This window comes from Salinihabitans flavidus (genome assembly GCF_900110425.1).
Lineage (GTDB): Bacteria > Pseudomonadota > Alphaproteobacteria > Rhodobacterales > Rhodobacteraceae > Salinihabitans > Salinihabitans flavidus.
This window is the reverse complement of sequence record NZ_FODS01000009.1, coordinates 1-113,995: the sequence shown is the minus strand read 5'-3', so window position 1 is coordinate 113,995 and position 113,995 is coordinate 1. Positions and strand designations below refer to the sequence as shown.

At 62.5% G+C, this 113,995-nt stretch carries 104 protein-coding genes and 2 tRNA genes (1 of these 106 cut by a window edge); 66 read left to right on the top strand and 40 right to left on the bottom strand.

All coding sequences use genetic code 11. The annotated features are described in order from the left end of the window. Positions 1–1,068 carry the 5' portion of an exo-alpha-sialidase gene (locus tag BMW66_RS09610; protein ID WP_175483206.1) on the bottom strand. The gene continues 12 nt to the left of window position 1, outside the view, so 1,068 of the gene's 1,080 nt are visible here — the first part of the coding sequence; the start codon lies at positions 1,066–1,068; the stop codon falls past the left edge of the window. Between the two features lie 479 nt (positions 1,069–1,547). Here BMW66_RS09610 and BMW66_RS09605 point away from each other — a divergent pair, with 479 nt between their 5' ends. Both BMW66_RS09605 and prfB read left to right on the top strand, forming a co-directional pair. Beyond that, on the top strand, positions 1,548–4,103 hold the full coding sequence (locus tag BMW66_RS09605; RefSeq protein ID WP_093117859.1) for a penicillin-binding protein 1A: 2,556 nt from the start codon (positions 1,548–1,550) through the stop codon (positions 4,101–4,103). A gap of 93 nt (positions 4,104–4,196) precedes the next feature. Further along, positions 4,197–5,324, top strand: coding sequence for a peptide chain release factor 2 (gene prfB / locus BMW66_RS09600; RefSeq protein WP_093117858.1), 1,128 nt, complete (start codon positions 4,197–4,199; stop codon positions 5,322–5,324). A gap of 21 nt (positions 5,325–5,345) precedes the next feature. Here the strand turns inward: prfB and BMW66_RS09595 are convergent, their stop codons facing one another. Then, a complete protein-coding gene (locus BMW66_RS09595) occupies positions 5,346–6,401 on the bottom strand; it encodes a polyheme membrane-associated cytochrome C (protein WP_175483205.1) in 1,056 nt (351 codons plus the stop codon). Between the two features lie 185 nt (positions 6,402–6,586). On the opposite strand from BMW66_RS09595, the gene BMW66_RS09590 reads away from it, so the two are divergent. The 7 genes from BMW66_RS09590 to trpB all read left to right on the top strand — a co-directional run bounded on the left by BMW66_RS09590 (position 6,587) and on the right by trpB (position 12,946). Beyond that, on the top strand, positions 6,587–8,059 hold the full coding sequence (locus tag BMW66_RS09590) for a ferredoxin reductase family protein (protein ID WP_093117854.1): 1,473 nt from the start codon (positions 6,587–6,589) through the stop codon (positions 8,057–8,059). A gap of 57 nt (positions 8,060–8,116) precedes the next feature. Next, positions 8,117–8,374, top strand: coding sequence for a PqqD family protein (locus BMW66_RS09585; protein WP_093117852.1), 258 nt, complete (start codon positions 8,117–8,119; stop codon positions 8,372–8,374). 127 nt (positions 8,375–8,501) lie between these two features. After that, entirely contained in the window at positions 8,502–9,836 is a 1,335-nt protein-coding gene (gene tig / locus BMW66_RS09580) for a trigger factor (protein WP_093117850.1), read from the top strand. A gap of 328 nt (positions 9,837–10,164) precedes the next feature. After that, positions 10,165–10,449, top strand: a complete 285-nt coding sequence (gene ihfB / locus BMW66_RS09575; protein WP_093117848.1) for an integration host factor subunit beta — start codon at positions 10,165–10,167, stop codon at positions 10,447–10,449. Further along, positions 10,450–10,800, top strand: a complete 351-nt coding sequence (locus BMW66_RS09570; RefSeq protein ID WP_093117846.1) for a lipopolysaccharide assembly protein LapA domain-containing protein — start codon at positions 10,450–10,452, stop codon at positions 10,798–10,800. Positions 10,801–10,871: 71 nt separating this feature from the next. Beyond that, positions 10,872–11,534 (top strand): phosphoribosylanthranilate isomerase, encoded by a 663-nt coding sequence (locus BMW66_RS09565; RefSeq protein WP_093117844.1) that lies wholly within the window; start codon positions 10,872–10,874, stop codon positions 11,532–11,534. A 158-nt stretch (positions 11,535–11,692) separates the two neighbouring features. Next, positions 11,693–12,946, top strand: a complete 1,254-nt coding sequence (gene trpB / locus BMW66_RS09560; RefSeq protein ID WP_093117842.1) for a tryptophan synthase subunit beta — start codon at positions 11,693–11,695, stop codon at positions 12,944–12,946. 16 nt (positions 12,947–12,962) lie between these two features. On the opposite strand, the gene BMW66_RS09555 is transcribed toward trpB, so the two are convergent. Beyond that, positions 12,963–13,331, bottom strand: coding sequence for a DUF2237 family protein (locus BMW66_RS09555; protein WP_093117840.1), 369 nt, complete (start codon positions 13,329–13,331; stop codon positions 12,963–12,965). 107 nt (positions 13,332–13,438) lie between these two features. Further along, positions 13,439–14,035: a gamma-glutamyl kinase gene (locus BMW66_RS09550; protein ID WP_093117838.1), complete on the bottom strand. Its 597-nt coding sequence runs from the start codon at positions 14,033–14,035 to the stop codon at positions 13,439–13,441. A gap of 195 nt (positions 14,036–14,230) precedes the next feature. Here BMW66_RS09550 and recA point away from each other — a divergent pair, with 195 nt between their 5' ends. From recA to BMW66_RS09530, 4 genes are all read left to right on the top strand, one after another. Next, a complete protein-coding gene (gene recA, locus BMW66_RS09545; protein WP_093117836.1) occupies positions 14,231–15,313 on the top strand; it encodes a recombinase RecA in 1,083 nt (360 codons plus the stop codon). Between the two features lie 127 nt (positions 15,314–15,440). Continuing rightward, a complete protein-coding gene (gene alaS / locus BMW66_RS09540; protein ID WP_093117834.1) occupies positions 15,441–18,104 on the top strand; it encodes an alanine--tRNA ligase in 2,664 nt (887 codons plus the stop codon). 1 nt (position 18,105) lies between these two features. Next, positions 18,106–18,393, top strand: a complete 288-nt coding sequence (locus tag BMW66_RS09535; RefSeq protein WP_093117832.1) for a DUF1330 domain-containing protein — start codon at positions 18,106–18,108, stop codon at positions 18,391–18,393. Between the two features lie 48 nt (positions 18,394–18,441). Beyond that, entirely contained in the window at positions 18,442–18,987 is a 546-nt protein-coding gene (locus BMW66_RS09530) for a histidine phosphatase family protein (RefSeq protein WP_093117830.1), read from the top strand. Positions 18,988–19,010: 23 nt separating this feature from the next. Here BMW66_RS09530 and typA read toward each other — a convergent pair whose 3' ends face one another. The 3 genes from typA to mazG all read right to left on the bottom strand — a co-directional run bounded on the left by typA (position 19,011) and on the right by mazG (position 22,900). Next, a complete protein-coding gene (gene typA, locus BMW66_RS09525; RefSeq protein ID WP_093117828.1) occupies positions 19,011–20,828 on the bottom strand; it encodes a translational GTPase TypA in 1,818 nt (605 codons plus the stop codon). A gap of 137 nt (positions 20,829–20,965) precedes the next feature. Further along, positions 20,966–21,979, bottom strand: a complete 1,014-nt coding sequence (locus BMW66_RS09520) for a Fe(3+) ABC transporter substrate-binding protein (RefSeq protein ID WP_093117826.1) — start codon at positions 21,977–21,979, stop codon at positions 20,966–20,968. Positions 21,980–22,060: 81 nt separating this feature from the next. Next, on the bottom strand, positions 22,061–22,900 hold the full coding sequence (gene mazG, locus BMW66_RS09515; protein ID WP_093117824.1) for a nucleoside triphosphate pyrophosphohydrolase: 840 nt from the start codon (positions 22,898–22,900) through the stop codon (positions 22,061–22,063). Positions 22,901–22,957: 57 nt separating this feature from the next. Here mazG and BMW66_RS09510 point away from each other — a divergent pair, with 57 nt between their 5' ends. The 4 genes from BMW66_RS09510 to BMW66_RS09495 all read left to right on the top strand — a co-directional run bounded on the left by BMW66_RS09510 (position 22,958) and on the right by BMW66_RS09495 (position 26,849). Next, positions 22,958–24,121, top strand: a complete 1,164-nt coding sequence (locus BMW66_RS09510; RefSeq protein WP_093117822.1) for a M20 aminoacylase family protein — start codon at positions 22,958–22,960, stop codon at positions 24,119–24,121. Positions 24,122–24,137: 16 nt separating this feature from the next. Next, entirely contained in the window at positions 24,138–25,298 is a 1,161-nt protein-coding gene (locus BMW66_RS09505) for a M20 aminoacylase family protein (RefSeq protein WP_093117820.1), read from the top strand. A 100-nt stretch (positions 25,299–25,398) separates the two neighbouring features. Continuing rightward, complete coding sequence (gene speB / locus BMW66_RS09500; protein ID WP_093117818.1) at positions 25,399–26,361, top strand: agmatinase; 963 nt, start codon at positions 25,399–25,401, stop codon at positions 26,359–26,361. A gap of 86 nt (positions 26,362–26,447) precedes the next feature. Next, entirely contained in the window at positions 26,448–26,849 is a 402-nt protein-coding gene (locus BMW66_RS09495; RefSeq protein WP_093117816.1) for a DUF1499 domain-containing protein, read from the top strand. 244 nt (positions 26,850–27,093) lie between these two features. Here BMW66_RS09495 and BMW66_RS09490 read toward each other — a convergent pair whose 3' ends face one another. Continuing rightward, entirely contained in the window at positions 27,094–27,366 is a 273-nt protein-coding gene (locus BMW66_RS09490) for a hypothetical protein (protein ID WP_093117896.1), read from the bottom strand. Positions 27,367–27,436: 70 nt separating this feature from the next. Between BMW66_RS09490 and prfA the strand changes: the two genes are divergently transcribed. From prfA to BMW66_RS09475, 3 genes are all read left to right on the top strand, one after another. After that, entirely contained in the window at positions 27,437–28,495 is a 1,059-nt protein-coding gene (gene prfA, locus BMW66_RS09485) for a peptide chain release factor 1 (protein WP_093117814.1), read from the top strand. Then, entirely contained in the window at positions 28,492–29,337 is an 846-nt protein-coding gene (prmC, locus tag BMW66_RS09480; RefSeq protein WP_093117811.1) for a peptide chain release factor N(5)-glutamine methyltransferase, read from the top strand. The genes prfA and prmC overlap by 4 nt, the downstream gene beginning before the upstream one ends. A 235-nt stretch (positions 29,338–29,572) precedes the next feature. Further along, positions 29,573–30,208: a DUF4167 domain-containing protein gene (locus tag BMW66_RS09475; protein ID WP_093117809.1), complete on the top strand. Its 636-nt coding sequence runs from the start codon at positions 29,573–29,575 to the stop codon at positions 30,206–30,208. 30 nt (positions 30,209–30,238) lie between these two features. Here the strand turns inward: BMW66_RS09475 and rsmA are convergent, their stop codons facing one another. From rsmA to lptF, 6 genes are read right to left on the bottom strand one after another with little or no spacing between them, the layout of a single operon-like run. Then, entirely contained in the window at positions 30,239–31,081 is an 843-nt protein-coding gene (gene rsmA / locus BMW66_RS09470; protein ID WP_093117807.1) for a 16S rRNA (adenine(1518)-N(6)/adenine(1519)-N(6))-dimethyltransferase RsmA, read from the bottom strand. Further along, positions 31,078–32,046 carry a 4-hydroxythreonine-4-phosphate dehydrogenase PdxA gene (pdxA, locus tag BMW66_RS09465; protein ID WP_093117805.1) on the bottom strand — a complete coding sequence of 323 codons (969 nt, stop codon included), beginning with the start codon at positions 32,044–32,046 and terminating at the stop codon, positions 31,078–31,080. The genes rsmA and pdxA overlap by 4 nt, the downstream gene beginning before the upstream one ends. Then, the gene (locus BMW66_RS09460) at positions 32,043–33,293 is read right to left on the bottom strand and encodes a peptidylprolyl isomerase (RefSeq protein WP_342741861.1); all 1,251 of its coding nucleotides are present in this window, start codon (positions 33,291–33,293) and stop codon (positions 32,043–32,045) included. The genes pdxA and BMW66_RS09460 overlap by 4 nt, the downstream gene beginning before the upstream one ends. Next, a complete protein-coding gene (locus BMW66_RS09455) occupies positions 33,290–35,455 on the bottom strand; it encodes an LPS-assembly protein LptD (RefSeq protein ID WP_093117803.1) in 2,166 nt (721 codons plus the stop codon). The genes BMW66_RS09460 and BMW66_RS09455 overlap by 4 nt, the downstream gene beginning before the upstream one ends. Continuing rightward, positions 35,455–36,552: an LPS export ABC transporter permease LptG gene (gene lptG, locus BMW66_RS09450; protein ID WP_093117800.1), complete on the bottom strand. Its 1,098-nt coding sequence runs from the start codon at positions 36,550–36,552 to the stop codon at positions 35,455–35,457. Before lptG ends, BMW66_RS09455 begins: the two co-directional genes overlap by 1 nt. After that, positions 36,549–37,688, bottom strand: a complete 1,140-nt coding sequence (gene lptF, locus BMW66_RS09445) for an LPS export ABC transporter permease LptF (RefSeq protein ID WP_342741862.1) — start codon at positions 37,686–37,688, stop codon at positions 36,549–36,551. Before lptF ends, lptG begins: the two co-directional genes overlap by 4 nt. Before the next feature lie 108 nt (positions 37,689–37,796). On the opposite strand from lptF, the gene BMW66_RS09440 reads away from it, so the two are divergent. The 3 genes from BMW66_RS09440 (at position 37,797) to BMW66_RS09430 (ending at position 41,039) form a co-directional block, all read left to right on the top strand. Further along, the gene (locus tag BMW66_RS09440; protein ID WP_093117798.1) at positions 37,797–39,272 is read left to right on the top strand and encodes a leucyl aminopeptidase; all 1,476 of its coding nucleotides are present in this window, start codon (positions 37,797–37,799) and stop codon (positions 39,270–39,272) included. 4 nt (positions 39,273–39,276) lie between these two features. Further along, complete coding sequence (locus tag BMW66_RS09435) at positions 39,277–39,741, top strand: DNA polymerase III subunit chi (protein ID WP_093117796.1); 465 nt, start codon at positions 39,277–39,279, stop codon at positions 39,739–39,741. Positions 39,742–40,115: 374 nt separating this feature from the next. After that, complete coding sequence (locus BMW66_RS09430; protein WP_093117794.1) at positions 40,116–41,039, top strand: HNH endonuclease; 924 nt, start codon at positions 40,116–40,118, stop codon at positions 41,037–41,039. Positions 41,040–41,121: 82 nt separating this feature from the next. Here the strand turns inward: BMW66_RS09430 and BMW66_RS09425 are convergent, their stop codons facing one another. The 3 genes from BMW66_RS09425 to BMW66_RS09415 form a co-directional block, all read right to left on the bottom strand. Further along, positions 41,122–41,703, bottom strand: coding sequence for a retropepsin-like aspartic protease family protein (locus BMW66_RS09425; RefSeq protein ID WP_093117792.1), 582 nt, complete (start codon positions 41,701–41,703; stop codon positions 41,122–41,124). 48 nt (positions 41,704–41,751) lie between these two features. Beyond that, positions 41,752–42,375 carry a MarC family protein gene (locus BMW66_RS09420; protein WP_093117790.1) on the bottom strand — a complete coding sequence of 208 codons (624 nt, stop codon included), beginning with the start codon at positions 42,373–42,375 and terminating at the stop codon, positions 41,752–41,754. A 138-nt stretch (positions 42,376–42,513) separates the two neighbouring features. Next, the gene (locus BMW66_RS09415; protein ID WP_093117788.1) at positions 42,514–44,394 is read right to left on the bottom strand and encodes an ABC-F family ATP-binding cassette domain-containing protein; all 1,881 of its coding nucleotides are present in this window, start codon (positions 44,392–44,394) and stop codon (positions 42,514–42,516) included. A 216-nt stretch (positions 44,395–44,610) separates the two neighbouring features. Here BMW66_RS09415 and ccmA point away from each other — a divergent pair, with 216 nt between their 5' ends. The 5 genes from ccmA to BMW66_RS09390 are packed head-to-tail and all read left to right on the top strand — an operon-like array spanning position 44,611 to position 47,360. Then, positions 44,611–45,240 (top strand): heme ABC exporter ATP-binding protein CcmA, encoded by a 630-nt coding sequence (ccmA, locus tag BMW66_RS09410; protein ID WP_093117786.1) that lies wholly within the window; start codon positions 44,611–44,613, stop codon positions 45,238–45,240. Then, positions 45,237–45,893 carry a heme exporter protein CcmB gene (gene ccmB / locus BMW66_RS09405; protein WP_093117784.1) on the top strand — a complete coding sequence of 219 codons (657 nt, stop codon included), beginning with the start codon at positions 45,237–45,239 and terminating at the stop codon, positions 45,891–45,893. The genes ccmA and ccmB overlap by 4 nt, the downstream gene beginning before the upstream one ends. 30 nt (positions 45,894–45,923) lie before the next feature. Next, positions 45,924–46,655 carry a heme ABC transporter permease gene (locus BMW66_RS09400; protein WP_093117782.1) on the top strand — a complete coding sequence of 244 codons (732 nt, stop codon included), beginning with the start codon at positions 45,924–45,926 and terminating at the stop codon, positions 46,653–46,655. Continuing rightward, a complete protein-coding gene (ccmD, locus tag BMW66_RS09395) occupies positions 46,655–46,813 on the top strand; it encodes a heme exporter protein CcmD (protein ID WP_175483204.1) in 159 nt (52 codons plus the stop codon). Before BMW66_RS09400 ends, ccmD begins: the two co-directional genes overlap by 1 nt. Next, entirely contained in the window at positions 46,800–47,360 is a 561-nt protein-coding gene (locus BMW66_RS09390; RefSeq protein WP_093117780.1) for a DsbE family thiol:disulfide interchange protein, read from the top strand. Before ccmD ends, BMW66_RS09390 begins: the two co-directional genes overlap by 14 nt. Positions 47,361–47,694: 334 nt before the next feature. On the opposite strand, the gene acnA is transcribed toward BMW66_RS09390, so the two are convergent. Further along, complete coding sequence (gene acnA / locus BMW66_RS09385; RefSeq protein ID WP_093117778.1) at positions 47,695–50,442, bottom strand: aconitate hydratase AcnA; 2,748 nt, start codon at positions 50,440–50,442, stop codon at positions 47,695–47,697. Positions 50,443–50,651: 209 nt separating this feature from the next. On the opposite strand from acnA, the gene BMW66_RS09380 reads away from it, so the two are divergent. Next, positions 50,652–51,368 (top strand): DUF1223 domain-containing protein, encoded by a 717-nt coding sequence (locus BMW66_RS09380; protein WP_093117776.1) that lies wholly within the window; start codon positions 50,652–50,654, stop codon positions 51,366–51,368. A gap of 16 nt (positions 51,369–51,384) precedes the next feature. Here BMW66_RS09380 and BMW66_RS09375 read toward each other — a convergent pair whose 3' ends face one another. The 3 genes from BMW66_RS09375 to lipA form a co-directional block, all read right to left on the bottom strand. Further along, positions 51,385–52,308, bottom strand: coding sequence for a lysophospholipid acyltransferase family protein (locus tag BMW66_RS09375; RefSeq protein ID WP_093117889.1), 924 nt, complete (start codon positions 52,306–52,308; stop codon positions 51,385–51,387). Between the two features lie 10 nt (positions 52,309–52,318). Then, on the bottom strand, positions 52,319–53,185 hold the full coding sequence (locus BMW66_RS09370) for a DMT family transporter (RefSeq protein ID WP_217639301.1): 867 nt from the start codon (positions 53,183–53,185) through the stop codon (positions 52,319–52,321). Positions 53,186–53,260: 75 nt separating this feature from the next. Further along, a complete protein-coding gene (gene lipA, locus BMW66_RS09365; RefSeq protein ID WP_093117774.1) occupies positions 53,261–54,211 on the bottom strand; it encodes a lipoyl synthase in 951 nt (316 codons plus the stop codon). Between the two features lie 183 nt (positions 54,212–54,394). Here lipA and purB point away from each other — a divergent pair, with 183 nt between their 5' ends. The 3 genes from purB (at position 54,395) to BMW66_RS09355 (ending at position 57,258) form a co-directional block, all read left to right on the top strand. Beyond that, positions 54,395–55,699 (top strand): adenylosuccinate lyase, encoded by a 1,305-nt coding sequence (gene purB, locus BMW66_RS09360; RefSeq protein ID WP_093117772.1) that lies wholly within the window; start codon positions 54,395–54,397, stop codon positions 55,697–55,699. 76 nt (positions 55,700–55,775) lie between these two features. Further along, a complete protein-coding gene (locus BMW66_RS20315; RefSeq protein WP_175483203.1) occupies positions 55,776–55,934 on the top strand; it encodes a hypothetical protein in 159 nt (52 codons plus the stop codon). 268 nt (positions 55,935–56,202) lie between these two features. Next, positions 56,203–57,258, top strand: a complete 1,056-nt coding sequence (locus BMW66_RS09355) for a flagellar motor switch protein FliG (protein ID WP_093117770.1) — start codon at positions 56,203–56,205, stop codon at positions 57,256–57,258. Here BMW66_RS09355 and BMW66_RS09350 read toward each other — a convergent pair. Next, entirely contained in the window at positions 57,255–58,880 is a 1,626-nt protein-coding gene (locus BMW66_RS09350; RefSeq protein ID WP_093117768.1) for an AMP-binding protein, read from the bottom strand. The genes BMW66_RS09355 and BMW66_RS09350 overlap by 4 nt on opposite strands. A 131-nt stretch (positions 58,881–59,011) precedes the next feature. Between BMW66_RS09350 and BMW66_RS09345 the strand changes: the two genes are divergently transcribed. Both BMW66_RS09345 and BMW66_RS09340 read left to right on the top strand, forming a co-directional pair. Beyond that, positions 59,012–59,677, top strand: coding sequence for a sulfotransferase family 2 domain-containing protein (locus BMW66_RS09345; protein WP_093117766.1), 666 nt, complete (start codon positions 59,012–59,014; stop codon positions 59,675–59,677). 131 nt (positions 59,678–59,808) lie between these two features. After that, positions 59,809–60,444 carry a Hint domain-containing protein gene (locus tag BMW66_RS09340; RefSeq protein ID WP_093117764.1) on the top strand — a complete coding sequence of 212 codons (636 nt, stop codon included), beginning with the start codon at positions 59,809–59,811 and terminating at the stop codon, positions 60,442–60,444. Positions 60,445–60,516: 72 nt separating this feature from the next. Here the strand turns inward: BMW66_RS09340 and BMW66_RS09335 are convergent, their stop codons facing one another. Then, the gene (locus BMW66_RS09335) at positions 60,517–61,116 is read right to left on the bottom strand and encodes a nucleotidyltransferase family protein (RefSeq protein WP_093117762.1); all 600 of its coding nucleotides are present in this window, start codon (positions 61,114–61,116) and stop codon (positions 60,517–60,519) included. A 61-nt stretch (positions 61,117–61,177) separates the two neighbouring features. Beyond that, entirely contained in the window at positions 61,178–62,395 is a 1,218-nt protein-coding gene (locus BMW66_RS09330; protein ID WP_093117760.1) for a bifunctional alpha/beta hydrolase/OsmC family protein, read from the bottom strand. A 446-nt stretch (positions 62,396–62,841) separates the two neighbouring features. Here BMW66_RS09330 and BMW66_RS09325 point away from each other — a divergent pair, with 446 nt between their 5' ends. Continuing rightward, a complete protein-coding gene (locus BMW66_RS09325; RefSeq protein WP_093117758.1) occupies positions 62,842–63,585 on the top strand; it encodes a heme-dependent oxidative N-demethylase family protein in 744 nt (247 codons plus the stop codon). Here BMW66_RS09325 and BMW66_RS09320 read toward each other — a convergent pair. Then, positions 63,552–64,151, bottom strand: a complete 600-nt coding sequence (locus BMW66_RS09320; RefSeq protein WP_093117756.1) for a pseudouridine synthase — start codon at positions 64,149–64,151, stop codon at positions 63,552–63,554. The genes BMW66_RS09325 and BMW66_RS09320 overlap by 34 nt on opposite strands. A gap of 145 nt (positions 64,152–64,296) precedes the next feature. Here BMW66_RS09320 and BMW66_RS09315 point away from each other — a divergent pair, with 145 nt between their 5' ends. Continuing rightward, positions 64,297–64,971 (top strand): dimethylsulfonioproprionate lyase family protein, encoded by a 675-nt coding sequence (locus BMW66_RS09315; RefSeq protein ID WP_425441318.1) that lies wholly within the window; start codon positions 64,297–64,299, stop codon positions 64,969–64,971. A gap of 177 nt (positions 64,972–65,148) precedes the next feature. Here the strand turns inward: BMW66_RS09315 and glnA are convergent, their stop codons facing one another. Together glnA and BMW66_RS09305 are read right to left on the bottom strand one after the other, a co-directional pair. After that, entirely contained in the window at positions 65,149–66,555 is a 1,407-nt protein-coding gene (glnA, locus tag BMW66_RS09310; RefSeq protein WP_093117754.1) for a type I glutamate--ammonia ligase, read from the bottom strand. Between the two features lie 33 nt (positions 66,556–66,588). After that, on the bottom strand, positions 66,589–66,927 hold the full coding sequence (locus tag BMW66_RS09305) for a P-II family nitrogen regulator (RefSeq protein ID WP_093117752.1): 339 nt from the start codon (positions 66,925–66,927) through the stop codon (positions 66,589–66,591). 171 nt (positions 66,928–67,098) lie between these two features. Between BMW66_RS09305 and BMW66_RS09300 the strand changes: the two genes are divergently transcribed. Both BMW66_RS09300 and BMW66_RS09295 read left to right on the top strand, forming a co-directional pair. After that, the gene (locus BMW66_RS09300) at positions 67,099–68,628 is read left to right on the top strand and encodes an NAD(P)H-hydrate dehydratase (protein ID WP_093117750.1); all 1,530 of its coding nucleotides are present in this window, start codon (positions 67,099–67,101) and stop codon (positions 68,626–68,628) included. A 57-nt stretch (positions 68,629–68,685) separates the two neighbouring features. Continuing rightward, positions 68,686–68,770, top strand: a tRNA-Leu gene (locus BMW66_RS09295). Positions 68,771–68,870: 100 nt separating this feature from the next. Here the strand turns inward: BMW66_RS09295 and BMW66_RS09290 are convergent. Next, positions 68,871–69,764 carry a LysR family transcriptional regulator gene (locus BMW66_RS09290; RefSeq protein ID WP_093117748.1) on the bottom strand — a complete coding sequence of 298 codons (894 nt, stop codon included), beginning with the start codon at positions 69,762–69,764 and terminating at the stop codon, positions 68,871–68,873. Between the two features lie 142 nt (positions 69,765–69,906). Between BMW66_RS09290 and BMW66_RS09285 the strand changes: the two genes are divergently transcribed. From BMW66_RS09285 to BMW66_RS09275, 3 genes are all read left to right on the top strand, one after another. Beyond that, complete coding sequence (locus BMW66_RS09285) at positions 69,907–71,115, top strand: acyl-CoA dehydrogenase (protein ID WP_093117746.1); 1,209 nt, start codon at positions 69,907–69,909, stop codon at positions 71,113–71,115. An 81-nt stretch (positions 71,116–71,196) separates the two neighbouring features. Continuing rightward, positions 71,197–71,272: transfer RNA gene (locus BMW66_RS09280), tRNA-Val, on the top strand. A 91-nt stretch (positions 71,273–71,363) separates the two neighbouring features. Further along, positions 71,364–72,929 (top strand): DUF6538 domain-containing protein, encoded by a 1,566-nt coding sequence (locus tag BMW66_RS09275; protein ID WP_245729420.1) that lies wholly within the window; start codon positions 71,364–71,366, stop codon positions 72,927–72,929. A 280-nt stretch (positions 72,930–73,209) separates the two neighbouring features. On the opposite strand, the gene BMW66_RS09270 is transcribed toward BMW66_RS09275, so the two are convergent. Then, positions 73,210–74,226 (bottom strand): nucleotidyltransferase family protein, encoded by a 1,017-nt coding sequence (locus BMW66_RS09270; RefSeq protein ID WP_093117744.1) that lies wholly within the window; start codon positions 74,224–74,226, stop codon positions 73,210–73,212. A 172-nt stretch (positions 74,227–74,398) separates the two neighbouring features. Here BMW66_RS09270 and BMW66_RS09265 point away from each other — a divergent pair, with 172 nt between their 5' ends. Beyond that, positions 74,399–74,800 (top strand): helix-turn-helix domain-containing protein, encoded by a 402-nt coding sequence (locus BMW66_RS09265; protein ID WP_093117742.1) that lies wholly within the window; start codon positions 74,399–74,401, stop codon positions 74,798–74,800. A 6-nt stretch (positions 74,801–74,806) separates the two neighbouring features. Beyond that, complete coding sequence (locus tag BMW66_RS20310) at positions 74,807–74,950, top strand: hypothetical protein (protein ID WP_175483199.1); 144 nt, start codon at positions 74,807–74,809, stop codon at positions 74,948–74,950. A gap of 236 nt (positions 74,951–75,186) precedes the next feature. Here BMW66_RS20310 and BMW66_RS20585 read toward each other — a convergent pair whose 3' ends face one another. Then, positions 75,187–75,408, bottom strand: a complete 222-nt coding sequence (locus BMW66_RS20585) for a helix-turn-helix domain-containing protein (protein ID WP_093117740.1) — start codon at positions 75,406–75,408, stop codon at positions 75,187–75,189. 680 nt (positions 75,409–76,088) lie between these two features. Between BMW66_RS20585 and BMW66_RS20860 the strand changes: the two genes are divergently transcribed. Then, positions 76,089–76,676: a helix-turn-helix domain-containing protein gene (locus tag BMW66_RS20860; RefSeq protein ID WP_093117735.1), complete on the top strand. Its 588-nt coding sequence runs from the start codon at positions 76,089–76,091 to the stop codon at positions 76,674–76,676. A gap of 461 nt (positions 76,677–77,137) precedes the next feature. Here BMW66_RS20860 and BMW66_RS09245 read toward each other — a convergent pair whose 3' ends face one another. Then, positions 77,138–77,449, bottom strand: coding sequence for a DUF6880 family protein (locus tag BMW66_RS09245; protein ID WP_139196145.1), 312 nt, complete (start codon positions 77,447–77,449; stop codon positions 77,138–77,140). A gap of 112 nt (positions 77,450–77,561) precedes the next feature. Between BMW66_RS09245 and BMW66_RS09240 the strand changes: the two genes are divergently transcribed. The 10 genes from BMW66_RS09240 (at position 77,562) to BMW66_RS09195 (ending at position 87,720) form a co-directional block, all read left to right on the top strand. After that, the gene (locus BMW66_RS09240) at positions 77,562–78,752 is read left to right on the top strand and encodes an acyl-CoA dehydrogenase family protein (protein WP_093117731.1); all 1,191 of its coding nucleotides are present in this window, start codon (positions 77,562–77,564) and stop codon (positions 78,750–78,752) included. A gap of 17 nt (positions 78,753–78,769) precedes the next feature. Next, entirely contained in the window at positions 78,770–79,873 is a 1,104-nt protein-coding gene (locus tag BMW66_RS09235) for an acyl-CoA dehydrogenase family protein (protein WP_139196144.1), read from the top strand. 2 nt (positions 79,874–79,875) lie between these two features. Beyond that, complete coding sequence (locus BMW66_RS09230; RefSeq protein WP_093117727.1) at positions 79,876–80,673, top strand: enoyl-CoA hydratase/isomerase family protein; 798 nt, start codon at positions 79,876–79,878, stop codon at positions 80,671–80,673. Positions 80,674–80,708: 35 nt separating this feature from the next. Further along, a complete protein-coding gene (locus BMW66_RS09225) occupies positions 80,709–81,965 on the top strand; it encodes an ABC transporter substrate-binding protein (RefSeq protein WP_093117724.1) in 1,257 nt (418 codons plus the stop codon). A 62-nt stretch (positions 81,966–82,027) separates the two neighbouring features. After that, a complete protein-coding gene (locus tag BMW66_RS09220) occupies positions 82,028–82,921 on the top strand; it encodes a branched-chain amino acid ABC transporter permease (protein WP_093117723.1) in 894 nt (297 codons plus the stop codon). Continuing rightward, positions 82,918–83,883, top strand: a complete 966-nt coding sequence (locus tag BMW66_RS09215; protein ID WP_093117721.1) for a branched-chain amino acid ABC transporter permease — start codon at positions 82,918–82,920, stop codon at positions 83,881–83,883. The genes BMW66_RS09220 and BMW66_RS09215 overlap by 4 nt, the downstream gene beginning before the upstream one ends. Next, a complete protein-coding gene (locus BMW66_RS09210) occupies positions 83,880–84,644 on the top strand; it encodes an ABC transporter ATP-binding protein (RefSeq protein WP_093117719.1) in 765 nt (254 codons plus the stop codon). Before BMW66_RS09215 ends, BMW66_RS09210 begins: the two co-directional genes overlap by 4 nt. Beyond that, positions 84,637–85,350 (top strand): ABC transporter ATP-binding protein, encoded by a 714-nt coding sequence (locus BMW66_RS09205; protein ID WP_093117717.1) that lies wholly within the window; start codon positions 84,637–84,639, stop codon positions 85,348–85,350. The genes BMW66_RS09210 and BMW66_RS09205 overlap by 8 nt, the downstream gene beginning before the upstream one ends. Before the next feature lie 48 nt (positions 85,351–85,398). After that, positions 85,399–87,051 carry an AMP-binding protein gene (locus BMW66_RS09200; RefSeq protein WP_093117880.1) on the top strand — a complete coding sequence of 551 codons (1,653 nt, stop codon included), beginning with the start codon at positions 85,399–85,401 and terminating at the stop codon, positions 87,049–87,051. A 21-nt stretch (positions 87,052–87,072) separates the two neighbouring features. Then, a complete protein-coding gene (locus BMW66_RS09195; RefSeq protein WP_175483202.1) occupies positions 87,073–87,720 on the top strand; it encodes a TetR/AcrR family transcriptional regulator in 648 nt (215 codons plus the stop codon). 796 nt (positions 87,721–88,516) lie between these two features. Here the strand turns inward: BMW66_RS09195 and BMW66_RS09190 are convergent. The 5 genes from BMW66_RS09190 to BMW66_RS09170 form a co-directional block, all read right to left on the bottom strand. Then, positions 88,517–91,312, bottom strand: coding sequence for a bifunctional diguanylate cyclase/phosphodiesterase (locus BMW66_RS09190; protein WP_281242632.1), 2,796 nt, complete (start codon positions 91,310–91,312; stop codon positions 88,517–88,519). A gap of 26 nt (positions 91,313–91,338) precedes the next feature. Beyond that, complete coding sequence (locus BMW66_RS09185; RefSeq protein WP_093117711.1) at positions 91,339–92,055, bottom strand: biliverdin-producing heme oxygenase; 717 nt, start codon at positions 92,053–92,055, stop codon at positions 91,339–91,341. Between the two features lie 1,152 nt (positions 92,056–93,207). Then, positions 93,208–94,671, bottom strand: a complete 1,464-nt coding sequence (locus BMW66_RS09180) for a pyridoxal phosphate-dependent decarboxylase family protein (RefSeq protein ID WP_093117709.1) — start codon at positions 94,669–94,671, stop codon at positions 93,208–93,210. Between the two features lie 3 nt (positions 94,672–94,674). Next, complete coding sequence (locus BMW66_RS09175) at positions 94,675–95,754, bottom strand: PLP-dependent cysteine synthase family protein (protein ID WP_093117707.1); 1,080 nt, start codon at positions 95,752–95,754, stop codon at positions 94,675–94,677. Between the two features lie 58 nt (positions 95,755–95,812). Continuing rightward, positions 95,813–96,181 carry a cupin domain-containing protein gene (locus tag BMW66_RS09170; RefSeq protein ID WP_093117705.1) on the bottom strand — a complete coding sequence of 123 codons (369 nt, stop codon included), beginning with the start codon at positions 96,179–96,181 and terminating at the stop codon, positions 95,813–95,815. Positions 96,182–96,319: 138 nt separating this feature from the next. Here BMW66_RS09170 and BMW66_RS09165 point away from each other — a divergent pair, with 138 nt between their 5' ends. The 3 genes from BMW66_RS09165 to BMW66_RS09155 all read left to right on the top strand — a co-directional run bounded on the left by BMW66_RS09165 (position 96,320) and on the right by BMW66_RS09155 (position 102,586). Next, positions 96,320–97,858 carry a winged helix-turn-helix domain-containing tetratricopeptide repeat protein gene (locus BMW66_RS09165; protein WP_093117703.1) on the top strand — a complete coding sequence of 513 codons (1,539 nt, stop codon included), beginning with the start codon at positions 96,320–96,322 and terminating at the stop codon, positions 97,856–97,858. A gap of 521 nt (positions 97,859–98,379) precedes the next feature. After that, complete coding sequence (locus BMW66_RS09160) at positions 98,380–98,907, top strand: BLUF domain-containing protein (protein ID WP_175483201.1); 528 nt, start codon at positions 98,380–98,382, stop codon at positions 98,905–98,907. A gap of 658 nt (positions 98,908–99,565) precedes the next feature. Further along, complete coding sequence (locus tag BMW66_RS09155) at positions 99,566–102,586, top strand: PAS domain S-box protein (RefSeq protein WP_093117699.1); 3,021 nt, start codon at positions 99,566–99,568, stop codon at positions 102,584–102,586. A gap of 446 nt (positions 102,587–103,032) precedes the next feature. Here the strand turns inward: BMW66_RS09155 and BMW66_RS09150 are convergent, their stop codons facing one another. From BMW66_RS09150 to BMW66_RS09140, 3 genes are all read right to left on the bottom strand, one after another. Continuing rightward, positions 103,033–103,491, bottom strand: a complete 459-nt coding sequence (locus BMW66_RS09150) for a hypothetical protein (RefSeq protein ID WP_093117697.1) — start codon at positions 103,489–103,491, stop codon at positions 103,033–103,035. A gap of 3 nt (positions 103,492–103,494) precedes the next feature. After that, the gene (locus tag BMW66_RS09145) at positions 103,495–103,860 is read right to left on the bottom strand and encodes a DUF6152 family protein (RefSeq protein ID WP_093117695.1); all 366 of its coding nucleotides are present in this window, start codon (positions 103,858–103,860) and stop codon (positions 103,495–103,497) included. A 393-nt stretch (positions 103,861–104,253) separates the two neighbouring features. Beyond that, complete coding sequence (locus BMW66_RS09140; RefSeq protein ID WP_342741860.1) at positions 104,254–105,162, bottom strand: LysR family transcriptional regulator ArgP; 909 nt, start codon at positions 105,160–105,162, stop codon at positions 104,254–104,256. Between the two features lie 94 nt (positions 105,163–105,256). Here BMW66_RS09140 and BMW66_RS09135 point away from each other — a divergent pair, with 94 nt between their 5' ends. The 3 genes from BMW66_RS09135 to BMW66_RS09125 are packed head-to-tail and all read left to right on the top strand — an operon-like array spanning position 105,257 to position 107,427. Beyond that, positions 105,257–105,868, top strand: a complete 612-nt coding sequence (locus BMW66_RS09135) for a LysE/ArgO family amino acid transporter (RefSeq protein WP_093117693.1) — start codon at positions 105,257–105,259, stop codon at positions 105,866–105,868. A gap of 10 nt (positions 105,869–105,878) precedes the next feature. Beyond that, a complete protein-coding gene (locus BMW66_RS09130) occupies positions 105,879–106,514 on the top strand; it encodes a LysE family translocator (RefSeq protein ID WP_093117691.1) in 636 nt (211 codons plus the stop codon). A 13-nt stretch (positions 106,515–106,527) separates the two neighbouring features. Next, complete coding sequence (locus BMW66_RS09125) at positions 106,528–107,427, top strand: dihydrodipicolinate synthase family protein (protein ID WP_093117689.1); 900 nt, start codon at positions 106,528–106,530, stop codon at positions 107,425–107,427. A gap of 406 nt (positions 107,428–107,833) precedes the next feature. On the opposite strand, the gene BMW66_RS09120 is transcribed toward BMW66_RS09125, so the two are convergent. Then, positions 107,834–108,571 (bottom strand): MarR family winged helix-turn-helix transcriptional regulator, encoded by a 738-nt coding sequence (locus BMW66_RS09120; protein ID WP_245729417.1) that lies wholly within the window; start codon positions 108,569–108,571, stop codon positions 107,834–107,836. Positions 108,572–108,585: 14 nt separating this feature from the next. Here BMW66_RS09120 and BMW66_RS09115 point away from each other — a divergent pair, with 14 nt between their 5' ends. From BMW66_RS09115 to BMW66_RS09090, 6 genes are all read left to right on the top strand, one after another. Beyond that, on the top strand, positions 108,586–109,761 hold the full coding sequence (locus tag BMW66_RS09115; protein WP_175483200.1) for a cytochrome P450: 1,176 nt from the start codon (positions 108,586–108,588) through the stop codon (positions 109,759–109,761). A 20-nt stretch (positions 109,762–109,781) separates the two neighbouring features. After that, complete coding sequence (locus BMW66_RS09110) at positions 109,782–110,105, top strand: 2Fe-2S iron-sulfur cluster-binding protein (protein WP_093117684.1); 324 nt, start codon at positions 109,782–109,784, stop codon at positions 110,103–110,105. A gap of 60 nt (positions 110,106–110,165) precedes the next feature. Beyond that, entirely contained in the window at positions 110,166–111,200 is a 1,035-nt protein-coding gene (locus tag BMW66_RS09105) for a TRAP transporter substrate-binding protein (RefSeq protein ID WP_093117682.1), read from the top strand. Continuing rightward, positions 111,200–111,721 (top strand): TRAP transporter small permease, encoded by a 522-nt coding sequence (locus BMW66_RS09100; protein WP_093117680.1) that lies wholly within the window; start codon positions 111,200–111,202, stop codon positions 111,719–111,721. The genes BMW66_RS09105 and BMW66_RS09100 overlap by 1 nt, the downstream gene beginning before the upstream one ends. 28 nt (positions 111,722–111,749) lie before the next feature. Then, positions 111,750–113,072 carry a TRAP transporter large permease gene (locus BMW66_RS09095; RefSeq protein WP_093117678.1) on the top strand — a complete coding sequence of 441 codons (1,323 nt, stop codon included), beginning with the start codon at positions 111,750–111,752 and terminating at the stop codon, positions 113,070–113,072. 295 nt (positions 113,073–113,367) lie between these two features. Further along, the gene (locus BMW66_RS09090) at positions 113,368–113,844 is read left to right on the top strand and encodes a hypothetical protein (RefSeq protein ID WP_245729416.1); all 477 of its coding nucleotides are present in this window, start codon (positions 113,368–113,370) and stop codon (positions 113,842–113,844) included. Positions 113,845–113,995: the final 151 nt, after the last annotated feature.

Sequence of the window (113,995 nt, the reverse complement as noted above, 5' to 3'; positions counted from 1 at the left end):
CGCCCAATCAGCGGACAGGACATGAACCCGGATTTCGGTCTTGCCCTGCGCGGAATAGGTTACGGCGATGCGCCCGTCAGCAAGCACCGTCATCATCGGATAGCGCAATGGACCCTGACCGGGGCCATCAAGGATGCGACCCATGGTCCAACTGCGGCCGCCATCGGCCGACGATGCGAAGCGCAGGGTGTCGGCGCTGTCCGGCGCGTCGTTGAAGAGCATGAGGAGGCGTCCGTCGGCCAATGGCACCGCGGCGACAGGTGCGCTTGGATTCGGCAGGTTCAGCGGTTCCGGCGTGTTCCAGCTTTGTCCGCCGTCACTGGTCCAGCTTGCCAACAGCCGGTCGTTGGATCGGTCGAAACGCCGCAGGAGCGCCACCGCTCGCGTATCGGACATCGGCACGATCATGGGCTGTATTCCCCGGAACTTACCCCGCATCACGGCCTGTGCCCGGACACGGCCCCTTTCGTCGATCAAGGCGGCAACGCCGTGGCCGCCTTCCATCTCGAAATAGGCCGGCAACATCCGCCAGCCGCCGGACATCGGCACAACTGGCGATTTGGTGAGATTGGAGCGGTTCAGGATTGGCGAAAGCGACAATTTCCTTCCCCGTCCGTTCGCGACATGCGCAATCGAAGCGGCGGCCCAGCCGCCCAGCGATACCACCGTGGCGAGCCACCCGTCCCCGGTGCCGTCATCGACCGTGTTGCCAAGCGTCAGGATGGTCTGCGGCGGCACCATCTGCGCCGACAATGCCTGCCGGGTCAGCAGGTCGGACACTTCGCCGGATTCGAGCTGTGCCTGCAAGATGCGCACGTCATTGTGGCCCTCGCGCAAGCCGTCGAACCAGATCACCTCGGTTCCATCGTTCACCAGCGCCGGGGCATGGGCGACGCCTTCTTTCGATGTGTGGTGAAATACCGTCTCGAAGCTGTCGCCGGTGTTCAGCGCCGCCTTCCCAGCAGGTGCGAAGCGCCATGGCGGTTCCGCACGCAGCCAGAGTCCGGCCACGGCCAGAAGCGCTATCGTCCCAAGGAGACCTGCGCGGATCAAAAGATCCCATCGCATCAGGCAGAAAGTGCCACGGCGATCGCCACTCCGATGTCGGGCGTCAAGGTCCGGTTCGCTGTCGGGTGGGGCCATCACCGGGCGCGGCATGTCGAATGTGCCCCGGAGAACCTGTCCGGGGCGCTGCAAGAAGCGGGCGCCCGAAAGGAATCCGGTCGCGAGTTTGCAACCGAATGGCGTGAATTGAAGCAAGTCATGAAAAGCTGTTCGACCGAACCCATGATCGGATCATGCCGTCCCGGGCAAACGGGCGCAACCATCAAGCATTGCGACATTGCGCGCAGAACGATGCGCAGGCCGCCTTGAACCGGGGGGCGCTGCCCGCCGCGTTGCGGTGACGTCATCCGGAATACATGGGCAAAGATGAAGGCGCGGGCGGGCCGGTGTCGGCGGGGGCCTGCCCACGGCGCGCGTTGTTGTGTTTTGACCCTTCCCACGCGGGCCTGTATAGAAGGGGATCAGTCATATGGGGGCTTGCAGTGCTGCGGTTCATTCTATCTTTTTTCGGCGCGATCTTTACCCTTGTGACCATGGGGGTGGCGATCGTGGCGTTGTCCATCGGGGCGGTGTTCTACATGTATGGCCGCGACCTGCCGAGCCATGAGGCGCTGGCGCAATACAAGCCGCCGACGATCAGCCGCATCTATTCGGCGCGTGGCCGCATCATCGACGAGTTCGCCAAGGAACGGCGTCTGTTCGTGCCCGCCGAGGAAATCCCGGTGCTGATCAAGCAGGCGTTCATCTCGGCCGAGGACAAGAATTTCTATAGCCACGCGGGGTATGACACGCGAGGCATCGCCTCGGCGGTCTGGGAGGCGGTGCAGACGCGCGGCCGGACTGTGCGCGGCGCCTCGACCATCACCCAGCAGGTGATGAAGAATTTCCTGCTGTCGGGCGACCGGCGGATCGAGCGCAAGATAAAGGAGATCATTCTGGCCACGCGGCTTGAGGAGACGCTCGACAAGGAAAAGATCCTTGAGCTTTACCTCAACGAGATCTACCTCGGGCAGAATTCCTATGGCGTGGCGGCGGCGGCGCAGACTTATTTCAACAAGTCCCTGCAAGATCTGGCTCCGCATGAGGCCGCGACGCTGGCCGCGCTACCCAAGGCGCCGAGCGATTTTCACCCGGTGCGGCGCAAGGATCGGCTGATCGAGCGGCGCAACTATGTGCTGCGTGAAATGGCCGAGAACGGTTACCTCAGAGATGAGGCCTATCACGAAGAGCGCGCCGCGCCGCTGCGCACGGTGCAGAATGGCGACTATGAGAGTTTCCGCGCCGCCTTGCCGCCGCGCGATTATTTCACCGACGAGATCCGGCGCCAGTTGTCGGTGGATTTCGGGGAGGAGGAGTTCTTTTCCGGCGGGATGTCGGTGCGTGCCACCATCGACCCCGAGATGCAGCAGATCGCCGCGCGCGCGCTGCGCCATGCGCTTGAGAAATACGACCGCAGTCGCGGAATCTGGCGCGGGACCGGGGTGAGAATTCCCGGTGATCGCCTGGAAAACGAGGAAAGTTGGCGTGCGGCGCTGGCGGAAGCGGATGTTTCGCGCGATGTGACGCTTGAGGGCGAATGGCATCCGGCTGTCGTTCTGGAGGTTGGCAGCAACGACGCGCGGATCGGCATCGAGGGCGTGGAAGAGGACGAGGACGGACACTGGATCCCCGCGCAGGATGTGACATGGGCCCGCAAGCAGCGCGCCGATGGCGGCCTTGGGCGCAAGGCACAGGTCGCGGGCGATCTGCTGGAGGTTGGCGACGTGGTGCTGGTGCGCGCGATGACCCGCGACGATGACGGCAGCTTCATCCGCTGGACCCTGAGACAGATCCCGGAGGTGCAGGGCGGATTCATGGCGATGGACGTGAACAATGGCCGTGTCATCGCCATGCAGGGCGGATTTTCCTATCAGGATTCGGTGTTCAACCGCGCCACGCAGGCCAAGCGCCAACCCGGATCTTCCTTTAAACCCTTTGTCTATGCCGCCGCTCTGGACAGTGGCTATTCCCCGGCGACCATCGTGATCGACGCGCCGATCGAGATTGACACGCCGCAGGGGCTCTGGCGGCCGCGCAATTCGTCCAACGAGTTTTACGGGCCGACACCTCTTCGCACCGGGATCGAGATGAGCCGGAACCTGATGACCGTTCGCCTCGCGCAGGAGGTCGGCATGGAGGTGGTGGCGAAATACGCCGAACGCTTTGGTGTCTATGAGAACATGGGGACCTATCTGGCCAATGCGCTTGGTTCCGAGGAGAGCACGCTTTACAACATGATCGCGGCCTATGCGATGTTCGCGAACGGCGGGGAGCGGGTCGAGCCGACGCTGGTGGACCGCATCCAGAACCGCTTTGGCGAGACGATCTATCGCCATGACAAGCGGGAGTGCCCTGATTGCGGGAACGCCGACATTCCGCCCGACCGGGGGCCGCGGATCGTATCGAACCGCGAGCGGATCATGGACCCGGTGACGGCCTATCAGCTGACCTCGATGATGCGGGGCGTCGTGGATCGCGGCACGGCCAGCGGCGTCATCGACCTGCCGGTGCCCGTGGCCGGCAAGACCGGCACCACCAACGAGGCCAAAGACGTGTGGTTCCTGGGCTTTACCTCCACCCTGGCGGCAGGGTGCTACATCGGCCATGACATCCCGCGCCCGCTTGGCAGTGGCACCTATGGCGGCAACACCTGCGGTCCTGTCTTTCAGGAGTTCATGCAGGAGGCGATCAAGAAATACGGTGGCGGCAAGTTCAAGGTGCCGCCGGGGGGCCGTTTCATCAAGATCGACCGCTACACCGGCGCGCGGCTGTCCGATGACGCAAGCGGGGCGCATGTGGTGGCCGAATATTTCCGCGAAGGCGAACAGCCGGTCTTCGGCATTGCCTATGACGGTGGCTTTGCCATGGGGGCGAATCTGCCGCTGGTCAAGGAAGTCGAACGCTATGGCGGTCGTGAGGTGACCACATCGACCGGCCGCAAGGCGGTTGTGGGGCCGAAGGCGGATTTCGGCACCATGAGTTCCGGCGGCCTTTACTGACGAATATCGCGAGGGGCGGGGGCGTGCGCTTGTGCGCACCCCGGCCCCTTGTTATCACCCGCATTCCGATGTGAGAGACAGGAAAGCCCACACATGCGCGCCGAAACCCAGAACTTCGTGGCCGAGATAGAGAAATCGCTTGCCCTGCTCAAGCAGCGCATGGATTGGGAGACCGCGCCGCACCGGCTTGAGGAATTCAACGCTTGGGTGGAAGATCCCGATCTGTGGAACGACCCGGACAAGGCGCAGAAGCTGATGCGCGACAGGCAGGCGCTGGTCGATGCCATGGAAACGGTTCGGGCCATCGGGACCGAACTGAGCGACCATGTCGAGCTGATCGAGCTGGGCGAGATGGAGGGCGATGACGAGGTGGTGCGCGACGCCGAAGCCGCGCTCAAGACGCTGGCGAAGCGGGCTGCCGAGAAAGAGCTTGAGGCGCTGCTGGACGGAGAGGCGGACGCCAACGACACCTTCCTTGAGGTTCATGCCGGCGCGGGCGGAACCGAAAGTTGCGACTGGGCCTCGATGCTGGCGCGGATGTATGTCCGCTGGGCGGAGAAAAAGGGCTATTCCGTCGAGCTGCAGGCCGAGAGTCCCGGCGACGAGGCCGGGATCAAATCGGCCACCTACAAGATTTCGGGGCATAACGCCTATGGCTGGCTGAAATCGGAAAGCGGGGTCCACCGGCTGGTGCGCATCTCGCCCTTTGACAGCGCGGCCAAGCGGCACACGTCGTTCTGCTCGGTCTGGGTCTATCCGGTTGTGGACGACAATATCGAGATCGAGGTGAACCCCTCGGATATCCGCGTCGACACCTATCGCTCCTCCGGGGCGGGCGGACAGCACGTCAACACCACCGATTCGGCGGTGCGCATTACCCACGAGCCCACGGGGATCGTCGTGACGAGTTCGGAAAAGTCGCAGCACCAGAACCGCGACATCGCCATGAAGGCCCTGAAATCGCGTCTTTACCAGATGGAACTCGACAAGCGGAACGAGGCGATCAACGAAGCCCATGAAAACAAGGGCGATGCCGGCTGGGGCAACCAGATCCGGTCATATGTGCTGCAACCTTACCAGATGGTGAAGGACCTGCGCACGGGCTATGAGACATCCGACACCAAGGGTGTTCTTGACGGCGATCTCGATGAGCTGATGGCCGCGACGCTGGCCAAGGATGTGGCCGGCAAGAGCCGCGCCGACGCGCAGGCGGAGGGGTAGGCGCCCGCGATCCGACCGTCGTCAGGGCCTGCGATAGGCCGTCATGTCGATATCCACCTGAGCGGAGAGATCCTCCAGACTGTCGTGGAGCAGTTGCAGCATGTAGGCCGGATTGTGGACGTACCCGCCGGGGTCCTTCTTGACCACCTGATAGTTGTAGGCGGCCTTCAGAAGCCGGGGCGTCCAGCTTTGGTATCGGTTGGGATAGGCGGCCTCGTCGTCTCCGATCTGCCCATCTCCATCGCTGTCCTGAAAAAAGTAGGGGTAGGTGCCGGGGGCGTAGCCAATGGACGCATCCGAGATCTCGGCGGCGTAGCTTTGGATCGCAGCGAGAAGATCGCCGTGCAATCCAAGGATCTCTGCGTGGATTCCGCCCGCATTGTCGCCATCTCCATCGAAATCGGTGTGACGCATGCGGATGTCGCGCGGGTCTTCCACACCGCGGTGACAGCTTATGCAGCCATCGGTTTCCACCTGCGTCGTGTGCGGGTCGTGACAGGCCACGCAGGTGTTGGCGTTTGGCACATGGGCGAAGGTGCCGGCGTAGGTTTTGCCCGGATACTGATATCCGCCTCGCACGTCAGAGCCGCGCATGACCGCCGCCGCCACACCATAGTGGACATTCATGAAGGCCAGATCGCCCGACACCTCATCCTCGTCGATCCCGCCCGTCGCGGTGCTGATATCATCGCCGGACAGACGCCCCTGATGGCAAACCGTGCAGACCGCGGAAGAGCCAAGCCCGTCAACCGTGACACCGGAGGGGAAGCTCACGCTGTCGAGCGCGTGGGCGGCGGAGGTATGACAGGAGGCACAGCCAATGGGCGCGTTGATCACGGCCGGGTGGTCCACCACGCCCGAAGCGCTGCCATCAGCGCCGAGATAGTCGAGAAAGCCGGTCTGCGAATGGCAGGCCGCACAATCGACCGGCACCTCGCCATCCTTGTTCCAGTAGGTGAAAGACTGCGAGTGGTAATCCCCATGCGGCGATGCTAGCCATTTCTCCACCAGCGCATCCAGGCTTTCGCCATCCTGTGACTGCGCGGGCGCAACAGCGAGCCAGACAAGTACGACCATGCCTCCAAAAAAACCTGCACTCCGGGGCATACGCATCACTTTTCCTTTGCTGCTCGTCGCAACCTACCACAGTTTGGGGAAACTTCGATGAATTCCGTCACCTTGCATTGATCCGCATCAAGACATGCGGTTTGATCTTCAGGCACGCAGGCATTGGGAAACACATCTTGAAAGAGAGGGCGACAATGGCGCTATCCACGGCCCCCCGAATACGGGCGCGGCATGGCCTGCGCTTGCCGGGCCCGGCGCTCGGTCTGCTGTATCTGGTGGCGTGCCTTTCGCCGTTGCTGCTGGCCGCCGGTCAGCGGGTGGCGCCCCTCGATCCATGGGAGCGGGTGGCGGCGGCGCTGGGGATGGTGGCGCTTGCGGCGATGGCGGTGCAATTTGTCACCTCCGGCCGGTTCGAGGCGGTGTCGGGGCGGCTTGGCATCGACAAGATCATGGCGTTTCACAAGATCGCGGCGATCTGGGTGCTGCTGGCGCTGATCGGGCATCCGCTTTTCTATGTCATGCCGACATGGGCCGAAAACCCCGATCTCGGGGTTGAACGGCTCATGGCCTATCTGACCCTGCCGCACTATCGCAGCGGGGTCGTGGTCTTGTCGGCGCTTGTTCTGCTGATCGTCGGGGCGGTTCTGCGGGACCGGATGCCGTGGCGCTATGAGGTCTGGCGTGGCAGTCATGTCGTGCTTGGCCTTGTGGCATTGGGGGGCGGGCTCCATCACGCGGTGAGCGCGGGCCGGTTCAGCGCGCTGGGGCCGGTTCACTGGCTCTGGTGGGTCGTGGGGGGCGCCTGCGCCCTTGTCGTCGCGGTGTTGTATGGCTGGCGCTGGCTTCAGCTTCATCGCCGGCCTTGGCGGCTCGCCTCCGTCACACAGCGCGCCGACCGGATGTGGGAGCTTGATATTCAGCCCGGCCCGCGGACCGCGCCGCTGCCTTATACTGCGGGACAGTTCGTCTGGATGAGCGAGGGCCGGCACCGCTTCCCGCTGTTCGACCATCCGTTTTCCATCGCCGACAGCCCCGCGCGCGACGGGCTGAGCCTGATCATCAAGGAGGCTGGCGATTTCACCGACCGGATCGGAACGCTCGCCCCCGGCACGCCGATCGGGATTGACGGGCCTTACGGAGAGTTCACGCTTGAACGGCATGAGGATCACGCCATCGTGCTGCTGGCTGGCGGTGTGGGGATCGCGCCGATCATGGGGCTGCTGCGCGATCTCGTGGCGCGGCGCGATCCGCGGCCCGTGCGGCTTGCCTATGCCGCCGGGACGCCCGCGAATTTTGCCTGTCTCGAAGAGATCGAGGCCGCGAAAGAAGTGATCGACCTTCAGGTCATGCTGCTGAGTGAGGAAGATGCCGAGGGCTGGCAGGGCGTTGTCGGGCGCCTTGATCGCGCGCGTTTGGGCGAATTGCTCGACGGTCTCGACCCGGCGCGGTGCGTGGCGCTGATGTGCGGCCCCGGTCCGATGGTGACGGCGGTGTCGGATACCCTTGTGGATCTGGGAATGCCGATGGACAAGGTGGTTTATGAACGCTTCGACTATTCGGGCGGCGCGGCCTCGCGCCAGGACCGGCGCAGGGCGCTGTACTTCGTCGGTATCGGCGCGGCGCTCGCGGTGGCAACGGGGGCGTTCGCGCTGCTGGGAGCCGGGTGAGCGACATGGCGGTGCCGCGCGGTTTTCATTGCAACGCAAATCTGGCAGGATAGATCCATGTGGCAGGCACTGGCAGACGTGGACGTGGAAGAGACCGGCGACGGGCTTCGCTTGCAGGAACGGGTGGCCGGAACGGTTCACCACCTCAATGCCACGGCGGCGATCATCTACTTGTGTTGCGACGGCTGTCATTCGGATGACGCGATCGCCGAGCGGCTGGCGCAGTGTTTTCGCCTGTCGGCCCCGCCAAGCGAGGAAGTATCAGAGGCGATTGCCCAGCTTGAGCAACGGGGGCTGATCGCGCGCTGCGGGTGAAACACCTCCGGGGGGCGGCGATGCGGCCAAATCCACTTGCACCGCCGGGACAGGGCCAATAGAAGGGCGCAGATTTACACAGCGACAACGTGCGCTTTGCGCGCGATGAAACCTATGGGGAAGACAGATGCAAGTCACTGAGACGCTCAACGAGGGGCTCAAGCGCGCGTATTCGATCACCGTCACGGCGGCGGAACTCGACGAGAAGGTCAACGAGAAGCTCGCCGAGGCGCAGCCCGAAGTTGAGATGAAGGGCTTTCGCAAGGGCAAGGTTCCGCTCGCGCTTTTGAAAAAGCAATTCGGCCAGCGTCTGCTTGGCGAGGCGATGCAGGAAACCGTCGACAGCGCGATGAACAAGCATTTCGAAGACAGCGGCGACCGCCCGGCGATGCAACCAAAGGTCGAGATGAAAGACGGCGAAGACTGGAAAGAGGGTCAGGACGTCAACATCGAGATGTCCTATGAGGCGCTGCCGGAGATCCCCGAGGTCGACCTCAAATCGCTCAAGGTCGAACGGCTGGTGGCCAAGGCCGACGACGCGGAGGTCGAGGATGCGCTGAAGAACCTCGCCGAGAATGCGCAGGATTTTAAATCGCGGGAAGCCGGTGCCAAGGCTGCGGACGGTGATCAGGTCGTGATGGATTTCGTCGGCAAGGTCGATGGTGAGCCCTTCGAAGGCGGTGCGGCGGAAGATTTCCCGCTGGTTCTGGGCTCAAATCAGTTTATCCCCGGCTTTGAAGAGCAGCTTGTCGGCGTTACCGCCGGTGAGGAGAAATCCGTCACCGTGAACTTCCCCGACGAGTATCAGGCGGAGCATCTTGCCGGTAAGGAAGCGGTGTTCGACTGCACGATCAAGGACGTGAAGGAACCCGTCGCGGCGCAGATCGACGACGAGTTGGCCAAGAAATTCGGCGCAGAGGATCTGGACGCGCTGGAGGGGCAGATCCGCGAGCGTCTCGAAGCCGAGTATGTTCAGGCCGCGCGTGCGGTGATGAAGCGCAACCTTCTCGACGAGCTTGATAAAATGGTGAGCTTCGATCTGCCGCCCAGCCTTGTGGAATCCGAGGCGCAGCAGATCGCGCATCAACTCTGGCATGAAGAGAACCCGGACGTGGAAGGCCACGACCACCCGGAAATCGAGCCGACCGAGGAGCATATCGAATTGGCCGAACGCCGCGTTCGCCTCGGGCTGCTGCTGGCCGAACTGGGTCAGAAGGCCGAGGTCGAGGTGACCGATGCGGAGATGACGCAGGCGATCATGAACCAGGCCCGCCAGTATCCCGGGCAGGAGCGTCAGTTCTTTGAATTCGTTCAGCAGAACCAGCAGATGCAGCAGCAGCTTCGCGCGCCGCTGTTCGAAGACAAGGTCATCGACTATATCGTCGAGCTGGCGGAAGTGACCGACAAGGAGATCAGCAAGGACGATCTTCAAAAAGCCGTCGAGGCGCTCGACGAAGAATGAGTTCAGTCCGGACTCCGGATGCGACTGGCCGCCCGTAAGGGCGGGGTTCAAACTCCTGACAAAGTCCTCGCCTTTGGCGGGGACTTTTGCATTCCGGACCTTTTCATTGCGAATCAATGGCTTCTCTGCGCTGCGGCGGAGAACCCATTTGCTGCCGCATTCTCGTTCGATCCCATCGCATTTTGCCTCTGAAACGCGGATTGATGCCCATTCGTGCCAATTTTCGCCCCCTATCCGTCCGTATCTGTTTCCGTTCGCGTGGTTTCTTCCTATAGTCCCAGAAGCAAAGCGAACAAGATAAACGCAGCCTGCCGGGGAGACAGGGCCGATGATCCGATCGGAACTCATTCAAATTATTGCCGACGAGAATCCACATCTCTATCAGAGGGATGTGGAGCGGATCGTGAATACGATCTTCGATGAAATCACCAATGCGATGGCCCGTGGCGACCGGGTGGAACTGCGCGGTTTCGGCGCTTTCTCGGTGAAGAAGCGCGATGCCCGGGTCGGACGCAATCCGCGCACCGGGGAGTCGGTCCATGTCGAGGAGAAATACGTGCCGTTCTTTCGCACTGGCAAGCGTCTTCGCGATCGTCTGAACGGGAAGGATTGAATGCGCTATATCCGTTACGCCTTCTGGGCGGGTGTCGGTATCGTCCTGATCGTGGTCGCGCTGGCCAATCGGGGTGAGGTCACACTCAACCTTCTGCCGGCCACGCTGGCGGATCTGCTGGGGCTTGGCTATTCGGTGACCCTGCCGCTGTTTCTTGTGATCCTCGGCGGGGTCGTCGCCGGACTTCTGATCGGATTTGTCTGGGAATGGCTGCGCGAACACCGCTTTCGTGCCGAAAAGGCGCGCGCCGAACGCGAGTTGCGCCAGACGCAGCGCGAGATTCGGCGTCTCAAGGGCAAGCAGGCCGAGGGCAAGGACGAAGTGCTGGCGCTTCTTGACGAGAACGGGTAGATCATTCGCGGTCGTTGAAGGCGTGAACGGCCCCGGATTCCCGGGGCCTTTGCCGTTTCAGGGGGAAGGCGATGGACGTCAGGGTCAAGATTTGCGGGCTCACGCAGTCTGATCACGTCCGCGCCGCCGTCGCGGCGGGAGCGAGCTATTGCGGGTTTGTCTTCTTTGGCAAATCCCCGCGCAATGTCGATCCCGATACCGCGCGTGCACTGGCGCTGGAGGTGCCGCCGGGCGTGATCAAGGTCGCGCTCACGGTCGATGCGGACGATGCATTCCTCGATCATCTTCAGGCGACGGTTCCGCTCGACATGTTGCAACTCCACGGGCGTGAAAGCCCTGGACGCGTGGCTGAGCTGAGATCGCGCTACGGTTTGCCGGTGATGAAGGCGATCGGTATTGCGGACGCGGCGGATCTGGAGCAGATCGACATTTACGCACAGGTGGCCGACCAGCTTCTGATCGATGCCAAACCTCCGAAGGCCGCTCCGCTTCCGGGAGGCAACGGGCTTGCCTTTGACTGGCGACTTCTGGCCGGGCGAAAATTCTGGCCTTGTCCCTGGATGCTGGCCGGGGGGCTGACACCCGACAATGTGGCCGAGGCAGCCCATATGACCGGCGCGCGGCAGGTCGATGTCTCCTCTGGCGTGGAACGCGCACCGGGAACGAAAGATCCGGCCCTCATGAGCGCATTCATCAAGGCGGCAGGAGGCGGGGCGGGCAGAGTGGCGTTGTGATCCCTCTGTTTGTGTGGCGGTCGGACGATACCGCGAAACGGTCGGCTCTCCGGGCTGAAGAGGAACGCGGCGTGAGTTCCGCAGCGGTGCGGGAAATTTGTCATGGCAAATCGTGCCACCGCCCCATATGAACAGGGGCGGAACGACGGAGACCTTTCATGGCCAACGACCTTTTCAACAGCTTCATGTCCGGCCCTGACGAAAGGGGCCGTTTTGGCAAATTCGGCGGGCGCTTTGTCAGCGAAACGCTCATGCCGCTGATCCTCGAACTGGAGGCCGAATACGATCGAGCCAAAACCGATCCGGAGTTCTGGGCCGAGATGGAGCACCTCTGGAAACACTACGTGGGTCGGCCCAGCCCGCTCTATTTCGCGCAGCGCATGACCGAGGCGCTTGGCGGCGCGAAAATCTATCTCAAGCGGGATGAGCTGAACCATACCGGCGCGCACAAGATCAATAATGTGCTCGGCCAGATCATCCTTGCCCGCCGTATGGGGAAGTCGCGGATCATCGCGGAAACCGGCGCCGGACAGCATGGGGTGGCCACCGCGACCGTCTGTGCCAAGTTCGGGCTGCAATGCGTGGTTTACATGGGGGCGCATGATGTGGAACGGCAGGCGCCCAACGTGTTCCGCATGCGGCTTCTGGGGGCCGAGGTGGTCCCTGTCACCTCGGGGCGCGGCACGCTCAAGGACGCCATGAACGACGCGCTGCGCGACTGGGTCACCAATGTGCGCGACACCTTCTATTGCATCGGCACCGTGGCCGGGCCGCATCCCTATCCAGCGATGGTGCGCGATTTCCAGTCGATCATCGGAAAGGAAGTCAGGGACCAGTTGCCCGAGTTCGAAGGGGACGGCGCGCTGCCCGATACGCTTGTGGCCGCGATTGGCGGTGGCTCCAACGCGATGGGGCTATTCTATCCGTTTCTCGACGACACAACCGTCAATATCATAGGTGTCGAAGCGGGGGGCAAAGGCGTGGACGACAGCATGCAGCATTGCGCCTCACTTACCGGCGGGCGCCCGGGAGTCCTGCATGGCAATCGCACCTACCTGCTTCAGGATGAGGACGGGCAGATTCTCGAAGGGTTTTCCATTTCCGCCGGCCTCGACTACCCGGGCATCGGCCCGGAGCATAGCTGGCTGCACGACACCGGCCGCGCGCAGTATGTCTCGATCACGGACAAGGAGGCGCTTGAGGCGTTTCAGTTTTGCTGCGCGCAGGAGGGGATCATTCCCGCGTTGGAGCCCTCGCATGCGCTGGCGCATGTGATGAAGATCGCACCGACCTTACCGCGCGATCATGTGCTTGTGATGAACATGTGCGGGCGTGGCGACAAGGACATCTACACCGTTGCGCGGCATCTCGGGTTCGACATGGCCGATACAGAAGGCCGCGACGCGATCTGATCCGGCGCCATACGCCTCAGAGCGTGTGCTTTCGCAATACCGCCAGCGGCACGATTTCCGTCGCTTTTTCGTGTGTCGCTTGAAGATCGACCTGCGGCGCGCAGCCTTCATCATGCGCCTGCAGGAACCTGCCCGCGCACAGGCACCAACGATCCCCCGGCTTCAGCCCCGGAAAGCCAAAGTCCGGACGCGGTGTGGACAGGTCGTTTCCCACATACTTCGAATAGGCCAGAAACTCCGCTGTCATCACGGCACAGACTGTATGGTTCCCCTGATCCTCGGCGCAGGTGTTGCAGGCCCCGTCACGAAAGAAACCCGTCAGAGGGTCGGATGAGCAGGGCGCCAGATTTCCCCCCAACACATTGATGGAAAGGTCTTTTTGCATTCTCTTTACCTCCTGTCGCGCAGGCACCAGCGTAGCGTGATTGGATCGAAAGGGGAATCCCTGCATGATACCATCCGTACAGATGGGGTCGATGCAGATTATCGTTCTCAGGGTAAGCTATTGTAAAGCGTGAATTCGTCGGCACATTTACGGCGCAACTTCGCCTCTGCTTCGGACGAGAGGGACAGTGCCATTTCCGGCGATACATTGGCGCGCGGCAGCTCTGGCAACTGACCCAGACGGTCGGCCAGAAAGCGCAGGAGCCGGGGCTGATCCTCATAGCGGAAAAGATGAGTGACGGCAGTTCCGTTGGGGCGGGGTTCGAGGAACTTGGCCTGACTGCCGACATTGGCGAACGCGGGACGCTCCCCCTTGCAGTATCCTTCAACGAACTCGTCAAAGCTCAAGCCATGTGTCGCATTGGCCTGCCCCTTCATGAAATCGCGGCGCCGGTAGCGATACCAGCTTCCAAGCCAGCTTATCGGTTCGCGCATGACCGCCACGGTTTCCATGTCGGATGTCTTGCACGCCTTCTCGAACATCGGGCGGAAGAAGCGATTGTAGCGGTAGAGCGGCGCATGTTTCAATTCGGGCGGATCGGAGACAACGATATCGGCGCGCGGGCGCAATGCAGCCTCAAGCGCGGTGGTGCCAGTCTTGGGCACCGCGAGAATCACCAGTTTTTCCTTCCAGAAAACAAGCATCTACTGTCCTTCGGGCTTTATCCGGGATCTTGCCGCGGCATCGTAAACCTCTCCTTAACGTTTTGTGGAAAAAGTTAAACCCGCAGAATTCTATTGAAATGTTCTCTTTTTGATCTCATAAGGGGTGGGAACAGGACGTGAACACAGGCAATGATGGACGCCGGAAACGGTGTGTGAAATAAGGGGCAAAATGCAATGGCAACGGCAGATCTTTTGACAATGAGCAGCAAGACAACCCCCGACAAGCAAAAGGCGCTCGACTCCGCGCTGGCCCAGATCGAACGGCAGTTCGGCAAGGGGTCGATCATGAAACTGGGCGGCGACAATCCCTTCAAGGATATTGAGGCCACCTCCACCGGCTCTCTGGGTCTCGATATCGCGCTGGGGATCGGCGGCCTTCCCAAGGGACGGATCATCGAGATCTATGGACCTGAAAGTTCTGGCAAAACCACGCTGGCGCTGCATTGCCTCGCTGAAGAGCAGAAAACCGGCGGTGTTGGCGCCTTCGTCGATGCCGAACATGCGCTGGATCCGCAATATGCGAAAAAGCTGGGCGTCAATCTGGACGAGTTGCTGATTTCGCAGCCCGATACGGGCGAACAGGCGCTGGAAATTACCGACACGCTCGTGCGTTCCGGGGCGGTCAACGTCGTGGTGGTCGATTCGGTTGCGGCGCTGACCCCGAAATCGGAACTTGAAGGCGATATGGGTGACAGCAGCGTTGGTGTGCAGGCGCGGTTGATGAGCCAGGCGATGCGCAAGTTGACCGGCTCCATCTCGCGCAGCAACTGCATGGTGATTTTCATCAATCAGATCCGCATGAAGATCGGCGTGATGTTCGGCAGCCCGGAAACGACCTCGGGCGGCAATGCGCTGAAATTCTATGCCTCTGTGCGGCTTGATATACGGCGGATCGGCTCGATCAAGGACCGGGATGAAGTTACAGGCAATCAGACCAAGGTCAAAGTTGTGAAGAACAAGGTCGCCCCGCCTTTCAAGCAGGTCGAGTTCGACATCATGTATGGTGAGGGCATCTCCAAGACGGGAGAGTTGATCGATCTCGGGGTGAAGGCCGGCGTGGTGGAAAAATCCGGCAGCTGGTACTCCTACGGGGATGAACGCATCGGGCAGGGGCGCGAGAACGCAAAGACCTTCCTGCGCGAAAACAAGCGCATGGCGCTCGAGATCGAGGACAAGATCCGCGCCGCTCACGGGCTGGAATTCAACATGCCCGAGTCGGACGATGACGACAGCGGCGACGCGCTCCTCGAAAGCTGATCACGGACTTCTTGCTCCGGGCGTATATCCCATGCGTCCGGTGCATCACAGGTCCGATTGATGTGTGGACAGCTTTGCGCATGGGGGATAAACCCGGCTGGACCAACCCGCATCAAGAGGCCAGCCGATGCCCAGCCTGAACGAAATCCGTTCAACCTTTCTCGATTATTTCGCCAGACAGGGGCATGAGATTGTTCCCTCAAGCCCTCTGGTGCCGCGAAACGATCCGACGCTGATGTTCACCAATTCCGGCATGGTTCAGTTCAAGAACCTGTTCACCGGGGTCGAACATCGCGACTACAAGCGCGCGACGACCGCCCAGAAATGCGTGCGGGCGGGCGGCAAGCACAATGACCTCGACAATGTGGGCTATACCGCGCGTCACCATACGTTCTTCGAAATGCTGGGGAATTTCTCCTTTGGCGACTATTTCAAGGCCGAGGCGATCGCGTTTGCGTGGGAGCTTCTGACCAGTGAATTCGGACTTCCGAAGGACAGGCTTCTGGTCACGGTCTTCCACACCGATGATGAGGCGGCGGATCTATGGAAGAAAATCGCAGGTTTGCCTGACGAGCGGATCATCCGCATCGCCACCTCCGACAACTTCTGGCAGATGGGTCCGACCGGCCCTTGCGGCCCGTGCACCGAGATCTTCTATGATCACGGCCCGGATATCTGGGGCGGCCCTCCGGGTAGCCCGGAGGAAGATGGGGACCGCTTCATCGAGATCTGGAATATCGTTTTCATGCAGAACGAGCAGTTCGAAGACGGGTCCATGACCGAGCTGGAGATGCAGTCGATCGATACGGGCATGGGGCTGGAGCGGATCGGCGCGCTGTTGCAGGGCAAGCATGACAACTACGACACCGACCTGATGCGCAATCTGATCGAGGCGTCAGCCCATGCCAGCGCGACAGAGCCGGATGGCTCCAAGAATATACATCACCGGGTGATCGCGGATCACCTGCGCTCCACGTCGTTCCTGATCGCGGACGGGGTGATGCCATCGAATGACGGGCGGGGCTATGTGCTTCGCCGGATCATGCGACGCGCGATGCGCCATGCGCATCTTCTCGGAACACGCGATCCACTCATGCACCGGCTGGTGCCTGCTCTGGTCGGGCAGATGGGCGCGGCCTATCCCGAACTGGGCCGGGCGCAAGTGGTGATCGAGGAAACACTCCGGCTCGAGGAAACGCGGTTCCGCCAGACGTTGGAACGGGGGCTGAAACTGCTCGATGACGAGTTGGCGCATCTGCCTGACGGGGTGGCGCTTCCGGGAGAGGCGGCGTTCAAGCTCTACGATACCTACGGCTTTCCGCTCGATCTGACACAGGATGCGCTGCGCGAAAAGGGGCGCTGCGTCGATACCGAAGGGTTCGATGCGGCGATGGCCGAACAAAAGGCCAAGGCGCGCGCGGCATGGTCGGGGTCCGGCGAAGCTGCGGATGCGGCGATCTGGTTCGACATTGCCGAGCATCACGGGACCACCGATTTTCTGGGTTATGACACGGAGTCCGCGGAAGGGCAGATTCTCGCTCTGGTGCGCGACGGGGCGGAAGTGAAGGCGGCACAGAGCGGCGAGAGCGTGCAGATCGCGCTCAATCAGACACCGTTCTACGCCGAGTCAGGTGGTCAGGTCGGTGATACCGGCGAGATTCGAACTGAAGGCGGGCGGGCGCGCATTACCGATACACGCAAATCCGCCGGGGTGTTCATCCATTTCGCCGATGTCATCGAGGGCCGGGTCGAGGTTGGAGACTCCGCGCGGCTTGAGGTCGATCACGAACGACGCACCGCGATCAGGGCCAACCATTCGGCCACACATCTTTTGCATGAGGCGCTGCGGCAGCATCTGGGCGAGCATGTCGCGCAGCGCGGCAGCCTGAACGCGCCCGATCGCCTCCGATTTGATTTCAGCCACGCCAAACCGTTGAACGAGGCGCAATGGCATCGGATCGGAGAGGAGGTGAACGCCTATATCCGCCAGAATACGCCTGTGGAGACGCGGATCATGACACCGGACGATGCTCGGGCCATCGGAGCGCAGGCTCTCTTTGGCGAGAAGTACGGCGACGAGGTGCGCGTGGTGTCCATGGGGCTGCAACCGGGATCGGGCAAGGGCGGCAATGGCGCGACCTATTCCATAGAACTTTGCGGTGGCACGCATGTGCGCCAGACCGGCGACATCGGAGTGTGCGTCCTGCTCAGCGACAGCGCGTCGAGCGCGGGGGTGCGGCGGATCGAGGCGCTGACAGGCGAGGCGGCCTATGCCCATATGGAGCGTGAGTCGCGACGGCTCAAGGAGATGGCGACGACGCTCAAGGCGCAGCCGGGCGAGGAACTGGACCGGCTGCGTGCTGTTCTGGACGAACGCAAGGCGCTGTCCAATGAGGTGGCGCAGCTTCGCCGGGATCTGGCGATGGCGGGCGGCACAGGACAGGGGGCCGAATCCGAGGCGAGGCAGATCGCCGGCGTCGCCTTTGCCGCGCAGGTACTTTCTGGTGTGTCCGGACGCGATCTTCCGTCGCTGATCGATGAGCACAAGCAGCGGCTTGGATCCGGCGCGGTGCTGTTAATCGCCGATGCGGGCGGCAAGGCAGCGGTGGCCGCCGGTGTGACGGACGATCTGACGGACCGGATATCGGCGGTCGATCTGGTGAAAGCGGCGGTTCAGGAGCTTGGCGGCAAGGGCGGCGGTGGTCGCCCGGACATGGCGCAGGGCGGCGGCAGAGACGTCGGAAATGCAGAGGCCGCGATAAAAGCGGCAGAGACAGTGATCGGAGGATAGAATGCCAGCTTTGTGGATTGCACATGTGACTGTCACCGACGAGGACGCCTATGGCAAATACGCCAAGCTGGCGGGGCCGGCCATCGCCAAGCATGGCGGGGCGTTCATCGCGCGGGGCGGACGCTATGTACAGCTTGAAGGCAAGGAGCGGCCGCGCAATGTGGTGGCGAAATTTCCCTCCGTCGAAGCGGCGGAAGCCTGCTATCACAGCCCGGAGTATCAAGAGGCGCTGAGCCATGCGCGCGGCGCGTCCGAACGGGAGTTGCTGATCGTCGAAACCAGCGAATAGCTGGCCCGCGCGCCTTGGCGTTCTATCCTTACAGTCAAGGAGGATGCCATGCTTCGCATTTTGGTGACGTTTTTCTTGTCGGTCCTGCCATTCTGGGGGGTGGCGCAGGACTGGAACGCGATCGAGCAACCCGGCTCGATACTGCTGATGCGCCACGCGCTTGCGCCCGGCACGGGCGATCCCTCGGGCTTCCGGCTCGAGGACTGCACCACGCAACGCAATCTCGACGCACAGGGCCGCGCGCAGGCGCGACGGATTGGCGAGGCGTTGCGGGGTAGAGGGGTTGAGGTCGACGCGGTCTGGACAAGCCAATGGTGCCGCAGCCGGGAAACGGCGGACCTGCTTGACCTTGGTCCGGTGCGGGAGGTGTCCGCGCTCAATTCCTTCTTCGGGAATCGCTCGAAACGGGACGCGCAGACGCGTGAGGTACTCAATCTGATCGAGCAAAACCGCGACCATCGCCTTTTGCTGGTGAGCCACCAGGTCAATATCACGGCACTGACAGGCGTGTTTCCACGCTCGGGCGAGATCGTTGCGACACGATGGCGCGATGGGGCGCTGGCCGTGACGGGACGGGTGCTGATCGATCCCTAGGCGGGGCCGTGCCCGCCGCAGGGTCAGGCGGTCTTGTTCATGCGCTTGCGTTCGTTCGAGTCGAGGAAACGTTTGCGCAGTCGAATGGCCTTGGGTGTCACTTCCACCAGTTCGTCATCATTGATGTAGGAGATCGCCGCTTCGAGGCTGAGGCGAACGGGGGTCGTGAGGCGCACAGCCTCATCGGTGCCGGACGCGCGGACGTTGGTGAGCTTCTTGCCCTTCAGTGGGTTCACCTCAAGATCATTCTCGCGCGAATGCTCGCCGATGATCATGCCCTGATAAATCTTCTCCTGCGCGCCAATGAACATGCGGCCACGCTCTTCCAGATTCCACAGCGCATAGGCGACCGCTTCGCCATTTTCCATCGAGATGAGGACACCCGCGCGGCGCCCGGGGATTGCCCCCTTGTAGGGCGCCCAGCCATGAAACACGCGGTTGAGCACGCCGGTGCCGCGTGTATCGGTCAGAAATTCGCCGTGGTAGCCGATCAGTCCGCGCGATGGGACATGCGCGATGATACGCGTCTTGCCCGCACCGGCCGGTTTCATCTCGACAAGCTCGCCCTTGCGCGGGCCGGTCACCTTCTCGATCACCGCGCCGGAGTAATCGTCATCGACGTCGATGGTCACTTCCTCGATCGGCTCCATCCGCTCGTCGTCCATCTCTCGCATGATCACCTGCGGGCGGGAGATCGACAGTTCGAACCCTTCGCGGCGCATGTTCTCGATCAGAACGCCCATCTGCAATTCGCCGCGGCCGGAGACCTCGAACGCTTCGCCGCCGGGGGTGTCGGCCACCTTGACGGCGACGTTCGATTCCGCCTCTTTCATCAGGCGTTCGCGGATCACGCGCGACTGCACCTTCTTGCCTTCGCGTCCCGCCAGTGGGCTGTCGTTGATGCCGAAGGTCACGGTGATCGTGGGCGGGTCGATGGGCTGTGCGTCAATCGGCGTGTCCACCGCCAGCGCGCAGATCGTGTCGGCCACGGTGGCCTTGGACATGCCCGCGATGGAAACGATGTCACCGGCGAGCGCCTCTGGAATGTCCTGCTGACCGAGGCCGCGAAACGCCTGAATCTTGCTCACGCGGAACTGTTCGATCTTCTGACCGATGCGCGAGAGCGCCTGCACCGTCTGCCCGACCTTGAGTCGCCCGCTTTCCACCCGGCCGGTCAGAATGCGACCGACAAAGGCGTCGGCGCCCAGCGTGGTGGCAAGCATCCGGAAATCCTCGTCCTGATGCCTGATCTGTTTCGGGGCCGGAACATGGTTCACGATCAGGTTGAAGAGTGCGTGCAGATCCTTGCGCGGCCCGTCCAGTTCGGTATCTGCCCAGCCATTGATCCCGGATGCGTAGAGATGCGGGAAATCAAGCTGATCCTCATCGGCATCGAGCGAGGCAAAGAGATCGAAACATTCATCGAGCGCGCGATCGGGTTCGGCGGAGGGTTTGTCCACCTTGTTGAGAACGACAATGGGCCGCAGACCCAGCGCCAGCGCCTTCGAGGTCACGAACTTGGTCTGGGGCATCGGGCCTTCGGCGGCATCGACCAGCAGGACCACGCCATCGACCATGCTCAGGATCCGTTCCACCTCACCGCCGAAATCGGCGTGGCCGGGGGTATCCACGATATTGATGCGCGTGTCCTTCCAGACGAGGGACGTGGGCTTGGCAAAGATGGTGATACCGCGCTCGCGCTCAAGATCGTTGCTGTCCATTGCGCGCTCGGCCACTTCCTGGCCCACGCGAAACGCGCCGGATTGCTTGAGAAGTTCGTCCACGAGCGTGGTCTTGCCGTGATCGACATGGGCGATGATTGCGATATTGCGCAGGTCCATAGGGTCCGCCTTTGATGGGAAACGTGGAGCTTCGCCTATATCGGGAGGCTACAAAAGACCAGACCTTATTTTCAAGGCCCGCCGGAACGCGAAACGGCGCCCACAAGGGGCGCCGTCCACTGTCGGTATCGAGGCGTTCAGCCGTCGAAATCGACCTGCTCGACCAGTTTCAGCGCCTCGCTGCGGTTCTCTGCCAGCGTCATAAGGTTGACGTCATCGGCGGTAAAGCTGCCCCAGCCCTGCACAAGCTCATCGGCTTCGGTGCCCGGCGCGATCGGGTATTCGTAGTTCATTCTGGCATAGATTTCCTGCGCTTCGGGGGACGCAAGGAATTCCATCATCTTCAGGGCATTCTCGCGGTTGGGGGCTGCCTTGGTCATCGCCACACCCGAAACGTTCACATGGGTGCCGCCGTCTTCAAAGGTGGGGAAGACGATGCGCACGCTGTCTGCCCATGCCTGCTGCTCGTCGTTCTCGAGCATCTTGCCCATGTAGTAGGTGTTGCCGAGGCTGATATCGCATTCGCCGGCCCAGATCGCCTTGACCTGCGCGCGGTCGTTGCCCTGTGGCTTGCGGGCAAGGTTGGATTTCACCCCTTCGAGCCATGCCTTCGTTTCTTCGGCGCCATGGTGGTGCAGAACTGCGGACACCAGCGCGACGTTATAGGGGTGCGCGCCGGAGCGGGTGCAGATGCGGCCCTCCCACTTGGGATCTGCGAGGCCCTCATAGGTCGTCAGCTCGCCCTCCGCCACACGCTCCTTCGAGGCGTACACGATGCGCGCGCGGGTCGTCAGGCCGAACCAGTGACCATCGGGATCGCGATACTGCGACGGCACGTTTTCGTTGAGCGTGTCGCTGTCAACCGACTGAGTCAGCCCCGCATTCACAACGGCGGCCAGTCGAGAGATGTCCACGGTGAAGACCAGATCGGCCGGGGTGCGGGAGCCTTCTGCCTCGAGCCGTTCGATCATACCCTTGTCGAGATGGGCGACATTGACCGCGATACCCGTTTGCTCGGTGAAGGCATCGGTCAGCGGTTTGATCAGTTCGGGTTGACGGTAGGAATAGACATTCACCTCATCTGCCAGCACGGGCGCAGCCACGGCGGTGGCGGCGGCGGCAAGGAGGGCGGGTTTGATCCTGTTAAACATTCTTTCACTCGCTTCGGTTGCGGTTTCGATGCGAATGTTTAATCCGACTTATTTTGTCGGGTCAATACCTGAACAAAGATGTCAGGTAATTTCGGCGGCGCGGCACGTGGCCTTCTCGTCGTCCTTCGCCGCGTTCCAGAGGGTGTCCATTTCCGCCAGATCCGACTCTTCGGGTTTTTTGCCGCGCGCGGCAAGCTTCGCCTCCACTGCTTCGAAGCGGCGGGTGAACTTGGCGTTGGTCGCACGCAAGGCCGATTCGGGGTCGATGTCGAGATGGCGGGCGAGATTGGCCATGACGAAAAGAAGATCTCCGAACTCCTCCTCCATCTCGTCGCGGCCGAGATGGTCGCGCGCTTCTTCGAGTTCCCGGGCTTCCTCCACGATCTTGTCGAGCACATGCGAGGCATCGGGCCAATCGAAGCCGACGCGCGCCGCCCGCTTTTGCAGTTTCACCGCCCGCAGCAGCGCCGGCAATCCGATGGCCACCCCGTCGAGCGTGCCGCGCTGCGCCTTTTGCGCACGTTCGGCGGCCTTGATCGCCTCCCAGTCGCGGGTCTGCTGTTCGGCACTCTTGTCGCGGCTTTCGTCTCCGAAGACATGCGGGTGACGGTCCACCATCTTGTCAGCAATAGCATTGGCCACCGAATCGAAGGTAAACAGCCCGGCCTCCGTGCCGATCTGGGTGTGATAGACGGTTTGCAGCAGCAGGTCGCCCAACTCTCCCTCCAGCTCTTCCCAGTCCTCGCGCGCGATGGCGTCGGCCACTTCGTAGGCTTCCTCGATGGTGTAGGGGGCGATGGAGGCGAAGTCCTGTTCGATGTCCCACGGACAGCCGGTTTCAGGTTCGCGCAGGCGGCGCATGATTTCCAGAAGCCGGGGCATGGGTTGGCTGCGGTCGTGGATCAGGGCATCTTCGGGCATTGCGCTTCCTCATGTTTCGCGGTTGTTTGTGCCGGGCCAAGACAGAGGAGTCCAGAGATGGCCGTGGTCAACCGTATCGCCGCATATTCCGATGAGATGACAGGCTGGCGCCGTCATTTGCACATGCATCCGGAACTGAGTCTTGAATGCCATGAGACCGCGGCCTTTGTCGTGGAAAAGCTGCGGGCGTTCGGCGTGGACGAGATCCACGAGGGCATTGCCACCAGCGGCGTTGTCGCGGTGATCGAGGGCAACGGGTCCGGTCCGGTGACGGGGCTGCGCGCGGATATGGACGCGCTGCCGATGCAGGAAGAGACCGGGGCGGAGTGGGCCTCCACCATACCCGGGCGGATGCATGCCTGCGGTCATGACGGGCATACGACGATGCTTCTGGGTGCGGCGAAATACCTGGCCGAGACACGCAATTTCACAGGGCGCGCGGTGCTGATCTTTCAGCCGGCCGAGGAATCCATCGGTGGCGGGCGGATCATGGTCGAAGAGGGGATCATGGACCGCTTCGGGGTCGAGGAGGTCTATGCCCTGCACACCGACAGTTTCGCCCGGCTTGGAGAGTTCCGCACCTGTTCCGGGCCGATCATGGCGGCGGTGGACGATTTCGAAATCCATCTGACCGGGGTGGGCGGGCACGCCGCCTATCCGCATGAATGCCGCGATCCGGTGCAGGCGGCGCTGGGGATCGGCACCGCCTTGCAGACGATCACGGCGCGCAACGTGAATCCGCTTGAGCCGCTGGTCGTCTCTCTCACGCAGGTGCATACGGGATCGGCCACCAATATCGTGCCGGAGAAGGCCTATCTTGCCGGAACGGTGCGCAGTTTTTCGCCGCAGGTGCGGGATATGGTCGAGGCGCGTCTGCATGAGATCGTGGCGGGGCTCGCGCCCGGCTATGGCGTGACCGCGCGGGTGGATTACAACCGAAGCTATCCGCCCACGGTCAACCACGCCGCCCAGACAGAAACCGCCGCCGGGATCGCGCGTGAGATCGTGGGCGAGGAGCAGGTCGTCGCCGATCTGGCCCCCGAAATGGGGGCGGAGGATTTCTCCTATATGCTGGAGGCGCGGCCCGGTGCGTTTCTGTTTCTGGGGCAGGGGATCGGACCCTCGCCGCATCACCCGGAATTCGATTTCAACGACGCTGCCGCACCCATCGGGGCGAGCTTCTTCGCGCGGCTGATCGAGACCCGCCACGCCCGCGCCTGACACGAAAGGAAGATCCATGCCTGTCATCAATCGCATCGCCGGCTTCGCCGACGAGATAAAAACCTGGCGCCGCCATATCCACGCACACCCCGAATTGGGGCGGGAGTGTCACGAGACCGCCCGCTTTGTCGTGGAGCGGTTGAAGGAATTCGGCATCACCGAGATTTCCACCGGCTGGGCGCAGTCAGGCGTTGTCGCGGTGATCGAGGGGCAGGGCGAGGGGCCGACAATCGGCCTGCGCGCCGATATGGACGCCCTCCTGATGGAGGAGACCACGGGCGCGGAGTATGCGTCCACCATGCCGGGCAAGATGCACGCCTGCGGCCATGACGGGCACACCGCGATGCTTCTCGGGGCGGCGAAGTATCTGGCCGAGACGCGCAATTTCCGGGGTCGCGCGGTGCTCATCTTTCAGCCGGACGAGGAAGGCGGTGGGGGCGGCGAGGCCATGGTGCAGGAGGGCCTGATGGAGACGTTCGGCATCGACGAGGTCTATGGCATCCACAATGCGCCCAACATGCCCGAGGGGCATCTGCTGCTGGCGCCGGGGCCGGTGATGGCGGCGGTGGACAGCTTTTACATCGACATTCAGGGCGCGGGCGGACATGGCGCGATGCCGCATGATACCCGCGATCCGGTGATGGCGGCGGTGGGTATCGCGCAGGCGCTTCAGACCATCGTGAGCCGCAACCACGATGCGCAGGACCGTCTGGTGCTGTCGCTGACCCAGATCACCACCGGCAGCGCCACCAACATCATTCCCGACACAGCCCGTATGTGCGGCACCGTGCGCACCTTCGATCCCGGCGTGCAGGCCATGGTGATGCGCCGGATGCAGGAGATCGTGGACGGGCAGGCGGCGTCCTTCGGCGTGACGGCGACGCTCGACTACGAGGTGGGCTATCCTGCGACGGTGAACGATCCCGGCAAGGCCGGGTTCGCCGCGGACGTGGCCCGGGACGTTGTGGGCACGGACCGGGTGGACGATGCCACGCGGCCGATGATGGCGGCGGAGGATTTCTCCTACATGCTGAACGCGCGGCCCGGCGCCTATCTCTTTCTGGGTCAGGGAGAGAGCGCGACCGTTCATCATCCGGCCTATGATTTCAATGACGCCATTGCGCCTGTGGGCGCCTCGTTCCTGTCCCGTCTGGTGGAAAAGGCCGCGCCGCTCTGAGCGCGCGGCGCCCCTATCCGTCGGGCGCGCGCGTGAAAGGGGTTGACCTTTTTCCCTGTTCTGCGAAATTTGATCAAATTTTGCAGGATGGGAGCGGATCATGGCGCTGGAGGATGCCAGGCATCAGGTGGATCAGGCGTTCACGCGGGAAACCCTGCGCGGGCCCAGCTTTGAAAACACCTTTGGCGGGGCGACCTCTTTCCTGCGCCGACGCTACAGCAAGGATCTGGCCGGGGTGGATATTGCCGTCACGGGGGTTCCTTTTGATCATTCCGTTACCAACCGGCCCGGAGCGCGGCTCGGCCCGAGGGCGATCCGCGAGGCGAGCGCGCTACAGGCTCCGGATGCGCCCTATGGCTGGGGGTATGATCCGCTCAACGCGTTTCGAATTGTTGACTATGGCGATCTGGCCTTCGACTATGCCCGCGTGGGCGATTTTCCCGAGGCTCTGACCGCACATATCCGCGGCATCCTCGAGGCCGGGGCGGCGAGTATCGCGCTGGGAGGGGACCACTATATTTCTTTCCCGATCCTGCGCGCCTATGCCGAGAAATACGGGCCTCTGGCACTGTTGCAGTTCGACGCCCATTCCGACACCTGGGCCGACGACGACATGGAGCGGCTCGATCACGGGACCATGTTCTACAAGGCGGTGAAGATGGGGCTGGTGGACCCGGCGCGCAGTGTTCAGGTGGGCATCCGCACCGATAACCCCGACACGCTTGGGGTCAATATCATCGACGCGCGTGAAGTGCATGAGGCCGGCCCGCAGGCGGCGGCGCGCAAGATCCGGGAGATTCTGGGCGATCATCCGGTCTATCTGACCTTCGACATCGACGGGCTCGATCCCGCCTTTGCACCGGGAACGGGCACGCCGGTCTGGGGCGGTCTGAGTTCGGCGCAGGCGGCGATCATGCTGCGCGATATTGCCGGGATCAACCTCGTCGGCGGGGACGTGGTGGAAGTCTCACCCCCCTATGACACCACCGGGGCCACGGCGATCGCGGGGGCCCATGTGGCGACCGAGCTGATCTGCCTATGGGGTTGGACTCGCAGGACATAACGCCTTTCGCATTGCGCGCGTGCCGATCCTGACGCAGGCTGTTCCGAAGCTGAGGGGCGGCGGCAATGCGGCGGAGGAGACGAGCGATGGCGGTGATCTGGATTCTGGGCTTTGCCATATTGGGCGCCGTGGCCTTCGTGCGTTTCGCCCCGACCGATCCGGCGCGCTGGCATCAGGCGCCGCAGGTGGACGCGGACAGAACTTACGAACGCGGGGCGCTGCGGCGTGTGAGCGCGGGGCCGGGCGCGCTTCGGCGGTTCGATGCCATCGCCCAGAGCGACCCGCGCACCACGGTTCTGACAGGCACGGTGAGCGAGGGCATGGTGACCTATGTCACACGAACGCGGGTGGTCGGATTTCCCGATTACACGACCGCGATGCAGGACGGCGACGACCTTCTGATCCACGGGCGGGCGCGGTTCGGGCGCAACGACATGGGGGTGAATGCCGAGCGGGTGGACCGCTGGATTTCCCGGCTTGAGGGCTGATGCGGCGAATCGGGGTTAACGCCCTGATTTCGGGGAAAAACCCGTTTCGGTATAACGTCGGTATTTTGTCGGTATCGCGTCGGTGCCGATTTCCGCGTCAGAGCGGTTGTGCGCGAAGTTAACAAGGCGTGCGGTGGAATGCGTCAAGATCGGGTTAAGACGGGCGCGCAGGGGCGCGTTGCCCCCGTCGCCGCGGGGCGGCGACTCCCCCCAAGGTATTTGACCCGAAAAGAAGCCCGGACGATCAGCGCAGAAGCGCGGCCGATTGCAGGGGGTGCGCGGGGCTGCCCTGCCGCTCGGAGGACAGGCAGCCGGAGGCCACCTCGCGCCACATCGGCACGTTGAGCGACATCTGGCATTGTGCCATGAACATGCGGCCATCCACTTGCATGCAGATCGTCTCTCCGATCTCGATGCGGGCGCCGGAGCGGTCGGTGCAATAGCAATCGATCATCTTGCCGTTCAGGTTGTAATCGGCAAGCCCAGGCGTGGCCGAGAAGGGCAGAAGGATCAGCATCCAGCGCATGGAGAAAGTCTAGCATGCCGCCCCCTCTTGACCAAGCGGCATCAATACGGGAGACAGCGCCATGATCCCGATGGACAGATTGCGACAGATTACCGAGCGGTTCGAGTATCTCGAGGCGCAGATGGCCGCCGGCATGGCGGGCGAGGATTTCGCCCGGCTGGGCCGGGAGTATGCCGAGCTCAAGCCCATCGTGGAGCAGATCGCCGCCTATCGCCGCCTGCTTGAGGCGCGCGAGGAAGCCGAGGAGATGCTGTCGGACCCGGACATGAAGGCGCTGGCCGAGGAGGAGCTTGCCCGCCTGCGCAGCGCCCTGCCGGAGGCCGAACACGCGCTGCAGCTTTCGCTTCTGCCCAAGGACGAAGCCGACGCCCGCCCGGCCATCGTCGAGATCCGCCCCGGCACGGGCGGCGAGGAGGCGGCGCTTTTCGTCGCCGACCTGCTGCGGATGTATCAACGCTATGCCGAGGCGCGCGGCTGGAGCTTCGAGATCATCGAGATGCAGGAGACGGAGCTGGGCGGGATCCGGGAGCTTGTGGCGCATGTGAAGGGCGATCACGTCTTTGCGCGGCTGAAATACGAATCCGGCGTTCACCGGGTGCAGCGTGTGCCCAGCACCGAAAGCGGCGGACGCATCCATACCTCGGCGGCGACGGTGGCGGTGCTGCCCGAGGCCGAGGACGTCGATATCGGGATCGACCCGAACGATCTTCGAATCGACACGATGCGCAGCTCGGGCGCGGGCGGCCAGCATGTGAACACCACCGATTCGGCGGTTCGCATCACCCATCTGCCCACGGGAATCGTCGTCACCAGTTCCGAGAAATCGCAGCACCGCAACCGCGAGATCGCGATGCAGGTGTTGCGCACCCGCCTTTACGACCGCGAGCGGCAGGCGCGGGAGCAGGCGCGCGCCTCCGACCGCAAGAGCCAGGTTGGATCGGGCGACCGCTCGGAGCGAATCCGCACCTATAATTTCCCGCAAGGTCGCCTGACCGATCACCGGATCAACCTGACGCTTTACAAGCTCGATCAGGTGATGGCGGGCGATCTCGACGACATCATTGATGCGCTGCGGGCCGACGATCAGGCCACCCAGCTTGCGCAGATGGGGGCGGCGTGATCCTGCGCGCGGCCTTGTCGGAGGGCGCGCGGGCCCTTCGGGCGGTCGGGATCGAGGGCGCGGAACGCGATGCGCGGATACTACTGGCGGAGGTTCTGGGGCTGAGCCCGGCGCGGCTCTCGCTGGAGCCGGACCATCCGGTGAGCGATGCGGAGATGACGCGGTTTCATGCCATGCTGGCGCGGCGCGCGGGCTATGAGCCGGTGTCGCGTATCCTTGGGCGGCGGGCCTTCTGGGGCCGCGATTTCGAGGTGACGCCCGATGTGCTCGATCCGCGACCGGAGACCGAGACGCTGATCGAGGCGGCGCTGAGCGCGGGGCCGGCGCGTCGGCTGGCCGATCTGGGCACCGGCAGCGGAATTATCGCGGTGACGCTTCTGGCGGAATGGCCGGAGGCGCAGGCCGTGGCCAGCGATCTGAGCGCGGCCTGCCTTGAGGTGGCGGCGCGCAACGCGGCGGCGCATGGAGTGGCGGGGCGCCTGACGCTGGTGCGTGCCAACTGGTTCGAGGGGATAGAGGGCCGGTTCGATCTGATCGTGTCGAATCCGCCCTATATCACGGCGACCGAGATGGCCCATCTGTCGCGCGACGTGGCCGAATATGATCCGCCTCTGGCGCTGACACCGGGGGGGGACGGACTTGCGCCCTACCCGGTACTGGCGGCGGGCGCGCGCCGGCACCTTCGGCCTGGTGGGCGGATCATGGTGGAGACCGGACCCCGGCAGGGGGCGGATGTGTCGGCCCTTTTCGTCGCCGCAGGGCTTGAGGCGGTCGGGAGTCTGCCCGATCTGGACGGTCGCGACCGGGTTGTCACGGGGCGTCAACCGGCGGAGCGCCGCTAAAATCGCTGCAAATGAGGGGCAAATCATCAAATTTTTAGGAAATCCCTGCAATTTCGCTTGTATGGGGCGACAAGGCAGAATAGGCAGAGGGTGTTCGGACGGTGGATGCCTTCAAGGGGCGGTCCCGTTGAACACTAAGCCAGAAATGATGTCGCGGTCTGAAAATACTGAAAGCGCATGAGGCGCGAGACAGGGGCGAGCGACGACACTGAGGTCAAGGCTGGACAGCTAGCACATGAGATCTTCCAAATCCCGTTCGCGGAATAAAGCGAACCGTCAACGGCCTTCGGGCAATACTGTTAACCGTGTGTTCGACAGCAGCGGCCCGGAGGGCAAGGTGCGCGGCACACCGCAACAGATCATCGACAAATACAATCAGCTCGCGCGCGATGCGCAGCTGGGCAATGACCGTGTGGCGATGGAGAATTTCCAGCAGCACTCGGAACATTACCAGCGCATGCTCAATGAGGCGCAACGCGAGATGGACGCCCGTCGCGAGGAGCAGGAACGCCAGAACCGCGATCGTCAGGTCGAGCAGCGTGACCGCGACCGCGAGCGGCAGGACCGCACCGACCGGCAGGACCGCGAGAGCGGCGGCGGTCAGCAGGGCGATCAGCGGCAGGAGCAGAAGCAGCAGCCGCGTCAGGACAAGCCGAAAGACCTGTCCGATGCGCCTCAGCCCGATGTGCTCGATACGGGCGGCGCGAAGGAAAGCGGTCTGGTGGAGACGCCGGAAACCCGCGAAGAGCCCGCGCCCAAGCCCCGCAAGCCGCGCGCCCCGCGCAAACCGCGCGCGAAGGTCGAGAAGTCGAACGATGACGCCTCGTCCGAAAATCGTGCGGACGGCGATGACACCAAGGCCGCCGAGTAGTGCGGTTTTCGCGCGGCGATCCCGGGTGGATCAGCCGCGCGCCACTTCCCTTGCCAACGCGCAGAACGCTTCGAGCGGGACCTGTTCGGCCCGGTCTGTCGGTGTGATTCCGGCGGCGCGAAGCCGGTCCTCGATGTCGGGGGCGATGCCCTTCAAGGCGGAGCGCAGCATCTTGCGGCGCTGGTTGAAGGCGGCGGCGACGACGCGGTTCAGAATCGCGGGATCGGCCTCATGGCGCGGAGCGGGCAGGGCGGTGAGATGCACAACCGCACTCGACACCTTGGGCGGCGGGGTGAAGGCGCCGGGCGGCAGAGACATGACAATCCGCGCGTCCGCGCGCCATTGCGCGAGCAGGGCAAGACGGCCATAGGCCTTGGACCCCGGCCGGGCCACGATTCGTTCGGCCACTTCGCGCTGAAACATGAGGGTCAGGCTCTGCCAGAAAGGCGGCCAGTCTGGCGGGGTGAGCCAGCGCACCAGAAGCTCCGTGCCGACGTTATAGGGCAGGTTGGCGACGACGCGGATCGGCGGCGCAAGATGCGCCAGCGGGTCGATGTCGAGCGCGTCGCCGTGGATCACCTCCAGCCGGCCGGGATAGCGGGCGGCGATCTCGTTCAGGGCGGGCAGGCAGCGGGCGTCTTTCTCGATCGCCAGAACGCGGCGCGCGCCCTCGGCCAGAAGCCCGCGGGTCAGACCGCCCGGCCCGGGGCCGATCTCCAGCACGTCGCAGGCGGTCAGATCTCCGGCCTGACGGGCGATCTTGGCCGTCAGGTTGAGATCGAGCAGGAAGTTCTGCCCCAGCGCCTTGCGCGCGACAAGCCCGTGATCGGTGATCACCTGCCGCAGGGGGGGCAGGTTGTCGATGGTGCTCATGCGCGGCTCTCGGCCATGTGGCGCGCCAGACGCAGCGCCTCGATCAGGCTGGAGGGGTTGGCCACGCCCTGCCCCGCAATGTCGAAGGCGGTGCCGTGATCGGGCGAGGTGCGGACGAAGGGCAGGCCGAGCGTGACATTCACGCCAAGGTCGAAATCCAGCGTCTTGATCGGGATCAGCGCCTGATCGTGATACATGGCGATGGCCGCGTCATAGCGGGCACGGGCGGCGGCATGGAACATTGTGTCGGCGGGCAGCGGGCCGGACAGGTCGAAGCCTTCGCCGCGCAAACGCTCCAGCACCGGGGCGATCACCTCGATCTCTTCGCGGCCCATCGCGCCGCCCTCACCGGCGTGGGGGTTGAGCCCGGCGACCGCAAGGCGCGGCGTTTTGATGCCGAAGTGGGCGCGCAGGCCGGCGTCGGTGATGCGAATCGTCTCCTCCAGCAGCGTGGGGGTGAGCGCGCGCGGCACCTCGGCCAGTGGAATATGGATCGTGGCCGGCACCACGCGCAGCCGGTCGGACGCCAGCATCATCACCACCCGGTCCACGCCCGCCAGTGCGGCAAGGTATTCGGTATGACCGGGATAGGGAAAATCGGCCCCGTCCTTGAGGGCCTTCTTGTGAATGGGGGCGGTGCAGATGGCGCCCACCTCTTCGGTCATGGCCAGATCCACGGCGCGCGCGATCACGTCGGCCACGCCTTCGGCATTGGCCGGATCGGGCACGCCGGGCAGGGCGTTGCCCCCGAACGGATGGGGCAGCACCGGAAGGCCATCGGCCAGCGCGCCGGACGCCTCGGAGGCGGACTGGATCAGCACATGCGGCACACGGCCGGGCAGGTGATCGGGATCCCCGATCAGGAAAAAGGCGATCTCGCCTTGCAGGGCGGCCCATGCGCTCTCGGCCAGTTCGGGACCGATTCCCGCCGGCTCTCCGCAGGTCAGCGCGATGGGAAGGGTCATTTTTCCACAATCACCGCTTCGGCGCGGAGCCGGTCGAGATAGCTCTCGGCGAAGGAGTTGATCCGTTGCCCGCGCAGGGCTTCCGCCACCTCCTCGCGCTCGACGTCCTGATCAAGCGCCGGTGTGCGCTCGCAGAGCATCAGGAACACGAGTGTCTGACCCTGATTTCGGGTCAGGTTTGTAGAAACCTCGTGCTTGTCGAGGCGTCCCAGCTCCGTCGCCACGTCGTTGGGGATTTCGGAGGGTTTGCGCGCCTCGCGGTAGAGCGCTTCGGGCGGTTGATCCTTGGCCACGCCGTAAAGATCATTGCAGGTGTCGATGCTGTCGCGCAGGGTGCGGGCACGGGCGAGGGTTTCGGGGCTGCGCCCCCCCGGCAGGTAGTATTCGGCATATTCGATCGCAGAATAGCGCGGTGTGCTCACCGGGCCTTCGGTGATGCCGCGCATCTGGAACAGCGCCACAGCGCCGGAAAGCGGCACCGGGTCGGTCACTTCACCCGGTTTCATCGATGTGAGGATCGGGCGCAATTGCGACGGCAGGTTGGTGATCGGCACCCAGTCCACGCGGCCGCCCTGATCGCGGGTCGGCGCGGCGGAATACTGCCGGGCCGCGTCCGAGAAGGCCGCGTAGGATGTGAGTTTCTGAATTTCGGCGGCCACTTGCATGACCTGCTGCTCGGTCTGGGGGGTGATGGGAATGATCACTTCGGCCAGCCGCACCTGCAATCCGCCGGAGGTGGTGGACAGGGCGCGGTCGATATCCTCTTCGGTGATTTCCACACGCCCGCCAAAGCGCGCGCGGACCACACCCCGCCAGGATTGCCCGGAGATGACAAAATCGCGGAACGTTTCCGGCGCAACCCCTTCTTCGGCCAGCGCGGCGATGAATTCATCGCCCTTCATGTCGGCACGGCCCGCGAATTCCTCTGTCCCGGCCTCGATCTGCTCTGCGGTCACTTCGATGCCGTATTCGCGGGCCGCCTGAAGCTTCAGCCGGTCGTCGATGAGTTGCTCGCGGGCCTTCTCGCGCGGATTGCCCAGCGGTTCGATCACTTCGAGAAGGCGGGCGCGCTGTTCGAGTTCATAGTAGGTAATGGCGCGTTCGTTGACCGTGATCGCCGATGAAAACGGGCTTTGCGATAGCGCGGGCGCGGCCCCCGCAAGCACCAGAGCGGCCAGAACACTCAGGCGGCGCAGGGTGTTGTGGGCGGGGCGGGAAACGCGGCTCAGCATCATCATCATTGTCATCCTGCGGTCTTGTTGCATGTGCGGTTATAGCTTTTGTCGCCGCTTCGCACCGAAAAGCCAAGAAGGGCGATGGTCAGGCCGATATCCGTCGATGGCTCCAACGTAGTCGAAGAGGTGAAGCGGCGCGAGACCGAAAGGTCGATCTGCACACATTCGTTACGGTATTCGACGCCGATCCCGGCCTCCGCCGTGCTGTCGGAGGCGATGTCATAGCGCCAGTTGAACAGGCCAGACCAGTGACGAGAGAACCGGTAGCGGCTGTCCAGCGTCCATTCCGACAGTGTGCGGGCTCGGTCCTCGGCGGGATCGGCCCCGAGCCAGACATAGGCCGCATCGAGCGTGAGGTTCGAGTTGCGCCAGCCGGCGCGCGCCTCGGCCTTGTTCATGTCGTCGAATCCGTCGAACAGCCCGCGCGCGGTCAGTGACAGGCCGTTTTGCGTTTTGATCTGACCGGCGACCAGCAGATCGGAGCGCGCGCCGGACAGCCCGGAGCTGCGCGAGAATTCGGTATCGGCGGTCTCGCGGATCACCTGGCCAAGCGACAGATGCGCCGTCCAGCCGTCCGGATCGAGGCGCGACCAGTTGACCCCCCAAGTGCCGACAAGCCCGCGTTCGCGCCGGTCCACGGACGGAAAGCGCGAGAGCGAGAGCAGGTTGCCTTCATCCAGTTCCACCCTTGTGCTTTCGTCGTTGGCAATGTCCATCCGGCTGCCCCCGGTCCAGGCGAGCTGTGCCACGGGTTCTAGGATCTGCGTGACGCCATTGCCGCCCGCGCGGATCAGGGGCCAGCGCAGATGCGCCGCCATCGATGGCGTGGCCTGCGCGTCGAAGTCGCCGCGCGTGGCGTCCTGGCGGGTGCGCACCGCGTCAAGCGCCAGCGCCCCGGTCACCCCGGCCCGCAGCCCGTAGGCCAGCGTCCAGTTGCGGCGCCATGAGATTTCGGCATTGACGCGGCCCACGTCGCGCCCGTCCACCACGCTGTCGGCATCGGCACTGTCGGTATCGAGGTCGGAATAGCGGTAGTGCCCGTGCAGCCCGAGACCAAGCCGCACCTCGCCCCCCAGCGCGGAGGGAAAATAGCGCCGTTCCGTCTCGGCGGCGCCGACGATGGTGGGCAGGGTCGCGTTGCTCTCATTGGCGCGCAGCGACTGGTAGTGCAGCAATGCCAGCCGGGTGTTTTCGTCGCGCCGCGAACGGGCAATGGCGATCTCGCTGTCGAGCCGGTCGAGACCGGAATAGCCGTAGTCCAGCAGGTAGGCATCGTCACTCGTCATCTTCGCATCGAAGGTCAGCACGTAATCGCGCCCCAGATCGAACCGGCCGGTTCCGAACAGGTAGCCGCGCGGCGAGGGCGGGGAGAGCGAATCATCCGACAAGGCCCCCTCGAACGCGATCCGGCCGCGCCGGAACGCCTGCCGGTAGCGGAACTCCATCGTGCGCGTTTCCGGCGAGAGATAGGGCGTCAGCGTCAGGTCGCGATCCTCGCGCAGGGCGATGAAATAGGGGATCTTGATCCCGGTGCCGAGCTGGCTTCCGGTTCGGATCGACGGGATGAGAAATCCTGTCGCGCGGCGCTGCGTCGGGTCGGGAAGGCGCAGCCGGGGCAGATAGAAGACCGGCACATCCAGAACGCGAAGCTGCGCCCCGTCGAGATAAAGCTGCTTGGCCTCGCTGTCGTGAACGACACGCCGGGCGCGGATCTGCCAGAGCGGCGGCTGACCTGTCTCGCACACCCGGCAGGAGGTCACGGCGGTCTTGCTGAGCACGTTGTAGCGCCCCTCCACCCGGTCGATCTGCACCGCGGCAAGCTGCAACTGCTGATTCATGACCATGCGCGCACTGCGCAGCAGCCCGTTGCGGAAGTCGCTGTCAAGCTCCGCCTGATCGGCCAGCAGGATGAGATCCTCTCCCTCGGTGATGCGCACCGGGCCGTCGAGCGTGATCCTGTCGCGGGCGCGGTCGTAGGTGATGCGACTTGCGCGCAGGCGTGTGTCACCCCGCATCGCCTCGACGTTGCCGCGTGCGATAAGCTGGTTCTGCCCGGTCAGAAACACCTCATCGGCCACCAGCATGACATTTCCAGCCATATCCTGCGCCCCGGCCGGAAGCGGAGCCGCCAGCAGGCCGAGGCAGAGGGATATGAAGACACGAAAGGCAGACATCACCCTTCTTCCATATGCAACAACAGGCCCAAGGCCAACATGACACTTGCCACCGGCGGGGCCCATGCCGCCAGAGCCACCGGAATCTGTCCGTTCTCCCCGAGGATCTGGGCGAAATTCCGCACATAGTAGAGCGCAAAGCCCATCATCACCGCCAGCAGCACCGCAAGCCCGGTGCGCCCCGCGCGCGCATGGCGCATGGTGAAGGCCGCCGAGACAAGCACCATTGCCACGAGAAAGACCGGCATTGCCAGTTCCATCTGAATCCAGACCTTGTGGCGTCGGGCGGAAAATCCGGCCTCTTCGAGCTGGGCGACAAACTCGGGCAGCTCCCAGATCGAAATGGTGTTCGGGCGCCCGAAGCTGTCGCGGATGGTGTCGGGGGTCAGGGTGCTGGGCAGTACGAGCCGTTCGTGCCGCTTGCTGTGCTGCTCGGGGTTCGTCCCGGCAACGAGCGGCCATTCCTTCGCGTCGCGCAGCAGCCACGCCTTGTCGGTCAGCCGGGCGCGGGCGGCCTCGATCCGGCGTGTGGGGCCGCCGCCGGGGGCATAGGCCACGAAGGTCACGTCATAAAGCAGGGTGGCGTCTTCATTGGCCTGTTCGGCATGAATCACGGTTTGCCCGCTGGCGTCCCCCTGCCGCAGCCAGAGCCCTTCGCGGCTCAGCGAAAAGGCGCTCGCCCCGCCGCTGCGGAACCTGTCGGACAGAACCTCGTAGCGTTCGGTGGTGGCGGCGACGATCGGGTTGACGGTGCTGATCCCCACCAGCCCGATCAGAAAGGCGGCCGTCACTGGCGCCAGCAGGGTGACAAGCGCCGACCGCCCCGCCGCACGCACCACGACAAGCTCATTCGTGCGGGCGAGCCCGATAAAGAGCGTCACCGTGCTCAGGATCACCAGCAGCGGCAGGATTTCATAAAGACCCTCGGGAGTCTTGAGCAGGGTAACCTGAACGACCTGCGAAAGGCCGAGTTCCTCGACATCGAAGCGGCGCAGTTCTTCCATCATGTCGATCAGGAACAGCAAAAGGAAGAACACCAGGGTCAGCCCCGCGAAAATCCACATAAACCGGCGCGCGAAATACAGCGGGAGAGTCATTGCGCAAGCCTCCGCCACAGGTTCAGCGGGCGCGCGGAGAGCGCCAGAAGAGAGAGGGCGATGCCAAGCCCGGCAACGGATGGCAGATAGGTGATCGGCCACAGATCGGCATTGCCCCGGACCGGATCGGTCACGGAATTCTTGAGGACCTCCACCAGAATGAGAAGCACGAAGGCGGTCACGATCTGCCGCCAGACCCCAAAGCGTGAATACCCGCCCGTGAGCAGTGTGGCAAAGCCGATGAGCGCCGCCACAAGGCACATGATCGGCTGATTGAAGCGGTCGTGCGCCTCTTCCAGCACCGAGCCGCGCCCCAGTCCGAGTTCCGCGGCGACTGCCTCGCTCCGGGTCAGAAGCTCATGCGTGGACAGATGGCGCAACTGGCGCCCATCGGAACGATCGGAGTCCACAAGGGCGCTGATGTCGATGGAGAAATCCGCGAAGTTGGTGGTAAAAAGCCTGTCGATATCGCGACGGTGGATCTGCGTCAGCCCGTCCACCATCACCAGCTTCGGCCCGTTGTCATCGCGAAGCAGGTAGGCTTCGGCGGCTGTGTGGGTTATCACCTCCTGACCCTTGCGCCGATCGGAGACGAAGATGTCTCGCAGGACACCGTCGGGGGCGATCTGCCGGATATAGAAGGTGATTCCGGGGCTGGGATGAAGAAAACTGCCCTCGCTCAGCAGGCGCGCGCTGACGTTCTGCGAAATTTCCGTCTGCCGCTTGTCAAGTTGTGCCAGGCTCGCCGGGACGAGAAAATGCATGAGCATTGCCATCATTAACGCGACCAGACAGCCGAAAAGGACCACGGGCCGGGCCAGCCGCCACGGGCTGAATCCGGTGGCCTGCATCACCGTCAGCTCGCTATCGGAACTCAGGCGGTTGGTGACATAGACCGCTGCCGCAAAGGCCGACATGGGCAGCACGAGGCTGACAACGCCGGTCAGGCTGAGCACGGTGAATTCCAGAAACACGCCGGCGGTCTGCCCGTCGCCGATCAGCCGGTCAAAGAGTACCACCGCGCGGTTGACCCAGTAGACCGCAACCAGCACCAGGGCGAAAAAGCCAAACAGTACCATGAACTGCGACAGTAAATACCTGTCGAATCTGCTCAACGCCTTTTCCCCCCAAGGCACAGTGATCGTGCCGCGCACCCTAGAGGAATCGTTTCGGGGGGGGAACTGCAATCTGGTCAAAAGGCGCCGCGCGCGATAGATCGGTCAGGACAGTCAAAGGAGGCCGAAGTGACCACACCCGTAGAGATTGACTTTGAAGGGATCGACCTCGATCAGATCGCGACGTTCGAGGGTCGGATCGCGGTTCTGGCCGATCCGGGCGGCACGCTCGACCGCAGTGCGCGGCGTGTCAACCGGACCATGCGCGGCGCGCTTGAGCGGCTTGTCACGGCTGCGGAGTTTGCCAAGGCGAAACCGGGCGATGCGCGCGTTCTGGCCTGCCCCGTGGGGATGACGGCCGAGGCGGTGGACGTCATTGCCCTGCCGCGCAAATGCAGCGCGGAAGAGGCGCGCCGCGCCGGTGTGGCGCTGGCAAAGGCGCGGGGCGGCGCGGCGCTTCTGGTGCTGGCGGGAAACCATCCCAGGGCCGCCGAACTGGCCCTGGGTCTTGCCCTGCGGGACTATGAGTTCAGCGACCACAAGACCGACACGAAGGCAGAAGAGGCCCGCCGCGTGCGGATCATGGCATCGCGCCCGGAGATGATGGCAGAGCGGGCCGCGCCGCGTCTGGCGCTGGCCGAAGGGGTGTTCTTCACCCGCGATCTGATCAACGAGCCGGCCAACGTCCTGACCACCACGGAATTTGCCAAGCGTCTGAAAGACATGACGGAAATCGGCCTCAAGGTCGAGGTTCTCGACGAGCCCGCCCTGGCCAAGCTTGGCATGGGCGCGCTGTTATCGGTGGGTGAAGGCTCTGACAGCCTGTCCAAGGTCGTGGTGATGGAATGGGCGGGCGGTGACAAGGGTGCCGCCCCGCTCGCGCTGATCGGCAAGGGAGTTGTGTTCGACACCGGCGGCATATCGCTCAAGCCCGCGGCGGGGATGGAGGACATGACCATGGACATGGGCGGCGCCGGGGTCGTGGCCGGCGCGATGCGCGCGCTGGCGCGGCGCGGGGCCAAGGCCAACGTGGTCGGTATCGTGGGGCTGGTGGAGAACATGCCCTCGGGGCGGGCGACGCGGCCGGGCGATGTGGTCAGATCCATGAAGGGCGACACCATCGAAGTGGTCAATACCGACGCGGAGGGGCGGCTCGTTCTGGCGGATGTGATGTGGTATGCGCAGGAGCGGTTCAAACCGGCGGCGATGGTCGATCTGGCAACGCTGACCGGTGCCTGCGTTGTCGCGCTCGGCCATGAGAACGCGGCCGTCTTCTCCAACGATGATGCGCTTTGCACCCGCTTTCTCAAGGCCGCGCAGGCCGAGGGGGAGGGCGCGTGGCGGATGCCGCTGGGCCAAGGCTACGCCGATCAGCTCAAATCACGCATCGCCGATGTGAAGAACACCGGCGGCCGGCCCGCCGGGGCGGCCACGGCGGCGGAATTCCTGCACCGTTTCGTGCGCGAGCAAACCCCCTGGCTGCATATCGACATCGCCGGGGTGGCCAGCGTGAAATCCGAAACGCCCTTCGCGCCGCAGGGGGCGACGGGCTGGGGTGTCATGGCGCTCAACCGGCTTGTGGACGACATGAGCTCCGAGGGGTAAGGCATTGGGATCGGCCTATTTCTACCACCTGACGCGCGCACCGCTGGAGGCGACGCTGCCGCTTCTGATTGGCAAGGCGCTGGCGGCCGGTTGGCGCGTCGCGGTGCGCGGGCGCAGCTCTGAGCGGATGGAATGGCTCGATCAGAAGCTGTGGCTTCAGGGCGACGAGAGCTTCCTGCCGCACGGGCTTGCCGGGGGGCCGCATGACGCCGATCAGCCGGTGCTGCTGACCTGCGAGGCGGCGCTGCCGAACGGGGCGGCCTGCGTGATGGCGATCGACGGCGCCGAGGTGCGCCCCGAGGAGGTCGAGGCGGTGGCGCGGGTCTGCATCCTGTTCGACGGCCACGACGAGGCGGCGATGACCCGGGCGCGGGAGCAGTGGAAGGCGCTGACCGGGGCGGGGTGCGCCGCGCAATACTGGTCCGAGGAAACCGGCCGCTGGGAGAAAAAGGCCGAGAGCGGCGCCTGATGCCGCGAATCGGGTTAACCTCTTGAATTCACTGAAAATGCCATATCGGTAAAACGTCGGTATTTTGTCGGTATCGCGTCGGTGCCGCACACCGCCCCACGCCTTTTCGGGGCGTCTTTAACGCCGCGCGCGTTGCTTTTTCGAGTATCTGGACAAAGCTGAAGGCAGATGCCGCCGCGCCCCGTCATCTTTGCGAGAAAGCCTCCGGGCTTCGGGGCAGCGTCCCGGAGGACGCGGACGGATCAGCGGGTGAGGACGAGCTTGCCGCCCGGTGACCGCGCCGTGTCGGGGGATGTCTGGAGAACGGTCGTGTGCGACGTGATGCAAAATCGGAAAATGCTTGCTTTTCCGCTCCATCGCGCTTTGCTGTGCTGATGGTCAAGCTGGTTCTGATGCACAAGGCGGAGTCGATCTACGAGGACGAGCCGGATGCTGTCTACGACTTCCCGCGATCCTATCTGAAGGCAGTTCAAGACGCCATCGGCGACTGGATCGTCTACTATGAGCCAGTAAAGGCCGGCCCCCGTGGATATTTCGCCGTCGCCAGGATCGAAAGGGTGATCCCGAAGCCCGGTGCGGAGGGGCGGTATCTTGCGCTGATCCAACCGGGGAGCTTTCTGCCGTTCGACACAGAGGTGCCGCGCCTGCGAAACGGGCGGCCCCTAGAGGAGAGCCTAACAGCAGCCAATGGCACGCCCCTACGAGGAGGTGCGGTTCAGCTTGCTGTGCGGCGCCTGCCCGAGGGGGATTTTGCACGCATTGTCGATCTGGGCCTTCCCCCCGAGCTTGAACAGATGGAGGCGACCCGTTTTAATCCCGAGCCTGCCGCATTGAGAGAGGAGCCACTCACCTTCAAGCGACCGGTGATCGAGAGGCTTACGCGCCGCAACTATAGGGACGTGGCCTTTCGGCGCAAGGTTCGTGATGCCTATGACTTTCGCTGCGCGATGTCCGGGCTGCGCCTGCGCAACGGCGGGGGACGGCCAGAAGTTCAGGCGGCGCATATACGACCCGTCGAGAGACAGGGCAGCGATTCCGTTCGCAACGGTCTGGCGCTTTCGGGCACGTTGCACTGGATGTTCGATCGCGGTCTTATTTCGATCGCTGAGGATTGCGAAACCATTCTGGTATCCCGAAACAAGGTTCCCGGGGATGTTGTTGACCGCCTCCTGTCGCCGAACGGCAAGCTGCACAAGCCGGAGGACCCGCGCAACAGTCCGCATCCGGCCAACCTGCGCTGGCACCGGGAAAACATCTTCGGGCAGATCATGCCTGGAGAGCCGGTCCCTTGGAACTGAACCAGGCCAGTGTGGCAGGCGGTTTTTTTCTATGACAACCTGCACGGCGAAAAATTTCCTGAAAAATCTTTCCACCCGCAGATCAGCGGGTGAGGACGAGCTTGCCGCCGGTGATGGTGATCTGCTCAAAAAGATGCAGGTAGCTCATGCCGAGAAGCGAGCGATCCAGAGCGCCGCCGTTCACGCGGGCGGGCACGCCGCGATCCACGTAGCGGCCCGCGCGCACCTCATCAAGGCGCACGGGCGCGGTGCGCACCTCGCCATTGGCGGTCAGCGCGCGGCCGGTGAAATTCAACGCCTCGGGGTCGAGCCCGGCGCGCGCGGCGTCGCGGCGGCTCAGCACCATGTCGCTGGCGCCGGTATCGACAACAAATTCCACCGGCGCGCCGTTGATCGTGAGGGTGAGGTAGTAATGCCCGTCGATCCGGCGCGGGATCTCGATCCGGCCCTCATCGGCAAAGACCGCCTGCGTCGGGCGCGCGGTGCTTCGGATATCGTCCCAGAGCGCCACCGCCGCGATGGCGCCGAGAATGATCAGCCCCCAGGCCATCGCCTGCTGCACCGTCCTGCCAAAGCTCTGGCGGTGGCTGGTGACGAACCAGAACACCACCGCCGCGCCCAGCAGCACCAGATATGTCAGATGGCCCAGATCGGTCCCGGTCATGCGGTGTCTCCCTTCGCACCACGCATATAGGGGCGGGGGGCGCCCGCGTCAGCCCATGAAGCCGAAATCGCGCAGCCCCACGAGGATGAACTGCACCGACAGCGCCGCCAGAAGCATCCCCAGAAGGCGCGTGACCACGTTGATCCCGATCCGCCCCAGCGCGCGTTCCAGAAGGCCGGCGGCGAGAAACAGCGCCAGCACCACCAGAAGCACCGCGACCGCCACCGCCAGCACCAGCGCCGTGCCCTGCACCCCCGGCGATTGCCCGGCCAGAAGGATGACGGTGGCGATGGCCCCCGGCCCGGCGATGAGCGGGATGGCGAGGGGAAAGACCGACGGGTCGTCGCCCTCGTCCTCTTCCTCGGCCTGCCCCTCGCGGCGCTTGGTGCGACGCTCGAAGAGCATGTCGAGCGCGGTGAGAAACAAAAGCGCGCCGCCCGCGATGCGGAAGGCGGGCATGGAAATGCCAATGAAGCCCAGCACCGCCTCTCCGAAGAAGGCGAAGAGCGCGAGGATGAAAAAGGCGATGAGGCAGGCGCGCAGCCCGATGGCGCGGCGCTGCGCCGTGGTCATGCCACGGGTGAGCGCGACGAAGATCGGCGCAAGGCCGATCGGATCGATGATCACGAAGATCGTGACAAAGGCGGTGATCAGGAAATCAAGCTCGATCATGCGGGGGCCCTTTCGCGCGGGGACGGGGCCAGAGTGGCGGTAACGGGCGGGAAAGAAAAGGCCGGGTCTGGCCTTTTGCTCCCCTCCGGGCACAATGCCGGCGCGGCACATGCACCCCTGGCACGGGCTGCCGGCCCTTCAGCCTTCCGCCGCCTCAAGCCGTTCCTGCGCCCGCAACCAGAGCGTTTCGGCGCGTTCCAGCCCCTCGCGCACCTCGGCGTGTTTTTGTTGCCAGATCTCCATCTCGCCGCTGCGTTCGGGGTCGTAGATCGCCGGGTCCATCAGCTTTTCATCGAGCTTGTCGCGCATCTTGGTGAGTTTGGCGACGCGCGCCTCGCATTTGCGCACCTCGGCGCGCAGGGCGAGGATCGTCTCGCGCGGGGCACGTTTGGGGGGCTGTTGCGCGGCTTTGCCGGTCTTGCCCTGCTTGCGGCCGCCCGGTCCGGTCGTGCCCGCCTCGGGCGCGGAGAGGAGCATCGCGCGGTAGCTTTCCAGGTCGCCCTCATAGGGGGTCACGGTCCTCTTCGCGACCAGCCAGAGCCGGTCGGCGGTCATCGACAGCAGGTGCATGTCGTGGCTGACGAGGATCACCGCGCCGGTGTAGTCGGTGAGCGCCTCCACCAGCGCCTCGCGGCTTTCGATGTCGAGGTGGTTCGTCGGCTCGTCGAGGATGAGCAGATGCGGCGCGTCCAGCGTGGCCAGCAGCAGCGAGAGCCGCGCCTTCTGCCCGCCCGAAAGCTGCCCGACGGGGGTTTCGGCCTGTTCGGCGCGCAGGCCGAAGCCGGCCAGCGTGCTGCGATGCTGTCCGGGGCGCTGATGGGGGCGTTCGCGGCGCAGGTGGTCGAGGGGCGATTCGTCGAGGTGCAGTTCATCGACCTGATGCTGGGCGAAATAGCCGATGCGCAGCTTGGAGGCGCGCACCATCTTCCCCTCCATCAGCGGCAGGCGGTCCGAGAGCAGTTTCGACAGGGTGGATTTGCCCTGTCCGTTGCGGCCCAGAAGCGCGATGCGGTCGTCCTGGTCGATGCGCAGGTCGAGGCGTTTGAGAACGGGCGTGCCGTCATAGCCCACCGCGCCATCCTCCACGCGGATGATGGGGGGCGAGAGTTCCTCGGGCGCGGGAAAGGCGAAGGCGCGCAGGGCGGCCTCCTGCGGGGAGGCGATGGGCTGCATCTTCGACAGCGCCTTGAGTCGCGATTGCGCCTGCCGGGCCTTGTCGGCCTTGTAGCGGAAGCGGTCCACGTAGGATTGCAGATGCGCACGGCGCATTTCCTGCTTTTTCGCCATCGCCTCGGCCTGGGCGAGTTTCTCGGCGCGCTGGCGGGCGAACTGATCGTAGGCGCCCTGATAGAAGGTGAGCTTGCGGTCCTCCAGATGCAGGATCGCGCCCACCGCGCGATTGAGCAGCCCGCGGTCGTGGCTGATCACGATGACGGTATGCGGATAGCGCGCCAGATAGCTTTCGAGCCAGAGCGCGCCTTCGAGATCGAGGTAGTTCGTCGGCTCGTCGAGCAGCAGCAGGTCGGGGCGCGAGAAGAGCACCGCCGCCAGCGCCACGCGCATCCGCCAGCCGCCCGAAAAGGCCGAGCAGGGCATCGCCTGTTCGGTCTCGTCAAAGCCCAGCCCCTTGAGGATCGACGCGGCGCGCCCCTCGGCCGACCATGCGTCGATGTCGGTCAGGCGGGTCTGGATGTCGGCGATGCGGGTGGGGTCTGTGGCGGTCTCGGCCTCCGATAGCAGATCGGCGCGTTCGGTGTCGGCGGCCAGCACCGTGTCGAGCAGCGAGACCTCAGAGGACGGCGCCTCCTGCGCCACGCCGCCGATGCGGGTGCGCGCGGGCAGCGAGATGGCGCCGCCCTCGAGCGCCAGTTCCCCCCGGATCAGCCGGAACAGCGTGGTCTTGCCGGTGCCGTTGCGCCCCACCAGCCCGACCTTGTGCCCGTCCGGGATGCTGGCCGAGGCGCCGTCGAACAGCCGGTGTCCGGCCACGGAATAGGTGATGTCATCGATGCGTATCATGGGCGAGGCTCTACTGTCTTTTTGCGGCGGGCGAAAGGGGCGGAGCGCGCGGAAGGCGCCGCCGGTCGGGGGCAGGCCTTGGGACGCCTCCGGCGGAGGTATTGGGGCCGAAAAGAGGCCAGGCGCGCGCCGCGGGCCCCGGACGGGTCGGGGCGGAAACGCGCAGCGGGCATTTCACCGCTTTTGCCGCCGAGCGCGATGGGATAAGTCACCTGCATGAGTTTGCATGTCACCGACCTTGCCATCGCCCGCGGCGGTCTTCCCGTGCTCGAAGGGGTGAGCTTCGATCTGGCCGCCGGTCAGGCGCTGGTGCTGCGCGGGCCGAACGGGGTGGGCAAGACGACGCTGCTGCGCACGGTGGCCGGGTTGCAGCCGCCGCTGGCGGGCCGGGTGGAGGCGGGCGAGGAGACGATCGCTTATGCGGCCCATTCCGACGGGCTCAAGGCGATGCTGAGCGTGGCCGAGAACCTGCGCTTCTGGGCCGACATCTTCGGCACGGGCGATATCGCCCCGGCGCTGGCGGGCTTCGATCTGGAGCCGCTGGCCGACCGGCTGGCCGGGACGCTTTCGGCGGGGCAGAAGCGGCGGCTGGGTCTGGCGCGGCTTCTGGTGACCGGGCGGCCGGTCTGGGTGCTGGACGAGCCGACGGTGTCGCTCGATACCGCGTCGGTAGCGCTTTTCGCGCAGCGCCTGCGCGCGCATCTGGCGGGGGGGGGATCGGCGCTGATGGCGACGCATATCGATCTGGGGCTGGCGGAGGCGGAGATCCTCGAGCTTGCGCCCTTCCGCGCCGTGCCGGGCGGGCCGGCGGCCGGCGACGACCTGTTCGGCGGGAGTTTCGCATGAGGGCGCTTCTGCTGCGCGATCTGCGGCTGGCGATGCGGGCCGGGGGCGGCTTCGGGCTGGGGCTTGCGTTCTTCCTGATCGTCACGGTGCTGGTGACCTTCGGGGTGGGACCGGAGTCGGCGTTGCTGGCACGGATCGCGCCGGGCATCCTGTGGATCGGCGCGCTTCTGGCGTGCCTTCTGTCGCTCGACCGGATCTTCGCGCTCGATTGGGAGGACGGGAGCCTCGATCTGATCGCCACATCGCCGCTGCCGATGGAGGCGGTGGCCAGCGTCAAGGCGCTGGCGCACTGGATCACCACCGGCCTGCCGCTGGTGATCGCGGCGCCGTTCTTCGGTCTGCTGCTGAGCCTGCCGGGGCCAGGCTATGGCTGGCTCACGCTGTCGCTCGTGCTGGGCACGCCGGCGCTGTCGGTGATCGGCACCTTCGGCGGCGCCCTGACCGTGGGGATCAAGCGCGGCGGGCTGCTGCTGTCGCTTCTGGTGCTGCCGCTTTACGTGCCGACGCTGATTTTCGGCGCCGAGGTGGCGCGGCGCGGGGCCGAGGGGCTGGCGGTCGCGACTCCGGCGCTGATGCTGGCGGGGATCACATTCGGGTCAATCGCGCTTCTGCCCTTTGCGAGCGCGATGGTGCTGCGGGTCAATCTGCGCTAGGAAAGGCGCGCAAACGCAAGAGAGGACGGCATGGCGTCGATCTGGGAATATGCCAATCCGGTGAAATTCATCCGCACCACCGACCGGGTGCTGCCGTGGGTGGCGTGGCTGGCGGGGGCCTGCCTTGTGGTGGGGCTGATCTGGGGGTTCTTCTTCACGCCGGACGATTTCCGGCAGGGGTCCACCGTGAAGATCATCTATCTGCATGTGCCCGCCGCGCTGATGGCGATCAACGCATGGCTGATGATGCTGGTCGCCTCTCTGATCTGGCTGGTGCGGCGGCATCATGTCAGCGCGCTGGCGGCACGGGCGGCGGCGCCGGTGGGCGCGGTGATGACGGTGATCGCGCTTGTCACCGGGGCGATCTGGGGCCAGCCGATGTGGGGCACCTGGTGGGCCTGGGATCCGCGTCTGACCTCCTTTCTGATCCTGTTCCTGTTCTATCTGGGGTATATCGCGTTGTGGGAGGCGATCGAGACGCCCGACACGGCGGCGGACCTGACCTCGGTGCTGTGCCTAGTGGGGTCGGTCTTCGCGCTTCTGTCGCGCTATGCGGTGAATTTCTGGAACCAGGGGTTGCATCAGGGGGCGTCGCTGTCGCTCGACAAGGAGAAGAACGTGGCCGATGTCTTCTACCTTCCGCTTCTTGTCTGCATCGCGGGGTTCGTGCTGCTGTTCATCGCGCTGGTGTTTCTGCGCACGCAGACGGAGATCCGCGCGCGGCGGGCGCGGGCGCTTCTGGCACGCGAGAGGATGGGTTGATGATACCGGATCTGGGCAAATACGCGGCCGAAGTCCTGTCGGCCTATGGCGCGTCGCTGGTGATTCTGGCGGTGCTGATCGGGCTGTCGGTGCGCCGCGCCCGAAAGGTGCGGCGCGAGTTGGAGCAACTGGAGGGGCGGCGCCATGAAACGGATTAACCCGCTGATGATCCTGCCGCCGGCGATCTTCCTGCTGCTGGCGGCGCTGTTCTTTTTCGGCATGAAGCGCGACAACCCCGATGAGCTTCCCTCTGCCCTGACCGGGCGCGAGGTGCCGGCGGTGCAGGTCACGGCGCTGGGCGACAAGCCGATGTTCGACGATGCGGCGCTGCGCGACGGGCGGGTGAAGCTGCTCAATTTCTGGGCGAGCTGGTGCGCGCCCTGCCGGGTGGAGCATCCCAACCTCGACGCGCTGGCGCGCGAGGGCCTGCCGATCTACGGCGTGAACTACAAGGACAAGCCGGGCAATGCGCTTGGCTTTCTGGCCGAGCTGGGCGATCCCTATACGGCGGTGGGGGCCGATACGGCGGGGCGGATGGCGCTCGACTGGGGCGTCTATGGCGTGCCCGAGACCTATCTGATCGACGCGCGTGGCCGAATCGTGCTGCGCATCGCCGGGCCGGTGACCGAGCGCGAGATCGAGAACCGTCTGCGCCCGGCGCTCGATACGCTCGGATGGCAGGCGGACCAGTCGCTTTCAAATTGAGCGCGCTTGCGCGCGCGCAGGGTGCGCCTTGTCCCGCCTTGCGGCGGGTCAAGGCGGTTGGGCGGCTCGGAGCCCACCAAAGCAGCAGCTTCGTTTCCGTCCTCGCCTGATCCTTGCCTGCCAGCCGCCCACCGGCCCATCAAGCACAATGACGGTTTCCACGCCCGTTCGGGCGCGGAGCCTCCGCAATTGCGCCTGACGTGCCGTCGGTTGGCCAGCGGCCGGGTCTCAGGCGAGGACGGCTCCGAAGCAGCAGCAGGCAGGGGCGTGCGGGGCAGGGGAATGCGAAACGCCCCGGCGCGGGGGCCGGGGCGTTTCGGTCAGGCGGGGCGGATCAGGCCGATTTGGCGAGGTCGCGGAGCACGTAGTGCAGCACGCCGCCGTGTTCGACATATTCCTTTTCGATCGCGGTATCGATCCGGCACTTGAGCGTGATCGTCTTCTCGGTGCCGTCCGCGTCGTTCAGGGTGCAAGGCACCTCCTGCTGCGGCGTGACGTTGTCCAGCCTCTTGATCGCGACGGTTTCCTGCCCGGTCAGGCCGAGCGTCTTGCGCGTGTCGCCGCCCGTGAACTCGAACGGGATGACGCCCATGCCCACGAGGTTGGAGCGGTGGATGCGCTCGAAGCTCTCGGCGATGACGGCCTTGACGCCCAGCAGGTTGGTGCCCTTGGCCGCCCAGTCGCGCGAGGAGCCCGCGCCGTATTGTTCGCCGCCGAAGATCACCAGCGGCGTGCCCTGATCCTGATAGGCCATCGCCGCGTCGAAGATCGTCGTCTGCTCTCCGTCGGGACCGAGGGTGTAGCCGCCCTCCACGCCGTCCAGCATCTCGTTGCGGATGCGGATGTTGGCGAAGGTGCCGCGCATCATGATCTCGTGGTTGCCCCGGCGCGAGCCGTAGGAGTTGAAATCGCGCGGCTGCACCTGCCGTTCGATCAGGTATTTGCCCGCGGGCGTAGATTCCTTGAACGAGCCGGCCGGCGAGATGTGGTCGGTCGTGACCATGTCGCCCAGAACCGCGAGCACGCGCGCGCCCTCGATATTCTCGATTGTGCCAGGTTCCATGCCCATGTCGCGGAAATAGGGCGGGTTCTGCACGTAGGTGGAGGTGGCCGGCCAGTCGTAGGTTTCGCTGTCAGTGGTTTCCACCCCCTGCCACTTGTCGTCGCCCTTGAAGACATCGGCGTATTTCGACCGGAACGCCTCTCGGGTGACGGTGCGTTCGACGATCTCCGCGATCTCCTTTTGCGTGGGCCAGATGTCCTTGAGATAGACATCCTTGCCGTCGGGGGTCTTTGCGATGGGATCTTCGGCGATGTTGATGTTCATGTCGCCGGCCAGCGCATAGGCCACCACCAGCGGCGGCGAGGCGAGGTAGTTGGCGCGCACGTCCGGCGAAATCCGCCCCTCGAAGTTGCGGTTGCCCGAGAGCACGGAGGTCGCCACCAGATCGCCCTTGGCGATGGCCTCGGAGATCTCTTTCTGAAGCGGGCCGGAGTTGCCGATGCAGGTGGTGCAGCCATAGCCCACGAGGTTGAAGCCGATGGCGTCGAGATCCTCCTGCAGTCCGGCCGCCTCGAGGTAGTGCGACACGACCTGAGAGCCGGGCGCCAGAGAGGTCTTCACCCATGGCTTGCTGTCGAGCCCGAGATCGCGGGCCTTGCGCGCCACCAGCCCCGCGCCGATCATCACGTAGGGGTTGGAGGTGTTGGTGCACGACGTGATCGAGGCGATCACCACCGAGCCGTCGCGCAGGGTGTAATCCTCCCCCTCGACCTCGACGGTCTTGCGCGGGTCGTTGTAGGTGGTGATCCCGTCCCCTTCGGAGGCCATGTCGCGGGCTTCGTCGGTGGTGTCGATGCCGCGAAATTCGCTGACCACGTCATAGAACGACTCCGCGGCCTTATCGAGCGTGGTGTAATCCTGCGGGCGCTTGGGGCCGGAGATGGCCGGCACGATGGTGCCCATGTCAAGCTCCAGCGTGTCGGTATAGACCGGATCGTAATCCGGCGTGCGCCACATGCCGTTTTCCCTGGCGTAGGCTTCCACAAGCGCGATCCGGTCCTCGTCGCGGCCGGTCTGCCGCAGATAGCGCAGGGTTTCGTCGTCCACGGGGAAGAAGGCGCAGGTGGCGCCGAATTCCGGGGACATGTTTCCGATGGTCGCCCGATCCGCCAGCGGCAGATGATCGAGGCCGTCGCCGTAGAATTCCACGAACTTGCCGACAACGCCCTTTTCGCGCAGCAGCTGCGTCACCCGCAGCACCAGATCGGTCGCGGTCGTGCCTTCGGTCATCGCGCCGGTGAGCTTGAAGCCCACCACTTCGGGGATCAGCATGGAGATCGGCTGGCCGAGCATGGCGGCCTCGGCCTCGATCCCGCCAACGCCCCAGCCCAGAACGGCGACGCCGTTGACCATGGTGGTGTGGCTGTCGGTGCCCACCAGCGTGTCGGGATAGGCGACCTCTTCCCCGTGCTGGTCCACGTCGCTCCAGACGGTCTGCGCGAGATATTCTAGGTTCACCTGATGGCAGATGCCGGTGCCGGGCGGGACCACGCGGAAGTTGTTGAACGCCTTCTGTCCCCACTTCAGGAACTGGTAGCGTTCCATGTTCCGCTCATACTCGCGGTCCACGTTCATCTGGAAGGCGCGCGGGTTGCCGAATTCGTCGATCATCACTGAATGGTCGATCACAAGATCGACCGGGTTGAGCGGGTTGATCTTCTGCGCGTCGCCGCCAAGCGCCTTGATCCCGTCGCGCATCGCGGCCAGATCGACCACCGCCGGCACGCCGGTGAAATCCTGCATCAGCACGCGGGCGGGGCGATAGGCCAGCTCCCGGTTTCCCTTGCCGCCGTTCTTGGCCCAGTCCGCGAACGCCCGGATGTCGTCGAGGTCCACGGTCTTGCCATCCTCGAAACGCAACATGTTCTCCAGCACGACCTTGAGTGCGACGGGAAGCCTGGAGAAATCGCCCAGCCCTGCGGCCTCGGCGGCGGGGATGGAGTAATAGGCGATGGATTTGCCGCCGACGCTGAGCGTCTTGCGGGTCTTGGCGGTATCATGTCCGACAGTGATGGGCATTCTGGCCTCCCTTCGGTGAAGCTGTAAGGGGTGTTGCTGGGGGTGCTTTTGACCCATACCACGGGTGCGATCAAGGGGGGATGGTAATTTATGTATACCATTGCACACAGTTTTGAGCGATCACTCCCTCTCGCAAATGATTGATTGGCCATTTCCGCGCCGTCTGCCTAGAAACAGGGATCAGACAACGTCCGCAAAGGTGACCCTTGATGCCCGCCCCTCCGCTCCGCCCGTTCCGACTGCTTGCCCTTGCCGCCTGTCTCGCGGGGGGTGGGGTCGCGCTGGCGGACGAGCGTCCGGTGGTGGTGGAACTGTTCACGTCGCAGGGCTGTTCCTCCTGCCCGCCGGCGGATGCGTTCTTTGCGCAGGAGCTGGCCACGCGCGACGATGTGATCGCGCTGGGGCTGCATGTGGACTACTGGGACTACATCGGCTGGAAGGACCAGTTCGCCAGCCCGGACTTCAGTGCGCGGCAGAAGGATTATGCCCGCGCGGCGGGGCAACGCTCTGTCTATACACCGCAGATGATCGTGAACGGGCGCGAGCGGGTCGTCGGCACGAAACCCGAGGATGTGAACAAGATGATCCGCGCCCATGCCGCGGTCGATGGTCCGGTGCGGATCACCGCGACGCGCGAGGGCGGGCAACTCAACATAACGCTGAAATGCGATCCGCCGATGGACAAGTCGATGCTGGTGCATCTGGTGCGCTATGAGCCGCACCGCACGGTGGAGATCAAGAGCGGCGAGAACGCGGGCCGCACGCTGGATTATGCCAATGTCGTCACCGAGTGGCAGGTGCTGGGCAAGTGGAACGCCCGCAAGAGCGGGGGCTTTTCCGCGCCTGTGACGGGTGAGGGGCCGCTGGTTCTTCTCGTGCAGCATGCCACCCACGGACCGATCGAGGCGGCGGTCCGGTTGGACTGAGCACCACCGGAAAGGGTCAGCAGGGCGCGTCCGTTTCGGCGCGCACGTCGCGGCCCGCCAGTTCCGGCTTCCACCGCCGATGCACCCAGAGCCATTGTCCGGGGTGGGCGCGCACCCGAGCCTCAAGGCTGTCGGCGACCGCCTGCATCATCGTGACCGGATCGGACGGGGGCACCGGCTCTTCCACCACCACGTCGAAGCTCAGCCCGTCAGGCTGCCGGATGGCATAGGTCGGCACCAGAAGCGCGTCGTATTTGAGCGCCATCTCGGCGGCGGAAATGGCCGACGGGGCGGGCTTGCCGAAAAATTCCAGCACCGTGCCGTTGTAGTACTGATCGACCAGAAGCGCGATGGTATTGCCCGCGCGCAGGAATTTTACCATCTGCGCCAGCCCGCGCCGCCCGCGCGGGAACACCGGCGTGGCGATCCGCTCCATCGCGCGCAGGTAGTGAGCGTTGAAAAGCGGATTGTTGAGCGGACGGTAAAGCCCGCCGATGCGATACCCGCGCCGGGCGACGATCACGCGGACGGCGTCGTAATTGCCGAAATGCCCCGACACGAGGATGACCGGGCGCCCGGCCTGCTGTGCCGCGTCGAGCGCGGCCATACCCGGCCCGCGCGGGGTGACCGTTGCGGCAATATGGCGGGAGAACGCCTCGCCGGAATAGATCTCGATCATGGTGCGTCCGATATTGTCGGGCACGTCCCGACACAGGCGGCGCACCTCCGACTCGGGCAGGTCGGGCCAGGCATGGGCGAGATTGGCGCGGATGCGTTGCGGATGCCCGGCCAGCGGCGCGATGACGCGGCTGGTCAGCCACCCGAAGGCGCGCACCCGCGCGCGGTAGGGGATCATAAGGGCGATCCGGATCGCCCCGCCGAGGGCGGCGTTCATCACGATGTCCCGAAGGCCCCCGCGCCCCGGTTCCGGTGCCGTCATATCCGCGCCCTCATGCCCGCGTTTCGCGGTGCCAGACATAAATCCCGGCCCCCGCGATCACAAGCGCGCCGATGATGGTCCAGAGGTCGGGAAATTCATCGAAGAAGATCATGCCCCAGATCGACGCGAAGATCAGCCCAGCATAGGCGAAGGGCGCGATCAGCCCCGCCTCCCCCTGTGACAGCGCCTTGATGAGCAATAGCTGCGACAGAGTGCCGAAGAGAATCAAGGTGCCCATGAGCGCCAGCGATTGCGCATCCGGGCGCACCCATGCGCCAGGCAGCAGAATGCTCAGCACCACGGACCCGAACAGCCCGGTATAAAGAAGCGAGGTCCACACATCCTCGTCCCGGCCCACGAAGCGCGTGGCCAGCGCATAGCCGGAGTAGCAGGCCGCCGCGACAAGCGGAAAAATGGCATAGGGTGAGAAGACATCGCCGCCGGGGCGGATCACGATCATCGCCCCGATCAGCGCCGCCACGATTCCGAAGAGCCGTCGGGGGCCCAGCCGCTCTTTGAGGAACAGCGCCGCGCCGAGGGTGATCAGAACCGGGTTCACATCCATGATCGCCGTCGCCTGCGCCAGCCCGATATTGGCGATCCCGACAAAGAAACAGCCCGTCGCCACCAGAAGAAAGGCAGAGCGCATTGCCTGCAACTTCGGATAGCGGGTCTTGAGGATGCCGGGCATCCGGTGCGCCACCATCACCAGCACCACAAGCGTCTGGCCCGCGTAGCGTGCCCAGAGTGTCGGCACCAGACCCACGCGCGGGGTCAGCGCCTTGGCGGTCGCGTCCATCGCCGTGAAACAGAAGATCGCCGCGATCATCAGCACGATCGCGCGCGAGGCCGGAGAGAGAGCTTGGAAACGGGACATGAGGCGTTCACCGGGGCAGGGGCCCGACCCTGTTAGCCGCCCCGGCGGGCGGAGTAAACCGCCCCGGCGTGCCGCTCAGGCGATGCCGAGCCGTTTGAGCCGGTTTTCCCGCAGCTTGGCGAAATCATCCCCCGCGTGATAGCTCGACCGCGTCAGCGGCGTGGCAGAGACCATCAGGAAGCCCTTGCCATAGGCCGATTTTTCGTAGGACGCGAATTCATCGGGATGCACGAAGCGATCCACAGCGTGATGCTTGGGCGTGGGTTGCAGATATTGCCCGATGGTCAGGAAATCGACATTGGCCGCGCGCATGTCGTCCATTACCTGAAGCACCGATTGCCGGTCCTCGCCAAGCCCGACCATGATCCCCGACTTGGTGAACACCGTCGGGTCGATCTCCTTGACCCGTTGCAGCAGGCGTAGCGAATGGAAATAGCGCGCGCCGGGGCGGACGGACGGGTAGAGATGCGGGACCGTTTCGAGGTTGTGGTTGAACACATCCGGTTTGGCGGCGACCACCACCTCCAGCACCTCGGGGGCGCATTTGAGGAAATCGGGCGTCAGGATCTCGATGGTCGTTCCGGGGCTGCGATGGCGGATGGCGCGGATCGTCTGCGCGAAATGCTCCGCGCCGCCATCGTCCAGATCGTCCCGGTCGACGGAGGTGATCACCACGTGGTTCAGCCCCAGTTTCTGCACCGCGTCGGCCACGCGCCCCGGCTCGAACACGTCGAGCGTTTCGGGCCGTCCGGTGGCGATGTTGCAGAAGGTGCAGCCGCGCGTGCAGATATCGCCCATGATCATCATGGTGGCGTGGCCCTGGCTCCAGCATTCGCCGGCGTTGGGGCATCCCGCCTCCTCGCAGACCGTCACGAGATTGTTGTCGCGCATGATCTTGCGGGTGGCGTTATATCCCTTGCCCGAGGGTGCCTTGACGCGAATCCAGTCCGGTTTCTTCGGCTGCGCATTGTCGGGGCGGTGCGCCTTTTCGGGGTGGCGCTGTTGGGGGATGTTGAGGTCTCTCACGCTGGTATTCCCTTGCGGCGGTCTTATGGATCCGACCCTAACATAGATCCGGGGCGGGGAAAGGGCCAGCGGGGCAAACCGGCCATGCGCCGCGCGAATTGCGCCGCCATGTCGCCTTGCCCTGCGCGCCGCGCCGGTCTACACCCGCGCGCAACCGCAATCGCGACATGCAGAGGCCAAGAGATGATCCCACGCTATTCCCGTCCCGACATGGTGGCCATCTGGAGCCCCGAGACGAAATTCCGCATCTGGTACGAGATCGAGGCCCACGCCTGCGACGCGCAGGCCGATCTCGGCGTGATTCCGCGCGCCAATGCCGACGCCGTCTGGAAGGCGAAGGACGTGGACTTCGATGTCGCTCGCATCGACGAGATCGAGGCCGTGACCAAGCATGACGTGATCGCCTTTCTCACCCACCTGGCCGAACATGTCGGCAGCGACGCGGCGCGCTTTGTCCATCAGGGGATGACAAGCTCGGACGTGCTCGACACCTGTTTCAACGTGCAACTGACCCGCGCCGCCGACCTGCTGATCGCCGATCTGGAGGGGCTGCTCGCCGCGCTGAAGCGCCGCGCGCTTGAGCACAAGGACACGGTGCGCATCGGCCGCAGCCACGGCATCCACGCCGAGCCCACGACCATGGGCCTGACCTTCGCGCGCTTTTACGCAGAGATGGACCGGAACCTGAGCCGGATGCGCGACGCGCGCTCCGAGATCGCCACAGGCGCCATTTCCGGCGCGGTCGGCACCTTCGCCAATATCGACCCGGCGGTGGAGGAACACGTCTGCGACAAGCTCGGCCTCGTGCCCGAGCCGATCTCCACGCAGGTGATCCCGCGCGACCGGCACGCCGCGTTTTTCGCCACGCTGGGCGTTGTCGCCTCCTCGATCGAGAATGTCGCGACAGAAATCCGCCACATGCAGCGCACCGAGGTACTGGAGGCCGAGGAATTCTTCTCCAAGGGGCAGAAGGGAAGCTCGGCGATGCCGCACAAGCGCAACCCGGTGCTGACCGAGAATCTCACCGGGCTGGCGCGGCTGGTGCGCGGCATGGTGATCCCGGCGCTGGAGAATGTCGCCCTGTGGCATGAGCGCGACATCTCCCACAGTTCGGTGGAGCGCAACATCGGCCCCGATGCGACCATCACGCTCGATTTCGCGCTGTCGCGGCTGACCGGGGTGATCGACAACCTCGTGATCTATCCCGAAACCATGCTCAATAACCTGCACAAGTTCAAAGGGCTGGTGATGTCGCAGCGCGTTCTTCTGGCGCTGACGCAGGCCGGGGTGAGCCGCGAGGACGCCTATGCCCTCGTGCAGCGCAACGCGATGAAGGTCTGGGAAGAGGGTCGCGATTTCCGCGAGGAGCTGCTGGCCGATCCGGAGGTGACCGCCGTGCTGTCGCCCGAAGAGATCGAGGAGAAATTCGATCTGGGCTATCACACCAAGCATGTGGACACGATCTTCGCCCGCGTCTTCGGAGAGTAGGCCGCGAGGCTTTGTGATTTTGGCGCGCGGCGCGTTTGTGCTATCCTTTCCTTGCGTAACAGTCTGGGAGAGTATGATGAAACTGCGCGTTATCATGGCGAGTCTGGCCCTGCTGGCCGCCCCGACCCTTGCCGCCGCCGGGTGCAGCTGGCACCAGAATCAGGCGATGAGCTGCGCCGAGGGCATGGTGCTGGATGAAGAGACCGGCGTGTGCGTGAAGCAGGCCACAAGCTGATTCCGACACCCGGTCGAAGGGGGGCGGGTCGCGCGCTTTAAGGGCGCGGGCCGATGGTGATCCGGCCTGCCATGCGTAGAGCCGCGCAGCGCCCGGCCGCCGGGCGGCGCGTGCCGCGCCTAGATTCCGCGCATTGGGGTCAGCCTCTACGTTCCCTCAAAGGCAACACCGGACCCACGCGGCACCGGGCCTGTGTTTGACCATTGGTTTTGAGGTTTTCTTCACCCTTGGGTGATTATCTGGTTCAAACCTGACCGGAGCCCTTGGGATGAGCGATATGTCACCGCTGGCGCAATTGCCGCCGCCCGCGCCCGCCCGTCTGAGCCGCAGACAGAAGGCGGCCATCATCGTGCGCTTTCTTCTCAATGAAGGGGCCGATGTGGCCCTGACCGAACTGCCCGACGAATTGCAGGGGGTGCTGACGCAGCAGATGGGCGCGATGCGCTATGTCGACCGCGACACGCTCACGGCCGTTGTCATGGAATTCGCCGCGGAGCTGGAGGGTATCGGCCTGTCCTTTCCGCGCGGCATCGCCGGGGCGCTCAACGCACTGGAGGGGCGGATCAGCCCGATGACCGCCGCCCGCCTGCGCAAGGAGGCGGGGGTGCGGCAGGCCGGCGATCCGTGGCAGCGGATCCGGGCGCTTCCGGTCAAGCAGATTCTGCCGATGATCGAGGGTGAAAGCACCGAAGTGGCCGCCGTCATCCTGTCGATGCTCGACGTGACCCGCGCGGCGGAGCTTCTGGGCGCGCTGCCGGGAGAGCAGGCCCGCCGCATCACTTATGCGATCTCGCTCACCGGGTCGGTCACGCCCGAGGCGGTGGACCGGATCGGCCTGTCGCTGGCGATGCAGCTTGACGACCGCGCGCCCCGCGCCTTCGACGCAGAGCCGGTGGAACGGGTGGGGGAAATCCTGAACTATTCGCAGTCGATGACGCGCGACGATGTGCTCACCGGGCTGGATGAAACCGACGCGGAGTTTGCAAGCCGCGTGCGCCGGGCCATCTTCACCTATGAGCATATTCCCGAGCGGATCGACCCGCGTGACGTGCCCCGGATCGTGCGCGAGGTGGATCAGGCCACGCTGATCAATGCGCTGGCCGCCGCGCGGGAGGGCGACGCCGGGGACGCCACGAATTTCATCCTCTCCAACATGTCTACCCGCATGGCCGACCAGTTGCGCGAGGACATGCAGGACGCGGGCCAGATCGCCACGAAAGACGGCGAGGCGGCGATGAGCGCCATCATCGCCGCCGTGCGCGCCCTTGAGGCGGCGGGAGAGATCAAGTTGCTCCGCCGCGAGGAGGAGGAGGAGCCGACCTAGAGCGTTCTGGCCTTGTCGCGCAATTCGAACTTCTGGATCTTGCCGGTCGATGTCTTGGGCAATTCCCCGAACACCACATGTTTGGGGGCCTTGAATCCCGCCAGCGTCTCGCGTGAAAAGCCGATGATCTCGGCCTCGTCGACCGCGGCACCGGATTTCAATTCGACGAAGGCGCAGGGCACCTCGCCCCATTTCTCATCCGGTTTGGCGACCACGGCGGCAAGATTGACCGCCGGGTGATCCATGAGCACGCCCTCCACCTCCACCGAGGAGATATTCTCGCCGCCCGAAATGATGATGTCCTTGGCCCGATCCGCGATGCGCACATAGGTATCGGGGAACTGCACCGCGATGTCGCCGGTGTGGAAATAGCCGCCCCGGAATGCCTCTGCGGTGGCGTCCGGGTTCTTGAGATAGCCCTTCATCACCCCGTTGCCGCGCATCATGATCTCGCCCTGCGTCTCGCCGTCCATCGGGATTTGCCCCATGTGCTCATCCATCACGGTGATATGCTCCATGAAGGGCATGGCCACCCCCTGCCGCGCCTTGATCGCGGCCCGCTCCGGCCCTTTCAGATGATCCCACTCGGCGCGCCATGTGCATTCGGTGGCCGGCCCGTAGACCTCTGTCAGCCCGTAAACCTGCGTGACGTTGAAGCCCATCGGCTCGATCTTCGCGAGCGTGGCGCGGGCGGGGGGCGCGCCTGCGGTGAACACCTCCACCACATGATCGAAGGCGCGGCGCTCTGTTTCCGGCGCGTTCACCAGCGCGTTGAGCACGATGGGCGCCCCGCCGAAATGCGTGACCCCCTCATCGGCGATGGCATCGAAGATCGCGGGCGCGGTGATGTCGCGGCAACAGACAAGCGTGCCGCCAAGCATCGGCATCATCCATGTGTGGCACCAGCCGTTGCAGTGAAACAGCGGCACGATGGTGAGGTAGACCGGATGCAGCACCATCCGCCACGAAATCACCTGTCCCATCGCGTTGAGATAGGCGCCGCGGTGGTGATACACCACGCCTTTGGGCCGCCCCGTCGTGCCCGAGGTGTAGTTGAGCGCGATACTCTCCCACTCGTCCTCGGGCATGATCCAATCGAAATCCGGGTCTGCGGCGGCGAGAAAATCCTCGTATGTCATGTGCCTGCCGGAGGCGACGATCCCCGCCTGCGGGTCCGGCACCTCGATCAGCACCGGCGCGGGCCCCGCCATCGCCGCCAGCGCCGTCTCGGCCAGATCGAGGAACTGGCTGTCGACCAGAAGCACGCGGGCCTGCCCGTGATCGAGGATATAGGTCACGGTGCCGGGATCGAGCCGGGTGTTGATCGCGTTGAGCACCGCGCCGCAGGCGGGCACGCCGAAATGCGCCTCGGCCTGCGCGGGGATGTTGGGCAGGATCGTGGACACCACATCCCCCGGCGCCACCCCCGCCGCCGCCAGCGCAGAGGCCAGCCGGGTGCAGCGGTCGGTATACTCGGTATAGCTCTTGCGGTGCGCCCCGTGGATCACCGCCGGATGATCGGGAAACACCTGCGCCGCGCGCGCCAGCCCCGAAAGCGGTGTCAGCGGCACGTAATTGGCCGCGCATCTGTCCAGTCCGGTCTCATCCTGCATCCAGCCCATCGCATCCTCCCTTCCGTTACGTCTTGCCCGATTGTTTGTAAGGCAGCCGGGGCAGGATGCTAAACACAATTTTTCCACGGCCCGCCGGGCAGGGTTTTCCCCCCCCCGGCGGGCGGGGTAGCCTGCGCCGCATGATCATCTCGCATGGCCGCCGGTATATCTTTGTCCATATCCCCAAGACGGGGGGCACGGCGCTGGCGCTGGCGCTGGAGGGACGGGCGATGCGCGATGACGTGATGCTCGGCGACACCCCCAAGGCGCGCAACCGCAGGCGGCGGCTGAAGGGGGTCGCGGCGGCCGGCCGGCTTTGGAAGCATTCGACGCTGGCCGACATCGACGGGCTGGTCAGCCGCGCGCAGGTGGTGGAGTATTTCACCTTCACGCTGGTGCGAAACCCGTGGGACCGGATGGTGAGCTATTATCACTGGCTGCGCGAGCAGAGCTTCGATCACCCGGCAGTGCACCTGTCGCAAGCCGTTGATTTCACGGATTTCATTTCACACCCGTCAACCGCCGCGTCCTTTCGCGCCATGCCCTATGGCCGCTACATGCGCGATGCCGGCGGACAGGAACGCTGCGACGCTTTCATCCGGCTGGAACACATCGAACAGGACGCGGCCCCGCTCTGGGCGCATCTGGGATTTGCGCTGCCGCTGCCGGTGGTCAACAGATCCGCGCGCGCCGCCGATTACCGGCGCTATTATACCGATGGGGCCGCCGAACGACTCGCGGATATCTGCGCCACGGATATCGTGCGCTTCGGATACAGCTTCGATCCGAATAGGCGCGAATCCTGATCTCAGAGCCAAATTGTTTCGAAAAAGTTAATCCTGCCGCAAAATTTCCTTGGTTCCGGCGCAAGTCTTCCCAAGACAGAACCCCTAATGGTTGTGTAACCCGCAAACGCAACAATGCCTTGGGTAGAGAGATGTTTGGACACAAAGAAGAGCCGCAGCTTCGGCAACGTATCGCCCCGGTTCCGCCGGGGCTGGGATGCGGTCTGATCGAGGGCACGCAAGTGGCCACGGAAGGCGGCTGGATCGCCGCCGAGACCCTGCGCCTGGGCGACCGGGTTCTGACCTTCGATGGCGGGCTGCAAGAGGTGCTCGCCGTTGTCCACGAAGAGCTGTGGTGCACCATCGGCCCCTGTCCCGAGGCCTGTTGGCCGCTTCTGGTGCCCGCGGGGAATATCGGAAACCGCAATGAAATCCTTGTTTTGCCGCATCAGGGCGTGCTGATCGAGACCGACCGCGCGCGCGACAGGTGGGGCGATCCTTTCGCGGTGGTGCCCGGCGCGGCACTGGCGGCCCTGCCCGGGGTGGAGCGGCTGGAACCCTATGGCGTTGTCGAGGTGGTCAAGCCGGTCTTCGCCGAGGACCAGATGATCTTCGCCGATCATGGCGCGCTGCTCTTCTGTCAGAGCTACTGGGGCGTGGATGTGGGGCTCGTGCCGCGGGTCGGTGTGCCCGGGAACTACAACATGCTGCCGCTGGATGCGGGGCTGAAACTCGTGCGCGAGACGGGCGCGCTCTATCACGAAATCGCCCGCCCTGTCGCTGCCTGATCCGGCGCCGGCGCAAGAATCGAGTGACGGCGACCTCGATGAGGGGGTCAGCGCGGCCCCGGTGCGGACATTTCAGACCGGCCCGCGCCGCCACGCGGCCCACTCCTCGGGCGTGTCCAGATCGGTCAGCGCGTGCCGGCCCGGCAGGGCGAACGTCTTGAGCGTTCCGCCATGGGCGCGCAGCACATCGCGCGCGCCGCGATCGCCGGAGAGCCCGCGCAGCGCGGGAAACAGGGTGCGGGGAAAGATCACCGGATGGCCGGGCGTGCCATCGGCCCCCGTGGCGCGCCACGGCCGGTCCGGCTCTCCCGACCATGCCGCCGCCAGCGTGGCAAGATCGTCGCCCGTCAGTTCGGGCATGTCGGCGGGCAGGATCATCGCCGCCGCGCAGCCGCCGGGCAGGGCGGCGATGCCGGCGCGGATCGAATGGCCCATGCCCTCCGCCGCATCGGGCACGAAGACCGGGGTGACGCCCAGCCCCGCCAGCGCCGCCGCGCGTGGATGATCCGGACCGGGCAGGGCGACAAGAACACGATGGGACACCGCGCGGGCCCGCTCTGCCATGACGGCCAGAAGCGGGCGCCCCGCCACCACCTGCAAGAGCTTGTCCGCGCCGCGCATCCGCGACGACGCGCCGGCGGCGAGGATCACGATGGCGAGATCATCCTGCATGGCGGCCCCTTGCTGTTGCGCCCCGTCCCGTTCTGCCCCGCGCGGCACCTCCGCGAAAGGGTCAATCCTCCGCAAGCTCGGTTTTGATGACGTTCTCGCGCTCCAATGTCTGATGCACCGGGCATTTGTCGGCAATCTCCAGAAGGCGCTCGCGCTGGTCGGCGTCGAGATCGCCCTCCAGCCGGATCACCCGGTGAAAGGCGTCGACCTTGGAACCGCTTTTGCCGCCCGCGTCCTGCGCATGGACCTTGTCGTGGCTGACATCGACGCGCACATGGGCCAGCGGCCAGCCCTTGCGCCGCGCATACATGCGGATCGTCATGGAGGTGCAGGCCCCCAGGCCCGCCGACAGGAACCCGTAGGGCGACATGCCCCGGTTGGTCCCGCCATGGGCCTCCGGCTCATCGGCCAACACATGGTGTTCCGGGCCGGACTGGATGTCCTGAAGAAATCCGTCCGCGTCCGCCTCACTCACCCGGACGATCCCTTCGGGGGCGCCGCGCGGCGGGGCGGGGGGCGTGAGGTCGAGATAGCGCCGCGCCCATGCGGAAATGACCTCGGCGGCATATTCGGCGTCACTGGCGTCCGAGATCAGGTGATCGGCGTCGTCGAGGGTGACAAAGCTCTTGGGGTGTTTCGCGGCCACGAAGATTTCGCGCGCGTTGTCGATCCCGACAATCTCGTCGCGAGGGGCGTGCATGACCAGAAGCGCACGGTTCAGCCCGGCGATCGCGGGGGCGAGTTTCGCGGCGGCCACGTCCCGGACGAACGCCTGCCCGATGCGCACCGGCCGTCCGCCCAGATCGACCTCGGCCGACCCCTCCTGCTCGATCCGGTCGAGCGCGCCGCCGAAATTGCGGGTGACATGGTCCGGATCGAACGGAGCGGAGAGCGTCACCACCGCCCGCGCGGAGGGAATCTGCCCGGCGGCCCGCAGCACCGCCGCGCCGCCGAGACTGTGCCCGATGAGCAGGTCCGGCGCCATGCCGCGATCCTTCAGCGCCCCGGCCGCCGCAACCAGATCGTCGACGTTGGTGGTGAAGGTGGTATTGGCGAACTCGCCCTCCGAGTGGCCCAGCCCGGTGAAATCGAAGCGCAGCACCGCAAGACCCATCGCCGCGAGCCGCCCGGAGATGCGGCGCGCGGCGTGAATGTCCTTGGAACAGGTGAAGCAATGGGCAAAGAGGGCGGTGGCCAGATGCGGCCCCTCGGGCATGTCGAGCCGCGCGGCCAGCTCGCTGCCGTCATGGCCGGGGAAGGTGAAGCGTTCGGTTGTCATGCGGGTCTCCGTCGATAGCCTTTGCGCCCAGCATGGCGCGCCCGGCCCCATGCGCAACCCGCATCGCGCCCCGTCACGCGATGGTGACGTTGCATGCCCTCCTGCGAAAGGCGCGCCTCGCGGCGCACAGGATGGTTTGCGCTCGGGCCGCGCAGGCCCCGGGGCTCTGCCCCGGACCCCGAGGTATTTGACCCGAAAAGATGCTGCGGGAAACCTGCCCTTTCTCTGTTCCCAAAATACTCGAAAATGCAACGCGCGCCGCGTTCACAGTGGCCCGAGACGGCGCGGGGCGGTTTTCGCCACCGACGCGATACCGACGTTTTACCGACGTGATACCGAAACGGGTTTTTCCGAGATTTCAGGGCGTTAACCCTGATTCGATGTTTGGGGCGGCGGGGCGTCATTTTTTGAATGTCTTTGCCGCGCAGGTCGGCTAATCAAGGGGGATGACCGAGATCCTGCAAACCCGCATTCCCCATGATGTTCTCAGCCCCCGCCCGCTTCCGGGGATCGCGCCCCTGGCGATGGCGGACTGGCTGGATATCGACGAGGCCTATGCCGGGCAGATGGGCGCGCGGCGGCGCCTTCTGAGGGAGGCGCGCGGCACGGTTCTGGCCTGCGAGGAGGGCGCGCTTGCGGCGGCGCGAGAGGTGCTCGATCTGGTGCTGGAACAGCTTGAGGGCCGGGCGGGATTCCGGCGCGACGGCACGGTGATGCATTGCCCCGACGGGGCGGAGGTGACGCTCGATCGCGACGATCCGCTGGCCACGCTGGGGCGGATCGTGCAGGAGGATTTCTGCATTCTTCACAAGCGCGGAACCGAGCATGTGCTGACGGCCGCGGTGCTGTGCTTTCCGGCAAGCTGGTCGCTGGCCGAGAAGTTTCAACGGCCCCTGATCGGCATTCACAGGACCGTGGAGAGTTATGACGATGGCCTGGCGAAGCGGGTCCAGCGGCTCTTCGACGGGGTGAAGCCGGGCCGTCCGCTGTGGCGGTTCAACGCGCTCTGGTATCAGGATCCGGCGCTGCATCAGCCCCGGACAGAGGATGATCCGCGTCGCGATGTGTCAGAGCATGACGGCCCCTACATGCGCTCGGAGCGGCAGTGCATCCTTCGCCTGCCGCAGAGCCGCGCGGTGGTCTTTTCGATCCACACCTATCTTTTGCGGCGCGAGGCTCTGGGCCGATAAGGTGTTGGTGGTTCGACATTTTCCTCGCGCCACGCACCGGGCGCCAGCGGGCCGAGGGCCCATGGGCCGACCGACAGCCGGACAAGGCGCAGCGTGGGATGGCCCACGGCGGCGGTCATGCGCCGGACCTGGCGGTTGCGTCCTTCGGTGATGGTCAACTCAAGCCAGCAGTCGGGCACGGATTTACGAAAGCGCACCGGCGGATCGCGCGGCCAGAGCCAGTCGGGCGATGGGACGAGGCGCGCCCTTGCGCGGCGGGTCGGGCCATCCTTCAGCGTCACACCATCGCGGAGCGCGGCCAAGGCGGCGTCATCGGGCACCCCCTCGATCTGCGCAAGATAGGTCTTCGGCATCTTGTGACGGGGGTTGGAAATGCGGGCCTGAAGCGCCCCGTCATCGGTGAGCAGCAACAGCCCCTCGCTGTCGCGGTCCAGACGCCCGGCGGGATAGACGCCGGGCAGCGCGATGTAGTCGGAGAGCACCTCGCGCTTGCGTGCCGCGCTGCCGGTATCGGTGAATTGCGACAGCACACCAAAGGGTTTGTTGAATACGATCAGCCGGGCCATACTTCGCATTAAACCGGCCGAACCGAAAAGGCGAGAGGGGCGGGATGCGGCGAAGAGGAGTTGCGGAATGTCGCATTTCGGCGTCCCGCGGATCCCGCGCGATGCGATGGTTCCATCATCCGGGCCCAGGTGGAAAGGCAAGGCTTTGACGCGACTGAACGAATTGCCCGATTGGGGATATCTGCTCCGCGAGATGTATGAGCTCTATCGTTTTCTGCCCTCGGGCGGCAGCCTGCCGATCCGCGCCCATCAACGCCGTGTGCGCGAGGATATCAACAAGCTGTTGAAGGCAAACGCTGATTTGCGCCCGATCGAGGCGGCGGCAAAGCCGGTGACGGCGCATCTGCGCCGCGCGCTGGACGAAGGGTTGTCGAGTCCCAACGTCCGGATGGTGCGCGCGCTGGAGGCGGTCTGCGGCACGCTGAGCTGGCAATACGGTTATGACAAGATCCCGCGCGGGCTCGAGCGCAGTTTCGCCTTTGCGGAGATCGTCGCGCCGGGCGGGCCGGTTATCAGCGAAACCGTGATCCTCGGGCTGGTGCTGTTCGCGCCCGGCTGCACCTATCCGGCGCATGCGCATGACGGAATCACCGAAAGCTATATCACGCTGTCGGGCGCGGTGTCGGAAAACAACCAGGGCGTTTATGCGCCCGGATCTTTGATCTTCAACCCACCGGGGCACCGGCATCGGATCACCGTGTCCGACCGCGAGCCGTCGCTTCTTCTCTATGCCTGGACGGGGCCATCCGAAAAGCTGGCCAACCAGAAGATGATATTCTCCAGAGGGCCGCGCAAGACGGGCGGCGGCGCGGCAGGCTGAGCCCGCCGGCCGCAAGGGGGGCAAAGTCAGGCCGCAACCGCGTATTTCGAAAGTCGAAATCGACATCGGTGTGGGTTGCGTGGTTGGCGCAATTGGAAATGGGTCACCGCAAATGCGAGATGCCGGACCTTTCGGCCCGGCATCGGTATGCGCAACGGTCAAGTGGGCGCTGCCAGGTCAGCAGCTGTAGTACATGCCGAATTCGACCGGGTGCGGCGTGTGTTCGTAGAGCTCGACCTCTTCCATCTTCAGGCCGATGTAGCCGTCGATCTGGTCCTTGGTGAACACGTCGCCCTGCAACAGGAACTCGTGATCGGCGGCCAGCGCGTCGAGCGCCTCGCGCAGCGAGCCGCAGACCGTCGGGATGCCTTCGAGCTCTTCGGCGGGCAGGTCGTAGAGGTTCTTGTCCATCGCCTCGCCCGGGTCGATCTTGTTGCGGATGCCGTCAAGTCCGGCCATCAGCAGCGCGGCGAAGCACAGGTAGGGGTTCGCCGACGGATCGGGGAAGCGGGCCTCCACGCGCTTGGCCTTGGGGCTTTCGGTCCACGGGATCCGCACGCAGCCCGAACGGTTGCGGGCCGAATAGGCGCGCAAGACAGGCGCCTCGAAGCCGGGGATCAGCCGCTTGTAGGAGTTGGTGGAGGGGTTGGTGAACGCGTTGAGCGTCTTGGCGTGCTTGAGGATGCCGCCGATGAAATTCAGCGCTTCCTGGCTCAGGTCGGCGTATTTGTCGCCGGCAAAGAGCGGCTTGCCATCTTTCCAGATCGACATGTTGACATGCATGCCGGTGCCGTTGTCGCCGTAGATCGGCTTGGGCATGAAGGTCGCCGATTTGCCATAGGACTGCGCCACGTTGTGGATGACGTACTTGTATTTCTGAAGCTCGTCGGCCTGTTTGGTCAGGCTGTCGAAGATCAGGCCAAGCTCATGCTGGCAGGAGGCGACCTCATGGTGGTGCTTGTCCACCTTCATGCCGAGCCGCTTCATCGTCGAGAGCATCTCGGACCGGATGTCCTGCCCGTCGTCGATCGGGTTCACCGGGAAATAGCCGCCCTTGACGCCCGGGCGATGACCCATGTTGCCCATTTCGTATTCGGTGTCCGTGTTCCAGGAGGCGTCCAGCGCGTCGACCTCGTAGGAGACCTTGTTGATCGTGTTGGAAAACCGCACATCGTCGAAGAGGAAGAACTCCGCCTCGGGTCCGAAAAACGCCTGATCGCCGATGCCGGAGGATTTCAGATAGGCCTCGGCCTTCTCGGCGGTGCCGCGCGGGTCGCGCTCATAGGGTTCGCCGGTGTCGGGTTCAACCACGGAGCAATGCAGGCAAAGCGTTTTCTCGGCATAGAACGGATCGATATAGGCGCTGTCGAGGGCGGGCATCAGCTTCATGTCGGAGGCCTCGATGGATTTCCAGCCCTGGATCGACGAGCCGTCGAACATGAAGCCTTCATCAAGGAAATCCTCATCGACCTGATCGGCCATGACGGTGACGTGCTGCAACTTGCCGCGCGGGTCGGTGAAGCGGATGTCGACGTAGTCGATATCTTCTTCGCTGATCATCTTGAGAACGGAGTCAACGTTCATTCTCTGTATCCTTTTCGTTGGAAACTGTCGTGATTAGAGCGCGTCCGGGCCGGATTCCCCGGTGCGGATACGGATGGCTTGTTCAACGGGGCTGACGAAGATCTTGCCGTCACCGATCTTCTCGGTCTTGGCCGCGTCGATGATGGCTTCGATGGCGGCATCGACCTGATCGTCGTCAAGAACGACCTCGATCTTCACCTTGGGCAGGAAATCCACCACGTATTCGGCGCCGCGATACAGTTCGGTATGGCCTTTTTGACGACCAAAGCCCTTGACCTCGATGACGCTCAGGCCCTGCACGCCGACGTCTTGCAGCGCTTCTTTCACCTCGTCGAGCTTGAAGGGCTTGATGATTGCTTCGACTTTTTTCATGTCACGGGGCCTCCTCGCCAGTCTTGCAGCACGCTCAGACCACTTTCGCGGCACGCTCTCAAATGGTTAAGCTTGCGACAGGGGCGCGCGTGACGGGAAATCAGGTGAATGCACAATAATCGTGCAAGATGCCTGCAAATTGTGCTGAATTGTAACGCGGAAGGCAGGAAAATGACCGAATTGCTCACGGCTGCTCAGATGCGCGCCATTGAGAGAGCAGCCATCGAGTCGGGAACGGTGACAGGGCTTGACCTGATGGAGCGCGCCGGGCGCGGCGTGGTGGAGGCGATCTTCAGGCAATGGCCGGATCTCGCGCGCGCCCCGCACCGGGCGCTCGTGCTGTGCGGGCCGGGCAACAACGGCGGCGACGGTTTCGTGATCGCACGGCTTCTGACGGAGTGGTGCTGGGAGGTGGAGGTTGCCCTTTTCGGCGATCCGGCCAAGCTGCCGCCCGACGCGAAGACAAACTATCGGCGTTGGCGGACGATGGGTGAGGTTGAAGATTATGGCGCGCTGACCGAAGAAGAGCGAGATTGCGATGTGATCGTGGACGCCCTTTTCGGCACCGGCATGACCCGCCCGTTCAAGGCTGCACGGCCACAGGAGAAAACCGCCGCCCCGTCAACGCGGTGCGTGGCGGTCGATCTGCCCACGGGGATTCACACGGATACAGGGGCGACAATGGCCACGCCCTTTGTTGCCGATCTCACCGTGACCTTTCATCGCCCGAAGCTCGGGCATTACCTTACCGACGGGCCGGCATGGTGTGGCACGGTTGCCATCGCAGATATCGGCCTTGGGCCATGGATGAAGGATTCGGGCGATATGGTGCGGCTGGCATGCCCCGCACCAACCGGCAAGAGGGCGGCTGCGCATAAATTCACGCATGGTCACGCCTTGATCCTCTCGGGCGGGGCGGGGCGAACGGGCGCGGCACGGCTGGCGGCACGCGGCGCCTTGCGCATCGGGGCGGGGTTGGTGACGATCGGAGTGCCGGGGTCGGCTCAGCAGGAGGTTGCCGCACAGGTGACCGCCGTGATGCTGCGGCGGGCTGGCACACCTGAGGAGACGGCAGAGGTGCTGCGGGACGCGCGATTGAATGCTGTTTGCCTTGGGCCGGGGCTGGGCGTGGAGCGGGCGCGGGCAATGGTCGAGACGGTTCTGGAAAGCGGTGGGTTGGCCAGCCACCCGAGACGGGGCGTTGTGCTGGACGCCGATGCGCTAACGGCGTTTGCAGAAGAGCCGGAGGCGCTGTTCAAGCGGTTGCATGACGGCTGCGTTCTGACCCCGCATGGAGGCGAATTCCGGCGACTTTTTCCGGATTTAGCCGAGGCACTCGCACCATCGGCCGAGACAGGGCCCGCCATCTCCAAGGTGGAGGCGGCGCGTGCCGCCGCGTTGCGGGCGGGCTGTGTTGTGCTGTTCAAGGGCGCAGACACGGTAATTGCGGCTCCGGACGGGACTTGCCATGTCCATGCGGCCCACTACGACCGCGCCGTGCCCTGGCTTGCCACGGCGGGGGCGGGTGACGTGCTGGCCGGGTTCATTGTCGGTCTGCTGGCGCGCGGGTTCGATCCGTTGCAGGCAGCGGAGACGGCGGCGTGGTTACATGTGGAGTGCGCGCGCCGTTTCGGCCCTGGCCTGATCGCCGAGGATCTTCCTGAAACACTGCCGTCGGTGCTGCGCGATTCCGGGATCTGAACCCGGCGATTTTCCCCTCGCCTCCCTGCCGGAGCTTTGCTAAGAACCGCCGGACATGCGGGTGTGGCGGAATTGGTAGACGCACCAGATTTAGGTTCTGGCGCCGCAAGGCGTGGGGGTTCAAGTCCCTCCACCCGCACCAACAGATCCCTCTGAAAGTCGAGAAGATGTCTTGCGAGATCGGGCGTCGGACCAGAACCGACCGGGCACGACGGTTCTCTACACAGGATTTAGCTGCCGCATCATATCTGTGATTTGAGCCAGTCTCGAAACGCGCGGAGCGGGGGGTAGTCGTCCTGCGTTTCGGGCCAAACGAGAGCATAGGTGCCAAGGCTGGTCATGGTGCTCCCCGGCAGGGTGACGACCGTGCCCCGCGCCAGGGCCCCTTCGGCGAGGAAACGGGGCATTAGCGCCACGCCAAGCCCGGCCTCCGCCGCCTTGAGCATTGCCTCGAACTGATCGAAATGCATGCCCGAGCGTGGATCGGGCGCATCGACGTCATGTTGAGCGAACCAGCGCGCCCAGCCCTTTGGTCGGGTTTCAAGATGCAGCAACGGCATTTCGGCCAAATCGTTAGGGCGAAGGCCCTCGTGCGCGAGGGTCGGAGACAGGACTGGCTGCACCTCCTCCTCCATCAAGGGCAGGGTCCGGGTGCCGAGCCAGCGTCCCGCATCGATGCCGGTGCCAAAGGAGATCGCGGCGTGAAATCGTTCGCCGGAAAAGTCGAATGGGGCCATGCGCGTGGAGAGATTGACCGTGACGCCGGGATGGCGGGCGAGGAAGTCCGGCAGTCGCGGTGCGAGCCAGTGGGTGCCGATCGCGGGAAGGATGGCAAGATTCAGCGCGCCCCCGTCCGGGTTGGAGTGAAGCTGCACCGTGGCGTTGGCAATCCGCGAGAGGGCGGCACGCACCTGCTCGGCGTAGGCCCGTCCCGCCGTTGTTGGCAAAAGGCGCTTGCGGTCGCGCGTGAACAGGGCTGTTCCGACCTGATCCTCCAGCTTGGCGATCTGCCGCGAGACCGCGCTTTGCGTCAGGTCAAGCTCTGTCGCCGCCCCTGTGACCGAGCCGAGACGGGCAACGGATTCGAAGGCCATCAACCACGATAGCGGGGGCAGGAAACGGCGGGGTAGAGACATAGTTCATTCCATTACGTCATGTTGTCTTGCCGCATTATCGTTGGATTCCCGACGAAAGCTAGGAGATAAGGGGAGCAAGTGAACCGCGGTCAGCACGAATTGACATGATCGCGGCGCAACGGCAGCATAAAAGGATCTAACCATGACGCTGAAAGCCAAGGACAAGCCCAACCTGGAAAGTTTCGACTGGGAAGATCCGTTCCGGCTCGACTCCCAGTTGACGGAGGATGAGCGGATGATCCGCGATTCCGCGCGCGCCTATGCGCAGGACAAGCTGATGCCGCGCGTGTCGGCGGCCTTCGAGAACGAGGAAACAGATCCCGAGATCTTTCGCGAGATGGGAGAGATGGGCCTTCTGGGCACGACAATTCCCGAATCGCATGGCGGGCTTGGCGCGGGCTATGTGTCCTACGGTCTGGTTGCGCGCGAGGTGGAACGGGTCGACTCGGGCTATCGCTCCATGATGTCGGTGCAATCGAGCCTCGTGATGTATCCGATCCATGCCTATGGCACCGATGCGCAGCGCGACAGATACCTGCCGAAACTGGCCAGTGGTGAATGGATCGGTTGTTTCGGACTGACGGAACCGGACGCCGGGTCTGATCCGGCTGGGATGAAGACGACGGCAAAGAAGACCGACGGCGGCTATGTTCTCAACGGGTCCAAGACGTGGATCAGCAACGCACCCATCGCGGATGTCTTCGTTGTCTGGGCCAAGTCCGATGCGCATGGCGGCAAGATCCGCGGTTTCATTCTGGAAAAGGGCATGAAAGGGCTGAGCGCGCCGAAGATCGAGGGCAAGATGAGCCTGCGCGCATCCATCACCGGCGAGATTGTCATGGACAATGTCGAAGTGGACGAAGAGGCGCTTCTTCCGAATGTCGAGGGACTCAAGGGGCCATTCGGCTGCCTGAACCGCGCGCGCTATGGCATCGCATGGGGCGCGATGGGCGCGGCGGAGTTCTGCTGGCATGCGGCGCGGCAGTATGGGCTGGATCGCAAGCAATTCAACAAGCCCTTGGCGCAGACACAACTTTTCCAGCTCAAGCTGGCGAACATGCAGACCGAGATCGCGCTTGGTCTTCAGGCAGCGTTGCGGGTTGGGCGGCTGATGGATGAGGCCAACGCCGCGCCCGAGATGATTTCGATTATCAAACGAAACAACTGCGGCAAGGCGCTTGATATTTCGCGGATGGCACGAGACATGCACGGCGGCAACGGCATCAGCCTTGAATACCACGTCATCCGGCATCTGGTGAATCTGGAGACCGTGAACACCTACGAGGGCACCCATGACGTGCATTCGCTGATCCTGGGCCGGGCGCAGACCGGGTTGCAGGCGTTTTTCTGAAACCATGAAGCATGGAGGAGGGGCGGCGGGTGCGCGCCCCTCTTGCCAAGCCCATGCAAAGGGCTTACCAGACTTGGCGCCGGGTCGTTAGCTCAGTCGGTAGAGCGCTTCGTTTACACCGAAGATGTCGGGAGTTCGAGTCTCTCACGACCCACCATCCTATCCCATTGAAATCACATAAAACCCTTGCACACAAAGGCTTTTGGCCGTTCTGTGGTTACAGTTTTGGTTACAAAGGGATCATCGGCATGGCAGGCAAGATCAGGAACATGGTGAATCGCAACGGGCGCTACCACGCCCGGCTGGTGGTGCCGAAAGACCTGCGCAGAATCGTCGGCAAGACCGAGCTGCGCAGCCCGCTGGGTGGCGACTACCGGCAGGCGCTCAAGTTGCTACCCGGTGCGGTTGCTCAGCTTCAACACCAGATCGCCGTTGCCGAGCAAAAGGCCGGGGCAGGGGGCGTTCAATCTGGCCCGGCCCGCTATCCCCTCGCACCTGACCAGATCGCCGTGAGCCATTACATGCAGCGGCTGGCGTTCGATGATGAGCTGCGCAACGATGCGCGCTGGCCGTCCATCGGCATTGATGATCTTCTGGTGCAGCGGCTGCGCGCGGCGATAGCCGGTCAAGCCGATGATGCGGAGCTGGCCCATCTGGCAGGGGCGCAAATCGAGCGTTTCCGCGCCTCTGGCAATCTCAATGCAGCACCGGGTAGCGATGAATGGCGGGGGATCGCCCGTGCCCTTTGCAGCGCAGAGCTAGAGGCGCTGGAACGAGTCGCAGAGCGCGACGAAGGGGATTTCACCGGCACACCTAGCGCCCCGATCATCAAGAACGCGCAACCCCCAGAAGACACCCCCGCGCCGGTCAGTATCAAGCGCCTGTGGACCGAGTATGTTGAGATGCGAATGCAGTCAGGTTCGATGCGCGACGGTGGTAAGCGACAGGGGGTAGCGGTGGAAGGTCTGCGCAAATTTGTGAAACATGACGACGCCGCACGGCTGACCAAAAAGGATATCATGGCGTGGCGCGACCAACTCAGAGGTTCTCTATCTCCGAAAACGATAAGCGATGTTCACCTATCCACAGTGCGATCTTTGCTGAATTGGGCGGTCGAGAATGACAAGCTGCCCGAGAACGTTGCGGAGAAGGTCCGGCAACCCAAGCCGCGCCGCCAACACAGCCGCGAGCAAGGCTTCACAGAAGCCGAGGCGATCAAGATTCTCAAAGTCGCCACGACCTACGAACCAAACGCGGACGTCAACGGATACATCCGTGAGAAATCGCATCTTATCGCGGCAAAGCGATGGGTGCCGATTATCTGCGCATTTTGCGGCGCGCGCCCTTCTGAAATCACACAATTGCGGAAAGAGGATGTGCGAGAGGTAGATGGTCAGTGGATCATCCGCATTACCCCGGACGCCGGGACCATTAAGGCAGGTGATTATCGCGACGTGCCGCTGCATGAGCAAATCGTCAGTCTCGGATTTCCCGAATTCGTGAAAGCGGCAAAGCCCGGCCCCCTTTTTCATGGCGGCACCATCCCGGCGAAATATGCAGATAAGGCAAAGCGTATATCGAACCAGATTGGCACTTGGCTACAGGAACGCGAGCTAATCCCGGATGGCGTTCGACCTAACTATGGTTGGCGTCACCGGTTCAAGAGTCAGACCATCGAGCTTGGGATTTCACCGCGCGTCTATGACGCGATACAGGGCCACGCGGCGAAATCCGCATCTGATGGTTACGGCGACGTGTCTTTGAAAGCCAAGGCCGACGCGATTGGGCGGTTGCCTGCTTATCCTCTGAAATAGAGATCTGCGGGACACCGCATCACAGGGAATATGTTTGAGAATAACATTTCTGATCGCCCGAACGTCTATGTGGTTCGAGCTTAGACCCTCGTGAGTGGCACTAACAGCTACTGGAAGCACAAAACGCACAAACGAACCTGGCGCGCATCTGCCAGTTGTGTCCTCGATGCGACTCGGACCGGGTGGATCGACCTTGACAGGGTGGTTCACACGAATTCCGACTGGTCCGACTGGTCCGACTGGTCCGACTGGTCGGACTGGTCCGACTGGTCCGACGCGCCTATAGTCGTTGCATTAGTTCCAACCTTCGGGGCATGCGTTGCAGTGATGCCTCGATCCTCGATCGCCACTTCGGTCCTCTCGAAAGCGCATCCTCATAGGCATCGCGCAGCTCATCCGGTCGGTCATGAGCAAGCACATCGATCAGGAAGGCCGCCTGGCGCCGGTCCTTTTCGGATTTGAGAGCGTCATCACCAGGACGGCGGCGATCTGCAACGATCAGCTTGTGGATGGCGTAACGCTCAGGCTGCGGAATTTGCACCAACACGCCGCTCCGATAGGTGACAGCAGCCTTGATCGGCTCTGCAATCAGGTAGTTCAGATGGTGCAGTCCTTGCGCATCTACACCAAGAGCAGGCAGTTCGCGAAGGCTCTCTTCGTCACCGAAGGACGGCGTAAGAAACTCGATCAATGTATCACCGCGCGTCTGTTTCCAGCGCCAGGAGTGACCGGCCTTCAGGCTCGGCTGTGCCGTGAAATCGAAGTCCCTGAACACATCCTCTAGAGGCGGAGAGGCGGCATCCTCCAGCGCCAGGGACAGTCGGGAAAAGCTGGCGATGTCGATATCATCTGTATGGGCAGTCATGTCCATGTTGAAGCGAATGCCCAACTCGCCCTCATAAAGACGGAAGGCGTGCGTGCCGACGATCGTGCCCCCGAGACGAAATACCCCAGACGCGGCCATCGCAGATAAGAGGCTGCCCGTTGCCGCGTCGAGGCCGAGGAAGCCTTCGGCACGAAGCAATCTTACGAGCCGTGTGCGGCTCCGGCGACGCTCTTCCTGTTGGGCTTTCAGAGTCTTGTGTCTTTCCAGTCGACCGCGAAGCTCGGTGCTGTCTTCTCCGATGTAGCGCTTCTTGACGTCCGATCCTATGCGATAGGTGTCATACCAGTAGGTCTTGCCGTTGCGTTCCACGCGTGTCGGTGTGCCACGGATATCCGAGGCAGCATCGTCTTGAAGCGATCTCAGCAGGTCATGATAGGCGGCATGCGCGGTGGAGGAATGACGCTCGAACATCTCAGATACCATTCTGCTCAACGAATTCTGGATTTGTTGAGCATGGCTGATGCTCAACAAAAAGTAAAGATGTTGAACATCACATCTCCCCGCCAAACATCCCCAATCACTGCATCGCTATAGAAATATGAGCAGCACATGACGTGCAGCGTCACATCTGAGAGGAAAAGCGATGACCAAGAAACCGCATGCCGACACCGGATTGGCAAAATATCTCGAACGCCGGGTGCTTGAGTTGAAATCCAAGAAAAGCCAGGCAGAGATCGCCGCCCAGGCCGGATATGTGAACCAGAACATGATCACGATGATTAAGCAGGGCAGCACCAAGGCGGCGCTTGATCGCATCCCCGCCTTGGCGCGCGCTCTGGAGTGTGATCCGGCCTACCTGATGCGCCTCGCATTGGAACAGGCCATTGGCCGCACGGGAGCGGAAGCCGTGATCAACGTGTTTGGCGAGCCTGTCACTACGAACGAGCGTGGCTGGCTGCAGGAGATCCGCGAGGTATCCGACAACACCGATCCGCGGCTGACCAGCAGGTCCCAGGCGGCGATCAGGGCCATCTTCGGGAGGTAGCGCATCATGATAGATCAGAAAAACGAACTGACGCCCAATGAGCGCGCCTGGCTGCGCTTCTTGCGCGACATCAGCAATGATCGCGATCCGATGCCGACCCTGCGCCGTGTGCAGCTTCTGCGGCGTGTTTGTGCACCCAGACGGACTTAGCAGGGTCAAGGCGTAGGCTACCGGCGAGGAATGGTGCGATCGTCGTCCCTCGCCGGATCCCGAGGGGGTTGCCTAAAGTTGATGTGATAAAGGCAGCCGGGGTTTTACAGCATTTTGTCGTGGTTAGACGCGGACAGACGCATCGGCCACCCAATTTGGTAAAATCTATCCCTTCGCGCGCCGCTCGTTCCCGCACGGCGGGTGGGATCCTTTATGCGATAAGAACAGCATCGAGCCTACCCTGCGAAAAGTCGTCCCGTTATCCGGTCGGTCCCGACCTCGAGAAGATCGGCGATGATCTTCACCAGCACCTCGCGGGCCAGGGCGATCACGAAGGCGTCGAACAGCTGGCTGAAGCCGCTGCCGCTGCGCGCCCAGGGAACCGGGGCCTGCCCGGTCTTGCCGCACTGGCTGCAGGCGACGCGGGGAACGCAGGCATAGATGAAGGCATTGTGCACGAAGAAACGCAGATGTTCCCAGCTGCGCTATCGCGTGTCGTGAACCGGCTGGTCGGTCACGCCGCAGGACGGACAGGCAAACCGGCTTCCCGCCTTGAAACGGACCTCGAAGTGGACCTCCTTGGCCGAGGCATCAAAGCGCACATCGGCAATGCTCCAGGGCCCCTGGCTCCTGAAGGCCAGAAGCCATCGTGAAAAGGCTCGTCTCCAGCTCCATTCCGCCCTCCATCGCTCAGAACGGCCGAAGGCTACTCAAAACCGCGTGCCGTCCGAAGCCACCGGGAAATTTGAAGAGCCCAGGCTACTACCCGACCAGCATGAGAGGATCGGAGATTTGGCTTTCGGGGGGGGGGACGACGATCAGGCCATTCCTCGTCGAATCCCTAGTGGTGGCGAGAGGGTTGCCGAGGGTTGACAGAGGTTTACCCGAGCGAAAAGGTTGGAAACCTTCTTGGGGGCAGAAGTCCCCAAGAAGGGCCTCTTTATCCGGCAAATGGTTGACAAAGGTTTACCTGAAGTTGACAGAAATCGCCCGAAAAACGGTTTTTTGTGGTGAATTGTCAACCATTCCCACCAGTTAGCGCCATAAAAACAAGGACTTTCCGGCGCTCTCGCAGTTCTGTGCCGCCTCGATCTCTCCGAGAAATCTCCCAGAAAGGCGTCTGACGGTCCCGGCCGGCATGGTTGTGGCGCGTCTCGCAGCTATGGATGACGATCTGTGGCTGTTCAGGAAGGTGGCGTTCCGCCTCGTCCAGAGGAGTGCTCGCAGGCGCGCGGAAGCTATCAGTTCGTCCCATGGGTGTTCGGCAGCCCTCCGATCCGTAGAACCATCCGGCGGTTGCGCGCTGTCATCACAGCGGATGCCGTCGGTGATGTCGTGCGTCAGGTCGCGGATTTGCACTATGGTCTCGATGCCTCCTCGGTTTCCTATGCCAAAGTCTCTTTGGCCCCGCATGCGCAAGATGTGCCTGCACAGCTGCCTACCGATGTCGTCATCGTGCCAACCATGGCGGTTGAAGAAGGTTGGGTGCGGGATCGACATCCGGAACTGGTCGAGTGGATGCAACGCATGCACGCTCGCCTATGTCCAGCACCTCCGAGTTGACCACGCCAAGCGGAAGCTCGAACAGAGCGACCTGTCGGTCGAACAGATCAGTTGGGAAGTCGGATACGAGGACGGGGCGGCCTTTAGGCGCCTATTCAAACGGCTCGCCCGCGTCACCCCCGGCACCTACCGTCGTAAATTCGCGCCAGACAGGCCCACATAGAAGCTCAGTCAAACATCGCCTTGTGAATAGGCCGGCCATCGTGTTCCTTGTCCCAGCCCAAGGCTGCAATGTGCCAAGTCCCCTCATCCTTGAGATGCAAAGGAGCTTCGGCTGCACTTCAGCCGAAGCGTCCTGTTCACGCTGCTCGCAAACCGCGAGAACGACCGCCAACTTGCCGAAAAGCCTGATCACAACGCCCAGGCCTCCTCGAAGATCGGCATCGTCGAGGCGGCAGTCGTCCTCACGCGCGCCACGAAATCGGGGATGAGTGTCTGCTTTGAAGGGAGCTGCTTGCACGACGCCGCAGTTGCATCGGTCAGCTTTCTCTCTTCGCTAAGTATGAAACCGGTGAGGGCGGAGGCGGATTGACCAGCGGGTTCGGGGCTGTTTTCCGACCTTCGCCGCTCTCGGCGTGGACATCGCCTGTGACCGGCTTAGCCAATCATTTTCGCGCCCAATCTCTACTCGTCGATTAGATGCCAGAACCCGTATTTGCGGCCGTGTTTCTCGCGCAAGCCCTCGACAAACTGCCCGTGGGGTAGGACATTGCCGTAGTCCTCGATCGCCGGATCGCAGAACCGGCATTCCGCAAGGTGGCGGGCGGCGTGGCGGTAGCGTTTGGATTTCGCGCCACCCAAAGTGTATTCGATCATCGCGCGGCGCATCAGCGTGGCGGCGAGCGGGTGGTTGGCCTCAAGGGCGTTAGCAGCAGGTGTCAGCGTGACCATCCAGTTCTTCGGCCCGGGGCACCACGACCCTGCCGGCGCGCTCATGTGTGACGCGCTGTCCGCAACGATGGTGTCGACTTTCGTCAAAAGAGCTTTACTCGAATCAAAAAATGAATAATGAATCAATAATCAATATTTGAGCTTGGGGAGGAGTTCTGTGACAGCCCTATGGAGTAACGCGGAGGTCGACTTTCGCGACGAAGTGCGCGAATTTTGTTCGACACAGCTTCCCCGCGACATCAGCGACAAGGTGCTTCACGGCCAGCCGCTACAGCGTGATGACTACATGCGCTGGCAAGACATTCTGGCGAGTCGCGGCTGGCTGGCCGGGTTCTGGCCCAAGGACTATGGCGGGCAAGAATGGGGAGCATCTGAAAGCTACATCTTTCAGGAAGAGACTGCCCGCGCTGGCGCGCCTTGGCTGTTGCCCTTCGGGGTCAACTATGCGGGTCCGGTGATCTTCACCTTTGGGAACGAAGAGCAAAAACGGCGCCACCTTCCGGGGATTGTCGACAACAGCGTATTCTGGTGTCAGGGATATTCCGAACCGGGCGCGGGGTCGGATCTTGCACGCCTGTCGACAAAGGCCCGCCGGGATGGCGACGCCTATGTCGTCAACGGTTCGAAGATATGGACCAGCATGGCGCAGTGGGCCGACATGATGTTCTGCCTCGTGCGCACCAACTCCGACGCCCGACTGCAACAGGGAATTTCGTTCCTCCTAATCGACATGAATACACCGGGAATCAATGTTCAGCCGATCCAGTCAATCGACGGATTCCGGCATCTCAACCAGGTGTTCTTCGACGATGTGCGCGTGCCAGCCACCAATTTAGTAGGCGAGGAGAACAAGGGCTGGACCTATGCCAAGTTCCTGCTGGGCCATGAGCGGGTTCTGTCTGCCGAAACCGGAAAGGCGCGTCGGTTGCTCGCGCGAGCGGAAAGCGCCGCGCAAGCCCGTGGGCTTGGGAAGGACTGGCGCATCCGTGATAAGATCGCGCGGTTCGAGGTCGATATTCACGCGTTGGAGTGGATGTCGCTGCGGCTTTTGGCAGACGTTACGGCCGGTGCTGCACCTGGGACAGAATCCTCGCTGCTGAAGATTCGCGGCAGCTCGCTGCTTCAGGAAATTTCCGAGTTTTCCGTCGATGTTCTAGGCCCCGATGCGCTGGCCTATGATCCCCAGATGCTCTCGGATGGGACCGGCATCGACGAGGAACTGCGTAGCATGGGCATCGTTCATGACTTCCTGTTTCAGCGCGCCCCGACGATCTGGGGCGGTAGCAACGAAATTCAGCGCAATATCATCGCCAAGCACGCCCTCGGCCTGCCAACGACGCGTGTTTAGAGAGAGGGGAGAGCGCTGTGGAATTTAGTCTGAGCGATGAACAGAACATGCTGCGCGACACTGCGGAACGCTGGCTTGCATCGCTGCCGAGCCGTCCGCAAGCGGATCGTGCTCTATGGCGCGAGATCGCGGACATGGGCTGGCTTGGCGCGGGGTTTTCGGAAGCCGAAGGCGGTATCGACGGCGGGCCGGTCGAAGTGGCAGTGATAATGGAGATGGCGGGACGCGCGCTGCTGCGCGCGCCTCTCATCGAAGGGATGGTCTTAGGTGCACGGCTGCTGTCGGGCGCCGGTGCGAAGACATCCCTTGCGAATGTGCTGGAAGGTCAAAGCATCGAGTTGCCCGCCCTCGAAGAGCCGAACCAGCGTCATGCGCCCTTCACTCCGGATTTGCGTTTGATGGATTGCGGCGGTGGACATCGCCTCAGCGGCACAAAATCTCTGGTATCGTGGGCGACTCTGGCCGACCACTTCCTGATTTCGGCCTCTGACGGTGCGGGGTCGCTTGTATTGCTACGCGTTCCCGCTGATCGCGAAGGGATTTCGCTGCGCGAACGGCGGCTGCTGGACGGCGGAGATGCTGCGGATTTGCTGCTCACCGATGTCGCCATCGGGCACGATGACATTCTATGTCAGGGCAATACCGCCGAGGACGTGCTGAGCGAGGCGCTCGATCATGCGACGGCCGCCCTTTGCGCCGAAGCGGTCGGGCTGGCGGACTTGCTGCACGAGCGCACGCTTGAGTATCTCAAGACGCGTGAGCAATTCGGGCAACCGATCGGATCGTTTCAGGCGCTTCAGCATCGCATGGTGGATCTGAATATTGCGCTAGAGGAGGCGCGGTCGCTTGCTATGATGGCCAATCATGCCCTCTCCCTGCCTGCCGGCGAGGCACGCGTCAGCCCGTTATCGGCGGCCAAACAGGGTGTTTGCGCGCGGTGTCTGCAAATCGGTCGCGAGGCGATCCAGCTACACGGGGGCATCGGCATGACCGAGGAATTGCCCATTGGCTCGGCATTCCGCCGCCTCAAGGCGCTTTCACTGGGTCTTGGGGACGAGGCCTGGCATCTGGAGCGGATTGCCGATGCGCGCGGTGAAATATCCACTGGCAAGGAGGCCTGACAATGGCGTTGTTCGATGACTACGAGACGATAACGTTTTCCCGCGAGGGACGAATCCTGACAATCACCCTGAACCTCCCCGAGTCGCTCAATTCGGTGAATGCAAAGCTGCATTCAGAGCTGTCGCGCGTTTTTTCCGATGCAAACGACGACCCGGAGTCCGATATCGTGGTGCTTACAGGTGCGGGACGTGCGTTTTGCGCTGGCGGTGATGTCGACTGGATGCAGGATGCGATCGACACGCCGTCGAATTTCGAGATCACTGCGACAGAGGCCAAGCGCATTTTGTTCTCGCAGCTCGATCTCGAAAAGCCTCTGATCTGCCGAATGAACGGACATGCCCTTGGACTAGGCGCGTCTGTCGCCTTGTCTTGCGACGTGGTCATCGCTTCTGAGAAGGCCAAGATAGGTGATCCGCATGTTTCGATCGGGCTGGTCGCGGGCGATGGCGGGGCATTCCTTTGGCCACAGATGATCGGATTTGGTCGTGCGCGGGAATACCTGATGACAGGGGACCCAATCCCTGCGACTGATGCGGCGCAGATGGGCCTGATAAGTCGCGCGGTGCCAGTCGAGAACTTGGACGAAGCGGCCTACGGCCTTGCCCGTCGCCTTGCCGGCGGAGCAATCAAGGCGATCCGCTGGACCAAGATTACCGCAAATCTGCCGCTCAAGGCCCTTGTTCACGCCAGCATGGATGCTGGGATCGCGTATGAAATGATGTCGAACCTGTCCCGCGATCATGCAGAGGCGGTGGCGGCATTTCGTGAGAAGCGCAAACCCGAATTTACCGGCGAATAATCGCCATCAACGGTTATTTCTAGGAGGAGAGAACCATGACCAGACTGACTAGACGCCATCTCTTGGCTAGCGCGGGCGCCGCTGCTTCGATTCCGTTATTCGCGCCGGGTATCGTGCGCGGGCAAACGGCCATTCCTATCGGGCTGGTGACACCGCTTAGCGGTCCCCAGCAGTTGATCGGCGACGCCGTGCGCGTCGGCGCAGAGATCGCCGTGGAGGGGATCAATGAGGCGGGCGGCATTGATGGGCGACAAGTCGCTCTGGAGATTCGCGATTCAAAAGCCAACCCGAACGATGCCACCGTGGCCGCCCGTGAATTGACCGGAGCAGGAGTGAACCTGCAACTGGGAGCGATTTCGAGCACGGTGGCCTTGGCCATGGGAACGATGATGGAAGGCGAAGGTGGTATCATGATCACGTCGGGCGCCGGTTCCGAGAAGATCAATCACGAAAATTACAGCCCCCATGTCTTCCGCGTTGGCGATAACCCCTACACACGCGCGCACGGGATGGTGCAGCATGTGGCCGACACCCAACCCGACGTCAACAAGTGGGTCGGGATCATTCCCGATCATGAATACGGGCGGACCACTTGGGCCGTGTTCATCGACGCGATGGCGAAGCGTTGGGAGCAGACCACAGGCAATCGCCCCGAGATTCCTGATCCGATCCTGGTTCCGTATGGCGCGGGCGACTACAAGACCTTTATCGCCCAGGCAACAAGACTGAAGCCGCAAGGCATCTTTACGTCGGTTTACGGGGGCGATGCGGTAACACTCTATCAGCAGGCAAAGCCATTTGGATTGTTCGACAATCTCGACGTTCTGGTGGATTCCTCAAATGAGTTTTTGGTCGCCTCGGCGATGGGAAATCAGGTTCCGCGCGGCTGGACCGGGTTCCATTGGTATTACAAGGCCAACACGGGCAATCCTATCTCGGACCGCCTCTATGATGAATATGTCAACAGGACCGGAAGCCAGTATCCCCTTGGATGGGCCGCCGAGGCGCAAGCCGCGGTGCTGGCCTACAAGGCTTCTATCGAGAAAACGGGCAGCACAGAAACTCAGGCGGTGATCGACGGGCTTAAGGGGCTGACCTTTGATAGCGCCACCGGGCCGCGCACTATCCGCGCGGAGGATAACCAAGCGATCAAAAACGCGGAAATGGCCTTTATTGAGCCCAGTAATAGCGCCGAAGCCGGGTTCGAGGTGACCGATTCGATTTCCATCGACGGGGCGGACGTCATCGAGGCCGCAAACCCGGGTGAAAAGCTGGAATTGACCACCCTTTGACACCGACGATCAAACCGGGCGGGGCGCGCTCGCCCGGTTCCTTCTGAAGGGGCACAATCACAATGATGATGGATATCGGGCTGGTCGTGTTCGGCGGTCTCTCCTGGGCAATGGCAACTTTTCTGGTCGCGGCCGGACTGACGCTGATTTTCGGCATTCTACACATTCTAAATTTTGCCCATGGCGGATTTTTCATGGTGGGCGCCTACCTGGCCTGGGCCATGATCGAGGCGTTGGGCGGTGGAGTGTCGATATGGACCTATATCGCCGTGGCGCTGGTTTCAGGAGCCGTGGTCGGTGCGCTCGGTGTTCTGGTCGATGTGACGATCTTCAGGCGTCTGCGTGACGTTGAGGACGCCTATGCTCTGATCGCCACATATGCGTTGCTCATGGTGTGTATAGGGGCAATCGAACTTATCTGGGGTCTCGATTTTCGTGCGATCATGCCGCCAGAGGCGCTGAATTCGGCATTGTTCATCGGCGATTTGATCGCGCCGACCTTTACTATCTTCATCATCGTCTGCGGCGTTGTGGTCTATGTTGCGCTCGAAGTTTTCATGGCTCGCACGGAAACCGGAAAGCTTGTGCGCATCGTCGCGCATGATGCCTGGATGGCGCGGCTTCTGGGGTTGGACGTGACACGGATTTACCTGATCACCGTTGTCATTTCCTTCGCCCTAGCCGGCCTTGCAGGCGGGCTTCTTGTTGCCAATCAGGGACTATCGCCTGAATTGGGCGGCGTGTTTCTGCTTCAGGCATTCGGCGTCGTGATCGTTGGCGGCATGGGCAGCATTCGCGGCGCGTTTCTCGCGGCGCTACTACTTGGTCAAATCGAAAGCATCGGTGGAATGCTGTTCCCGAATTATCCCGGCATCTTCTATCTTGTGGCGCTGGCCGGATTGTTGCTGATCCGTCCGCAGGGGCTTTTGACAAAAGGAAGGACGGAGTGGGTATGAACCGCGATCTTGCAAAGACGATGGCCCTGGCCGGCCTGGGGGGCGCGGCGTTCTTATGCGTGCCTCTTGTGGCCAACTCGGGCGTGGTTTTCCTGGCTGGCCTTGTGGCGATAAACATCGTTTTCGCGCTGTCCTGGAACCTGCTTTTCGCGGGTGCAGGGCTGCTGAGTTTCGGCCATTCGATGTTCTTGGCCGCCGGTGCCTACACGATGGCCAAGTTTTCACTTTCAGCGCCCGAGGTGCCGTTCCTGTTGACACTGGTTCTGGCGGCCCTCTCGGGCGGCGTGCTGGCTTGGGTATTCGGTTTTGTCGCACTGCGCCGTGCCTCGGGGACCTATTTCGCCATTCTGACGCTGGCCTTTTCCGCCCTCGTGCATATCGTTATCACCAAAACTGACGCTTTGGGTCGGGCGGATGGGTTGGTGGGTATCCGCCGCCCGGAAATCGGCGTCGGATCGCTGCGCCTATCTCTTGATGGAGACATGTATTATGTTTTCATCGTCCTTTCGATGACCTTGGCCGCGCTGGCGCTCTGGTGTTTCACCCATTCGCCTACGGGACGTCTGTTGCAGGCGATCAAGCAAGACCGCCTGCGAACATCCTTTCTGGGTGCGAATGTGCGCAGATGGCAACTGTTGGCGTTTTGCGTATCGGGGGTTTTCGCAGCTCTGGCCGGTGCGGTCATGGCACCGTGGTCACAGATCGTCTCCCCAGAAATCGCGCATTGGTCGATGTCCACCATGCCGATACTCTATGCCCTTCTGGGCGGCACCAGCCGGTTTTGGGGTCCGGCACTGGGGGCAATCCTGTTCGGCATGCTTGATTACGGAACGCGAAACATGCTGGGTCTGGCGGATATGACCTCGGGCATTCTGCTGTTGGTGGTAGTGCTGGCGGTTCCGGGGGGAATCCTTGGCCTGCTCTTGCGCGTCGGTCGGACGAGGGAGGAGGCCAAGGGATGACAGATGCTCCAATTCTTGAGGCGAAGGCGCTTTGCAAGTCCTATGGCCTTGTTCAAGTTCTCCACGACGTAGAACTAAGCATTGCCCCGGGGGAATCGCGCGTGGTGATCGGCCCGAATGGCGCGGGCAAGACGACACTCTTCAAATGCCTCAGCGGAGAGGTGCCAAGCGACAAGGGCGTCATCTCCCTCGAAGGACGCGAGATTACCGGCTTGCGGGGGTGGCGGCGCGTCCAGATGGGGATCGGACGCACGTTTCAGGTTGCGCGGATCTTTCCCGAAATGACCGCGCGCGAAAACATGACCGTCGCCGTCGAAATGCGCGACCGCCTCGCCCGTGGAACGGCCCGGCGCCTATTTAGCCTTGCACCGGCTGCGGAGTTGCGTGCCGAGGTGGATGAACTGATGAGCGAACTTGATCTGGCAGCGGCCGCCGACCGGCCCGCGCGCATCCTCGCGCATGGCGACAAGAAGCGTCTGGAGTTGGCAATGTCATTGGCTCTTCGCCCGACATTGGTGATGCTTGATGAGCCGACGGCAGGCATGTCGCCTGCCGACCGCGCCGACGCGGTGGCGATGATTGCCCGGCTGCGCGATACGCATGGGCTGACGCTGCTTCTGACCGAACATGACATGGAGGTGGTCTTTGGCCTCGCGACACGGCTCACCGTGTTACATCAGGGCCGGATCATAGCCGATGGCGCGCCAGCGGATGTGCGCGCTGATCCGAATGTGCGCGAGGTATATCTTGGACATGACTGAACCTTTGCTGAATGTCTCAGGGCTGGATGCCTGGTATGGGGGCAGCCATATTCTGCATTCCGTTGCCTTGAATGTGGACGAAGGCGAAAGTATCGCGCTTCTGGGGCGCAACGGGGCCGGTAAATCTACCCTGTTGAAGGCGCTTTTGGACGCCGGACCACGCAGCAGCGGGCTGATCGAATTCGGCGGCCAGTCCCTCACCGGCATGAGCACCGAAAACCGCGCGCGCGCTGGGTTGATGCTGGTTCCCGAGGACAGGCGCATCTATCCCGACATCACCGTGACAGAGAATATCGCCCTTGGGAGGATCGCGGCGCGGGGACGCGGAGCCTCTGTGAGTATGGAGGACATCTGGCAGAGCTTTCCATTGCTTGAGCCGCTGAAAGATCGCGGTGGTGGGCAGCTTAGCGGCGGGCAGCAGCAGCTTGTCGCCGTGGCGCGCGGCGTGTTCGGGTGCGCGCGGCTGCTATGTCTGGATGAGCCGGTCGAAGGCTTGGCGCCCGTCGTGGTGGACGAGATGGCCCGCGATATTGCACGACTGCGGAAAATGGGGCTTTCGCTGTTGATTGCCGAGCAGAATCTGGCTTTCGTGCGTGCTTGCACCGAACGGGTGTTTCTCATCGACAGTGGCGTGATCGTGTTTTCCGGGAACTGGCAGGACTTTGACGCAGACCCGACGCTGAAGGACCGATATCTGGCAGTTTAGGAAGATTTTAGGCGCATTTACATGTCGCGCCTAAACATTGGAGGGGGAATGGGCGCAGTGTTGGAACGCATCGGAAACTGGGATCTGCGATTCGAGCAGGGCGAACGGTCGGCGCGACGAGACGCTGGCGAGTGGAGCGGGTTGACGCTGGCCGATCATCTGCGCCGACAAGCGCAGGACCGTCCTGACGATGAGGCCGTGATCGGCGAGCGCATGGTTCTGCGGTATGGCGAGGTTCTTGAAAAAGCCAGCGCCTTGGCGCGTGGCTTGTTGGACATGGGGATAAGACCCGGTGAGACCATCAGCTTTCAATTGCCCAATTGGCCTGAGACGGTGCTAATCAATGCCGCCTGCGCGTTGGCCGGTTTCGTGATCAATCCGGTGATTCCCATCTACCGCGAGGCCGAACTGCGCCACATCCTACGTGATTGCCGTGCTCGGGTATTGTTCATTCCTAAGAGATTTCGTGGCGTGGATTATCCTTCAATGATCACGTCTTTGCGCGACGATCTCCCCGATCTGGATCATGTCGCAATCCTTGGCGACGACGACGACGGACTGGAAAGGCTCATCAGACGTGGGCACACTCTGGACACTCCCCTTGACGGAGCCGATCCGGATTCTGCCAAACTTATCATTTATACCTCAGGGACGACCGGGACCCCCAAAGGTGTGATCTACAGCCATAATCAGTCGATCCGACCTGTGAACTCGAGTTTCGAGGCATGGAATCTTGGCTCTAGGGCCCGACTTCTGATGCCCAGCCCTGTCACCCACGTTACTGGCTACTCATATGGGATTGAGGCGCCGTTTGCGTTGGGCAGCACAACAATCTTCATGGAGCATTGGGACAGCGAGCGCGCCTGCGACCTCATCGACAGCCACGGCGTCGATTTCATGATCGGCGCCACACCTTTCCTGAGCGAGTTGATCGCTGCGGCTGCACAAAAGGGAACGGGCTTGGAAAGCTTGCGAATTTTCGGCTGTGGCGGCGCATCAGTGCCGCCCTCGGTAATCGAGCGAGCTATGTCGACGTTTACGAATTGTCGTGCCTTCCGTGTCTTCGGTAGTTCAGAGGCTCCAATGATTACTCAGGGTTGTCTTGAGGATAGTGTTCTGGCCGCGACAACTGATGGATATATCAACGGCTGGGAGGTCGTGGTGCGCGGCGAAGATGACGCAGTCGTTCGACCGGGGCAAGAGGGTGAGATTTGCGCGAAGGGTCCGAGCCTGTTCCGCGGCTATACCGATCCGACTGAAAATCCCGACAGTTTTGATGCCGATGGGTATTTCCGCACCGGCGATCTTGGGTGGGTCGATTCGAACGGAGTTCTGACTATTACTGGACGAAAAAAGGACCTTATTATCAGAGGTGGCGAAAACCTCTCCGCCAAAGAGATCGAAGACACATTGCATAACCATCCTGCGATAGAAGAGGCCGCCGTGGTCGCCATGCGCCATGTCCGGCTGGGCGAAGGTGTGGCGGTCTGCCTAATTCCCGCAGGGCGCGACCGTCCCGACCGGAAGGTGCTTGCCGCGTGGCTGGAAAAACAGGGGCTGGCACGGCAGAAATGGCCAGAATATGTAGAGTATCGCGACACTCTTCCGAAAACGGCGTCGGGTAAAGTGCAGAAACATTTGCTGCGACGTGATCTTGCGGAACGGTTTCCTGAGGGCTATGGCGTCGTTCCGTCAAACTAGCCATGCAGAACGGAGAGTATCGTGGGCAAGAGGGAAGAGAAGGCCACCGCAACTCGTGAAGCCATTTTCCGCGCCGCTGCGATCATCGTCGGCCGGCATGGATATGCCAAGGCGTCGATTGCGCGAATTGCCGAAGAGGCCGGCGTTTCGCATGGTCTGATCTATCAGTATTTCCGGGACCAACAGGATTTGTTCGATCGATTGCTGCCCCACGTTGGCGAGGAAATGCTACGTCATATCGCACAGCGGGCCGGCCGGTCCGAAACGGTCGAAGAACGCGAACGCCTTGGGCTAGAGGCCAATTTCGAATATCTGATAGACCACCCAGAGCTTCATCGCATTCTGAACGAGGCGGCATTCTTTGCACCTCAAGCGCATCGTAACTATCTGAAACGAATGGCCGAGGGCTACAAGAGATCCCTCGAAAAGGGCCATGCCACCGGTCAGATCGAAGCCTATGCGCCTGAGGAGTTTCAGACGCTCGCCCTAATGTTCATCGGAGCGCGCGAGTATCTTCTGGAACACTACGCGGTTGAGGGACACAGCATCAAGAAATTGCCCGTAGAGGTCGAACGCACCTATCTGAAGGCTGTTGCTTTGGCGATGGGTGTCGATCCCACGCGCATGATGCCCCAACAAGAAGCCGGGGATGAAACATGCTCGGGTTGATGGTGTGGCCCATGTGCGCCGTGACATCGCCGGCTTGCCCGTTTATCGAAAAATCTCGACCGAATTCAGGCGGCAGCTCATGATAAGTCAAGGTTCGTTGCTTATTGACTGGCGCCAATCTATCTGAACTCGCGATGATCAGACATGCGGGAAATGCTAACCTTTTTGTCCAGCACAATTCGGTGTCACGCAGTCACCATCCGGAAATTTTGAAACAATCCGAAGACACCCGTCATGCATTTGCCCCGTAGGAATGGCCCGACATCCCGACGGGAGCCGTCGCGTCTGACCATGGAGAGATCGAAGTCCTAGGGAATTTTCTCGGGTGCGAGGGGGATGTATTCTGGCGCCGCCGCGTTCGGGTGAATGGAACCTCCCATCGTTTTGCTGGCACGGAAAGTATCGACGAAATAGCTATAAGCGCTCAGGGCAGGCGTTTCATCTTCCGAGCTATCACAGACGTCAAAGCAAGCGCTGGACGCTGCCAGTGAGCGTCCCAGCCAGCCTGGTGGTGCTCGCAGATGTATTTGCGCAATGTATTCAGCAGATCTTCGCACGGGGCGGCTCCAAAAAGCCATTGCAGAGATTCGGGCAGAGCCGCGCCGTGCGGATCAGCGCAATCGTCTCCTCGCGGTCGGTTTTCCGGGATCTGGCGCCACAGGTCTCGCGCCGTTCCGCCAGCCGCTACCATTCCGCCCCGTCGCCGCTTGGATTTTCATCCCCGCCACATTTTTGAAAGGGCGGCCTCAACAGCCATTATGAAGCCCGGGCTCGCCGATCATCGGGAAAGATGTCGTTATTTGAGAAGTAATCGCCGACCATGCTCGTGGGTGAGTTGTGTCGCATCCTCAACGGTTAAGGGAAGAGACAAGAAGAAACCCTGGGCCATATCGGCACCGGCGGCGCGCACGAAATCTAGCTGTTCTTGCGTCTCGATACCTTCCTGAACAACGGTCATGTTCGTTGAGTGAATCAACTGGTTCAAAATGCTGAAGAATCCTTCTGACTTGCCGTTGGTGGTCAATTCGCTCAGGAAAGTGCCGTCGAATTTGACCTTGTCGGCCGGCAGGCGGCGAAGGTTGGAGAGCGAAGAAAAGCCCGTGCCGAAATCGTCGATTGCGACCCGCACACCCAATGCGCGGATTTCAGCGAGAGCGTCCACAACGATTGTGTCGCTTGCAAAACTTTCAGTGACCTCGACACAAAGCGCCTGTGGCGGAAACGTCGGCACGCTTTGCAAGATCTCACGCATTCCCGCGACCAACTCGGGATGGGCAAGCTGCAAAGGCGATACGTTGACATAGATCGTGAGGTCAAGATCGGGGCAAATCGTGCGAAAGGACAGCGCTTGCCGGATTGCCGTCGCCAGAACCCAGTCGCCGATTGGATGGATATGGCCCAGTTTCTCGGCAATCGGAATAAAGCGGTCTGGCGACAGCGTGCCATTTTTGGGGTGTTCCCACCGTAACAGCGCCTCGAACCCGTTCAAAACGTCTCCGTCCGGCTTCAGGGTGAACACCGGCTGGTATACCAGCACAAACTGATCATCTGCCAGCGCCTCGCGGAGATCGTGGTTGAACGTGACCTGCTGCGCGGCTATTTCATGAAGTCCCGGCGCGAACAACTGGCTTCGGTTACCGCCATCCTGCTTGGCGGCATACATGGCGATGTCGGCCGCCTGCACCAAGTCGAGGTCGCCCAGCATGAAGGTGTCGGCGATGCCGATGCTGGCCGACACATGGCACCAATGGCCTGCGATTTCGAACGGCTCGTCGATCACCTGCCGCAGCCTTTCGCCAAGCCCTTTTGTCGCAACCAGATCCACACCTTGGCAGAGAACGACGAACTCGTCTCCGCCAAGCCTGACAACCAGATCGTCCGGGCGCACGGCGTTCACAAGTCGTTGTGCAACTGCGATCAACAAACCGTCGCCAATGTCGTGCCCCATGGAGTCGTTAACGGCTTTGAAACCGTCCAGGTCGAGAAACAGGAGCGACGCACCCGGCCCGGATGTCGTCTGCAAGGCGGTCAGCTCCTCTTGCAGCAAACTGCGGTTGGCAAGCCCGGTCAGGGGGTCATAGTATCTCAGTTTCGCCAATTCAGCGCTCGTGCGCATTGCCATTTCAGCTGCGACTTCTTGCCGAAGTGCCAGTGCCAGGCTGACATCGGCACTGGTCCAGGAACTGGATCGACCGGAAACGGTTTCCTTCCAGGTGGCGAAAGAGGCGCGAGGGTGCATCCGACCCTCGGCTGGATCCCATGTCGCGTGGTCGATCGGACTTCCGCCCCACGTGATCGTGCGGTGCTGTTCGGGTCTGAACCAGGCAATCAGGTCGTCGCCCCCCGAAGCGAGCGGAAGCACCAGCACACCGCTTCCGTCGGCCACGCAAGACGCGAGGTCCGGATGACGCAGCCCAAGATCATCCACGCCAAGAGGGTCAGCGTCTGAACTTGGCATGGCCATCGCGAGCGCCCTTTCGATGACGCGGGGTGGGGGAAGAATGCCAAGGCGCAAGACGTTTCCTGACAGCCGCACCAGAGCACCGGTCGCATCGACAAGTTCAAGCAACTCGGCACTTGCGCCTGCGAACGCCTCGGTCAACGTATCCTGCGTTGCAAGCCTTTCCACGAGAACGGATAGCGTCGCTTGCCGCTTGAGTTTTTGCCGGGCGGTTTCTGCCTCCCCCAGGCTGCTCAGCATCAGAGAGACGACTTGGCCGATCGTGCCCGCGTTGGATCTTTGTTCGGGTTCGGGCACCTTCGGTGTCGAATGATGGCAAACCAGCATTCCCCAAAGGCGTTCACCATCCGCGAGGCCAATGGTGAGACTTGCGGCGGTCTGCATGTTGCGCATGTATTCACGATGGATCGGCGATACACTGCGCAGATTACTGTGGGTCAAATCCAGCGGCACCCCGTCATCAAGTTCGGGATGCCCGAAAAGCGGAACGGGTTCGTAAGACGAATTCCCAATTGAGCCCACGCGCTGGCGCAGGTAAAGCGCGCGCGCGATTTGTGGAATATCCGAGGCGGGATAGCGAAGCCCCAGATAGGACTCGATCCCCGGATTGCACAATTCGGCGATGACCTCGCCATGTCCGCCCTCGCCGAAGCGATAGGCCATCACGCGGTCGTAGCCTGTCACCTCCTTCAAACCGCGCACGGCCAGTTTGCAAAGATCGTTCTGAGTCAGCGCGGCAGAAAAGCTCTCAATGATTGACTGGGCGAGACCGACGTGCCTTCTCTCTTCAGTCGGGTGGACGGCTTCGATGTCAATGCAGACATAACGGCCTGATCGGAAGGCGTGAAGCTGCAGCGGAATTCCCTTGGGATCGCGGAGTTGGACAGATGATTGCAGAGGTTGAGAGCCAGGCAGCAGTATCTCGCGCTGAACGATCTCGCTGACGCTACCAATCACCTTTTCAATCGGTTGGCCAAGGACGGACGCTGGTGTGGAACCAAGAACCTCCTCCAGATTGGCACTTGCATGCGCAATCAGCCCGTTATCATAAACCACCGTAAGCAATGCCCCATGTGGCTGGATTGCGCCGGGGGTAGCAATCGGTTCCCATTCGCAACGTGCCAGATCCACAGGGCTGTTCGCGGGCACTGCAGCAGTCACTTCCGGGCTCCAACAGGTTCAAGAAACTTCGGCGGATCAGCCGTCGCCAATTTCAAGCTGTTTCCGCAGTATGGGGACTGCACCATATTCTTCTTTTTCACAACGAACGGTTCAAACCAGCCCAGCAAGGCGCGAAACGTTTCCTCTGCTCCCATCAGGACATCGTCGCAGCTCTCCGGGCGCTGATCGCCAAAGCGATCGAGGGCCTTCTTGAACACCCGCCAATCCGACGACGGAGCAGGCTCGGCGCCCCCGAAAAAGTCAGTCGCTCCGGCGATCTCCGCTCCGATCCGTTGCTGCAGATTTCGCAAGATCACCTTTCCCCCGAGCGCTGATCCCTCCAGAACATATCGCGCACCCAGGGCGTAGGCGAAGGTCGGCAGCGCCGGAATTCTCGCATTGGGGGCATGACTCAATGCGCGCACGTCGAAACCCAGTGCACCGAGGTCGCGGATCAGCCGTTGGGAATGAGTGGATTTCGCCGAGAATGGTTTGAGTATATCCCATTTCGAGAAAGCCCCGAAAGCGCGTTCAAGAGGATGGTAGAACGCCAGAAAATGCGCGAGCCAATCGGCATACTCGTCTCTATCGGCAATGCTCTCCGGCAACCCGAGCAGAGCTTCTGCCTGATCGTGAAGCGATGCCGTCCGCGCCCGCAGATCGCCCGAGAGTGGGAGAGACAGCAACGATGAAGCGGTTTCTACTGATTCCATCAAGAACAGGCCTTTCGCGTGAGTCGCGGCCGACGACCGAAGGCTCTTTTCGATTACAGAGGCTTGGCAATCATGCTCGCAAGTTTCGGCAAACAGTCACACGCTGAATGTCCGCAATCTGATCCGGCGTGTTCAATCTTGTATTACTTTCTGAGCGATGGCTCGCTGTTTGGCGGTATGGTTTACCTGTCGTGAAGATTTTCAACAGGCGTTGTATGGCTGGATCTGCGAGCTTCCTGCGTGTGCCATGTCAGCGGAGTAGGAAGTATCGGCTGGTGACTTCTTTTAATAACACTGTCATTTACCATGCGGTTCCATGTCAGCCCAAAGTCCGAACATATTGTCAAAAAAGCAGATAGTCAGAATTTCGCTCGGGAAACACCTGACCGCATGGGCAGGCCGGTTGACCAGCTCTATGTTGATCCGCCAGAACCTCCCCACCAGATAGGCGGCTGAGAGAGTATCGCGCAATACGCGCGGCGCATCCACTATCGGGCCACAAAAATATGCAGTGACCACAGGACCTGCTCAGACAGGAAAATTTGGGGTGTTCCGATCGCATCCTAGATAACGCTTGTTCGGATCCCCGCCGAGGAATGGCTCGACATCTCGACGGGAGCCGTCGCACATGACCATGGGGAGATCGAAGTCCTAGAGAATAAACACGGGTGCGAGGGGGTTGTATTCTGGCGCCGCGGCGTCCGGGGGAATGGAACCTCCCGTGGAGATATCCGCTGCGCGTGCGATCGCGCGGTGTTGGGAGGATCAACGCCCCAACCTAGAACCGGACATCTTAATGCCGCACCGAGCATGACCGTCAGCTTCGGGTTGGTTGCTGAAGTTTGGCGCACCACGCGTGAGCATCCGTGAGGCGCAGAAAGTGGGATATTCAAGTGAGGGCTACGATCGAAGGCTTAACGGCACCCCGGTTCAAAGCGAACCTTCACCGCTTATTCAGGCACTGGGTGAATCTTCACCAAACCGGCCTTCGCTGCGTCCGCAAGATCTCGCTCGGTGCGAAGTCTGGCAGCCAGCGCATTTTCTGGAAAGATCCATCGGGTGGAAGTGGCCGCACCGCGCGCAGACTGCTCCACTAATGTGATCGCGCAATGCGCTACTCCGCCCTTCGATCCACTGATCACTGTTGCGCCGTCAGTCGGCGGCAGCTTCTGGAACGAAAGCATGGCCCAGCCGGACGGCTTCTTGCGCCAGCAAGTCCAGGTCGGAAGGTATGGTTCGGTGGTTGTTGATCGCCGCGCGCAGGCAGTGGCGGCCCTGCACGGTGGTGTCCGACACGGCGGCGATGCCCGCCTCCTGCATCTGCACCATGATCTCAGTGTTCAGTCGCTTGAGCGCCGTTTCCGAGAGACCGCCCGGATCGTAGCGAAAGCAGACGATGTTGATCACGGTGGGAAAGCACAGTGTCAGCTCCGGTGTGGCTTCGATCCGGTCGGAGAGATAACGGGCATGGGCGAGGTCCTGATCGACCAGTCGGCCGAACTTCGGCAGACCGTGTTCCTTCAGCGCCATCCAGACCTTGAGAGCGCGAAACCCTCGTGACGTTTGCAGCCCGAAATCGTGCAGCCAGGCACCAGATGCGATGCCCCGAGGCGCCGCCTCGAGATATTCCGGCGTGACCGAAAACGTTTCAAGATGTGCCGCAGCGTCGCGCACCAGGGCGCAACCGACCTCGAAGGGCGCGTGGAGCCACTTGTGCGGATCGAGGGCGATGGAGTCCGCGCGGGCGATCCCACGCACCAGCGCGCTGCCCTTCGGCGCGATGGCGAGAAGCGCACCGATGCAGCCGTCCACGTGCATCCACAGACCTTCCGAAGCGCAGAGGTCGGCGATCGCCTCGAGGTCGTCGATGGCGCCGGTGTTGACAGTTCCGGCGGTGGCGATCACGCAGGCGGGGTGTAGGCCAGTCTCGCGATCCTCGGCTATGGCCGTGCGCAGCGCCGAAAGGTCCATCCGGCAGGCCGCATCGGAAGGCACCCGCCGCAGCGCCCGATTGCCCAGGCCCATCGCTTCGACCGCGATCCGGTGACACGAATGGATCTGGTCCGAGCCATAGAGCCGCATTGGTGCAGTCAGTGCCGGGATACCCATTTCCCGCAGGTCGATGCCGGACATCGTGTTTCGGGCGACGGTCAGCCCGATCAGGTTGGCCATCGACCCGCCGGAAACCAGCGTTCCGCTGGCCGTCGCAGGGTAGCCGACCATCTCCTTCATCCAGCCAACGACCTGGTTGTCGATCTCGGCCGCGGCATGGTCGCCACCGCCGAGGTTTGAGCCAAGGATGGCCGCGAGGAAATCACCGAGAGCCCCGGTGAAGTTGCTCGCGCCCATATACCACATCCAGAACCGCGGATGGATGTTGCCCATCGGGTAGGGCAGGACGTCGGCGGCGATCTGGCGGTAGACCTCGTGGATCGGCTGGCCGTTCTCGGGCACGCCCTCGCGCAAACGCGCCCGCACCTCCGGCGGCATGTCCTGCCAGACGGGCCGGGAACGGACGTCACGGATGTAGTCCACAGCATCGTCCACCATCCGGTGCGCGACGGCGCGATGGGCATCCCAATCTGCGGGATCGAGGGTTTCTGGCGCGTCGGACATGGCTCAGTCCAACTGATAGCCGGGAGTCGAACGGGACAGCCCGGCCTCCTCCTCTGTCATCTCCTCGGGGATTGCCTCGAAGAGCGGAGTGGTCATGTAGCGTTCGCCGGTGTCCGGCAGCATGCACAGGATGACGGTGCCGGGTTCGGCCCGTTCTGCGATCTTCATGGCCACGGCAAAGGTCGCCCCGCCGGAAATACCGGTCAAGATACCTTCTGAACACGCCAGCTTCTGTGCCCAGACGATGCCATCCGGCCCTGCAACCGGGATCAACTCGTCATAGAGCCGTTCGTCCACTGCTTCTTGCAGCACATACGGGATGAAGTCCGGCGTCCAACCCTGGATCGGATGCGGTTCGAACGCCGGGTGGGTTTCTGCTGGCGAATGATCGCGGTTCCGCGCCTGCACATGGGCACTACCGAGAAGCTGTGCGTTGGCGGGCTCTGACAGGACAACCTTCGTCTCGGGGCGCTCGCGACGCAGGACTCGGGCCACGCCCGTCACCGTCCCGCCGGTGCCGTAGCCGGTGACCCAGTAGTCGAGGCGACGACCATCGAAATCCGCAAGGATCTCCTGCGACGTCGAATTTTCGTGGATGCGTGCATTGGCGTCCGTTTCGAACTGGCGGGCGAGGAACCAGCCGTTCGCGTCCGCCAGCTCCACTGCCTTGCGATACATACCAAGGCCCTTTTCCGCCCGAGGCGTCAGCACGACCTTCGCTCCCATCATCCGCATCAGCTTGCGCCGCTCGACCGAAAAGCTGTCGGCCATCGTCACCACCAGCGGATAACCTTTCGCGGCGCAGACCATGGCGAGCCCAATCCCGGTGTTGCCCGAGGTCGCCTCGACCACTGTCTGGCCGGGACGCAGGCTACCTTCGCGCTCGGCCTCGTCGATGATGCTCAGCGCAAGCCGGTCCTTGACAGAGCCGGCGGGGTTAAAGAACTCGGCCTTCACGTAAAGCTCGATACCTTCCGGGGCGAGCTGGTTGATCCTGATCGCGGGTGTGTCGCCGATCGTGTCGAGCACGCTGGCATAAAGACGGCCGCGTCCCTTGGTGGTATGTGGCGTCATGGCATCCATAGCTTTTCTCCGGTTCTGCTCGGGGTTGTCGGCGGCTGGTCCTCGCCGCCGTGCAGGATCAGTGCTGGTGTTCGGGTGGGGCGAAGAGGATCAGTTCAACTCGTTCCTGTCCGTCCACATAGGCATCGTGTCCGGGCGGAATCTCGAAGAAGTCGCCCTTTCCGATTTGTGTTTCCAGGCCGGCATCCAGCATCCGCACAACCAGCTTTCCCGACATGCAGTAGCCAGTGTGGCGCATCGGGCAGGCGTCGGGCGAGCCGAGCAGAGGTTTTTCGTCTTTCTCCCAAGTCCATCCCGGTTCGAAGATGGCGTGCATTCCGGTGCTGCCATCCGCCATCTGGAGGATGGAGATGCCGCCTCGCTCCTTCATATCGAGCCGTTGGTCGGGCGTCTCGAATCTACGTATCTCGATTTCTGCTTCCGGCATGACCTTCCTCTCCCCTTGCACATTGCTACCGGAGAAAACCCGCCGGCCGGGGTTCAGATTATTGGATGCTGTTCCCCGCGCTTGATGGAAGCCTGAAGATTTCCTGTAGGAATCCGCTGATTTCTGGTAGTCTCTTATATGACTTGGACATTCGGTGAGTTTAATCTCGATCCGGAACGTTTCCAGCTTGTTCGTCGTGGCGTTGCCGTGTCGCTCGAGCCCCAGGTGCTTGCCCTCTTGATCCAGCTCGTCAGAAACCACAATCGCATGGTCTCCAAGGACGAGATCGTTGAGACGGTTTGGTCGGGAAAGGCCGTCTCGGATGCCAGCATCTCCAGTCGCGTCCGATCGGCGCGCCAGGCGGTGGACGATGACGGCACCCGGCAGAAGGTGATCCAGACAGTCCATGGCCGGGGTTTTCGCTTTGTCGCAGCGGTCACATCGACGACGCAGGTGCAGGTAACCTCCGGCGCACCTCCCGAGCACCTGTCGGGAAGGCCGTCGATCGCGATCCTCCCCTTCAGGCTGCTGGTGCCTGAAGCCGGACTTGCCGTGCTGGCCGAGGCGATCCCGCACGAGATCATCGAGGCACTATCGCGGCTGCGCTGGCTGGCGGTGATCGCGCGCGGCTCCTCGTTCCGCTTCGGGATGGACACGACCGACGTCGACTTGGTCGCGTCGGCCCTATCGGCGCGCTATGTCCTCTCCGGGATCATCGAGCGTCGCGGCACTGGAATTGCGGTGACCCTGGAATTAGAGGATACCGGCACCCGCCAAGTGCTCTGGGCCGACCGTCTCGAATCGCCGCTCGACGGGATAGACGAACTCAGGTCGCGGATCGTTGCTCATCTGATTGCCGCCTTCGAAACGCATATTCCGCTCAACGAGGCGCGCGTCGCCCGGTTGAGAAATCTCGAAGATCTCGATGCCTGGGCCAATTATCATGTCGGCCTTCGGCACCTCTATCGCTTCACCGCATCTGATACCGAACAGGCGCGGGCCTGCTTCGAGCGTGCAATCGCTGCCGAACCGGACTTCGCACGTGCGCGTGCGGGGTTGTCCTTCACCAGCTTCCTTACTGCATTCCTGCGTCTCGAATCTGATATTGCGGCTGCGGCGCGTTCCGCCCGGCACCACGCAGAGCGGGCGCTGGAACTGGATGCGCTCGACCCATTCGCGAATTTTACGATGGGCCGTTCTTTCTGGCTGACCGACCAGCCGGAGGTCGCGGCGGATTGGCTTGCGCGCGCAACGACGCTGAATCCGAACTACGCACAGGGGTTCTACGCCTCGGCCTTCACCGCAATGCTGCTCGGCGACCGCGCTACGACAATCACGGCGCTGGACACCTCACTGCACCTCAGCCCGCTCGACCCCCTTCTCTACGGGGTCCACGGGGTGCGAGCACAATCGCTCATGCAGCAGGAAGACTACGAGGCCGCCGCAATCTGGGGCGACCGCGCCGTGGCCCAACCCGGCGCACATTACCTGATCGGGATGATCGCGCTTGCAGCAAATGGGTTGGTGGGGCGTCATGAGCGAGCCGGGCAGCTGCGGCAGGACATTCGCAGGCGTAAACCCGATGCCACTGCGGCAGACTACTTTACCGCCTTCCCGACTCGCCACGCGGCGTCCCGCAGTCGCATCGCCGCCGAGTTGGCCCGGCAAGGATTCTGATGGATGAAAGCGGTCGGTTCAAGCTCGGCAGCGCCCTGAGCAGGCAACATTGGTCGCGCCCCACACGACGCCGGGATCATGTAGCTCCCATAGCCGGAGATGACGAGGTCAATTTCTACAGGGCCGCTGAAAGGGTCGCGGCCGCACGTTCCGGTCTTGCGCTTTCCAAGGCGCTAGGTGCTCAGCGAGCGCCTCAGCCAGCCTGATTGGCCAAGCATTGTGCTGGATCATCTGCTGGGTTGATCCGGTGTGCGGACCGCACAGCGGGGTCGTCGTCAGAGGCGCTTAGGGCGCCCAGGAGTCACGATCCTCAGATAGCAAATCGACCTTTAGGTGCGCAACTTGACCAACTACTACCCTTGATTGTGTTCGTTTGACAGCGTGTTGAGGGTGGGACATCGTCTGAATTCAAGCGTGGTTCTCATTTCGCCGTCTCGATCAAAGAGTTATTTCCCACACTCCAAAACCAAAATGCGGGGCGCATGACGCCTTGCGATAAAATGGCAGGAAGGCAGATTGGCATGACAAGATTTGTGGGGTTGGCCTATTGTTCCAAGCCGGCGAATTTCTCGTTCGACCAGACCGATGAAATTCTTCAGATCGCTCGCCACAACAACGAACGCGATGCTCTTACTGGCGCCCTCGTCTACGACAACAGCACGTATCTTCAGTGGCTTGAAGGCGGTGCAAGCGAAATTCGGGATGTTTTTGGACGGATTTGCCACGATCCGCGCCATAGCAGGATCAAGCTTCTGACAGTGCAGGAACTGGATGATCGTTGGTTCCCTGACTGGTCCATGACCGCCGCGGTCACGCAGGATCAGACATTGCGTGGTCTCAAATTGGTCCCACACCTGTCGTTGTCACGGTTCGACCCCTTCGGTTGGTCCGAAGAAGATGTAACCTGCTTCATGGATGCGCTCAGTGATTACCTGACCCACCGGCCAGTCCCGAAGTCAAAACCGCTTGATGAAGATCACGTTTCACCGCGGATGGTGGAAAGCAACCCATTGGCCGGCCTTGACCGGCGTCTGCATAGACTTTTTTGATTATGACTTTGGCCGTCGATCAAGGAGGGTGAACCATCTCGCACAATGGCTCCATAAAATCCTCCCCGCAGCCGCCGGGGCGAACCGGCCGCCGTGCAGGCCACGATCAGCGCAAGCATAGTTGGGAATTTTTTGTCAGGTTGCGAACACCTGGTCGGCGGGCAGCCGGCACGTCCCATTAGCTGCCGATCAATCCCGCGCTGTCGCTGCAGTTCGGCTTCCCAAGAGCCGCAGTCCATACTTGCGGAAGCGCTTCTGGCAGGCCAAAGTTTCTGAAGGGCCCTCAACCGTCGCTCGGCATCAAGATGATGCCATCATATGGCAATGCCATCGACCACCTGGTGGATAGGAGCTTGGCGCAACAACGCATTTGTCAAGCGCCTCTGGCAGATCATCAATACGAAGTGGACTACCGGCGGGGTTACTCCAGTGCCTCGAATGCCCGTGCCGGGATCGGCCGCTACCGCGTCTTCTACAGCAGACCTTGCCCGCATTCGCCGCTTGACGGAAAGAACCAAGATCATGTCTATTTCCAGTCAGCCGAGGTCCATCGTGGTGGCGGCATAACCGAGGCGAACATACACTTAGAATACGCCTTGCACCTCTTCAGCTCTACCTGAGGAACTGGAAATTGAACTTAGCCGCCGATAGCCTCTTCATGTCCAACCCAGACCCAATGTGGGTATATGATCTGCAGACATTGCGCTTCCTTGCGGTCAACAATTCAGCAATCTTGAAATACGGATACAGCCGCGAGGAATTTCTGGCGATGACGATCGCAGATATCCGCCCTGCGGAGGATCGTGCCGCGTTGGAAAAGGACGTTGCCGCGGTAAACGAAGGTCGCGGTGAGTCAGGGGTGTGGCGACATTGCCTGAAGTCCGGCCAGGTAATCCACGTGGACATCACCGGGCACACAATCACCCATGATGGTCGTCGTGCTGAACTCATTGCAGCACGAGACGTCTCGCGCCTCGTCGTCGCCGAAGGGGCCGCGCAGGCCGCGCTCGTGCGCGAGGAAGCAACTTCCCGTGACCTGGAGCGGACAAAACGATTGCTCGAGATCGCGGGAACATCGGCGAAGTTTGGCGCGTGGCGATACGACATAGCTTCCGATCGGCTGGAATGGTCACGCCAGACCGCCCGAATCCACGATGAACCGGAAGGGTTTTCACCAACCGCAGAACAAGGCATCGGATACTATGCCCCGGAACACAGGGACCGAATTACGACCTTGTTCCAAGCCTGTCTCAACGAGGGCAAACCTTACTCCGAGGTGCTTGAAATAATAAGTGCAAAAGGGCGCAGGCTCTGGGTTCGTGCGACCGGCGAGCCGGAACGCGATGAAGCCGACCATATCGTGGCCATTCAAGGGTCTTTTCAGGACATCTCCGAACATGTTGCCGCGCAGCAAAAGGCCAACGAACTGAGCGACAGTCTCGTAGAAACGCTCGAAGGCATCAGCGATGCGTTCTATCTGCTCGATAGCGATTGGCGCTTCGTTTTCGTGAACGGTCAGGCCGAGCGTCTTATTCAACGCAAACGGGAGGAGATTCTTGGCAAGCTTGTGTGGGAAGAGTTTCCTGACGCTGTCGGAAACATTAAACAGCATTACGAGCTCGCGATCGCAGGCGGACGGAGAATTCGGTTTCTGGAATACTATCCGGCGCTTCGGACATGGTTCGAGATCGACGCGGATCCAACGCCCCGAGGGCTGGCGGTCTACTTCCGGGATGTCACCGAACAGCGCGCCCGCGACGAACAATTGCGCCTGCTGGATGTTGCCACGTCACACCTGAACGACATCTTGCTCATCACCGAGGCAGAACCTTTTGACGCCCCTGATGGGCCGAAGATCGTGTATGTGAACGATGCTTTCGAACGACGCATGGGTTACTCCCGCGAGGAAGTGATAGGCAAGACGCCTCGTATCTTGCAGGGCCCAAAGACGCAGCGTGATGAGCTCGACCGTATCCGCCGCGCCATGGAGAAATGGGAGCCCGTGCGCTCTGAACTGATCAACTACACCAAGGCGGGCGAGGAATTCTGGCTGGAGCTGGAGATCGTGCCAGTGGCCAATGAAACAGGATGGTTCACGCATTGGGTCGCTATCGAGCGCGACATTACCGAACGCAAGTATGCCGAACAGGCGTTGCGCACCAATGAAGCGCGCTTTCGCCTCGTCGCCAAGGCCACAGGCAGTGCTGTTTGGGAATGGGACATCGACCGCGACAGCCTCTGGTGGAGCGAAAGCATGCAGGAGATCTACGGGCATGCGCCATACCGGGACGACGGCACGCCGACCGCGTGGCGTGAGCTGATTCACCCCGATGATCGGGCGCGCGCCACGGAAGCCTTCGAGGCCCTGCGAACCGAACAGAAAGATGTCTTGCAAGAGATATTCAGGTTTCAGCGCGCCGATGCCAGTTGGGCGACGGTCGAGGACCGCGGCTTCGTTGTTCGCGATGAAAACGGTCGCGTGACCCATGTGCTTGGCAGCATGACCGATATCTCCGAGCGCCTGCAGTTGGAGGACCGGCTGCGTCAGGCCCAAAAGATGGAGGCTGTGGGCCAGCTGACCGGCGGTGTCGCGCATGACTTCAACAACCTGCTGACTATTGTCCTGGGCAATGCCGAAGCCTTGTCTGAAAATCTGGAAAGACAGCCGCGCCTTTACGCCATGGCAGAGATGACCGCAAATGCCGCTCTAAGGGGGGGCGAGCTGACCAGCCGCCTTCTTGCTTTCTCTCGCAAGCAGACATTGGAGCCGCGGGTGCTGGATGTCAGCCAGTTGATCCAGAGAATGGACAGCCTGTTGCGGCGCACATTGCCCGAGAATATCGAAATCGAGATCGTGCGCTCCGGCGGCTTGTGGAAAACCCAAATTGATCCCGGCCAGCTTGAATCCGCGCTTCTGAACCTGGCCCTGAATGCCCGCGATGCGATGCCAGAAGGTGGTGCACTGACCATCGAGATGGCCAATGCCACGCTGGATGACGAGTATGTGACTAGCGAACTGGACGTCGAGGCTGGGCAATATGTGCTGATCGTGGTCACCGATACCGGCCCTGGTATTCCACCTGAGTTCGTCGGCCGAGTTTTCGAACCTTTCTTCACCACCAAGGAGCTCGGCCAGGGCACGGGGCTCGGGCTCAGCATGGTCTACGGTTTCGTGAAGCAGTCAGGTGGCCATATCCGGGTCTATTCTGAAATTGGCGAAGGCACCTCCTTCAAGCTCTACTTTCCACGTTCGTGGGCCAAGGAAGACGGGATTCAGTTCAACAGTGCAGACCGAAAGTTCGCCGGAGGAGAGGAGACGATCCTGGTCGTGGAAGATGACGGGCTCGTGCGCGAACATGTCGTCGCGCAGCTCAGGGGACTTGGATATCGGATATTCCAGGCGTCAGCGGGGGCCGAAGCACTCGAAATTCTGCAACAGGTTTCCGAGATAGACCTTCTCTTTACAGACGTTGTCATTCGCGGCGGGATGGGCGGGCGCGCTGTGGCCGATGCCGCGCGCCAGCTGCGCCCCGATATTAAGGTCCTCTACACGTCGGGTTACACGGAAAACTCTATTGTTCACAATGGCAAGCTTGATCCGGGCGTCGAACTCCTGAGCAAGCCATACCGGCGTGAGCAGCTTGCCCTGAAGCTGCGCAAGGTGTTGGATCGGGAGTGAGCGTGGAACACCTTCGGTAGCTTCTATGGAATGCCGGCTACGGCTGAACGTCTTGAGAGAAGCGCTACACCTGCATCATTCCGCTCTCCGCCCTCCCTGTAGAAGTGCCATGTCGGCTGCTTTCGGACTCTCACCGCCCTAACCTAGAACCGGACAACTTGATGCCGCACCGAGCATGACCGTCAGCTTCGGGTTGGTTGCTGAAGTTTGGCGCACCACGCGTGAGCATCCGTGAGGCGCAGAAAGTGGGATATGCAAAAGGCTTAACGGTGCCCCCAGCCCACGGGAGACATCCATGGGGCCATTGCAGGCCGCAGCGCAGCTTTCGCATTCCTGCCGTTCATGCATTGCGTAGCATTCACAGTCATGAAAACGCAGACAGCGAGATAAGAACTGATCCGTTCGGCAAGATCTCATACCACTGCCCTTCGGCTGGTGGGGGCGGCCTAGTCCACGAAGGCCAGCATTCGCCCACAGATCAACACGGCAAGCCAGATCAGGAGCGAGGGCAGCCCGACGCGCCACAGCGCGACGCCCGGGCGCGCGAAGCTATTAGTGGAATGAAACCACACTGCGTGGCCGACGCCGCAGGCGATCAGCGTCAGTTTCAGCAAGAACAGCCGCATCTGCAGGTAATCGGCCGGTCCGGCCAGAAACAGCAGCAGCCCAGTCATCATGGCAAGTGTCAATCCGGTCATGGCAACCGGCACCAGCACCCGCGCCAGATCAGGCACGGGGACGGTTGGCCACAGCCCGATCAGCCGCAGATCAAGGCTGGCTATCGCGCCGATCAGCAGCGCGATTCCCAGGACATGCCCGCCGCTGACGGCGGCATAGATCCAGCGGCCGTTCCGCATCATCTGCGCCGGATCGCTGGCAGCAAGCGTCTCGATCAGCGGGTCCACGCGCTAGCTGCGGCCGGGATAGAGGTCGTGTAAATTGTCATCGAACCAGATGCGCTCGGCCTTGAGCAGCCGCTCTTCCACATCCGTCGAGGGTTCGCCTTCGATGACGATTTCCCGGCCCTCGGCGAAATCGTCATCTGTCAGGCCGGCGCGTTCATTGCGCCATGGCTGGCCGACCTCGACCTGCCAGACCTCGCCGTCGGCATCGACCTGCAACACGCCGTGCGGATTGCCGAGCCTGGCCGATTGGATAATGCCGGTAAGACGGATGTTGTCGCCGCTGGTCCAGCGCCAGCCATGATGAGCCAGCACGGGAGTGGCAAATCCCCCGACGAGGATCGCGAAGGTTAGTGTGCGCCGTGTCAGCATGGGCTACTCCTTTCCGTTGCGGCGAGGATAGGCCATGCTGACAGGGCGCGGCAAATCACGGTTTGCGTCGCGAGATATTAGCCCCGCATCTGCAGCAAAACCTGTGGCGAAGAGACCAATCGACACCGGAAGGCCTGTGACCTGTCGGCTGCGCCTGAAGCATCTGAGTGAACCAGCGAAGGCAGAAATGGCTCCAAGCCGACCTGCGGCGGCGCGGCACGCCGCGCCTAGCGCTCCCCTTGCCTCGCATGACGTGGTCGGCCCAGTTCGGACCTTCGTGGTAGCAGTCCGCGCCTCCTTGCGGTTCACCGAACCGGATGTTCGCGCGTCGCGCAGCATTTTCACTGGTCGGATGACGGCTGTTCGGATAAAGGCTGCCGTTTCCAACGAGCGTCATGCTTGCGAGCTGAGCTCGCGCCGCGCTACTGAAAGAATGGACCGGGACAGTTCGTGAAGCTGGTCGGCGGCCAGCCGGTTGATCTGCCAGAAGAGGTGCCGCTCCAACACCTTTCCGGGGACAAGCTCGACGAGATCTCCGCGTTCGAGATGGTGCCTCGCGAGCTGGACCGGATTGAGGGCCCACCCCATACCGGCGACGCTGCCTTCGAGGAAGCTCCGTGTCGATGGGAGCCAATGAGTGGGGAATGACATGTCGTGCCCGAAAACCTCGCGCGCCCAGACGTCCTGGAGTCGGTCCTTCTGGTTGAAGGTGAGAGCGGGCGCGCGCTGAAACGCCTCCTCCGTGACTCCGTCGGGGAAGTAACGGGCAACGAAGTCCGGGCTCGCTGTCGCTTGGTAGCGGAGCGAGCCGAGTGGCGTGACACGGCATCCCTGGACGGCGCGTTCCAGCGAGGTGACGGCAGCAAGCACTCGGCCGCGGCGGAGCCAGTCGGCCGTATGGTCCTCGTCGTCGATGGCGACATTGACGAGATAGTCAGTGGCCTTGGTGAAGGAGGCGATGGCCTCGAGAAACCAGGTCCCGAGGCTGTCGGCGTTCGTGGCCACGTTGAGGGTCACCCGCTGCCCGGCACCTTCAGACCCGGAGAGCTCGGGCAGCTGTTCCATGAGCTCCTTCTCGAGCATCCCCACGCGGTCCATGTGCCGGCAGAGCGCAAGGCCTTTGTCCGTGGCGGTGCATGGCGTGCCGCGTTCGATGAGCACTGCGCCGAGGCGTTCCTCGAGATGCTTGATGCGCTGCGAGACAGCCGACGGGGTTACGTTGAGAGAGGCGGCGGCGCGTTCGAAGCTGCCGGTCCTGACGACCGCGGCGACGGTCCGGAGAGCTGCGTAGTCCACCACCATTCAGTTTTCCTTCATTGGCATCAGTGCCTTTAATTTGTCTAAGCTAAGTCGACCGCATATGCCAAGGGCAGTCGTTCAGATCGGAGCCCAGCACATGGATCTCTCAGTCTTCTTCACCGGCATGATGATGAGCCTCAGCCTCATCGTGGCGATTGGCGCCCAGAACGCCTTCGTGCTGCGGCAGGGGCTGCGGGGTGAGCACGTCCTGGCGGTCTGTCTCGCCTGCGCAATCTCGGACGCGATCCTGATCACCGTGGGCGTGACCAGCTTCCGGACCGTCTCCGAGTGGTTGCCCTGGCTCGAGCCCATCATGCGCTACGGCGGCGCGGCCTTCCTGATTTGGTATGGCGTGAAGAGCGTCCTATCAGCGCTGCGGTCGAACGAGGCACTGGCCGCGGATGCGTCGCTGCCAGTGACCGATCTGTTCCGCACGCTGGTGGCTTGCCTCGCCATCACCTGGCTGAACCCGCATGTGTATCTCGACACGGTTGTCCTACTGGGAACCATCTCCACCCAGTTTGCCGACCGCCTGGGGTCGTTCGCGGTCGGTGCGATCCTCGGATCCTTTGTCTTCTTCTTGGCCCTCGGCTACGGTGCCATCAAATTGCGCCCGGTGTTCGAGCGGCCGGCGGCCTGGCGCATCCTCGAGACTCTCATTGCGCTGGTGATGTGGATCATTGCTTTCAAGCTGCTGGTCGGAACCTGAGGAGGACGCGATGGAGAACATCAACCACCTGCTCGTCGTCTTCACTGCCTACGTGATCGCGGCCGGAAGTCCCGGTCCGAGCACCCTTCGGATCATGGGCGTGGCGATGAACCACGGTCGGCAAGCCGGGCTGGCGCTGGCCGCGGGGGTCATTTCCGGATCGCTGTTCTGGGGGCTGTCCGCGGCCACCGGTGTTTCCGCGTTACTCGCGCGCTATGCCGAGGCCCTGATCATCCTGAAGATCTTTGGTGGCATATACCTGCTCTACCTCGCGGTGCGCGCTGCCCGAAGCGCGATGACCTCCGACCCTGTAACCTCAACCGGCCTCACACGAGCCGAGCCTCCTCCGTCCACTGTAGCGCTCTACCGCCATGGATTGATCATGCATCTGGCCAACCCGAAGGCGGTGTTGGCCTGGATCGCACTTGTCACGCTCGGCCTCGATGCCGAGGCATCCTGGCATGATGTGGCCACCATTCTGGCGGGATGCGCGATCCTGAGCGTGACGATCTTCGGCGGCTACGCCCTCGTGTTCTCGACGGCACCGATGATCCGCCTCTACCGCCGCGCCCGACGTGGAATTGAGGGCGTTCTGGCTGCCATCTTCGGCTTCGCCGGCCTGCGCCTGCTCTTGTCACGCGTTTGAAGGAGATGCTCGCATGACCTTATTCACAGGCCTGTCGGCTTTCCCGCTCACGCCTGCCGACGAAGATGGGCAGCTGAAGTCCGAGCTTCTGCAAAGGTTCTTGGAGCGGATCGTGATTGCGGGCGCGGATTCCATCGGGCTACTCGGCAGCACCGGCGGATACGCCTACCTGACGCCGGAAGAGCGCAAACGCACGCTGCGGGCTGCCGTGGAGTGCGTGGCGGGGCGGACGCCGCTCATCGTCGGTGTCGGCGCTCTCACGACCGAGGTTGCCGCGGACCTCGCGCGCGACGCCCGGAAAGCCGGCGCGGACGGCCTGCTTCTTGCGCCCATGTCCTACCAGCCACTGACCCACGAAGAGGTCTTCCGCCTTTTCGAGTCCGTCGCCGCGGCGGGCGAGCTGCCCCTGTGCATCTACAACAACCCGGGCACCACGAAATTTACCTTCAGCCCGGACTTGATCGCGCGACTAGCCGAGCTTCCGAACGTGGCCGCGGTGAAGATGCCTCTGCCTGCGGACGGCGATTACGAGGGCGAGATGCAGCGCCTGCGGGCCATAACGCCGGAGGGCTTCGCTATCGGCTACAGTGGCGACTGGGGTGCGAAGGACGCACTGCTCGCCGGTGGGGCCTGCTGGTATAGCGTTGTGGCCGGCCTCTTGCCGGAACCCGCTCTCTCGCTCACCCGTGCGGCCCAAGCGGGGAACGCCGCCGAAGCCAAGCGCATCGACCACGCCTTCGCTCCCCTCTGGGCGATGTTCCGGGAGTTCGGGAGCTTTCGGGTGATGTTTGCCATTGCTGAGACCCTCGGCTGCGGCCCCATCACTCCGCCGCGTCCGATCCTGCCGCTCGAGCCAGCATACCGCGAAAGGGTCGAGGTGGCGTTGCGTCCGCTGCTCCAGGTCGCCAGCTGACTGAACGAAAAGGGCGTCCGGACACTCCACGGAAAAGAATGGACTGCATCTCGTGCGCGAATCCCGGTTCAGAAGGCGCGTGAACATCTCAAGAGAGAGGAGGAAAGTGCGCTCCGATCGCATCCGAACTATGGCTTGTTTTGATCCCCGGCAAGGAATGGCTCGACATCCCGACGGGAGCCATCGCGCATGACCATGGAGAGCTCGAAGCCCTAGGAAATTTGCACGGGTGCGAGGGGGATGCATTCTGGCGCCGCCGTATCTGGTGATTGGAACCTCCCATCGCTACGTAGTGCACAATCTCGACGGCGTCGTTGCATATACATGTGTAGGGGCAAAGCTCGGTCAATCCTATTGCTAGGCTCGCCTTGTCGGCAGCCAAAAGCGGGAATCCGCGATGATACCGTCAACCGCTCGTCTTTTCGGTCAAAGCATCTAGGTTGACCAGAAACCGGCGAAGCAAGTCAGTGAATTGAGCGATTTCTTCCTCACTATATCCATCGAGCAGGATGCGCTGCCGGTCCAACGCCTCGCGAAGCACCTCGCCATGAAGCTTCCGGCCTTCTGCTGTAAGCCACCAGCCCCGGCTACGTCCGTTCGCGTGAAGCTCACCTTTTGTGGCCAGTCCCCGCTTTTCGAGCCGTGCGATACAGCGGCTGATCGCGCCTTTGTCGATCCCGATGGTATTGGCTGATTCCGTTACCGTCGCACCCGGTTTGCGTGTCAACATGACAAGCATCCGCCAATCTACCGCCCCGATCCCGAACTTTTGGGCATAGGTCTTGGCCGCCGCGCGTGTGAAGCGGTTGGCGGCGAAGGTCAGAAGAACAGTCGGGCTGCGCGAAAAACTAAGCGTCTGTGCGCCGGCGCCATCATCGTCTTCGACCTCCACAAGGAACAGAGTGTCGAACGCGTCAAAATCATCGGTCATGCCAAAGGTGTAGCGGATTGTGTGAGTGTCGAACAGCCCCCATGTTGTCACGGCAACAATATATTGACGTGACAACATCGAATCTTTAACTTCCTTACTGCAGACCGGCTGAATCAGAGCAGATCGGCAAGGGAGGACACATGACAGAAAATCCGCAAACGCGGGCAGCAGCCGGCTGTCCGATGGAGCAAGCGTCCGAAACGTTCCGACCATTCGAACATCAAGGAATGTATGAATTCCTCGCTTCGGTGCGAGGCGATGTCCCGATCTTCTTCGCACCTGAGATCGACTACTGGGTCGTCACCCGGCGCGCTGACATCGAGAAGATCATGCCGGATGCAGACCGGTTCTCGGCCGAGCTCGCAACCCAACCCGTTTTTCCTTGGCCGGACTCTGTTGGGCGTTACCTCGAAGGTCGCAATTTCAGCAATGAAGCTGTTCAGGTCGCCTGCGACCCGCCCCGTCACACACGGATCAAGAAGTCCGCCGCCCAGTTTCTGAACATCCGACAGTTCATGTCCTATGAAGATGCAATTCGCGATCTTGTTCGCGGCTACATCGAAAGGATGAGGGGCCAAGAGGAGATCGATCTGGTAGAGGCGTTGACCTATGAACTGCCCGCGCAGGTCGTCTTCCTGCTTCTCGGCGTGACGGATTTTGACCCGAAGAAAATCAAGGCATGGGGCGACCTACGACTTCACATGATCTGGGGTGATCCAAACGAACATGACCTCGACACGGCCGCCCGCGATCTCGCCGATTTCTGGGACTATACAGTTGACCTGGTCGAGGCACGCAAGGTGTCACCACAGGACGATTATCCCAGCAAACTGCTTGCCTTGCGTGATGGCGACGACGCCGTGCTCACTGAAAATGAAATCAAAAGCCTCATCTTCGGACTGCTCATCGCCGGGCATGAGACCACGACAAACGCCGCTGGAAACCTGCTCCTGGAACTTCTCAGGCGTCCGAACCAATGGCAGGCCATCGTCGATGATCCGTCCCGCGCCAAAAATGCCGTCGAAGAGGGTCTGCGCTACGTCACTTCGGTCGTGGCGTGGCGCAGGCAGACGAAAGAGCCGGTCACAGTGAGCGGGATCGACCTGCCGAAAGGCGCCAAGGTTCTACTCTCGCTTGCCTCGGCCAACCGGGATCCGGCGAAATTCGACGAGCCAGAGATGTTCGACATCCGCCGCAAGAACGCCCAGGAACACATGGCCTTCGGGCGCGGATTGCATCATTGTGCCGGCGCCCCTCTCGCCCGCCTCGAACTTCGCATCATTCTTGAAGAGCTCACGACGGCGTTTCCGGAGATGGCACTCGTCGATGACCAGTCGATCAACTTTACGCGCACACTATCGTTCCGGGGGCCAAACCAGATTCTGGTTCGACCGTGCGGTTAATCCAGACAGCAGAGGAAATAATGGTTCAGTTCACCTTCATCCAACCAGACGGAACACGCAACACCGTATATGCGACGCCCGGGATGTCGGTGATGGAAACCGCTCAACACAACGGCATTGGCGGCATCATCGCAGAATGCGGTGGGTCAATGGCCTGTGCCACTTGCCATGCTTACTTCGACGCCGATACGATAGCCAAGATCGGCGCATCCGAAGGCAACGAGCATGAAATGCTCGACTTTGCAGCTACGCCGCGCAGCGAACACAGCCGCCTGAGCTGTCAGGTCGAGGTCAGCGAGGTGTTGGAGGGCGCCGAAATCACCATTCCCGATTCCCAAGTTTAATCACGTGCCCGCGCAAAGACGGCCACAATCAAGTAGAGTCATACTTCAGGGAGGAAGATTATGAAAGCCATCAAGACACTGATCGCAGCTGGCCTCGCGGCGCAGATCGCAAGCGCAGCTTTGGCCCAAAACGATCCACGCGTGCTCACGATTGCGTCGTGGGCCGGGCCAAGTCATGTCGTGAACGCCGAAATGTGGCCTCAGTTCATCGACAAATTCGAAGAGATATCCGATGGCGAGCTTACCGCCGAGGTGAAGCTAAACCTCGTGCCACCTCCCGCCATGGCGGACTTCGTGCTGGACGGTGCCGCGGACATCACATTCATATTCCACGGCTATAACGCGGGTCGTTTCGTGGTGCCGCAGCTGGTCGAACTGCCCGGCGTCGAGGGTGATGCCGAAGCCGCCTCCGCCGCCTATTGGCGTGTGTGGAAGAGTCACCTTGAAGCGGCTGGCGAACAGGACGAGTTCAAAACGCTCGCGATGTTCCAGCATGGCGCAGCGCAGCTTCACCTGACCGACCCAATCGACGGCCTTGACGCGGTGGACGGGATGAAGATCCGGGCGCCCGGCGGTGTTGGCTCCCTCGCCGTTGAGGGGCTGGGCGGCGTCGGCATCCAGGTGCCGGCGACCAAGGTCTACGAAACCTTGAGCGCGGGCGCGGCCGATGCCGTGACCATGAACACAGACAGTCGCGTGGGCTATAACCTCGATGAGGTTGCTCCGGTGATATTTGAGATCCCCGGGGGTCTCTATCGCGGCTCGTTCGCTGTGCTCATGAGAAAGGAGACGTGGAACAGCATTGACCCCGAGCTTCGAGAGGCGTTGGATGAAGAGTTCTTCGGCGAACCGATGTCGCGCCTCTTCGGGCGGATCTGGGCTGCCGGGGACGAGAGGGCGATGCAGGCCGCGCGGGACGCAGGCAGCGCGATCATCTCAGCCAGCGACGAGGACATCGCACATTTTGCCCCGATCGTCGAGAACGTGACCGCTACGGTCCTTGAACGGGTCAATGGGCGCGGCATCGACGCCGAAGCCGCCAAAGCCGCCTTCGAAAAGGAAATCGCCGCCGTCATGGCAGAGATCGATTCCTGATGTTCAAGACCCTTGTAGGCGCGGTCCATTGGACCGCGCGTATTCCCCTCTGGCTCGCCATCTCCGCCCTCTTCGCTATGATGGTGTTAACTTTCACGGATGTGCTTCTGCGTTCATTTGCCAGCGCACCCATTCCGGGGGCGGCAGAGTTAACCGAGGTGTTTCTTGCCACGACAGTGTTTGCGGCAATGCCTGCCACATCGCTCTGGGGCCGCCATATTTCGGTTGATCTCTTCGACAGTTTTGTCGCCGCTCGCATTCGCGAAGGGCTGGCCAACTTCATCTTCGGCATCCTGCTCTTTTGGCCAGTTGTGAAATGCTGGGAAAGCGGTGCTCGCACTATCGGATATGGCGAGGTGACACTTTACCTCCGACTGCCCGTCGGCTGGATAATCTACCTGATTGCCGCCGGCATGACACTCGCGGCTTGCGCCATGATCCTGCGCGGGATCTTCATCCTGCTCATGCCCCAAACCGACTTGGCTGACCGAACTGAAGGCGTGGTCAGATCCGGCACTTAATGCAGCCCAAACGAAAGGGATTACCAGCGTGACGCTCGCCTTGATCGGTTTTGCCGCGGTTCTGACACTTGTGTTTCTCCGCGTGCCTATAGCGATTGCCATGGGCTTCGTGGGCCTCGTTGGCTACGCGCATGAGACCTCGACCTCGGCTTCGATTTCAATGACCGCCCGGCTCATCACCGATGCCGCTCGCGACTATGGGCTGTCGGTCGTGCCGCTTTTCGTCCTAATGGGGCTGTTCGTAAACCAATCCGGCATGAGTCGCGAGATCTACCGATCGGCAAATGCCTTTCTTGGTCATTGGCGCGGCGGACTCGCCATGGCGACTGTTGCAGCCTGCGGAATCTTCGCGGCTATCTCAGGCTCGTCTCTTGCAACGGCCGCGACCATGAGCCGTATCGCCATGCCCGAGATGCGTCGCTTCGGCTACGCCGATAGTCTGGCCACCGCCTCAATCGCGGCCGGCGGAACACTCGGCATCCTGATCCCTCCCTCGGTTATCCTCATAATGTATGGGCTTCTCACGCAGTCCTCTATCGCCGCACTCTTTCTCGCCGGTCTGGTCCCCGGTATAATCGGCATACTGTTCTATATGGCTGCGGTGGCCTTCGTGGTCTGGCGCAAACCCGAATCCGGCCCGCGCGGCGAACGTCAGAACTGGCGCGAGCGGCTCACATCTCTGAGCGGGATCGGAGCTGTAGTCGGGCTCTTCGTGTTCGTGATCGGCGGGCTATATGGAATTCTCGATTTTTGGCCGATCAACCTCACCTTCTCTCCCACGGAGGCCGCTGGAATGGGCGCGATGGGAACCTTTGCCATCGCACTTTGGCGGCGTAAGATGCCTTGGTCGGCTCTGAAGGGCGCATTGTCTGAAACGTGTGTGACCACCGCCGGACTCTTTGCTATCCTTATCGGAGCTTGGGTCTTCTCGAACTTCGTCAGCATCGTGGGATTGCCTGAAGCGCTGGTCGCCTTGGTCACCAGCAACGATATCCCGCCAATGACAGTCATGGGCCTCATTCTTTTGATCTACATCCTGCTGGGCTGCGTCTTCGAAAGCCTGTCCATGATGGTTCTCACAGTCCCGGTTTTTTTCCCAATCATCAGTCAATTGGGTTTCGACCCGATCTGGTTCGGAATCGTCGTCGTCGTCGTGACAGAGATTAGTCTGATCACACCTCCTGTGGGTCTAAACGTGTTTATCATGCGCTCCGTGGTCGGTGACGTCTCTACGGCAACAATTTTCCGAGGCGTTACACCCTTCTGGATCGCTGACATTTTTCGGCTTGCATTGATCGTCCTTGTTCCATCTCTCGTGCTTTTCCTGCCGCAGTTGGTGCAAGGTCGATGAAGCGGGTGCCAGAATACCAAGCCCAGCCCGGCCTGACAGGGTCGTTGTTCTAGAACCTATCGAAGGTCTGCCGCGCTGAATAATCCGAGCTTCTCATCGTTTTTTCGATTGAGGAATTGACCTGCCACTGAGCTTTCATCCAGCCACGACCGGAGTCCGGTTGGTGTTGCCCCCCCCCAACACACTGCGGGATCGGCCATGTCACAGCAAGGGTGTCTGCCGCTGCCTTTTTCCAGGCGAAGTTGCCCCTTACCAGTTTGAGCTGCAGCTTGGCGCAAACATGCGGGAGGCGGACTTGGACGAAGAAATCTCAAGATTCATGCTTTTGGCTGCCAAGCTGGAATTCTTTTTGGTCAATCTGACCCACGACTTTGCCCATGTGGATGGTAAGACGCGGGTAGTTTCGGGCGTCAACTGGGATCGGATCGGCCGATCATTGGAGTGCAGGCATCCCTTCAAAGAGTTTGATTTTGCAGAGGCGGGGTTCCAGGTCTTCAAGGAAACGGCCCCTCAATTTCTGGTAGCCAAAGAGGGTGGTGGTTTGAAGTGGGATAGTAATGAAATCGAAATTTCCTCTTGGCAGGTATTATTGGGGCGAAGCTACGCTCAGTTACGAAACAACGTTGCACATGGGAACAAGGCTCAGCTTTCGGCACCTTTCACACACGAACGAACAAGGGCGTTTCTCGAAGCAGGGCATCATCTGATCCACTTTATTGCCGGCGAGTATTCATCGGATGAAACCTGGAGCTACGCAATCCAGTTCTCTTAACATGTTTGTCTTGTCAGGGTAGAAGCTCAGGTAATCTAAACGCAAACGGCCCGGTCCGGATGAGGTGGGTGGCTCCTGCTCCACCGGCATCGAATGTGCCAAAGTGCAGTTATCATTGACTGCTGGGAAAGGAGCCACCCAATGACAGTAA

Bases quoted from the DNA above. Each gene is read 5' to 3' on its own strand.
- prfB (WP_093117858.1), top strand. From the start codon at position 4,197: ATGCGCGCCGAAACCCAGAACTTCGTGGCCGAGATAGAGAAATCGCTT.
- BMW66_RS09595 (WP_175483205.1), bottom strand. From the start codon at position 6,401: ATGGTCGTACTTGTCTGGCTCGCTGTTGCGCCCGCGCAGTCACAGGAT.
- BMW66_RS09590 (WP_093117854.1), top strand. From the start codon at position 6,587: ATGGCGCTATCCACGGCCCCCCGAATACGGGCGCGGCATGGCCTGCGC.
- BMW66_RS09585 (WP_093117852.1), top strand. From the start codon at position 8,117: ATGTGGCAGGCACTGGCAGACGTGGACGTGGAAGAGACCGGCGACGGG.
- tig (WP_093117850.1), top strand. From the start codon at position 8,502: ATGCAAGTCACTGAGACGCTCAACGAGGGGCTCAAGCGCGCGTATTCG.
- ihfB (WP_093117848.1), top strand. From the start codon at position 10,165: ATGATCCGATCGGAACTCATTCAAATTATTGCCGACGAGAATCCACAT.
- BMW66_RS09570 (WP_093117846.1), top strand. From the start codon at position 10,450: ATGCGCTATATCCGTTACGCCTTCTGGGCGGGTGTCGGTATCGTCCTG.
- BMW66_RS09565 (WP_093117844.1), top strand. From the start codon at position 10,872: ATGGACGTCAGGGTCAAGATTTGCGGGCTCACGCAGTCTGATCACGTC.
- trpB (WP_093117842.1), top strand. From the start codon at position 11,693: ATGGCCAACGACCTTTTCAACAGCTTCATGTCCGGCCCTGACGAAAGG.
- BMW66_RS09555 (WP_093117840.1), bottom strand. From the start codon at position 13,331: ATGCAAAAAGACCTTTCCATCAATGTGTTGGGGGGAAATCTGGCGCCC.
- BMW66_RS09550 (WP_093117838.1), bottom strand. From the start codon at position 14,035: ATGCTTGTTTTCTGGAAGGAAAAACTGGTGATTCTCGCGGTGCCCAAG.
- recA (WP_093117836.1), top strand. From the start codon at position 14,231: ATGGCAACGGCAGATCTTTTGACAATGAGCAGCAAGACAACCCCCGAC.
- alaS (WP_093117834.1), top strand. From the start codon at position 15,441: ATGCCCAGCCTGAACGAAATCCGTTCAACCTTTCTCGATTATTTCGCC.
- BMW66_RS09535 (WP_093117832.1), top strand. From the start codon at position 18,106: ATGCCAGCTTTGTGGATTGCACATGTGACTGTCACCGACGAGGACGCC.
- BMW66_RS09530 (WP_093117830.1), top strand. From the start codon at position 18,442: ATGCTTCGCATTTTGGTGACGTTTTTCTTGTCGGTCCTGCCATTCTGG.
- typA (WP_093117828.1), bottom strand. From the start codon at position 20,828: ATGGACCTGCGCAATATCGCAATCATCGCCCATGTCGATCACGGCAAG.
- BMW66_RS09520 (WP_093117826.1), bottom strand. From the start codon at position 21,979: ATGTTTAACAGGATCAAACCCGCCCTCCTTGCCGCCGCCGCCACCGCC.
- mazG (WP_093117824.1), bottom strand. From the start codon at position 22,900: ATGCCCGAAGATGCCCTGATCCACGACCGCAGCCAACCCATGCCCCGG.
- BMW66_RS09510 (WP_093117822.1), top strand. From the start codon at position 22,958: ATGGCCGTGGTCAACCGTATCGCCGCATATTCCGATGAGATGACAGGC.
- BMW66_RS09505 (WP_093117820.1), top strand. From the start codon at position 24,138: ATGCCTGTCATCAATCGCATCGCCGGCTTCGCCGACGAGATAAAAACC.
- speB (WP_093117818.1), top strand. From the start codon at position 25,399: ATGGCGCTGGAGGATGCCAGGCATCAGGTGGATCAGGCGTTCACGCGG.
- BMW66_RS09495 (WP_093117816.1), top strand. From the start codon at position 26,448: ATGGCGGTGATCTGGATTCTGGGCTTTGCCATATTGGGCGCCGTGGCC.
- BMW66_RS09490 (WP_093117896.1), bottom strand. From the start codon at position 27,366: ATGCTGATCCTTCTGCCCTTCTCGGCCACGCCTGGGCTTGCCGATTAC.
- prfA (WP_093117814.1), top strand. From the start codon at position 27,437: ATGATCCCGATGGACAGATTGCGACAGATTACCGAGCGGTTCGAGTAT.
- BMW66_RS09475 (WP_093117809.1), top strand. From the start codon at position 29,573: ATGAGATCTTCCAAATCCCGTTCGCGGAATAAAGCGAACCGTCAACGG.
- rsmA (WP_093117807.1), bottom strand. From the start codon at position 31,081: ATGAGCACCATCGACAACCTGCCCCCCCTGCGGCAGGTGATCACCGAT.
- pdxA (WP_093117805.1), bottom strand. From the start codon at position 32,046: ATGACCCTTCCCATCGCGCTGACCTGCGGAGAGCCGGCGGGAATCGGT.
- BMW66_RS09460 (WP_342741861.1), bottom strand. From the start codon at position 33,293: ATGACAATGATGATGATGCTGAGCCGCGTTTCCCGCCCCGCCCACAAC.
- BMW66_RS09455 (WP_093117803.1), bottom strand. From the start codon at position 35,455: ATGTCTGCCTTTCGTGTCTTCATATCCCTCTGCCTCGGCCTGCTGGCG.
- lptG (WP_093117800.1), bottom strand. From the start codon at position 36,552: ATGACTCTCCCGCTGTATTTCGCGCGCCGGTTTATGTGGATTTTCGCG.
- BMW66_RS09430 (WP_093117794.1), top strand. From the start codon at position 40,116: ATGGTCAAGCTGGTTCTGATGCACAAGGCGGAGTCGATCTACGAGGAC.
- BMW66_RS09425 (WP_093117792.1), bottom strand. From the start codon at position 41,703: ATGACCGGGACCGATCTGGGCCATCTGACATATCTGGTGCTGCTGGGC.
- BMW66_RS09420 (WP_093117790.1), bottom strand. From the start codon at position 42,375: ATGATCGAGCTTGATTTCCTGATCACCGCCTTTGTCACGATCTTCGTG.
- BMW66_RS09415 (WP_093117788.1), bottom strand. From the start codon at position 44,394: ATGATACGCATCGATGACATCACCTATTCCGTGGCCGGACACCGGCTG.
- ccmA (WP_093117786.1), top strand. From the start codon at position 44,611: ATGAGTTTGCATGTCACCGACCTTGCCATCGCCCGCGGCGGTCTTCCC.
- ccmB (WP_093117784.1), top strand. From the start codon at position 45,237: ATGAGGGCGCTTCTGCTGCGCGATCTGCGGCTGGCGATGCGGGCCGGG.
- BMW66_RS09400 (WP_093117782.1), top strand. From the start codon at position 45,924: ATGGCGTCGATCTGGGAATATGCCAATCCGGTGAAATTCATCCGCACC.
- ccmD (WP_175483204.1), top strand. From the start codon at position 46,655: ATGATACCGGATCTGGGCAAATACGCGGCCGAAGTCCTGTCGGCCTAT.
- BMW66_RS09390 (WP_093117780.1), top strand. From the start codon at position 46,800: ATGAAACGGATTAACCCGCTGATGATCCTGCCGCCGGCGATCTTCCTG.
- acnA (WP_093117778.1), bottom strand. From the start codon at position 50,442: ATGCCCATCACTGTCGGACATGATACCGCCAAGACCCGCAAGACGCTC.
- BMW66_RS09380 (WP_093117776.1), top strand. From the start codon at position 50,652: ATGCCCGCCCCTCCGCTCCGCCCGTTCCGACTGCTTGCCCTTGCCGCC.
- BMW66_RS09375 (WP_093117889.1), bottom strand. From the start codon at position 52,308: ATGACGGCACCGGAACCGGGGCGCGGGGGCCTTCGGGACATCGTGATG.
- BMW66_RS09370 (WP_217639301.1), bottom strand. From the start codon at position 53,185: ATGTCCCGTTTCCAAGCTCTCTCTCCGGCCTCGCGCGCGATCGTGCTG.
- purB (WP_093117772.1), top strand. From the start codon at position 54,395: ATGATCCCACGCTATTCCCGTCCCGACATGGTGGCCATCTGGAGCCCC.
- BMW66_RS20315 (WP_175483203.1), top strand. From the start codon at position 55,776: ATGAAACTGCGCGTTATCATGGCGAGTCTGGCCCTGCTGGCCGCCCCG.
- BMW66_RS09355 (WP_093117770.1), top strand. From the start codon at position 56,203: ATGAGCGATATGTCACCGCTGGCGCAATTGCCGCCGCCCGCGCCCGCC.
- BMW66_RS09350 (WP_093117768.1), bottom strand. From the start codon at position 58,880: ATGGGCTGGATGCAGGATGAGACCGGACTGGACAGATGCGCGGCCAAT.
- BMW66_RS09345 (WP_093117766.1), top strand. From the start codon at position 59,012: ATGATCATCTCGCATGGCCGCCGGTATATCTTTGTCCATATCCCCAAG.
- BMW66_RS09340 (WP_093117764.1), top strand. From the start codon at position 59,809: ATGTTTGGACACAAAGAAGAGCCGCAGCTTCGGCAACGTATCGCCCCG.
- BMW66_RS09335 (WP_093117762.1), bottom strand. From the start codon at position 61,116: ATGCAGGATGATCTCGCCATCGTGATCCTCGCCGCCGGCGCGTCGTCG.
- BMW66_RS09330 (WP_093117760.1), bottom strand. From the start codon at position 62,395: ATGACAACCGAACGCTTCACCTTCCCCGGCCATGACGGCAGCGAGCTG.
- BMW66_RS09325 (WP_093117758.1), top strand. From the start codon at position 62,842: ATGACCGAGATCCTGCAAACCCGCATTCCCCATGATGTTCTCAGCCCC.
- BMW66_RS09320 (WP_093117756.1), bottom strand. From the start codon at position 64,151: ATGGCCCGGCTGATCGTATTCAACAAACCCTTTGGTGTGCTGTCGCAA.
- glnA (WP_093117754.1), bottom strand. From the start codon at position 66,555: ATGAACGTTGACTCCGTTCTCAAGATGATCAGCGAAGAAGATATCGAC.
- BMW66_RS09305 (WP_093117752.1), bottom strand. From the start codon at position 66,927: ATGAAAAAAGTCGAAGCAATCATCAAGCCCTTCAAGCTCGACGAGGTG.
- BMW66_RS09300 (WP_093117750.1), top strand. From the start codon at position 67,099: ATGACCGAATTGCTCACGGCTGCTCAGATGCGCGCCATTGAGAGAGCA.
- BMW66_RS09290 (WP_093117748.1), bottom strand. From the start codon at position 69,764: ATGTCTCTACCCCGCCGTTTCCTGCCCCCGCTATCGTGGTTGATGGCC.
- BMW66_RS09285 (WP_093117746.1), top strand. From the start codon at position 69,907: ATGACGCTGAAAGCCAAGGACAAGCCCAACCTGGAAAGTTTCGACTGG.
- BMW66_RS09275 (WP_245729420.1), top strand. From the start codon at position 71,364: ATGGCAGGCAAGATCAGGAACATGGTGAATCGCAACGGGCGCTACCAC.
- BMW66_RS09270 (WP_093117744.1), bottom strand. From the start codon at position 74,226: ATGTTCGAGCGTCATTCCTCCACCGCGCATGCCGCCTATCATGACCTG.
- BMW66_RS09265 (WP_093117742.1), top strand. From the start codon at position 74,399: ATGACCAAGAAACCGCATGCCGACACCGGATTGGCAAAATATCTCGAA.
- BMW66_RS20310 (WP_175483199.1), top strand. From the start codon at position 74,807: ATGATAGATCAGAAAAACGAACTGACGCCCAATGAGCGCGCCTGGCTG.
- BMW66_RS20860 (WP_093117735.1), top strand. From the start codon at position 76,089: ATGGTTGTGGCGCGTCTCGCAGCTATGGATGACGATCTGTGGCTGTTC.
- BMW66_RS09245 (WP_139196145.1), bottom strand. From the start codon at position 77,449: ATGAGCGCGCCGGCAGGGTCGTGGTGCCCCGGGCCGAAGAACTGGATG.
- BMW66_RS09230 (WP_093117727.1), top strand. From the start codon at position 79,876: ATGGCGTTGTTCGATGACTACGAGACGATAACGTTTTCCCGCGAGGGA.
- BMW66_RS09225 (WP_093117724.1), top strand. From the start codon at position 80,709: ATGACCAGACTGACTAGACGCCATCTCTTGGCTAGCGCGGGCGCCGCT.
- BMW66_RS09220 (WP_093117723.1), top strand. From the start codon at position 82,028: ATGATGATGGATATCGGGCTGGTCGTGTTCGGCGGTCTCTCCTGGGCA.
- BMW66_RS09215 (WP_093117721.1), top strand. From the start codon at position 82,918: ATGAACCGCGATCTTGCAAAGACGATGGCCCTGGCCGGCCTGGGGGGC.
- BMW66_RS09210 (WP_093117719.1), top strand. From the start codon at position 83,880: ATGACAGATGCTCCAATTCTTGAGGCGAAGGCGCTTTGCAAGTCCTAT.
- BMW66_RS09205 (WP_093117717.1), top strand. From the start codon at position 84,637: ATGACTGAACCTTTGCTGAATGTCTCAGGGCTGGATGCCTGGTATGGG.
- BMW66_RS09200 (WP_093117880.1), top strand. From the start codon at position 85,399: ATGGGCGCAGTGTTGGAACGCATCGGAAACTGGGATCTGCGATTCGAG.
- BMW66_RS09185 (WP_093117711.1), bottom strand. From the start codon at position 92,055: ATGGAATCAGTAGAAACCGCTTCATCGTTGCTGTCTCTCCCACTCTCG.
- BMW66_RS09180 (WP_093117709.1), bottom strand. From the start codon at position 94,671: ATGTCCGACGCGCCAGAAACCCTCGATCCCGCAGATTGGGATGCCCAT.
- BMW66_RS09175 (WP_093117707.1), bottom strand. From the start codon at position 95,754: ATGGATGCCATGACGCCACATACCACCAAGGGACGCGGCCGTCTTTAT.
- BMW66_RS09170 (WP_093117705.1), bottom strand. From the start codon at position 96,181: ATGCCGGAAGCAGAAATCGAGATACGTAGATTCGAGACGCCCGACCAA.
- BMW66_RS09165 (WP_093117703.1), top strand. From the start codon at position 96,320: ATGACTTGGACATTCGGTGAGTTTAATCTCGATCCGGAACGTTTCCAG.
- BMW66_RS09160 (WP_175483201.1), top strand. From the start codon at position 98,380: ATGACAAGATTTGTGGGGTTGGCCTATTGTTCCAAGCCGGCGAATTTC.
- BMW66_RS09155 (WP_093117699.1), top strand. From the start codon at position 99,566: ATGTCCAACCCAGACCCAATGTGGGTATATGATCTGCAGACATTGCGC.
- BMW66_RS09145 (WP_093117695.1), bottom strand. From the start codon at position 103,860: ATGCTGACACGGCGCACACTAACCTTCGCGATCCTCGTCGGGGGATTT.
- BMW66_RS09140 (WP_342741860.1), bottom strand. From the start codon at position 105,162: ATGGTGGTGGACTACGCAGCTCTCCGGACCGTCGCCGCGGTCGTCAGG.
- BMW66_RS09135 (WP_093117693.1), top strand. From the start codon at position 105,257: ATGGATCTCTCAGTCTTCTTCACCGGCATGATGATGAGCCTCAGCCTC.
- BMW66_RS09130 (WP_093117691.1), top strand. From the start codon at position 105,879: ATGGAGAACATCAACCACCTGCTCGTCGTCTTCACTGCCTACGTGATC.
- BMW66_RS09125 (WP_093117689.1), top strand. From the start codon at position 106,528: ATGACCTTATTCACAGGCCTGTCGGCTTTCCCGCTCACGCCTGCCGAC.
- BMW66_RS09120 (WP_245729417.1), bottom strand. From the start codon at position 108,571: ATGGTCGGAACGTTTCGGACGCTTGCTCCATCGGACAGCCGGCTGCTG.
- BMW66_RS09115 (WP_175483200.1), top strand. From the start codon at position 108,586: ATGTATGAATTCCTCGCTTCGGTGCGAGGCGATGTCCCGATCTTCTTC.
- BMW66_RS09110 (WP_093117684.1), top strand. From the start codon at position 109,782: ATGGTTCAGTTCACCTTCATCCAACCAGACGGAACACGCAACACCGTA.
- BMW66_RS09105 (WP_093117682.1), top strand. From the start codon at position 110,166: ATGAAAGCCATCAAGACACTGATCGCAGCTGGCCTCGCGGCGCAGATC.
- BMW66_RS09100 (WP_093117680.1), top strand. From the start codon at position 111,200: ATGTTCAAGACCCTTGTAGGCGCGGTCCATTGGACCGCGCGTATTCCC.